The 109,023-nt window shown below is 46.5% G+C and carries 78 protein-coding genes and 2 pseudogenes (1 of these 80 running past the window's edge); 34 read left to right on the forward strand and 46 right to left on the reverse strand.

Annotated features, from left to right (window positions below; translation table 11 throughout):
* Window positions 1-1,008, forward strand: partial view of a methyl-accepting chemotaxis protein gene (locus tag KV201_RS05445; RefSeq protein WP_226058747.1) — the 3' end only. The gene continues 1,020 nt to the left of window position 1, outside the view; 1,008 of the gene's 2,028 nt are visible here — the last part of the coding sequence; the start codon falls outside the window, past its left edge; it ends in the stop codon at window positions 1,006-1,008.
* 157 nt (window positions 1,009-1,165) lie between these two features.
* Here the strand turns inward: KV201_RS05445 and KV201_RS05450 are convergent, their stop codons facing one another.
* A complete protein-coding gene (locus KV201_RS05450; RefSeq protein ID WP_006080925.1) occupies window positions 1,166-2,179 on the reverse strand; it encodes a succinylglutamate desuccinylase/aspartoacylase family protein in 1,014 nt (337 codons plus the stop codon).
* Between the two features lie 141 nt (window positions 2,180-2,320).
* Window positions 2,321-2,938 carry a MarR family winged helix-turn-helix transcriptional regulator gene (locus KV201_RS05455; RefSeq protein ID WP_226058748.1) on the reverse strand — a complete coding sequence of 206 codons (618 nt, stop codon included), beginning with the start codon at window positions 2,936-2,938 and terminating at the stop codon, window positions 2,321-2,323.
* A 510-nt stretch (window positions 2,939-3,448) separates the two neighbouring features.
* Between KV201_RS05455 and KV201_RS05460 the strand changes: the two genes are divergently transcribed.
* A complete protein-coding gene (locus KV201_RS05460; RefSeq protein ID WP_226058749.1) occupies window positions 3,449-4,654 on the forward strand; it encodes an MFS transporter in 1,206 nt (401 codons plus the stop codon).
* A gap of 100 nt (window positions 4,655-4,754) precedes the next feature.
* Here the strand turns inward: KV201_RS05460 and KV201_RS05465 are convergent, their stop codons facing one another.
* Window positions 4,755-5,318: an alkylphosphonate utilization protein gene (locus KV201_RS05465; RefSeq protein WP_107402299.1), complete on the reverse strand. Its 564-nt coding sequence runs from the start codon at window positions 5,316-5,318 to the stop codon at window positions 4,755-4,757.
* Window positions 5,319-5,452: 134 nt separating this feature from the next.
* Window positions 5,453-7,672 carry a TonB-dependent receptor gene (locus KV201_RS05470; RefSeq protein WP_226058750.1) on the reverse strand — a complete coding sequence of 740 codons (2,220 nt, stop codon included), beginning with the start codon at window positions 7,670-7,672 and terminating at the stop codon, window positions 5,453-5,455.
* A 336-nt stretch (window positions 7,673-8,008) separates the two neighbouring features.
* Between KV201_RS05470 and KV201_RS05475 the strand changes: the two genes are divergently transcribed.
* Window positions 8,009-8,722 carry a DUF2461 domain-containing protein gene (locus KV201_RS05475; protein WP_226058751.1) on the forward strand — a complete coding sequence of 238 codons (714 nt, stop codon included), beginning with the start codon at window positions 8,009-8,011 and terminating at the stop codon, window positions 8,720-8,722.
* A 103-nt stretch (window positions 8,723-8,825) separates the two neighbouring features.
* Here the strand turns inward: KV201_RS05475 and KV201_RS05480 are convergent, their stop codons facing one another.
* The gene (locus KV201_RS05480) at window positions 8,826-9,416 is read right to left on the reverse strand and encodes a TetR/AcrR family transcriptional regulator (RefSeq protein WP_226058752.1); all 591 of its coding nucleotides are present in this window, start codon (window positions 9,414-9,416) and stop codon (window positions 8,826-8,828) included.
* Between the two features lie 212 nt (window positions 9,417-9,628).
* On the opposite strand from KV201_RS05480, the gene KV201_RS05485 reads away from it, so the two are divergent.
* From KV201_RS05485 to KV201_RS05505, 5 genes are all read left to right on the forward strand, one after another.
* Window positions 9,629-10,255 (forward strand): glutathione S-transferase, encoded by a 627-nt coding sequence (locus KV201_RS05485; RefSeq protein ID WP_226058753.1) that lies wholly within the window; start codon window positions 9,629-9,631, stop codon window positions 10,253-10,255.
* 66 nt (window positions 10,256-10,321) lie between these two features.
* Entirely contained in the window at window positions 10,322-10,990 is a 669-nt protein-coding gene (locus tag KV201_RS05490) for a glutathione S-transferase family protein (protein WP_226058754.1), read from the forward strand.
* 237 nt (window positions 10,991-11,227) lie between these two features.
* Complete coding sequence (locus tag KV201_RS05495; RefSeq protein WP_226058755.1) at window positions 11,228-12,625, forward strand: RsmB/NOP family class I SAM-dependent RNA methyltransferase; 1,398 nt, start codon at window positions 11,228-11,230, stop codon at window positions 12,623-12,625.
* A gap of 288 nt (window positions 12,626-12,913) precedes the next feature.
* Entirely contained in the window at window positions 12,914-13,075 is a 162-nt protein-coding gene (locus KV201_RS05500) for a hypothetical protein (protein ID WP_006080915.1), read from the forward strand.
* Between the two features lie 236 nt (window positions 13,076-13,311).
* Complete coding sequence (locus KV201_RS05505; protein WP_226058756.1) at window positions 13,312-16,434, forward strand: NAD(P)-binding protein; 3,123 nt, start codon at window positions 13,312-13,314, stop codon at window positions 16,432-16,434.
* Window positions 16,435-16,567: 133 nt separating this feature from the next.
* Here KV201_RS05505 and KV201_RS05510 read toward each other — a convergent pair whose 3' ends face one another.
* Entirely contained in the window at window positions 16,568-18,241 is a 1,674-nt protein-coding gene (locus KV201_RS05510; protein ID WP_226058757.1) for a diguanylate cyclase, read from the reverse strand.
* A 246-nt stretch (window positions 18,242-18,487) separates the two neighbouring features.
* On the opposite strand from KV201_RS05510, the gene KV201_RS05515 reads away from it, so the two are divergent.
* On the forward strand, window positions 18,488-19,339 hold the full coding sequence (locus KV201_RS05515; protein WP_011846299.1) for a DMT family transporter: 852 nt from the start codon (window positions 18,488-18,490) through the stop codon (window positions 19,337-19,339).
* A gap of 60 nt (window positions 19,340-19,399) precedes the next feature.
* Here KV201_RS05515 and KV201_RS05520 read toward each other — a convergent pair whose 3' ends face one another.
* The 3 genes from KV201_RS05520 to KV201_RS05530 form a co-directional block, all read right to left on the reverse strand.
* Window positions 19,400-19,939: a YfaZ family protein gene (locus tag KV201_RS05520; RefSeq protein ID WP_071939116.1), complete on the reverse strand. Its 540-nt coding sequence runs from the start codon at window positions 19,937-19,939 to the stop codon at window positions 19,400-19,402.
* A gap of 431 nt (window positions 19,940-20,370) precedes the next feature.
* Window positions 20,371-20,889, reverse strand: coding sequence for a GNAT family N-acetyltransferase (locus tag KV201_RS05525; RefSeq protein ID WP_006085172.1), 519 nt, complete (start codon window positions 20,887-20,889; stop codon window positions 20,371-20,373).
* Between the two features lie 140 nt (window positions 20,890-21,029).
* Window positions 21,030-22,400, reverse strand: a complete 1,371-nt coding sequence (locus KV201_RS05530; protein ID WP_011846297.1) for a magnesium transporter — start codon at window positions 22,398-22,400, stop codon at window positions 21,030-21,032.
* 151 nt (window positions 22,401-22,551) lie between these two features.
* Here KV201_RS05530 and KV201_RS05535 point away from each other — a divergent pair, with 151 nt between their 5' ends.
* Window positions 22,552-23,037, forward strand: coding sequence for a glutathione peroxidase (locus tag KV201_RS05535; protein WP_006085170.1), 486 nt, complete (start codon window positions 22,552-22,554; stop codon window positions 23,035-23,037).
* 1,061 nt (window positions 23,038-24,098) lie between these two features.
* Here the strand turns inward: KV201_RS05535 and KV201_RS05540 are convergent.
* From KV201_RS05540 to KV201_RS05560, 5 genes are all read right to left on the reverse strand, one after another.
* A complete protein-coding gene (locus KV201_RS05540; protein WP_226058758.1) occupies window positions 24,099-25,970 on the reverse strand; it encodes a M1 family metallopeptidase in 1,872 nt (623 codons plus the stop codon).
* Between the two features lie 801 nt (window positions 25,971-26,771).
* Window positions 26,772-27,743 carry a PstS family phosphate ABC transporter substrate-binding protein gene (locus KV201_RS05545; RefSeq protein ID WP_006080906.1) on the reverse strand — a complete coding sequence of 324 codons (972 nt, stop codon included), beginning with the start codon at window positions 27,741-27,743 and terminating at the stop codon, window positions 26,772-26,774.
* A 228-nt stretch (window positions 27,744-27,971) separates the two neighbouring features.
* Window positions 27,972-29,270 carry a phosphate regulon sensor histidine kinase PhoR gene (phoR, locus tag KV201_RS05550; protein WP_006080905.1) on the reverse strand — a complete coding sequence of 433 codons (1,299 nt, stop codon included), beginning with the start codon at window positions 29,268-29,270 and terminating at the stop codon, window positions 27,972-27,974.
* 80 nt (window positions 29,271-29,350) lie between these two features.
* Entirely contained in the window at window positions 29,351-30,040 is a 690-nt protein-coding gene (gene phoB / locus KV201_RS05555) for a phosphate regulon transcriptional regulator PhoB (RefSeq protein ID WP_006080904.1), read from the reverse strand.
* A gap of 186 nt (window positions 30,041-30,226) precedes the next feature.
* Complete coding sequence (locus tag KV201_RS05560; protein WP_012088673.1) at window positions 30,227-31,171, reverse strand: porin; 945 nt, start codon at window positions 31,169-31,171, stop codon at window positions 30,227-30,229.
* Between the two features lie 291 nt (window positions 31,172-31,462).
* Here KV201_RS05560 and rdgC point away from each other — a divergent pair, with 291 nt between their 5' ends.
* On the forward strand, window positions 31,463-32,377 hold the full coding sequence (rdgC, locus tag KV201_RS05565; RefSeq protein WP_226058759.1) for a recombination-associated protein RdgC: 915 nt from the start codon (window positions 31,463-31,465) through the stop codon (window positions 32,375-32,377).
* Window positions 32,378-32,570: 193 nt separating this feature from the next.
* On the opposite strand, the gene KV201_RS05570 is transcribed toward rdgC, so the two are convergent.
* Window positions 32,571-34,388 carry a M61 family metallopeptidase gene (locus KV201_RS05570; protein WP_226058760.1) on the reverse strand — a complete coding sequence of 606 codons (1,818 nt, stop codon included), beginning with the start codon at window positions 34,386-34,388 and terminating at the stop codon, window positions 32,571-32,573.
* Between the two features lie 134 nt (window positions 34,389-34,522).
* Between KV201_RS05570 and KV201_RS05575 the strand changes: the two genes are divergently transcribed.
* From KV201_RS05575 to KV201_RS05595, 5 genes are all read left to right on the forward strand, one after another.
* Window positions 34,523-36,685, forward strand: coding sequence for a tetratricopeptide repeat protein (locus KV201_RS05575; protein WP_226058761.1), 2,163 nt, complete (start codon window positions 34,523-34,525; stop codon window positions 36,683-36,685).
* A 151-nt stretch (window positions 36,686-36,836) separates the two neighbouring features.
* Window positions 36,837-38,393: a GGDEF domain-containing protein gene (locus tag KV201_RS05580; RefSeq protein ID WP_226058762.1), complete on the forward strand. Its 1,557-nt coding sequence runs from the start codon at window positions 36,837-36,839 to the stop codon at window positions 38,391-38,393.
* A 56-nt stretch (window positions 38,394-38,449) separates the two neighbouring features.
* Entirely contained in the window at window positions 38,450-39,805 is a 1,356-nt protein-coding gene (ppnN, locus tag KV201_RS05585; protein ID WP_006080898.1) for a nucleotide 5'-monophosphate nucleosidase PpnN, read from the forward strand.
* A 21-nt stretch (window positions 39,806-39,826) separates the two neighbouring features.
* Window positions 39,827-40,615 (forward strand): flap endonuclease Xni, encoded by a 789-nt coding sequence (xni, locus tag KV201_RS05590; RefSeq protein ID WP_226058763.1) that lies wholly within the window; start codon window positions 39,827-39,829, stop codon window positions 40,613-40,615.
* A gap of 110 nt (window positions 40,616-40,725) precedes the next feature.
* A complete protein-coding gene (locus tag KV201_RS05595; RefSeq protein WP_006080896.1) occupies window positions 40,726-41,148 on the forward strand; it encodes a DUF3192 domain-containing protein in 423 nt (140 codons plus the stop codon).
* Window positions 41,149-41,279: 131 nt separating this feature from the next.
* Here the strand turns inward: KV201_RS05595 and KV201_RS05600 are convergent, their stop codons facing one another.
* Window positions 41,280-44,114 carry a prolyl oligopeptidase family serine peptidase gene (locus KV201_RS05600; RefSeq protein WP_226058764.1) on the reverse strand — a complete coding sequence of 945 codons (2,835 nt, stop codon included), beginning with the start codon at window positions 44,112-44,114 and terminating at the stop codon, window positions 41,280-41,282.
* Between the two features lie 254 nt (window positions 44,115-44,368).
* On the opposite strand from KV201_RS05600, the gene KV201_RS05605 reads away from it, so the two are divergent.
* Entirely contained in the window at window positions 44,369-45,376 is a 1,008-nt protein-coding gene (locus KV201_RS05605) for an isocitrate dehydrogenase (protein WP_006080893.1), read from the forward strand.
* Window positions 45,377-45,639: 263 nt separating this feature from the next.
* Here KV201_RS05605 and rlmM read toward each other — a convergent pair whose 3' ends face one another.
* The 4 genes from rlmM to KV201_RS05625 form a co-directional block, all read right to left on the reverse strand.
* Window positions 45,640-46,725: a 23S rRNA (cytidine(2498)-2'-O)-methyltransferase RlmM gene (gene rlmM, locus KV201_RS05610; protein ID WP_011846285.1), complete on the reverse strand. Its 1,086-nt coding sequence runs from the start codon at window positions 46,723-46,725 to the stop codon at window positions 45,640-45,642.
* A gap of 178 nt (window positions 46,726-46,903) precedes the next feature.
* Complete coding sequence (locus KV201_RS05615; protein WP_006080891.1) at window positions 46,904-47,296, reverse strand: DUF423 domain-containing protein; 393 nt, start codon at window positions 47,294-47,296, stop codon at window positions 46,904-46,906.
* 58 nt (window positions 47,297-47,354) lie between these two features.
* The gene (locus KV201_RS05620) at window positions 47,355-47,999 is read right to left on the reverse strand and encodes an alpha/beta family hydrolase (protein WP_226058765.1); all 645 of its coding nucleotides are present in this window, start codon (window positions 47,997-47,999) and stop codon (window positions 47,355-47,357) included.
* On the reverse strand, window positions 47,980-48,891 hold the full coding sequence (locus KV201_RS05625; RefSeq protein ID WP_006080889.1) for a transcriptional regulator GcvA: 912 nt from the start codon (window positions 48,889-48,891) through the stop codon (window positions 47,980-47,982). Before KV201_RS05625 ends, KV201_RS05620 begins: the two co-directional genes overlap by 20 nt.
* A 211-nt stretch (window positions 48,892-49,102) precedes the next feature.
* Between KV201_RS05625 and KV201_RS05630 the strand changes: the two genes are divergently transcribed.
* Window positions 49,103-49,345: a hypothetical protein gene (locus KV201_RS05630; protein ID WP_006080888.1), complete on the forward strand. Its 243-nt coding sequence runs from the start codon at window positions 49,103-49,105 to the stop codon at window positions 49,343-49,345.
* A 131-nt stretch (window positions 49,346-49,476) separates the two neighbouring features.
* Here KV201_RS05630 and thiI read toward each other — a convergent pair whose 3' ends face one another.
* From thiI to pomA, 3 genes are all read right to left on the reverse strand, one after another.
* Window positions 49,477-50,931 (reverse strand): tRNA uracil 4-sulfurtransferase ThiI, encoded by a 1,455-nt coding sequence (gene thiI, locus KV201_RS05635; RefSeq protein WP_006080887.1) that lies wholly within the window; start codon window positions 50,929-50,931, stop codon window positions 49,477-49,479.
* 462 nt (window positions 50,932-51,393) lie between these two features.
* The gene (locus KV201_RS05640) at window positions 51,394-52,326 is read right to left on the reverse strand and encodes a flagellar motor protein MotB (protein WP_006080886.1); all 933 of its coding nucleotides are present in this window, start codon (window positions 52,324-52,326) and stop codon (window positions 51,394-51,396) included.
* A gap of 3 nt (window positions 52,327-52,329) precedes the next feature.
* Entirely contained in the window at window positions 52,330-53,097 is a 768-nt protein-coding gene (pomA, locus tag KV201_RS05645) for a flagellar motor protein PomA (RefSeq protein WP_006080885.1), read from the reverse strand.
* 314 nt (window positions 53,098-53,411) lie between these two features.
* Between pomA and xseB the strand changes: the two genes are divergently transcribed.
* The 3 genes from xseB to dxs are packed head-to-tail and all read left to right on the forward strand — an operon-like array spanning window position 53,412 to window position 56,425.
* On the forward strand, window positions 53,412-53,651 hold the full coding sequence (xseB, locus tag KV201_RS05650) for an exodeoxyribonuclease VII small subunit (protein WP_226058766.1): 240 nt from the start codon (window positions 53,412-53,414) through the stop codon (window positions 53,649-53,651).
* Between the two features lie 2 nt (window positions 53,652-53,653).
* Window positions 53,654-54,535 carry a (2E,6E)-farnesyl diphosphate synthase gene (gene ispA, locus KV201_RS05655; RefSeq protein WP_226058767.1) on the forward strand — a complete coding sequence of 294 codons (882 nt, stop codon included), beginning with the start codon at window positions 53,654-53,656 and terminating at the stop codon, window positions 54,533-54,535.
* 21 nt (window positions 54,536-54,556) lie between these two features.
* Complete coding sequence (gene dxs / locus KV201_RS05660) at window positions 54,557-56,425, forward strand: 1-deoxy-D-xylulose-5-phosphate synthase (RefSeq protein ID WP_006080882.1); 1,869 nt, start codon at window positions 54,557-54,559, stop codon at window positions 56,423-56,425.
* A 173-nt stretch (window positions 56,426-56,598) separates the two neighbouring features.
* Here the strand turns inward: dxs and grpE are convergent, their stop codons facing one another.
* Window positions 56,599-57,219, reverse strand: a complete 621-nt coding sequence (grpE, locus tag KV201_RS05665; protein WP_006080881.1) for a nucleotide exchange factor GrpE — start codon at window positions 57,217-57,219, stop codon at window positions 56,599-56,601.
* 100 nt (window positions 57,220-57,319) lie between these two features.
* Between grpE and nadK the strand changes: the two genes are divergently transcribed.
* From nadK to KV201_RS05700, 7 genes are all read left to right on the forward strand, one after another.
* On the forward strand, window positions 57,320-58,198 hold the full coding sequence (nadK, locus tag KV201_RS05670; RefSeq protein ID WP_012588194.1) for an NAD(+) kinase: 879 nt from the start codon (window positions 57,320-57,322) through the stop codon (window positions 58,196-58,198).
* A 1,055-nt stretch (window positions 58,199-59,253) separates the two neighbouring features.
* Window positions 59,254-60,897: an L-lactate permease gene (locus KV201_RS05675; RefSeq protein WP_006085150.1), complete on the forward strand. Its 1,644-nt coding sequence runs from the start codon at window positions 59,254-59,256 to the stop codon at window positions 60,895-60,897.
* Window positions 60,898-60,961: 64 nt separating this feature from the next.
* Complete coding sequence (locus KV201_RS05680) at window positions 60,962-63,766, forward strand: FAD-binding and (Fe-S)-binding domain-containing protein (RefSeq protein WP_226058768.1); 2,805 nt, start codon at window positions 60,962-60,964, stop codon at window positions 63,764-63,766.
* A gap of 310 nt (window positions 63,767-64,076) precedes the next feature.
* Complete coding sequence (locus KV201_RS05685) at window positions 64,077-64,820, forward strand: (Fe-S)-binding protein (protein WP_006080877.1); 744 nt, start codon at window positions 64,077-64,079, stop codon at window positions 64,818-64,820.
* A 10-nt stretch (window positions 64,821-64,830) separates the two neighbouring features.
* Complete coding sequence (locus KV201_RS05690; RefSeq protein ID WP_226058769.1) at window positions 64,831-66,225, forward strand: lactate utilization protein B; 1,395 nt, start codon at window positions 64,831-64,833, stop codon at window positions 66,223-66,225.
* 1 nt (window position 66,226) lies between these two features.
* Complete coding sequence (locus tag KV201_RS05695; RefSeq protein ID WP_011846278.1) at window positions 66,227-66,796, forward strand: LUD domain-containing protein; 570 nt, start codon at window positions 66,227-66,229, stop codon at window positions 66,794-66,796.
* A gap of 598 nt (window positions 66,797-67,394) precedes the next feature.
* Window positions 67,395-68,573 (forward strand): AAA family ATPase, encoded by a 1,179-nt coding sequence (locus tag KV201_RS05700; protein ID WP_226058770.1) that lies wholly within the window; start codon window positions 67,395-67,397, stop codon window positions 68,571-68,573.
* Between the two features lie 157 nt (window positions 68,574-68,730).
* Here the strand turns inward: KV201_RS05700 and KV201_RS05705 are convergent, their stop codons facing one another.
* The 5 genes and pseudogenes from KV201_RS05705 to KV201_RS05725 all read right to left on the reverse strand — a co-directional run bounded on the left by KV201_RS05705 (window position 68,731) and on the right by KV201_RS05725 (window position 74,705).
* Entirely contained in the window at window positions 68,731-69,078 is a 348-nt protein-coding gene (locus KV201_RS05705) for a hypothetical protein (protein WP_006080873.1), read from the reverse strand.
* A gap of 288 nt (window positions 69,079-69,366) precedes the next feature.
* Window positions 69,367-69,753, reverse strand: a pseudogene (locus tag KV201_RS05710) (transposase); the annotation flags it as partial.
* 63 nt (window positions 69,754-69,816) lie between these two features.
* The gene (locus tag KV201_RS05715; protein WP_226058771.1) at window positions 69,817-70,575 is read right to left on the reverse strand and encodes a hypothetical protein; all 759 of its coding nucleotides are present in this window, start codon (window positions 70,573-70,575) and stop codon (window positions 69,817-69,819) included.
* Between the two features lie 780 nt (window positions 70,576-71,355).
* Entirely contained in the window at window positions 71,356-72,867 is a 1,512-nt protein-coding gene (locus KV201_RS05720; RefSeq protein ID WP_006085141.1) for a hypothetical protein, read from the reverse strand.
* Between the two features lie 482 nt (window positions 72,868-73,349).
* Window positions 73,350-74,705 carry an MATE family efflux transporter gene (locus tag KV201_RS05725; RefSeq protein ID WP_226058772.1) on the reverse strand — a complete coding sequence of 452 codons (1,356 nt, stop codon included), beginning with the start codon at window positions 74,703-74,705 and terminating at the stop codon, window positions 73,350-73,352.
* 400 nt (window positions 74,706-75,105) lie between these two features.
* Here KV201_RS05725 and KV201_RS05730 point away from each other — a divergent pair, with 400 nt between their 5' ends.
* A complete protein-coding gene (locus tag KV201_RS05730; protein ID WP_220590793.1) occupies window positions 75,106-76,647 on the forward strand; it encodes an MFS transporter in 1,542 nt (513 codons plus the stop codon).
* Window positions 76,648-76,748: 101 nt separating this feature from the next.
* On the opposite strand, the gene KV201_RS05735 is transcribed toward KV201_RS05730, so the two are convergent.
* A complete protein-coding gene (locus KV201_RS05735; RefSeq protein WP_226058773.1) occupies window positions 76,749-77,273 on the reverse strand; it encodes a DUF3087 family protein in 525 nt (174 codons plus the stop codon).
* Window positions 77,274-77,673: 400 nt separating this feature from the next.
* Between KV201_RS05735 and KV201_RS05740 the strand changes: the two genes are divergently transcribed.
* A complete protein-coding gene (locus tag KV201_RS05740) occupies window positions 77,674-78,435 on the forward strand; it encodes an ABC transporter substrate-binding protein (RefSeq protein WP_226058774.1) in 762 nt (253 codons plus the stop codon).
* 143 nt (window positions 78,436-78,578) lie between these two features.
* Here KV201_RS05740 and KV201_RS05745 read toward each other — a convergent pair whose 3' ends face one another.
* From KV201_RS05745 to malQ, 9 genes are all read right to left on the reverse strand, one after another.
* A complete protein-coding gene (locus KV201_RS05745; RefSeq protein WP_226058775.1) occupies window positions 78,579-79,685 on the reverse strand; it encodes a GTP-binding protein in 1,107 nt (368 codons plus the stop codon).
* A 216-nt stretch (window positions 79,686-79,901) separates the two neighbouring features.
* Window positions 79,902-81,305 (reverse strand): DEAD/DEAH box helicase, encoded by a 1,404-nt coding sequence (locus KV201_RS05750; protein ID WP_226058776.1) that lies wholly within the window; start codon window positions 81,303-81,305, stop codon window positions 79,902-79,904.
* A gap of 129 nt (window positions 81,306-81,434) precedes the next feature.
* Window positions 81,435-84,482 (reverse strand): EAL domain-containing protein, encoded by a 3,048-nt coding sequence (locus KV201_RS05755; RefSeq protein WP_226058777.1) that lies wholly within the window; start codon window positions 84,480-84,482, stop codon window positions 81,435-81,437.
* 130 nt (window positions 84,483-84,612) lie between these two features.
* Window positions 84,613-86,232 carry a glycogen synthase gene (locus KV201_RS05760; protein WP_226058778.1) on the reverse strand — a complete coding sequence of 540 codons (1,620 nt, stop codon included), beginning with the start codon at window positions 86,230-86,232 and terminating at the stop codon, window positions 84,613-84,615.
* A 186-nt stretch (window positions 86,233-86,418) separates the two neighbouring features.
* Window positions 86,419-87,681 carry a glucose-1-phosphate adenylyltransferase gene (gene glgC / locus KV201_RS05765; RefSeq protein WP_006085131.1) on the reverse strand — a complete coding sequence of 421 codons (1,263 nt, stop codon included), beginning with the start codon at window positions 87,679-87,681 and terminating at the stop codon, window positions 86,419-86,421.
* 183 nt (window positions 87,682-87,864) lie between these two features.
* On the reverse strand, window positions 87,865-90,396 hold the full coding sequence (locus tag KV201_RS05770) for a glycogen/starch/alpha-glucan phosphorylase (RefSeq protein WP_226058779.1): 2,532 nt from the start codon (window positions 90,394-90,396) through the stop codon (window positions 87,865-87,867).
* A gap of 11 nt (window positions 90,397-90,407) precedes the next feature.
* Window positions 90,408-92,609, reverse strand: coding sequence for a glycogen debranching protein GlgX (gene glgX / locus KV201_RS05775; RefSeq protein WP_226058780.1), 2,202 nt, complete (start codon window positions 92,607-92,609; stop codon window positions 90,408-90,410).
* A gap of 1 nt (window position 92,610) precedes the next feature.
* A complete protein-coding gene (gene glgB, locus KV201_RS05780) occupies window positions 92,611-94,842 on the reverse strand; it encodes a 1,4-alpha-glucan branching protein GlgB (RefSeq protein WP_226058781.1) in 2,232 nt (743 codons plus the stop codon).
* A 114-nt stretch (window positions 94,843-94,956) separates the two neighbouring features.
* Window positions 94,957-97,383, reverse strand: a complete 2,427-nt coding sequence (gene malQ, locus KV201_RS05785) for a 4-alpha-glucanotransferase (RefSeq protein ID WP_226058782.1) — start codon at window positions 97,381-97,383, stop codon at window positions 94,957-94,959.
* A 605-nt stretch (window positions 97,384-97,988) separates the two neighbouring features.
* Between malQ and KV201_RS05790 the strand changes: the two genes are divergently transcribed.
* On the forward strand, window positions 97,989-98,618 hold the full coding sequence (locus KV201_RS05790; protein WP_226058783.1) for a peptidylprolyl isomerase: 630 nt from the start codon (window positions 97,989-97,991) through the stop codon (window positions 98,616-98,618).
* Window positions 98,619-98,746: 128 nt separating this feature from the next.
* On the opposite strand, the gene KV201_RS05795 is transcribed toward KV201_RS05790, so the two are convergent.
* From KV201_RS05795 to betI, 6 genes are all read right to left on the reverse strand, one after another.
* Window positions 98,747-99,223, reverse strand: a complete 477-nt coding sequence (locus KV201_RS05795) for a MarR family winged helix-turn-helix transcriptional regulator (protein WP_006080852.1) — start codon at window positions 99,221-99,223, stop codon at window positions 98,747-98,749.
* 91 nt (window positions 99,224-99,314) lie between these two features.
* Window positions 99,315-100,019 (reverse strand): TorF family putative porin, encoded by a 705-nt coding sequence (locus tag KV201_RS05800; protein WP_107404099.1) that lies wholly within the window; start codon window positions 100,017-100,019, stop codon window positions 99,315-99,317.
* 14 nt (window positions 100,020-100,033) lie between these two features.
* Window positions 100,034-101,251 carry a choline transporter gene (locus KV201_RS05805; protein WP_071939148.1) on the reverse strand — a complete coding sequence of 406 codons (1,218 nt, stop codon included), beginning with the start codon at window positions 101,249-101,251 and terminating at the stop codon, window positions 100,034-100,036.
* Window positions 101,252-101,641: 390 nt separating this feature from the next.
* Window positions 101,642-103,327: a choline dehydrogenase gene (betA, locus tag KV201_RS05810; RefSeq protein WP_226058784.1), complete on the reverse strand. Its 1,686-nt coding sequence runs from the start codon at window positions 103,325-103,327 to the stop codon at window positions 101,642-101,644.
* A gap of 9 nt (window positions 103,328-103,336) precedes the next feature.
* A complete protein-coding gene (betB, locus tag KV201_RS05815) occupies window positions 103,337-104,800 on the reverse strand; it encodes a betaine-aldehyde dehydrogenase (RefSeq protein ID WP_226058785.1) in 1,464 nt (487 codons plus the stop codon).
* The gene (betI, locus tag KV201_RS05820) at window positions 104,791-105,396 is read right to left on the reverse strand and encodes a transcriptional regulator BetI (protein WP_198572099.1); all 606 of its coding nucleotides are present in this window, start codon (window positions 105,394-105,396) and stop codon (window positions 104,791-104,793) included. Before betI ends, betB begins: the two co-directional genes overlap by 10 nt.
* 612 nt (window positions 105,397-106,008) lie before the next feature.
* On the opposite strand from betI, the gene yiaY reads away from it, so the two are divergent.
* The 3 genes from yiaY to KV201_RS05835 all read left to right on the forward strand — a co-directional run bounded on the left by yiaY (window position 106,009) and on the right by KV201_RS05835 (window position 108,878).
* Window positions 106,009-107,157 carry an L-threonine dehydrogenase gene (gene yiaY, locus KV201_RS05825; protein ID WP_006085119.1) on the forward strand — a complete coding sequence of 383 codons (1,149 nt, stop codon included), beginning with the start codon at window positions 106,009-106,011 and terminating at the stop codon, window positions 107,155-107,157.
* A gap of 860 nt (window positions 107,158-108,017) precedes the next feature.
* On the forward strand, window positions 108,018-108,383 hold the full coding sequence (locus KV201_RS05830; protein WP_006080845.1) for a hypothetical protein: 366 nt from the start codon (window positions 108,018-108,020) through the stop codon (window positions 108,381-108,383).
* Between the two features lie 288 nt (window positions 108,384-108,671).
* Window positions 108,672-108,878: a hypothetical protein gene (locus KV201_RS05835; protein ID WP_006080844.1), complete on the forward strand. Its 207-nt coding sequence runs from the start codon at window positions 108,672-108,674 to the stop codon at window positions 108,876-108,878.
* Window positions 108,879-108,909: 31 nt separating this feature from the next.
* Here the strand turns inward: KV201_RS05835 and KV201_RS05840 are convergent.
* Window positions 108,910-109,023: pseudogene (locus KV201_RS05840) on the reverse strand (IS5/IS1182 family transposase); the annotation flags it as partial.

Below are 109,023 nucleotides of genomic sequence, written 5' to 3' on the forward strand. Positions count from 1 at the left end.
TCCTTTTTCACCTCCAAGGCCATGCTCAATCCATTAGCCTTAGTGAATGGCGCGCTGGCGAGCATCGCCCGTGGGGATTTATCTAAACGTATTCACAAACGCCATGATGATGAATTTGGCACCCTGATCGATAACATGAATACCTTGAGTGATGATCTTGCCAAGCTACTCACCAATATCAGCCAAAATGCCCATTCGCTGGACAGCTCAGCCACCCAAACCAATGAGCAAGGTCAGCGCATCGCCAATGCAGCAACCGCGCAAATCAGCCGCGTCGATGAGACTAAAGCCTTAGCTGAACAGATGTTTACCAGTTCTAATTTGGTAACAGAACAGGCCAGTGAGTCGGCGAAACAAATTAGCCAAGCCTCGAAATACGGCAATCAAGTGAAGCAAATTGCCGATGATAATCGCAATAAAATTGCCGAACTGAGCGCTCGCTTAAGTAGCTCGGTTGAGGTCATGTCTCGCTTAAGCATTCAAAGCGATAATATTGGCAGCATTTTAACCACCATCAGCAGCATTGCCGAGCAAACCAATTTACTGGCACTGAACGCTGCCATTGAAGCCGCCAGAGCGGGGGAACATGGACGGGGTTTTGCTGTTGTGGCCGATGAGGTGCGATCCCTTGCCTCACGCACCCAAGCTGCCACCGCCGAAATTCAAACCATGATCACGGCCCTGCAAAAAGAGACCTCCACGGCTGCGAGTGCAATTACCACAGGTCAAAATCAGGCAAACGAATGTGTCGGACAAAGCCAAACCCTGCAGGATGCTATCGCCCACATAGAAAGTACCTTACATACGCTAAATGACATGAGTCTAGAGATCACCCACGCCGCCCATGAGCAGTTAGATTACAGTCAACGTATTGAGTCGAGCATGAGCGAGGCAGCGCAAGCGGCGGATCAAAATGCCAATGAAGCCATGGACATGGCCAAACGCAGCAACGAAGTCACCACGCTTGCGCATTCACTCACCAGCTCAGTGGAACGCTTTAAACTCTAGTGAGTTTAGGTTTTTAGGAATGTCGAAAACTGCATTTGAGGGTTACAGAAGGCAGGAGTTAGCGAGGTAAAAATTAGCACTTAAAAATGATCACAGAAGTCGCAAAACTGCCTTAGCGACTTCTGTGGCTGTATATCCAATTTCAACAAGTCTGCGGTTAAGCATATTCCATCAAAAATTCATCGAGTTGTTCGTTAGCCATTTCAATTTCGTCACCTTCAAACTGGGCGATATGGAACATACCCTCGCCTTCGTTGGTAACAGGAATATTGCTGATCCCTATGATAATGCCGTCGGTTGGTGCACGAATGGCCACACTGTCACCGCCGTGGGGGCTGACGATATGGGCAATGATATAACCCTTAGTCACCCGCTGGCCGAGCTTGAGCTTCATATTCACTAAGCCGTCGGATTCGCTGCGCACCCAATAACTACGAATCGCACTGACACTCGAACCCTTATTGCTTACCCGTCCCTTCAACATGCCTAAACTGCGCATCACATTGAGCACGCCCTTGAGGCCGGATTTTATCGACAATTCACTGAAACGAAGTGCCTCGCCCGCCTCGTACAAAATACATGGAATGCCCTGCTGGTTAGCGTAGCCCCGCATCGAAACACTGCGCGCTTTAGAATGCATAATAAGCGGCGCACCAAAGGCATTTGCCATAGCCAGCATAGTCTCGTCGCTGGTATCACAGCGAATTTGCGGCAAATTGTCCCTGTGAATCGCGCCCGTGTGCAAATCAATAACATGGGTTGCATGGACTAATAACTGAGTGGCAAAGAGATTGGCTAACCGGCTTGCCAGCGCCCCTTTACTGGAGCCTGGGAAGCAACGGTTAAGATCGCGCCTATCGGGTAAATAACGGGATTGCTGAATAAAACCAAACACATTCACAATCGGCACCACAATCAAGGTGCCCGTCAGATTCTTGGGATTGACTCTGGCTAATAAACGACGACAAATCTCGATACCATTGAGTTCATCCCCATGAATGGCGGCGCAAACCAGCAAAGTAGGGCCGGGTTTGGCCCCGTGAAACACTTCCACATGAATATCGAGTTGCGTATCGGTATACAACTTAGCGGCGGCCAGTTTGATCCCCAGTTGAGTCCCTGCTGTGACTCGTTTACCTGCTAATTCAAATGCTTCACGTCTTTTTACCATGGCAACTCCCTTGTACTATCGAATGTTGTCCCGCGCGGCTGATCCATATTAGCCAATAGCGCTCGGCTATCGCTTCTCGCCAGATGTCTAACACTAGAAACTAAAAACAAAAACTAAATGATCACGTGAAGTTTAAACGATTTATTGCGGCTCAAATTGATTCAGCCAAGATTTTAAAATCTGCAGCAACATAGGTCTATCTTCAACGCTCACGCCCGCTAACAATGCACTCTGACATTGAATATGCTGCGGCAATGCCTTATCAATGAGCGCCTTACCCTCAGCAGTTAACGAGACATGTACGGCGCGGCGATCTTCCTTACTGTGCGCCCGCTCAATCAGCCCCTTATTTTCGAGTCTGTCTAAACGGCTCGTCATAGCGCCAGAGCTTAGCATCATGCTCTGATAAAGCTGTGAAGGTGAAAGTGTAAACGGCTCACCCGAACGCCTTAAGGTGGCAAGCACATCGAACTCGCCTTGACCTAAGCCAAATTCGGCGTGGCATTGCAGCAGTACCACTTCGATATATTTCGTTAAACGCGCGATTCGCCCAAGCACTGCCATAGGGATCAAATCATCAGTCACCCCTTGTTGCTGCCACTGGCCGACAATGCTATCCAAACCATCTTCGCTTTCAAGGCCATCTGCTTTGGTGTTCGAAGCCGCTTGGTCTTTATCCGCAAGACTCGCGTTTTTATCCGCTGAACTCGAGTTAGTATCCGCAGGGCTCATGTGAGTGAGTGTCGTTTTCACTGTCATAGCTTTATCTCAACATAAAGATTCTTTATATCATTCTTTACATCTTAGTCATTTTCTCGCAAAATTAAAATATCTTTATATCAAGATACATCTGAAAGAGATTCTTTTTGAACTGTAGCGATGCTGTTTTAACTCATACCAATCACATTAAATATCTAATCAGTTCAGAGCCTCACAAGCATCTCAATCCAAGGCGCATTGACGCAGAAATGGTTATTCCCTTTTAAGTCAATGCAACACGGGAGTGGGATGCTTGTGAGGCTCCCGAAGGGCGGCTGATGTTAACGGCATGGCAACGCGCTTTATAACTGCGTTCAAGGCTTTCGACAGAGCACCACTATGCCTTCAAGCCTTCGCCTTGTCTAAAGCGCGTTGAACTCCCGCTGAATGGACAGATATTAAATACGATTGGCATTACTATTGTTGAAAGGAAATCATCGTAAATGTGCTAAATGCCGCTACAGGTCACTCTTTCAACAAATCAAACTTAGCTTATTTTGGAGACAATCCATGCGGTCACCCCAGTCAGAGAAAGCGAATTTATTGCTTCTCGGAATCGCGTTCATTCTTATAGGTCTAAATCTGCGCCCCATTCTCGCTTCCGTCGGGCCTTTGCTGCCCAGCATACAAGAGGATATCAGCTTAAGTTTTACCTTAGCGTCTATGCTGACATTGCTGCCCGTGCTCGCCATGGGACTGGGCTGCTTTGCGGGTTTTAGTATCGCTAAACGGTTAGGTTTTAATACCGTGATGACGGGATCGTTGCTCCTTTTGATCGTCGCCACGGCAATGCGTTTTTGGGCGATGGATGCAAGCTGGCTTATCTGCTCGGCATTACTGGCGGGAATCGGTATCGCCCTTATTCAAACCATCATGCCCGCCATGATCAAACTCAATTTCGGTGAACGGGTGCCCTTAATGATGGGGCTTTACGTCACCGCCATTATGGGCGGCGCCGCTTTGGCCGCCAGCAGTGCGCCTTTTATCGGGATGAACTTAGGTTGGCGCGCGGGGTTAGGCCATTGGACTTGGTTAGGCATAGTGGCACTGGCGCTATGGCTGATGGTTAAACATAACGCCGCATTGCCGAGTCAAACTGCGGAGCAAACTGTGCAGCTTAGCTTTTGGCGTTTTCGTCGCAGTTGGCTATTAGCGATATTTTTTGCTTTAGGCACAAGCTGTTATGTCTGCGTGCTTGCATGGTTAGCCCCCTACGCGGTCGAGTTAGGTTATAGCCAAACGCAATCGGGATTAGTGTTAGGTTTCTTAACCAGTATGGAAGTGATCGCGGGCTTAGTGTTTCCTTGGCTTGCCAGCAAGTCAACGGACAGACGCGCTATTATTGCCCTACTGTGCTTACTGCAACTCATCGGCTTTATGGGACTCGCACTCGCCCCTCAAGTGTCGCTATTTTTATGGGCGGGACTTGCGGGATTAGGCATAGGCGGGATTTTTCCACTCGGATTAATTGTGACTATGGATCATCAACAAAATCCGATGTTAGCGGGTAAATTAACCGCCTTTGTACAAGGTGTGGGTTATACCATTGCCGCCATTTCGCCTTGGATTGCAGGATTAATTCGCGATAATTTCAATAGTTTTAACAGTGCTTGGTTGTTGCTCGGAGGCTTAAGTCTGATGGCGTGGATACTATCTTGGCAATTTAATCCGCAGGGTTATGCACGCCAATATCAAGTCATCCGCTGCGTATCTTAACTCTCTCATTCAAAATAAAAAAACCGCCATATCGATTAACGAGCATGGCGGTTTTTTATAGTGTGCGGCTCGATAAATCGAGCTGCACACTCAGTAAAACTTAAGACTTTTTAACGAAGCACGTCAGGATCACAATGCGAGTACCGTTAACACGGCCTTCAATGTGCTCTGGGTTGTTGGTCAAAGCAATGTTACGCACAGCTGTGCCGCGCTTAGCCACAAAGCTAGTGCCTTTCACGTTTAAATCTTTGATGATCACAACCGTATCGCCAGCGTTAATTACGGCACCATTACTGTCTAACGTTGGTGCAGTGTCGTCACCTGCGGCAGCAACTTCAGCATCGCCCCACGCTTTTACATCGTCTTCAAGGTAAAGCATATCCAGTAAATCTTGCGCCCAGCTTTCGCCATTTAAGCGCTTAAGCATACGATATGACATCACTTGAACTGCCGGTACAGGGCTCCACATGCTGTCGTTCAGACAACGCCAGTGGTTCATGTCCATGGTATCCGGTGCCGCAATTTGGCCACTGCAGGTTTCACAAATCATGATCTCATTGTCACGGCCATCGGAGGCTGGCAGATCATAAATAGAGAGTTCGATCTCGCTGCCACAAAGTTCACACTTGCCGCCACAGCGACTTAGCAATTCATTTTCAGTCATTTTTCTGTTCTATATGCCTAGTAAAACGCGGATTATGCCATAAACCGGCTTTTTTCGGCAGGGGGCTGAGGCAATATAACCCTATCTTTTATAAGTTTTATAAACCGCGCCCACACTGCCTTGGTGATTAATCTTTAAAATTCATAAGCTAAACTCAAGCGAACATCGCGCCCAGCAGCTGGGATCCCATCGGAGAGAAACGGCACCACTTGCAGATTGGTGAGGTTTTTCACCATCAAACGCACGCTTAATCCCTTTAAACCAGCTTGGGGCTCATAGGCGAGGTACAGGTTCTGCAAGAAGTAATTTTCGCTCGGCGACTCGGCATTAAAGATATCGCCATGGGGAACACTGGTTTGCGCATCATACCAAGCGCCCTGCCAAGCCACTGAAATATCATCGGTAATATACATGCCTAAACGCAGACGAATATCGAGCGGCGCCATGTTGGCTAAATACTCGTCGTCATCTTGGCTGTCTCTGAGTGACCCATTGTGTTGTCCTTGCAGCCATGAAACCGCCAGATCACTGAACACGTCTTGATAGCGATATTGGGCCTCAAAATCAGCACCGTAAATATGGTAGCCATCAAGATTGGTGTAACCGCTTTGAATTAACTGGGTTTTATCAGACTTAGCCCCACGGCGCTGGGCGATATCATCGCGGCCTAGGTTGGCAAACAGAGTGAGCTGCGTCGACAGCGCATCATCGTTGGCAAGCAGATGCTGGTGCTGTGTCATCAAGCCTAGCTTGAAGGCATGTAAGCGTTCGACATCGATGTCGCGACTCGTGCCGGTAATGCTGGCTTTGGCGTATTGCACGGCATAAATCTCATCCACCACAGGGGCTTGCAAGCTATAGGCGTAATCAAAGTTTAACCGAGAGTAGTTTGTCAGTTGATAATCTATGCCTAATCTTGGTGAAAACCCCGAGTGGTGAGTCGAGCTATAATCGTGACCCGCGCTGATGTCGTTATAATCTGGCGCAATATTTGGCCGACCTATGCTGTAGATAAAGTCATATCGCAGCGAGGGAGTGACGGTTAAGTCGTTGGTGAGATGAATCGCGTCGCGAACATACACGGCATAAGTGTCTTGGCGACCTTCAGGTTGATAATAAGGTGTGTACCAGCCAAAGTTTTTCTCAGGATTCTTCTCATAACTCTTGTTAAACACAAGCGAAGTACGGTCGAGACTGCGGTACTGCAATCCTGTGGTGATCTCGTGATCGCCAATCAAACTCAAGTTGTTGATATCAATATAATCACGTTTGTAATCTAGCCAAGATTCGTGGCCGAAGTTGCCTACGGAAACCGTCATTTTCTCCCACGCAATATCGGGTCTTACCCAGTGGCGCGCATTCGCCGAATGGGAGATCACCACTTGGGTATCAATCAGCGGATTGCTCGGCGAATAACGATAATTGGCAGACCAAGTGTTGTCTTCATAGGTGTTATAGGCGGTTGTGGCATACAGCGCCTGCTCGTAGGAGCCGTACTTTTTGATGTTGTAGTCTGAGATGGCAGGCATGGGGCCACGGCGGTTAGCCCAAGGTTTGCGGCCCTCATCGAGATAATGGGTCACGCTCAAGGCCAGTTGGTGATCGCCCTGCTCATAATCAATCTTGCCTAGATAGTTATCTTGCTCATAGCCCGAATATTCAAACTCATCGCCATTGGCTAAAGTCACATCCCCCGCATCACGGCGCGTAAGGTGTAACAAACCCGATAAATGCGGATTCACCCGGCCATAGACAGTTCCCGTATAACCCATAGCGTCATTATTACTAGCGTAGCTGGTTTTGACTCGTGCACCAAGGGATTGATCATATTTAAGAAAATCATCGGCCGATTTAGTGACCACATACATGGCCCCACCAAAACCGCCATTGCCCGAGCGCACATCATGGGCGCCTTTAATCACTTCCACTCGTTTGATGAGATCAGGATCGAGGAAAAATGAGCCATAGCGATACTGCTCAAATCCCACCGGAGCATTATCCACATAAACGTTAAAATCTTCGGTCTCGCCAAAGCCCCAAATATTAATCCGCTCACCGCCGCTGCGGGTGCCACCATCGATATGCGCTCCCGCCATATCATCAATCACTTCAGCGAAGGTCGTCGCCTGCATCTCCTCGATTTGTTCCATGGAAATAATCGCTTCACCAGGTTTAGCGACTGTGATGGCCCTACGATATTGCTGCCCATGAACCTGCAGGATTTCAATCGGCTCAACCTTAGGCTCGCCCAATACCTCATTTGCGTACAACGGCATTGAGGGCAACAAACATAATCCCATCAGCGACAGATTTCTATTCGCTTTCCATTTCCCAAATTTAGGCAGGCAACCCATTCAACGTCTTCCTATTAACAAACTAATCTAAAAATAGGGCGGCATTATAGGCACTAATGAAGAAGATAAGAATAGTTCTCACTTGGCTTTACGTGTAAATAACGGACTGGTTGAAAACAGAGAGAAGCGGCGCACTCCAAAAAATTTAAGTGAAGATCTTGTCGAAGGATGGCAGTATTAGTGCCATATTTGACAGCCTTTCATCCTCTTAAGAGTGTACGACTTCGCAATACGAGTGAATATACGTGAGGCTTGCCTGACGTTCGCACTGCTTGTATCTAGGCGCATCTAGGCTGTTGGCACTCGTTTCAAATGCATTAATAAGGTTCACCGATAATGGCCACGCTCACGACTAAAATCCCTATTGCGACAGGTGCAACGTTCAGCCCAGCGAGTTTGCAATTTTTAAATCAACTGGCGCAAAACAACTCCCGCGACTGGTTTAAAGCCCATCAGGCGGAATACGAAGAGACAGTGCGAACCCCTGCACTGCAGTTTATTGAGCAAATGCAGCCCAGTATTCTCGCCCTCTCGCCTCGGCTGACTGCCGTACCGAAAAAAGTCGGTGGCAGTCTTATGCGCCCCCAGCGAGACAGCCGTTTCAGCAAAGATAAAACGCCCTATAAAACCAATGTCGGTATTCAATTCCGCCATTTTCAGGGCAAAGACGTGCATGCGCCGGGACTGTACTTACACATTGCCGAGGATGGCTGTTTTATTGCTGCGGGGATTTGGCACCCAGAATCGAAAGCCTTAAATGCCATTCGCACTTGTATCGATGAAAATCCCAACGGCTATAAAAAGGCACTACAAACCTTGCAGAGTCATGGATTTAACATGGACGGAGATAGCTTAACTCGACCACCAAAAGGGTTTGATAAAAACCACCCTATGCTGGCAGAGCTAAAACGCAAAGATTTTATCACCGTAAAAAATATCACCTTTGAAGAACTCTGCCGCCCAGATGCCGCCAGTTTCTGTGCCGAGCAATTTGCGCACTGTACTCAATTGATGGCCTATCTGTGTTTCGCGCTGGACTTGGATTTCTAGACAATAGGATTTTAAAAATAGACTTTTAAAAATCAAAATGGCCTAGACAAAAATCTAGGCCATTAAAACAGCAACTTGTGCCGTTAAACGGCTTGATTTGCACTTAAACTTTTGTAGTTAAACTGCCTAAGTAGCCCTGCAATACTACGAATGCATTGTCTAGCAGTTCATATTCACCCGCTTTACCCAGCACTCTAATCCCTTGTAATTGCAGTACTAAAAATGCAGCGACCTGATGCGGCTGTATATTGGCCAATAACTCACCTCGCGCTTGGCAGTCCTGCAACACTTGGGTAAATGAGGTCTGTAATCGGCAAAATAACCGCTGACACTCCTGCAGTACACTCTCATCGTCGAGGCTCTTTTCTAATACGGCATTTTGCATAAAACAGCCGTATTTCTGTTCCCGCTGCAGGGCAACAAAGCGCGCTAGATAAGCTTCTATTTCAGTCAAGCCCGCTTTTTCATGCAGCAGAGTATCTGAGGCACCAAAGGAGTAGTTATCGAGGTAGAAACTGAGGCACTCACGGTAAAGCTTCTGCTTGTCACCAAAACTATTATAAAGGCTAAATCGATTAATGCCTAAATGGCCGACGAGATCGGAAATCGAGGTTTCGGCAAAGCCCTTTTGCCAAAAAAGCTCCATCGCTAATATGAGTTTTTCCTGCCGATCAAAATTACAACTTCGTGCCATAAGCCTGCGACCTAATCTCTTGAATACGCGCTCACAATCAGCTTTACCATTCCTCTTTACCACACTCTTCTTTACTACAGAAAGTTGAGGGGCAAATCATTCTTGACTGATCGTTTAGATATGGCGTAAATTCTATCCTAACCGATCGTTCCGTTAAAGCCTTATATGCTCAAATCGAGCATAAAGCACAGATAAAAACTACAGGACTTTAGATGAAACTCTACGAATTAGCTCCGACTCCCAGCGCGCGTCGCGTCAGTATTTTTCTTGCGGAAAAAGGCATAGAAGTGCCAAGAGTGAACGTCGATATCCGCGGCGGTGAGAATTTAAGTACCGAATTTAAAGCCAAAAGTGTAAATGGCCGCATTCCATTACTCGAACTCGATGATGGCAGCTACCTGTGTGAATCGATTGCTATTTGCCGCTATTTAGAAGAAATCCACCCAAGTGTTAACTCGCTGTTTGGTAATACGCCACTTGAGCGCGCCAAAGTAGAAATGTGGCAACGCATCATAGAGTTACAAGGCTTAATGGTCGGCTTTCAAGCCTTTCGTAATTTAAGCGGTGTCTATAAAGACAGGGAAAATTGTGTCGAGTCTTGGGGCGCAGAATCACGCCAAAGGGTCATTGACTTCCTACCAAGCTTAGACAAACAATTGAGCAAGTCGCCCTTTGTGGCAGGCGATGAATTCAGCATTGCCGATATTTCGGCTTACGTTTTTATCAGCTTTATTAAGAATTTAGATATTGAAGTCACTGACAGCTTGCCGCATCTTAAGGCTTGGTTCATCACTATGGCGCAGCGTCCTGCCATAGTATCGTTAACCCCTACAAAATAGCGGCACGAATGCCAGAATAGGCCCTAAAGTGAGTAGCTATAAGCGTTATAACCTAAAGGAATCATCATGATAGATTTATACACAGCCGCGACCCCTAACGGTTTTAAAATTTCCATCGCACTGGAAGAAATGGGGCTAGAGTATCGCGTCCATAAGCTAGATTTCAGCACCAACGAACAAAAACAGCCTGAGTTTATTGCCATTAATCCCAATGGCCGAATTCCCGCCATTATCGACCGCGACAACGAAGATTTTGTGGTATTCGAATCCGGTGCAATTCTGCTGTATCTCGCCGAAAAAACAGGTAAATTCCTGCCAGCCGATCCTAAAAAGCGCTCACAGGTGATCCAATGGTTAATGTTCCAAATGAGCGGCGTCGGACCAATGATGGGTCAAGCTAACGTCTTCTTCCGATACTTCCCTGAGAAAATCCCCGCAGCCATTGACCGTTATCAAAAAGAAGGTCGACGTTTATTTGAAGTAATGAATACTCAACTCGCCACAAATCAATACCTTGCAGGTGACGAATACACGATTGCCGACATCGCCAGTTGGCCTTGGGTACGTATCCACGAGTGGAGCGGCATCAATATGGAAGGTCTGACCCATTTGCAACGTTGGTTAGATGAATTAGCACTCAGACCTGCGTGCCAAAAAGGCATAGTTACGCCGCCACCGGTGGAAATGAGTGATGAAGAACGAGCTAAGCAAATCCAAAAGATGGTGACGAAATAGTCATCTGCTAAACGGTCATTGCGCGAATAGCCTGCAAATAACCGTTAGGTACTGAATGCACCATGAGTCTCAGTGACTCAACCACAAAAAGCCCCATTAGCAGTTGCTAATTAGGGGCTTTTTTACTGCCTGTTATCGGGCAAAACTGCTACACTCTGCGCCACTTATTTTTCTCCTCTGTTCAGCTATGCCTCTTACATAAGGCGCAGTCACAGAAGCATGATCTAGGCTAAATTTATGGGTAATCCAAGCAGCTTCTCTTCCGGTATGGCATCTAACTCAGTCACATCATCGGCGTTAAATGTTCAGGCAAGCACTCCAGCGCAAAAACGCGCGCTCAGTTACGCCAGTACAATTAAGCAATTATTCGATGAAATTCAAAGCAGTAAAATGCCCGCCGACCGTATTCTAGCAAACTACTTTAGAGAACATAAAAAACACGGCTCGAAGGATCGTAAAGTCATTCGTGAATCCTTGTTTAGTCTATTCCGCTGGTGGGGGTGGTTTCAGCGATTAGGCGATCAACAAATCTCAGCCGTTTATTTTGCCAGCCTAAGCGCCAGTGCCCTATTGGAGGCCCATGCTTGGCAAGAGATCGCCAACGCTTGGCATGAGTTATCACAATCGCCCATCGATTATCAGCAAGCTCAAGCACTTACTGTTGAAAGTCTCGACGACAAACTGGCACTGATACAGTATTTATTCCCTGCGATTGAGTTTAAGGCACATGATTTATTACCCGACTGGTTCTGGCAAGTGTGCCCAGTTGATGCAGCGCAGCAAACGCAATTAATTGCAGCTATGTCTAGTCGCCCGCCGATTTGGGGACGCGCGCAAGGGATCACGAGTCAAGATGCAGCGACACAGCTGCAAGCGCTCGGTATAGAAGCAAGTTATAGTCATTACTTTAGCGATGCCATCAATCTTGGCAGTAAGAGTATGAATCTTAATGAAATAGCCCTGTATAAAGACGGTAATATCGAGATCCAAGATTTGGCTTCACAGGTCATTGGTCAAATTTGTGCGCCTGAACCCGATGCCCATTGGTGGGATGCTTGTAGCGGTGCTGGCGGCAAAACTCTGCAGCTGCGCTCTTTGATGCTAGCTAAAGCTGCTGATAACCAAACGTCATCTGCGGGCAGCATCATATCGTCCGATATTCGCTCCAATGCCCTAGAAGAACTCACTAAACGCGCCCAAAGAGCCCACTTTAATGGCATTAGTGTGGCCCGTTGGAAGAGTGATGCCCTGCCCGTGCCTGCGGATCATTTTGACGGTGTGTTAGTCGATGCCCCGTGCAGTTGTACTGGCACTTGGCGGCGTAATCCTGATATGCGTTGGTTGGATGGTGTTGAAGTTGAAGCCGTAGCCGATAAAGCCGCGTTACAGCTCGATATTTTAAGCCGCAGTAGCCGTGCAGTTAAGGCTGGCGGCATCCTCGTTTACGCCACTTGCTCCTTGTCGCCCATCGAGAACCAAGACGTAGTGACGACGTTTTTACAGCAACATCCAGAGTTCACGCTCACGCCGATACGCCATCCTTTTAGCGGTGAACAAACAGAAATGTTGACCGTGTGGCCCTTTGAGGCCAACAGTGATGGCATGTTCGTCGCACGTATGCTCCGCAGCAAGTAACACTAACTCATTATTTTGTATCAAAACTTGGCGCCCTCCTTTCTAGGCGCCAAGTTCAATCGCATAATCTGATTAATGATTAAAATCAGATTTACTCTTTTATTATCATCAAGATAAATCACATCCTCCCAATTAAAATCTCAGATACGTTTATTTCAGTGGCAAGATATGGCTCTTGGGCAAAACTTTTCACCATCAATGATGAAATATTTCGCTTTAGCTTCATCTCACCTTTGGGTAAAAAGATCGGGTGCTGCGAATGGCACAGGTATTTTTGGAATTTTGACCATGTCACACTCCTATGAATTTGACGACGATGATGCGCCATGGGGCGATAACGTCAAAGGTAAGCAAAAGAATAAACGCGTGAAACAGCGCCGCAGGGATACTAAGCGACGTTACTCGGACGATAATACAGAGGTGGATTTCTACCAAAATAAATCGAAGTAACTGAACCTTAGTCCCCTAGCCCCACGGGTTTGTTTGACGAATTCGTTCTGTGCTAAACCTGCCAAATCTGAGCAAGTTGGATAACATCCAACTTGCTACTCAATCTTGTTACTGCCTCTCAAATTCTTAATAAATCAATTGTAAAATCAATGGGCTTAATGGCTTATTTGCCCTATGCTTTTTGGGTTATAGCTTTCAAATCATTGGACTTACACTGAAATTTAAGGATGAACGCCATGGAAAAACAGCGCCCCGACTTTATTTATCCCCAAGGCAGTATGTTGATGCACTCCCCCTTAGTGTTAAATAAAGCCGATATGTACGGTTTTTTTCTGAAGGGGAAACAGGTAAATCTCCAACGCTCTATCGATAAGACCTTGAATCAAGTTGCCGGTAGTGCAATGTATTTTAAAGTGTTATCGCCCTACGTACTGACAACCTTCACTCAAATTGAAAAAGCCTACTCCGCGTATCCAGAAGACAGAGCCAAAGGTTGGATCCAAGAAACGGACATCATCACTTGGGTCATGGTCGGGCACCAAGATAGCAGCGACAGCACACAAATCAGCCAAGTCTATTTTCAGCCGCTACACATTTGGGTGAACGATGCCATGGCCTTAATTAATGGCCGTGAACTCTTTGGTTATCCTAAATATTTATGTGAATACACTATGCCAGCTGTGGGTGAGCCTCTGACGCGATTATCCCTTGCTGCCAAAAGTTTTTTACATTTTTCGCCAGAAACTGAACTCGCCCTGCATCCATTAATTGAAGTGAATTGCGATGCCAAACCCGAGGCGCAGCTTTCCACCCTTGAAGCGATAACCCAAACCTGGCAACTCTTTAAAGAACAAACCGATTTCATCCCAGAGCTCGACCAGCTCGGCGAAGAGCAGCTGTTTCATCTGTTATTTAAACCCGCCATCGATCAAGTATTTCTAAAGCAGTTCCCCGACTCATCAGGGCAAAAAGCCATTTATCAAGCCATCGTCGCCGCACCTGCCCAAGTGAATAAAGTGCACAGTGTTGCCCTGCTCAAAAATGATTTTGTCGCGACCATTTTTGATAATGCCAGCTTCCCGTTACAAGACACGCTCGGGGTCGAGATTGGTGAGCAGCATGTCTTACTGCCTTACCATGTGAACTTTGATTTTGAAGTGCCACCCGGTGAAGTTTTAGTCGATAACTCCGAAATCAAAAAACAGAAAATAGCCATTCTCGGTGGCGGTGTCGCGGCCATGACCGCAGCCTGTTATCTGACCGACAAACCCGGCTGGCAGAATCAATATGAGATTGATGTCTATCAACTCGGCTGGCGTATCGGCGGCAAAGGGGCAAGTGGCCGCAATGCTGCAATGGGCCAACGCATTGAAGAACATGGATTACATATTTGGTTTGGTTTCTATCAAAACGCGTTTGCCTTAATGCGTAAAGCTTATGAAGAATTAGATAGGCCAGCAGACGCGCCGCTCGCGACCTTTTTTGATGCCTTTAAACCCCATAACTTCATCGTATTACAGGAAGAAGTCGAAGGCCGTTCGGTAAGCTGGCCGATCACTTTCCCTACACTACCGGGCATCCCTGGTGATGGCACCGAAACCCTCACCTTCTGGAAAGTTGTTAAAGTCGCCTTTGCGTGGATCAAGGAATGGCTCAAGGACATGGATGACTTGCTTGATGCTGATGAAAAAGCCATGGGAACACCTAAAAACTGGCTCGATAGTAGCTGGTTTGAACGCTTAAAAGATAAGTTAGAGGATTCGGTCGAAGATGCTAAAGAATCACTCGACGCGCTCGGCGATAAGCTCGAATGCCATTTCAATCAAATGATTGGCCGCGAGTGCGATGAGCATGTCCATAGTGAAAGTGACGATGGCTTGGTCGAATCGGCCGTCGATGCCCTGCATAAACGACTCGTCAAACGCTTTAGCGGCCATTTAGATAACAATGACGAACTGCGCCACTTGTATATAGCCGCCGATCTGGGGCTTACGATACTCAAGGGCATGTTTGCCGATGATGTATTTGAAAAAGGCTTCGATGCCATCAATGGCTATGATTATCGCGAATGGTTAACCAAACACGGTGCCAGCCTTAAGTACACAGTCGACAGCGCACCCGTGCGTGGTTTTTACGACTTAGTCTTCGCCTATGAAAAAGGCAACTTCGACAAACCCAATGTCGAGGCGGGGACGATTATCCGCTCTATGCTACGTATAGCCCTGTGCTATCAAGGTGGCGTAATGTGGAAAATGCAGGCCGGCATGGGCGATGTGGTCTTTACGCCTTTCTACGAAGTGCTCAAACGCCGAGGTGTCAATTTCCACTACTTCAATCGCGTCGATAATCTCGAATGCCGCAATCAAAGTATTCAAGCAATTGAAATCACCGAGCAAGTTGCCTTGGCACCAGCTGTCACAAGCTACGATCCCTTGGTTGATGTTAAAGGTCTCGCCTGCTGGCCAAGTACGCCCAATTATGAGCAGCTTGAGCCTGAACAAGCGGCACTGCTTAAAGCCCATAATATCAATCTGGAACACTTCTGGAGCGATTGGGACAGCGTATATGAAACGCACTTTGGCAAAGCCCTACCGAAAAAGCGCTTAGTCAAAGGTGTGGATTTCGACAAAGTCATCTTCGGTCTTTCCATCGGTTCTGTGCCCCATGTGGCGAGTGAAGTGATGGCACAAAGCCCAGCCCTCACACCTTGCGTTGATAAGGTGCAAACCGTTGCCACTCAAGCCTATCAACTGTGGATGAACCAAGATCTTAATGGAATAGGCTGGCCAAATTATTCTGAAGATGGCGAGGAGCCAGTATTATCGGGCTTCACTGAACCCTACGATACTTGGGCATCGATGAACCAACTGCTAGACAAAGAAGATTGGCGCGGCTTAGAACCTAAAAATGCCAGCTACTTTTGCTCGGCATTGCCTGTCGAAGCCTATCCACCAAGCTCGGATGTGGATTTCCAACAACGGAAAACCTTAGAAGCTAAAGCCGGTGCTATCCACCAGCTCAATACCGAAATCCATAAGCTTTGGCAAAATGTCGGTGATAGCTTCCCTTGGGAATGGCTTCACGATGAACAAGACCGCCAAGGCGTTGCCCGTTTCGATAGCCAATATTGGCGCGCAAATGTGGACCCATCCGAACGTTATGTGTTGTCGGTTAAGGACAGTTCGCAGTATCGCATCACAACAGATGGCACAGGGATAGATAACTTGTATATGACGGGCGATTGGATAAAGACAGGCCTTAATGTTGGCTGCGTCGAAGCGGCGACGATGGCGGGCATGCACACCTCAAAAGCAATATCGGGTCATCCCGTCTTGATAAAGGGCGAGAAAGACTTCTAAACTCGTACTTATAGACCGAGGACAACACTCAGCTTAAGGTAAAAACAAAACGGCGCAGAATTTATCTGCGCCGTTTTGTTTTAGCTAACTTTTATCTAGTATCCATTGCAAACCATTTGATTGAACGCAGTCGCTAGCTTAAATGCAGTCTCACATCGACCCCGCGCGTATCGGCATACTCTTGGCGGCGCTTATCCATTCGCGATTGGTACAAGTTAGTGTCAGCCGAACGCAGCCATTCATGGGGATCGGCCACCTCAGAGTTTAACGATATCCCAAAACTACACTGACAATCCTTAAAGCCTTGGCTGGCTAATTGTTCGCCTAGCCCATTTAACGAACTCAGCAATAGCGGTATCCCCGCAGAAGGCGTCACAACCACAAACTCATCACCACTGATACGATAAAGCTTTAAATGCGCTAAGTCCGTTGCTTGCAATAACTGCACTATCACTTGCAGTAATCTATCGCCCTCTTGATGGCCGAGCGTTTCGTTAACACTTTTCAGGCTATCGATATTCAATAGCGCTAAAGCCATAGGCTGCACCACTTTATCGGCGAAGCCTAATTGAGAATTCATATATTCATCAAAGGCATAACGATTGCCGACTCGGGTCAAGCCATCTAAGCGGGCCTTTTCCCACGCAATTGCAAGCTCTTCAATATGCGCCTTACGTTCCTCTGCGAGTAACTTAAGCTTATTCGCTAACGCTAAGGACAACAGCAGCGCATCGGCCGTGCCGCCCATCAGCGTCGCCAGCTCCGCATGTTCGATAAAATCAGGGGTTAGCCCCATATTCCCGGGCAAAATAATCACCGCAGGCAAGAGTAAACAAGTAAAGGCGAGAATAAAATAACGTGCAGGGGCAAAGCCTTTCATCAAGCAGACATTACCGCAGGTAATCGCTAAGGCAATCCACAGCATGATCAGCACAGAGGCAATAATCGCCGTATAGGGCAATAACCAAATACTGGTCGGCAAAGCAACAATACAAGCAAACATCAAATACTGACTGAGGCGCCACAATCGTGGTGAGTAGCTAGGCAGCTGCAAGAAGTGCTTGTAAAACATGATATTAAAAATCGGCAAACTGATAAAGAATAGATGGTGTAACTCAAGGTAATGGAAATTAAACAAGTGCGCCGGCAAATGGAAGGTCAGTGCCCAGCCAGCAAAATACGCGAAGACATAAAGGCCATAATAAAGAAAAGCTTTATCGAGAATAGAGATATAAATCAAAAGATTATATAAGGCGATAAACAATAAGCCGCCTAAGCACAGCAGCACTGCCATGGCGAGGCGATCAGACATCAACTGATGATCCGTCACACTTTGCAGGGCAATCTCGGGAGGCGATGAATAATAACGGCTACTGAGCTTAACCAATAGCCAATAATCCGTCCCCATATTCAAGGTGACCTTGCGGCCATAATCAAATAAAAATTCGTAGGGGGCACTGTAGCCGCTGTGGGCATGCTGTGAACTGCCATCACTGCCGAGTATCCAATAATCTACGGATTCGATAATCGAATTACTCGCATCCACGACCCAATTCGACTGACGTTGATTGACCATCACAGGCGTGATCATCCAATAGTCACCGCCGGTTAAACTCACAGAGTTAGCTTCATCGAGTTGGCCCATCCAATTGGGCACAGCATCAAACTGTTTTGGGGGCTGTTGATCCGCTTGAGCATGGAACAAATACGGCGAGTCCAACGCAATTTCAGCGCTTAATACAGAGGGACTTAATGTCCATATAAAAAGTAAAAAACACCAAAATAGGGTTTGTTTAAGTTTGTTCATCGGCTTATTAAGTTAAGAGGCCATAGATCATTTATACAGCTATGAAGTAAATGCTAATGCTGTCAATCTTAGTCGATAGTTGGAATTGTAGGTTAACTTTATGGCCACATTTAGTTTTTTACAATCAGTTAGGCTAAATTAGTCGAATATCCCATGCCGTATGGAGCTATTTTAGTCTCAAAGTCCAAACCGTGGTCTGAAATCCAAAATACAACTTAATACTGACTTATTTTTTGCTGGGATCCTATGCAGCCTCTATTGATGATTTTAGCCGCACAACTCCTGATTGCCAGTGGCAACCTCTTGGTCAAGTTGCTTGAAAATGATGCCCCCGTGTTCCAACTGGTGCTCTACAGACAACTCTTTGCCACCTTGCTAGTGCTGCCTTTTGTGTGGCGCTTGCAGGGTAATCTCAAACTGAGCCCTTATTACAAAGTGCATCTTGCCCGCGCCCTATTGATTGGACTCGGCAATGCCATTTTTATGCTTGCCATTTTGCATCTTCCCCTCGCAACGGTAACCGCCGTGATTTATACCTCACCTTTGTTACTCCTCGTGCTTTCTGCGTTATTTTTGCATGAACGCATAGGCTATCGACGCTCAGTTGCGGGGATCATTGGCTTTACTGGCATTCTACTTATCAGCCAACCAACCGAATTTAACCTGTATATAGGTTTAGCCTTTTTCGGCGCTATGACGTCGGCGTTGAATAGTTTGATTTTAAAGGCCTATTCGACCCATGAACATCCTTTCTCTATGCTCTTTTGGTCTAATGCCTTTGCGATGATATTTCTGATACCGGCGACCTTATACGAAGGCGCGGACTTTAGTTTGCCAGTGGCACAGGTGGGATTAACGTTGGGACTATTTTATATTGGCATGACCTATCTCATCATTCACGCCTATCGACGTGCCGATGCGAGCCAAATGGCGCCTGTAGAATATACCGGATTGATTTTTGCGGCCTTGTTCGGCTGGTGGATACTGGATGAAGAACTCAGCCTAGTGATGTTAATCGGTATCGGATTAGTCATTTTTTCATCCATATTGCCCAGCTACAGCGAGCTAAAAGCAAAATGGAAAAGCCGGCGAAGTTGACCTCGGCCGGCTCTTTACATCGACTGCTAAGTTAACGCAGCGAGATCAAAACGATTTGTTTTAGAAGCGGAATTTGCCGCCAATATACACGCCATCTTCGAAAGTGAAATCGCGCGCATTATCGTACTCATAGGCAATCTTGCGATAACCAACATAAAACGCCATGTTTGGCGTTACGCGGTATTGCACTTTTGAATCGAGCTCATATTGACCATCAACATTACCAAACGACAAGACTGAAGGTGCATAGTAAGCGGCGGCGTGTAATGAAATATTAGGTCCCATAGATAGCGCATAACGGCCACCAACAGAAATGGCGCTACCATTTGGAGAATAGTCAGACCAAAGCTGACTTAACTTAGCGCCAACTTCAAAGTGATGCACGCCCACATCATGGGTCATGTGCATTGCACCTTGGGCAATATGGCCGCCCTCGTCGGCATAGATATAACCTAACACTGCGTTAGTATCTTTGTTCAATTGCAGTTCTAACTCAGTAGAAACCACATCGTTGTTCAACCCAAGATTAAATTCTGACGCATTCACTTGCAGCGCTGCCGCACTCAATAATAAAACACTTGCTACTCTGAACTTAGCCATAAAAACACCTCAATAAATGACTGTGGGTAATAGCCGCGGATCATACCGAATAAATAAAGAAAATCAGCCTATTTGCGTATAAATGGGGATAATTTGCGAGGGATATACAAATGTAAAACAAACTCGAAACAGCTGAAGATCTAAGTCTTTTCACTTACAGCACAATTATACCAATCACATTAAATATCTAATCAGTTCAGAGCCTCACAGGCATCTCAATCCAAGGCGCATTGACGCAGAAATGGTTATTCCCTTTTAAGTCAATGCAACACCGGAGTGGGATGCCTGTGAGACTCCCGAGGGGCGGGTTTCAAAGCGCTTTATACTGCGTTCAAGGCTTTCGACAGAGCACCACTATGCCTTTAAGCCTTCGCCTTGTCTAAAGCGCGTTGAACTCCCGCTGAATGAACAGATATTTAATACGGTTGGTATTACACTGCTTGAATGCGATCACCCACTAAAGACAGCATTATCGCTTCAGCGTCGACATTGGCACTTAAGGCTAAATAATACCAACCCACAGTGTTGCCCGTGCCGCGGATACTCAAATAATCACGCCAAAATTGAAAGCCCGCCTTCAACAAATTGGCTTGGCTCGACGTATTCTCGGCGCGAATAGTGGCGTATAAAATCGAGATCCCTAAAGCCTTCGCCACTTCGATACGTTTTTGCGTTAAACCTTGGGCAATGCCTTGACGTCGATAATGGGACGACACCACCAGATAACCCAGTTCACCGACAGTGCCTTTATCGACAGTGCCTTTACCGGCTTTTATCGCAGCGCAACCGACTATCTCGCCCTCAAGGGTTTTCGCTAAGATCACCGCACGAGAATCAAAAAATACCTGATGGTCCAGCGGATGGGCGTTATCATCACGCCCATCAATCAATTGTGCCGCCAGCGCTAATTCCTCTAACTGTTCACTTATTACAAACTGAATGTCACTCATATCCAGATTAAACCGTTAATGTTGCCAACATACGGGAAATGCACGCCACTTAGCTATGCACTCATATCCCACTTCGCTTTCACTCTCATACTACAAATCTAATAGAGCACTATTGATATAACTGTTTATATACCAATGCACTACAGATACAAGAGGGTCGCCATACCTAAGAAAGTAAAGAAGCCCACCACATCTGTCACTGTGGTCAAGATCACTGAACCCGACAGCGCCGCATCTTGATTAAACTTCTGCAGCACCATAGGCACGACCACGCCAGCAATTGCCGCCACGGCCATGTTGATCAAAATTGCACAGCCAATCACTATGCCTATGGTCGCTTCCCCGAACCACCAGCCCGCGACTAAACCTATGACTATCGCCCACAAAAAACCGTTAACTATGCCAATACCGAGTTCGTTCTTCATTAACGAAAACAAGTTACCCGCTGAAATCTGTCCCATGGCCATACCGCGGATCATCAGCGTCAACGACTGACTCCCCGCAATGCCGCCCATAGAAGCCACAATCGGCATCAATACCGCTAACGCGACCACTTGGGATAACACATTTTCAAATAAGCCAATCGTCGCCGAAGCGAGGAAAGCCGTCAGTAAATTGATCCCGAGCCACACAGCGCGGCGCTGGGCACCTTTCATAATCGGCGCGAACAAGTCGTCGGACTCATCCATACCCGCAGTTGCCATCAACTGCGCTTCATAATGCTCACGCACTAAAGCGGTCGCAGTTCGCAGCGTCACGCGACCAATTAACTCTCCTGACTCATCGATCACAGGCAATTCGATTTCGCGGCTGTGCTCTATCGCTTCGGCCGCTTCCAATAAACTTGTGTCAGCGGATAACGCACGGCTATCCTCGGACAAAAGTGAAATCAATAACTCATCGGGATTATGTTTAAAAATGTCATACCGACGCACTGTGCCTTGATACTTATCCTGATCATCAACGATAAACAAATTGTCGTTGCAATCGAGTTCGATACGGCGGAAAAAGCGCTGTGCCTGCGCAACGCTCGCCTTATCACTGAGCACCAACATTTGATGATCGGTATAACGGCCGATTTCATTCTCAGAGTACTGATCGTAGAGTTCGAATCGTTGTCGCTGACGCTCGCCCATCTGAGCCAAGGCGCGATCGGTAAAACTTTCAGGGAGATAATCACTCCACTCAATTAAATCTTCTGGGCTTAACTGGGCAAATAGCAAGTCCACTTCATTGTCGGGCATCCGTTTGAGGATCCCCATGCGCGGATCAGCACGCATCAAGCTCAACACTGTCACTCGGTCAGCAAATTCAACTTGCTGCCAACGCTCGTAACGCTCATCCAAGGGCAAGGATTCAAGCGCTAAGGCTATGGTTCCAGGTTCTGAGTCATTCAAAATTTCGCTAAACACTTCAGCTTGTTCTTCGCCTTCAACTTCAGTGAGTTGTTGAACAACCTGCCCCACGTCCGCTTGCATGTTTGTTTCGTATTCTGCGTCATTTTCTGTCACACAGATGCCCTTTTCTTTAGCTACAAAATTGCTGTAACTATATTGATAATTAAGTAAATTAGCAAACCCACAAAATGAATTGCACACAACTATATTGCTGTAAATTATTTTTGGGTTTATGCTGTTTGACTAAGATCCTATGGAGGTGAACATGACTACGAATATATACAGCCAATCAGCGACAGACATTCAAGGCAACACAGTAAGTTTAGAGCAGTATCGAGGCAAAGTACTCTTGATCGTCAACACCGCCAGTGAATGTGGATTTACACCGCAATACAAGGGATTAGAAGCGTTATATCAAGAATATAAAGATCAAGGATTAGTGATTTTAGGCTTTCCTTGCAATCAATTTGGCGCCCAAGAAAAAGCCGATGAGCAAGGTATTCAAGCCTTTTGTGAATTGAATTTTGGCGTGACGTTTCCGCTATTTTCTAAAATAGAAGTGAATGGCGAACATACCCATCCACTTTATCAATACCTTAAGAAAGCCGCTCCCGGTGTATTAGGTACTCAAGGTATCAAATGGAATTTCACCAAATTTTTAGTTAATCGCCGAGGCGAAGCTATTGAACGATTTGCATCGACCACGAAACCCGAAGCATTAGAAAGTAAAATTGCCGCTTTGCTAAAATAATTTACTCGCTATCTATTTGAAATTTTGCGTTTTATAAAAATTTAGATTTATTTTAACTTTTTTATGGAACTTTAACCGTACAAGCCCCTCAAATGTATTGAACAGTGAATGTCTTTTTCATGTTCATCATCTCCCTGGGGCTTCTAGCGCGGCCCCCTTGACCTAGGAATAGGTCACTAGGCAACCATTGGGTTGCCTTTTTTTATCCCAATGATTTATATGTAAAATAAATGTAATAACACATTTCAACTGCTTTCTATCTCTCAGAAATTTTTTTTTAAACTTTTTAGGATTTTTTTGCGATATCGATGAACTTAATTAAAAATGGCGACTCTGAGTATAGGTAAGGATTAACGGATAAGATTAAATGCACCTTGAGAATGAAATATGTGAAGTAGCAGTTTCATCTACTCAAATGACACAGTTTCTGTTTTATCGCATTGAGTCTAATTAGTTGGTCGTTCATCATCATCTCCCTTTTGGGACACAATAGAAAACACGCTAGCGCACTGAATTCTACTTGTATCCCGCACTGATTTCCTTGTGGCAACCTTAGGTTGCCATTTTTTTTGCTCAAATTTCAACAAGCGCTAACGCTAGCTCATAGATTAATAAGCTGACACGCGTTGAATTTTTATCGCTATGATTATAATGTAAAACAAATGTAGCACTTAAGTGTGAGCACTCAATATTTACCAGAAAAATACCTCAGAAAATCTTTTTAAACTTTTTGAGATTTTTTTCTGATATCGGTGAACTTAATTAAAAATGGCGACTCTGAGTATAGATAAGGATTAACGGATAAGATTAAATGCACCTTGAGAATGAAATATGTGAAGTCGCAGTTTCATTCACTCAAATGACACAGTTTCTGTTTTATCGCATTGAGTCTAATTAGTTGGTCGTTCATCATCATCTCCCTTTTGGGACACAATAGAAAATACACTAGCGCACTGAGTTCTATTTGTATCCCGCACTGATTTCCTTGTGGCAACCTTAGGTTGCCATTTTTTTTGCCTAAATTACTATACGCACCTAAATCGCTATAATCGCCTAAATGTCTATAATATTAGCGACTTGTCTAATTGAACTTGAATCGAAGGATGATAACCTGCGCGAGCCTTTGTATAGATATCTTTTAATTCAGTATAATACCCCGCGATTTGCAGCTCAGCATAAAGTGGCCGCACAAATTTACCGCGGCCAATACGCACTAAATAAGCACTTAAAGCCGGCAACACAGGGTCGTAATGATTGCGAATCGCCACTCTAAACCAATCACAGGCAATTTCCGCATTAGTCGATTGAGTGAATCGGAACGTTTCATCCAGATCCATCAGTTGCACTTGGCTGACGACTTCCGGTAATTGGGTCAGAAAATACTGCCAATGATGTACTCGCCAATCTTTCACGCTTAATCGACTCGCGGCCGTTCCCTGTAAAAAACTCGCCAACGCATCATCGACTTTATCTAAACTCATGGATGTTGGTCCGCAATATCCCTCGGGCAAACCTTCGCCATAAATCCACGTTAGCAGCTCGGCTTCGGTAATCTTATCTGAGTGTAATAGCAGTAAGGTTTGCTGCGCGTATTCGACAAACACTTCGGTGGTAATCGCCTTAAAGGCAAAATGATCCACATAGTTGCGTAAAAATTTATCGAACGCCACTCGCCCTAGCCTGCGCTCGAGATCATGGACAAACATCGAGGCTTTATCATAGGTAAAACGATTAAAGGCAAGGTTGGGATCGCCCAGCTGCACATTGGCGGGCAAGGTTTGTTTATCCTTAGGCAAAGACGCCATTTCTTCTGTTAAGCGACCAAACTCTATCACCCACTCCAACTCTGCCTGCTCTTTGCCGTAAACCGCTTCCACGATACGGTTAGTAAAATAAGTCGTGAAACCCTCGTTTAACCAGAGGTCTCGCCAGGTTGCATTACTGACTAAATTGCCCGTCCACGAATGCGCTAACTCATGGGCAACGGTGGAAACCAAGCTTTTATCGCCGGCGATGAGTGTGGGCGTTAAAAAGGCTAAACGTGGATTTTCCATCCCGCCAAAGGGGAAACTCGGCGGCAAGATAATCATGTCATAACGCCCCCACACATAAGGACCTAACAATGACTCGGCAACCTCGAGCATATGTTCGGTGTCTTCAAACTCTTTTGCGGCGGCCGCCAACATACTTGGCTCAGTATAAACCCCGCATCTTGGGCCTATCGCTTGAAAGGCAATATCACCGACGGCCAGCGCCATTAAATGGGTCGGGATAGGTCGTTCCATCTCGAAGTGAAACACACCATTAAGCGGTGTGTCGGGATGATTCATCGCACTCATCACTGCGCGCATGCCTTTGGGCACTTGCACTTTAGCATCAAAGGTCACTCTCGCCTTAGGCGTGTCCTGCAGTGGGATCCAACTGCGGGCATTGATCGGTTGCGATTGACTGAAGAGATAAGGTAACTGTTTACCTGCAGTTTGCTCAGGTGCTAGCCACTGTAATCCTTGGGCGGCTGGAGAGGTTTGATAGTGAATGCAAACCTGTTTGCAAGGTGACGTTGGTAAACTGATGCATAGTTTTTGCCCGAGAATGGAATTGGCTTCACTCAGCACAAAATCGAGCGGCTCCTCATTCGCTTCTATTAAAAAACTCACTGTATCAGTGGCATTGACGCTATCTGCAGCATTCACAGAAGTAACCGCGAGTATGGTTAAATCGCGGCTATCGAGCCAAAGCTCTGTTACATCGGGCTCAAGGTAATCCAAGGACAACGTCGCTTTACCGAAAAGACGCTGCGCGTCAAAATCCACCACTAAATCCAAAGAGACATGTCTCACTTGCACTTGTTCGGTATTAGCAAAAGAATGGTAATCTTGGGTTAAATCCCAAGTCGTTGCATCCGCTAGCGTACTCTTAGTTGGTTGTAACACTGTCGCCTCGATATTCAAGTTCTGGGCTCTGGGTTCAGGGCTCTGGGCTCTGGGCGCTAGCCCTCTAAGCTCTGGCTCTTAATGTATAGGGTAAGTTTGAATACTTAATCGTGAGTTGTATGCCACGCAGCTGTGGTGCAGCGCTTCATGACTTGTCACTGTTATAACTACACAGTCATAACTTGCCACTGTCATAACTTGCCACTGTCATAACTCATCACGGATTGTTAGGCGTTATTATCGACTGCACATTTGCTCAGAGGCAAATCGTAACTGAGCTTTAAGTCAGCTTATCGGCACGTTATAGGCAAGTTTTTTGTAACAGTTCATCTTTGGCGGCGATCACAGAACTGCAATCGGTTTTCTTTCGTGATGCAAGATTTGCCCGTTGCGACGGCCAATAGCGCCAATAGCGCCAATAGCGCCAATAGCGCCAATAGCGACGAGCAAACTGAAGAAACTGAGAAAAAATCGAGGCTCGCGCTTCTTATAAAACAAAGTGCAAAATTATTTAAAATATTTCGCACTTTCTCTGAACTAATTTAAGGATGCTGAGTCAGATATTATGAACCGAATCTTTGTAATGAGTTTCTTCGTTCATCATCATTCTCCTTTAGATGGTTTCTAGCGCGACCGTCCCAAGATTCCGAATTGGAATTTACAGCAACCTATTTAGGTTGCTTTTTTTATGCCTTTTATTTTGCATCTACCAGACAGAATGACCAAACATCATCGCCCAGATAAAACCCCAGAAACAAAAAAGGACCTCCGAGGAGGTCCTTGATTAACAAGCCGTTTGGCTTACAAGCGGATACCCACTTGTTCTAAATCTTTAGCAACTACGCTCTTAGGCAGAGTCACATAACCGTCTTTCTCAACCACTTGCTGACCTTGCTTAGACAGCACATAACGTAGGAATTCTTTTTCCATTGGTGCTAAGTCTTTGTTTGGTTGCTTGTTCACGTAAACATATAGGTAACGTGATAGTGGGTAAGTACCGTTAGCTGCGTTTTCTGCAGTTGCTTCGATAAACTCTTCGCCTTTCTTAGCAATCGCAACTGCTTTAACACCAGCAGTTTTGTAACCGATACCTGAGTAACCAATCGCGTTTAGAGATTGAGAAACAGATTGCACTACAGATGCAGAACCTGGTTGCTCGTTCACGTTCGCTTTGAAGTCGCCTTTACACAGTGCGTGCTCTTTAAAGTAACCGTAAGTACCAGATACAGAGTTACGACCGTAAAGTTGAACGTCTTTAGCAGACCAGTTACCGTCTAAGCCCAGCTCGCCCCAACGTTGGATGTCGCTGCTACCACATTTGTGAGTAGAAGAGAAAATACCATCAACTTGTTCAACGCTTAAACCTTTGATTGGGTTATCTTTGTGTACGAAGACTGCTAAAGCATCGATAGCTACGCGAACCGCAGTTGGCTTATAACCATAATGTTTTTCGAATGCTTCAATTTCGTTAGGCTTCATCTTGCGGCTCATAGGGCCGAACTGTGAAGTGCCTTCTGTCAACGCTGGTGGCGCAGTAGAAGAACCCGCCGCTTGGATCTGGATGTTGACGTTAGGGTACATTTGTTTAAATTCTTCGGCCCAAAGTGTCATCATGTTGGCTAATGTATCTGAACCTACAGATGATAAGTTGCCTGACACGCCACTTGCTTTTTCATAAGTTGGCAGAGATTGATCAATCGATGCCATCGCAGTTGCAGAGAATACACCAGCGGCTGTTAGGGTAATCGCGCCGACAAGCTTTTTCAGTTTCATTATGTGCTCCAGTAGTAAGCTAACTAATTTGTAACTTAAGTTTCTTCAGACGCAGCCAGTATCAATCGCTACAATGACAATTCTATGTCTGTGATGTGACACTTAGATGACAATGCGTTATTTATCGCTTTTTTCTGTCACTAATAAATAACTTTCTGAACCTAGAAATAAAAACAGGCCGTAATGGCCTGTTTTTATTATTAATTGCGAATATTTCACTTAAGCAATTTATTTCTTACGCTCGATAAGATGTAAAGGAATAACAAAGCTAAACGTACTGCCTTTACCCACTTCACTACTGATTTTAAGCTCACTGTGATGATGGTTAAGCGCATGTTTTACTATCGCAAGACCTAGACCACTGCCACCGGTTTGCCTTGAGCGCGCACTGTCTACCCGATAAAAACGTTCAGTTAATCGACCTATGTGCTGAGGTGCAATGCCTTCGCCCGTATCCGTTACGCTAAAAATGGCTCCCGTTGCCATACTGCGCCACTGCACTGTGATTTTACCACCGGGTTCAGTGTAACGAATCGCGTTAGAAATCAAGTTAGAACAAGCACTTCTTAGCTGTAATTCATTACCGTGGGAATCAAGCCCAGGTTCGCAATAAAAGCTCAGCTCGTATCTGTCTTGTGCCAGCGCTTTAGCTTCCTCCTTGAGCACTTCCATCAGCTGCGTCATGTTCACTGTATGTTCGAGGTTGATATCGGCCGCATCTTCAATCCGCGATAACATTAATAGCTGTTCGACCATAGATTGCATTCGCCGCGTCTGCTGCTGCATTAAGGCCAGCGGTTTGACGTTCATCGAATCGGGCTCGGCCATGCTTTGCATCATTTCGAGATAACCCTGCAACACAGTGAGCGGCGTTTTCAGCTCATGTGACACATTCGCGACAAACTCTTTACGCATGCCCTCGAGCTGACGTATACGGGTGATATCCCGCGCAATTAACAGTAGCTGCCTGTCACCGTAGGCCATGATACGGATCTCAAGCAAACGCCTATCCGATACCGGCGAAGGTAACTCCAGCGGCTCTTTGTATTGTGCAGATTTAATATAAGCGGAAAAATCAGGATGGCGGATCAAGTTATCAATACGCTGTCCATTATCCTGCGGCCAAACAAAGCCGAGAATAAGCTGCGCTAACTTGTTGCACCATAAAATATTATGCTCTGAATCGAGCACCACAGCGGCATCGGGTAACGCTTCTGCACCTTGGCGGAATCGCGCCAGCAATGCGGCCAATTGACCGACACGTCGACGATTCTTACCTTGGAGGCGATAAATGCCGTTAAACACCCCTTCCCAACTCCCACTGCCCTGCGGCGGCGTGAGTTTTCTATCGCGCCATAACCAAAAGTTAAGCCGTGATAATTGTCGGTAATGCCAGCAAACCAGGCCTAGCATGCCGAAAAAGAGTATCCAGAGAAGTTTCCCTACCAATAAACCTATTAGCGCGCAAAGCAGTAGATATAAGGCTAAACGCGTAAACAACCGGTACCCTGAATAAGAGTCAGACATAGATAAACCCAAACATCAGGCTAAATAAGAGGAGCACAAGATAGCCTAAAAGCTAACTTGTGCCTAACACTTATTCGGCACTAAATGCGTGTAGAGAAACGATAACCTGCGCCACGAACCGTTTGGATCAAGCGGTCGTGACCAGACTCTTCAACGGCTTTACGAAGGCGTCTGATATGCACGTCAACGGTTCTGTCTTCAACATACACATTGGTTCCCCACACATTGTCGAGCAGCTGTTCGCGGCTGTAGACACGTTCTGGGTGGGTCATGAAAAAGTGTAATAAACGAAATTCGGTTGGGCCCATATCTAATACAGTATCGCCTACGCTCACCCTGTGGCTCACAGGATCGAGCATTAAGCCCTGCACATCAATGGTTTCTTCTAAACGAGTCGGTGCGCTGCGACGCAATACGGCCTTAATACGTGCGACAAGTTCTTTAGGGGAGAAAGGTTTAGTGATGTAATCATCGGCGCCGACTTCGAGACCTTTGACTTTATCTTCCTCTTCACCGCGGGCAGTTAACATGATGATCGGAATTTGGCGCGTGAACTCATCTTGCTTCAATCGTTTCGCCAATTGAATACCACTTCCGCCAGGAAACATCCAATCCAATAAAATCAGATCGGGGTAAGGCTCCTTTAGCAGCGCAATGGCCGAATCAAAATCTTCCGCCGCAGAGGTCGTAAACCCATGCTGTTCCATTACAAAAGTCAGCATCTCGCGGATGGCTAACTCGTCTTCTACTATCAATATCCTTGCAGTCATAAGTGATTTTCTGTCAGTGAATGTCAACACGGCTATTATTAGTCATTTTTATTACAGATTTATGAATTAGCACGCCGTTTGAGCCATATAGTAGTAATATTTGTCATAATAAGTTTATATAACTGTTTGTTTATAGCAATAAAAAAGGAGGCAATATGCCTCCTTAATTGAATCTTAATACTGGATTTAGAATTTGTGTTCTAAGCCAACACCGATATATTTGTCATCATCAGTAGACGCTTCTAACGAACGATTGGTGTAGAAAGCGAAGACTTTAGTCGGTTTAGCCAGTGCATAATCAGCACCGACTGACCATGAATCACCTTTGTCTTCCATATCTTGATATTGTGCTTTTAAAGTAACAGCATCGATATCATAGGCAGCGCTGAACAGGTAACCGTTAACGCTATCCGTCGTTACAGGTAGCGCGTTTTTATACGTCTCTTCCTGTTGTTGGTACATACCACCTAAGGTTAAATTAGCGATTTTACCTTGAACCGATGCACGTAGGATTTCATAACCTTTTACATCTGAGTCATAAGCAATAGCAGCATAGATAGGTGATTTTTTCAGTTTAGCGTCACCGTACATAGCGGCTAAGCTGAAACCGTCTTGACCTTGTTGGTCAGCATCACCTTCAGCAGCATAAGTAGCACCGAATACGAAACCGCTGATTGATGGAGACAAGTAAGTCGCAGTTTGACCTAAACGGTTGTCGCCTTTGAACAGGCTTTTTAAGTCGCCAGATAAATCGTTAAATTGATCAACGTTACCTTGAGAGATTTTTAACAGCGTGTCGTTACGACCAACTGAGAACGAACCGAATGCGCCTTTTAGGCCAACAAATTGGTTACGTGCTTTAAAGTTGTCGCTAGTCGCAGCACCTGTATCAACTTCGTATTCAACTGTGTAGAACGCTTCCAGCGAGCTAGACAGTTCGAAATTACCCTTCACACCAAAACGAGAAGCATTACTTTGAATAGTTGTTGTAGCATCACCTTTCTCATCATTTGATTGAGCAGTGACATTCAACTTACCATAAACAGTCAGTGGCTCAGCGGCATAAGCTGAAGCCAGAGTTGCAGAAGCTAGCGCAGAAGCAAGTAGAGTTTTACAAAAAACGTTCATCATTTAATCCTTTCGACGTTATGTTCGTCTTGGTTATTGGTTTGGAACGACCGAAAGTGTGCAATGAATGTGTTTCAGTTTTATTTCAATTGTGACCGTTTAGTGCGCAAGGTAAAAAAACTGACGCTGAGCCTGGCAACAAACCCAGTAAAAATGCGGTCTGCAGCTGAGTCAATTCTTATGTTACAGTTTAATGAATTCTTATCCGCCGCTAGAAATTAGCTGTCGAACACAGGTTTACCCCGCCCAAACTATGCCGTAAACTGCCACTTTAATTTTCAATGAGCGCCTCTTATGTGGTTTAAAAATCTTACTCTTTATCGTTTCAATAAACCTTTTGCCGTCGAAACCGAAGCGCTAGAAACTGCGTTGGCCGATTTCACTTTCTCTCCGTGCTCAAGCCAAGATGTCAGTAAATTTGGTTTCTCTAATGCTTTAGGCAAGAAAGGCAGCTCCTTGGTACACAGTGCCGATAATCGCCATCTGATCTGTGTAACTAAAGAAGAGAAAATTCTCCCAGGCCAAGTCATCAAAGAAGCCTTAGAAGAAAAAGTCGCCCTCATTGAAGATGAAGAAAATCGTAAGATGGCGAAAAAAGAAAAAGATGCGCTAAAAGATGAAATCATTACTAGCCTGCTGCCACGCGCTTTTTCACGCCGCAGCCAAATCCATGCTTTGATTTTGCCAGAGCTGGAAATGATCCTTGTCGACAGTTCAAGTGCCACTAAAGCCGAAGAGCTGTTAGCGTTATTACGTAAAGCGCTCGGTAGTTTGCCAGTGATCCCATTGAGCTTTAAAGCGCCAGTCGAATCCAATTTAACTGAATGGTTAAAACTTGGCAGCGCGCCATTACCTTTTGAAATGCAAGATGAAGCTGAACTTAAATCCGAAGCAGATGAAGGCGGCATTGTACGTTTCAAGCAACAGGATTTAAAAGAAGACGAAGTCTTAGCTCACCTCGCAACAGGCAAGCAAGTACACAAGTTAGCACTGCATTTCGGCCAGTCGATTGCACTATTATTGCAATCGGATGCCAGCGTAAAACGTCTTAAATTCTCTGAAGAATTTAGAGCGGGTAACGATGAAGTCGGCACTGATGACCCTATGGCACGTTTAGATGCAGACTTTGCCTTAATGGGCAGCGAATTGGTCGCCTTGATGCATGCACTCGTGGCAGCACTAGGTGGACTCGAAGAAGCGCAAGTTTAAGCTGAATTAAATTTAACCTAAGTGAGTTAGGTAAACTTAAGTTAGCGACTCACTCGTATTCTTATTATATGAATAACTTGAAATACAAAATAACAAAAGGCGCACCGTCTAAATGAGGGTGCGCCTTTTTTATGACAGTTAAACGCCTAAGTTTAAGGCATTCGGCCTAATCGCAAGCTGAATGCCATTTGATTTAGTCATTGGCTTTAGACACTAGCTCGCCTTTATTATCAAACGGCCAATCAATGCCTAACCAAGCCTTGAAGAAGGATTTCTGCTGTTTAGTCGCTTTCGCATCGCCCTTAAGCACTAGCTTACCGCTTTGCTGCTCCCCAAGGGTGAGCTTAACTTGTTTAATTTTATCGTTGCTGAATAATGTTACTTCAATGCTATCGCCAGTCTTAAAGTCTTTAATGCGCTTATCAAACCCCGCTGCCGTCACCTTAAGACCATTAATCGCTAATACTTCATCCCCCGCGACGATACCCGCTTGCCACGCAGGGCCATTACGCAGCACTTGGTCTAACACTAAAGAGCCATGGGCGCTGCTTAACGTCATGCCGGCAAATGCCTCGACTTTTGAATCTTTGCCATAGGACATTGCTAACCCAGCCTGCGATAACAACTCAGGGAAATCTAAGCTCATCGGGCTATTCACATTTGCCTGCCACCAAGGCGCATAATCTTTGCCGGATAAATCCTTAAGGATATGCTGCACATCACTAACCCCATAGCCCTTTGGCACACGGTGATCTTGATATAAACGGCGATGCACATCGCGGTATGAATGCTTTAGCTTAGTATCTTGGAGCAGCGAGAAATCTAACGCTAAGGAGGTTAAGTAACCCTCAGAATAGATATTCACACTGTGATTAATCGCATAATCACCGCCCGTACTGCTCCACTCTCCTGCACTCGCCTCGGCAACAGATTGAGTTTCACGCCCAGGGTTGAGTTGGTTTTTCTCAACGCGTTTAGCTAAGTCTTCGAGGAATTCTTTAGGCGTCATCACCCCAGCACGCAGCAGTAACTGGCCTTGAAAATAACTGGTAGAGCCTTCGGCCATCCACAGTAATTCCGTCATGTTTTCATGCTGATAATCATAGGGCACAAGTCCCGCAGGACGATAGGCCTTTACGTTCCAGGTATGGATAAACTCATGGGATGCTGTGCTAATAAAGCGTAGGTAATCCTTGCGTTCACGGAAACTAAAACGCGGCAGTTGGATAACCGTAGAATTTACATGTTCTGTCGCGCCACTGGCGCCGCTGGTGGCATGCACCATATACACATAACGATCAAAAGGATAATCATCCCAAATCGCCTTTGCTTGACCACTTAATGCCGTTAAATCCTTAACGACTTTATCGGCGTCATAGTTACCCTCACCCCAAAATACCAACTCATAGTTTTTGCCATTAGCACTGAATTGCTTATGGGTGCTCACACCGGTTTCGATAGGGGAATCAATTAACACATCGTAATTTTGCGCGATAAAAGAATGCGCTGGCGTGCCTGAAGCCATACCCGAGTAACTTTGCCACGTTTCAGGAACGTTCAATTGAACCGACACAGGCTCAGAGCGAAATTGCGGGCTATACATGAACACGCCGCTGGCATCTAAATACGCGTGGCTCGCATCAATATGGCGAACCCTTTGGCCTAATTCATTGGCATACAACTGATAACTAACCGTCACGCTGGTTGGCTGCGTGAGCGCGACTTGCCATTCACCGCTCGCCGTACGTTTCCATGGGAGTTCATGACCTTGATTGTCTTTGGCGCTAAATAAACGCACACCGTCGGCCAAAGGCAATACTTGATATTTCCCAGTGCGCCACACTGGCAGATTGACCGTAAAATCTGTGGTCTTCACTTCAGGAAAAGTTACACTCACTTGGGCGATATGATGCTCGGGTTTAACGAGGTCGATTTGATATTTCACATCGGCCAATACTTGGCCCGAGAATAATGCACTTAATATCAAGATTGATAATCTGTTGGGTTTCACTCTTGCTTCCTTCTGTTATTATGCTTCTTATGATTTTTCCAAGTATAACAAGTCGATGTAGCATCCTCATTAGGCGCTAACAAAAGCTAACAAAATAAGTTCCTTGACTTAAGGAATGAGGAATCACAGTTCAAATGCAAAAACTCACGGTTATTTTATTTACTTTGTTGCTGTCACTACCTTTTAGCGTTCAAAGCCGAGATCTCGAAGCTGATGAGGTGGAGTTAAGAGAATCGCCACAGCAAATGTATGATGTGCTAAACAAATCCATTTCCTTCCCCCTTGCGTTCCAAAACCGTGACCAATTTGAGCGTGCAGCCCAAGAACAAGGCTACAGCCCAATCGAATTTGAACAGATTTTGTATCTGCTGACTCGGCTGAATATGGAGCCGAACGTGAAAACTAAGGTCGGTTTTCAAGACGCAAAAAGCTTGATTGAACTCTTATCTACTGCGGCGCAATCGCCCTACGAACTTGCTATGGTCGCCATGTTGAATGGTCGTTACCTTGGCCGTACCGAACAGAAATATCAAGAAGCGATTGGCCTATATAACGAAGCGCTCACTCGCATCAACGACAGTTATGACATCGAAGCATTGATTCTTAAGCACAATATTCATGAGCACTTAGGCGGCTTACATTTATTGATCCGCCAAGAAGTACCGGCGCTGATGCACTTCCATACATACCGCGACATTGCCTATAAGCTCAGAAACGATTACTTAATCGCGGCGGCTGAAGCAAGACTGGGGTTCTATTACAATTTTAATCAGCAGCTCACCAAATCATTGCAGCATTACAGTGAAGCGATTCGGATCTCCAATCGCTCTAATTACCCGGCGATGAAAACCAATCTGCAATTACAACTTTCTAAGGTATATCGCGATTTAAAGCAGTGGGATGAAGCCCTTAAAAATGCCCACGAAGCCGCTGCCGGTTTTAAAAAGATGGGCAATGACACCTATCTTTCAAGCTGTATGACAGTGATCGCTATGGTCTATGGCGAACAAGGGGATTGGAATAAAGCGATTGATTACTACCTTAATGCCCAGCAATTAGATGCCAAACGCGGTAACTATATTGCCCAAGGCCTTAATTTCCACAATCTTGGTCAAGCCTACTCAAATATTAATGACAATGTTAACGCCCTAAAATATTTACTGATGGCCAATCAAATATTCAAAGAAAAACAAAGCCATCATTATCAGGTTTATAACGAACTCTTAATTGGCGAAATCGCGCAAACCAACCAAGATTGGCCGCTAATGATGACCCATGCAGACATCGCATTGGCATTGGCTATCGACTTAAAACTTGTCAATGAACAAAAAGCCGCGCTCACACTGATTGCCTCGGCATCGCAAAAATTAGGTGAATTAACCAAAACCATCGATGCCCAAACCCGTATCATAGAGCTAGGTAACACCCTTGCAGAGAAAGAGAAAGACTCACCAGTGTCGACCTCAGCCCTTGCGGAGCAACAGCTCAAACTTGAGCTCAACATGGTTCAGGGAAAACTTGCCGAGACAGTGAAGGAAAGCAACAGCACCCACACGCTACTGCTTATCAGCTGCCTGATTGCCGGACTCTTGCTGCTGGTGATTGCGTATATGTTGCATCATCGCCGCAAAATCTCAGCAATAAACGCCGCATTAACTCAATTGAGCCTACAGGAACCCTTCACCCATAACTTAGGCTATGCGGCGCTATTAGCGCACTTGGGCCATAATCAACATCAAGCGTCTGCAACAGCTTTAGGGATTATCGCCTTCCCCGCCCAGCTCACGACCGACCTCGACTATGGCCAATATTTTAGTGATGCAGTAACGGCGCAACTGGCCACTCATCTAACCGATGCGCTCGCAGCACCTGTGTATGTTATACGCCAAGGGGTATTTGCAGTGCGTTTCACCCAAGCCGTTGAGCCAACGCACGTGCTCAGCCAAATACGCCAGAAACTCGACCAACAGCACATCGTCCATCATTTCCGGCTTGGTTTTGCCAACTTGCCACTGTTAGCAAAATCAGAAATCAAAATGGCCGCGAAATTAAAGTTCGAAACCGTGCAGATGGCGCTCGCCTGTGCCCGCAGTTTAGAGGGCAATAACGATTATTTTGTCGCCCTCAGAGCACTCGATTTTGTCCCTCTGAGCTTATTTGCCAATCCGTTATTTTTACACCTTGAAAAAGGCATTGAGCGCGGGTTAATCAGATTAGATACCAACGGAAATAAAGAAGATGTTCGCTGGCCTTGCTGGGAAAATAACCAAGATAGGCAATTACTGGAAAATATTTGATCAATATCAGCAATTAATCACAGAGTCATAGGTAAATCGCATTTGCACTCTACGCCCAGTGTTATAACATTAGTATCATATGAGTTAACAGCTAATCTGGACATAGGATCGTCATGTTTTTTAGCCTTGCAGAGTTAGGACAACACTCAGGATGAAGGATTCGAGCGCTACCGTTTCACAACTTGCCTTGCTGCAACAGAAACTTCATTCGGCCAAACTAGCCCTCGATGAAGTCAATGAAGACAGAAACGCAAAGTTACAGACATTACTGCAATTTATTGGTCACTTAAGCCTCGCCTGTAAAGGGCAAAATCTTGAGCTAGATAATAAACTCGCCAAACTTCGCCATAACTTAAATACGTTTGAGCGAGTCGATGAGGCGTTGCCAGAATTAGTCGATGTCGAGCGCCTACTAAAAGGCCAATATCACCATGTGATGGTACAACTCGAAGAGAGTCGTACGGGTTTGTCACAGGTGATCCGTCAGATCCAACGCGTGAACTCTGCACCTGAAAAACTCAAAAAAGAAGTTAATTACTTCAAACAAGATCTGGCTAAACCTTTCCACACAGTTTGGGAATATATTCCTAAAGTTAAGCAAATCATCGGCTTCTACGAAACCATATTACAGCTACAATTTAACGAATCTGAAAAACTCGATGTCTTGCCAAAACACAGGCAGCTAGCCCATGAGCTGGCGCAGATGATTTCGGAAATCGAGTTTCGTAAAGATCAGCGTGACCAAGTCTTAGTGATCAAAGAAGTGCTCTCTTCTGAGATTGAAGTAGACAGCTTGCTCGAAGCCTACCAAACCATTTTAGCGTTATTGCTTGATAACATCGCCCGCGAGAAATCGGCATCGCAAGAATTTTTGTTTGCCCTCAATGATGCCTTAGCCGCAGTGCGTGAAGTGGTCAGTGAATCTTACAACCACAATCAACGCAGTTTTCAACTCAAGACCCAGTTGAATCGTGAGATCAATACCCGCGTCGATAACGCCGGTGAAATCATTATCGATGTGGAAGATATTGTCGATCTTAAAGCCCAATTGACTGAGCAACTTAACTCCATTCGTTCGGCATTGGCCCGTAAAGAAGCCTTAGAGCAAAGAGAACAAGCCTTGCTGCGTAAGTCGATGGAAACGATGCGCAAAGAGCTTAATGAATTAAGTAACGAGGCGAACACCTACAAAGAGCGTTTGTTCGAACAGCAAAAACTTAACTTGCTCGACAGCTTAACTCAGTTACCTAACCGTGCCGCGTTAGAAGAGCGCATGGAGCTTGAATACCGTAACTATCAACGGCATAAATCTCCCCTGTGGGTGGCGGTTGCCGATATCGACCACTTCAAAACTATCAACGACAGCTTTGGTCACAGCACGGGCGACAAAACCCTGCAGGTGATTGCGATGGCATTGAAAAACTCGCTACGCGATACAGAGTTTGTTGCCCGTTATGGTGGCGAAGAATTTGTCCTGCTATTACCCGATGTAGCACCTGCTGATATCGCTCAACTTTTAAACAGAGTGCGCGAGAAAGTAAAAAATATTCCATTTAAATTTAAAAATCAGAGAATTACAGTTACAGTATCTATAGGGGCTGCGCAAGTTATGGGAAGTGAGCTCATACATGAGACCTTCGAACGCGCCGATGCAGCACTCTACAAAGCGAAACACGAAAGCAGAGACAGGGTTGTGATTGACGTATAATTGAGCCCCACTATACGCCTCCTCTAATCACTCCTGTCATGACGAAGGAGTGATAAATGATAGTAAAAGTCAGCCCTAAAGGCAGCATGGATCAGCTTTCGCAACTTGAAGTTGATCGTCTCAAAAAAAGTGCCAAAAGCACGCTATATCAACTGTACCGCAACTGCTCCTTAGCAGTACTTGCCGCGGGTTTAAAAACCGACAACTCTAAAGCCCTATTCGAGCAATACCATGATTTCGATATCCACGTCCTACAACGGGAACGCGGTGTTAAATTAGAATTGGTCAATCCCCCTGAACAAGCCTTTGTCGATGGTCAAATAATCACCGGCATTCAAGAACATCTGTTCTCTGTTTTACGCGACATCCTTTATATCAGCGACAGATACGACTCGCTCAAACACATTAATCTGACCAACGCCCACCATATCACCAATGTGGTGTTTGATATTTTACGTAACGCGCGGGCGATTGCCCCCATGAAAGACCCTAACGTCGTCGTCTGTTGGGGCGGGCACAGTATTAATGCTATCGAATACCAGTATACCCGCGAGGTAGGCTATCAACTTGGCCTGAGGGAATTGGACATTTGCACTGGCTGTGGTCCTGGCGCGATGGAAGGCCCGATGAAAGGTGCGGCCATAGGTCATGCCAAACAAAGGATTAAAAATGCCCGTTATATTGGTTTGACTGAGCCGAGTATTATTGCCGCCGAGCCACCGAATCAAATCGTCAATGAACTGGTGATCTTGCCCGATATTGAAAAACGCCTCGAAGCCTTCGTGCGTTTAGGTCACGGCATTATTATCTTCCCAGGTGGTGCTGGCACGGCGGAAGAGTTGCTCTATATCTTGGGTATCTTACTCAACGAAGAAAACCAAGAAACCCCTTTCCCGCTGATCCTCACAGGCCCCACGGAAAGCGCCGATTACTTCATTAAGATTGATGAGTTTATTGCCTCAACCTTAGGCCCTGAAGCTCAGAAAAAGTATCAAATCATCATAGATAATCCCACTGAAGTAGCGCGTATCATGAAGAAAAGCATGGAGCAGGTGAAAGCCTATCGCCGCTCAACGGGTGATGCTTACCAATATCAGTGGGCACTGAAGATAGAGTCTGAATTCCAGCTACCTTTTGTCCCGAGCCACGAGGTGATGGCAAACTTGGACTTGCACTTCCAAACCAATAAAGCCGAGCTTGCCGCCAACCTGCGCAAAGCGTTTTCGGGTATAGTGGCGGGTAACGTCAAGTCGGAAACAATCAAGCACATAGAGCGCGATGGTCCCTTCCAATTGAAAGGCGATCCTAAACTCATGGACATGATGGATAAGCTCTTGAGTGCATTTGTGCAACAACAGAGAATGAAGCTTCCCGGAAGCGCTTATATTCCTTGCTACCAAATAGTGAAATAGAGAGCGAAACAACGACACCCCATGAACAAGTTTTTAATCATCGATGGTCTCAACTTGGTTCGCCGCATCTACGCGGCGATCCCCGATGAAACAGATATGCAAAGCCTCACAGAGCGCGTCAGTTCGGCGTGCACTAAACTGCTGCGGGTGCATCGCCCTACCCATGCAGCTATCGTGTGGGACGGTGATGAGATCTCATGGCGTAAACAGCTTTATCCCGATTACAAAAAAGGCCGTAAACCTATGCCAGAACCACTGGCGCAGGGTTTAGTTGCGCTGCAAGACCATTTAACCGCAATGCACATTGGCTCTATTTATGCCGCCGCCGAGGCCGATGATGTGATTGCGACACTGGCGATAAAAACCGCCAAAGCGCAAGGTGAAGCCATAATTGTGTCCACCGACAAAGGTTTTAGTCAGCTTAATCATCGCCAAATCAGTCAATGGGATCACTTTAATCAGCAGTACCTCGATATTGCGGCATTGGAACAAAAGCTTGGTGTTGAGCGCAGCCAATTTCTCGACCTGATGGCATTAGCAGGCGACAGCGGTAATAAAATTCCCGGCATTGCAGGCATAGGCCCTAAGTCGGCCGCCGAGTTATTGAAAACCTTTAGAAGCTTACCGACCTTGTTCTCCTCCTTATCTAACCTAGGCGCTAAACAAGCGAAGAAGCTCGCCGAGGGCAAAGAGATGGCGAGGCTGAGTTATAAGCTGGCGCAGTTACAAACGGACCTTCCACTCAATATCAACTTGAAAGACTTTCGCGTGATTGACTCCCCACCTGAAAAAACCATCAATCAAGACTAAACTTCTGTTAATACAAAGTTGCAATTAACGCATTTACCTTAGCGCAACAAAAGCGTATTTTATGGACGTGCTCAAGTGACTCATCTAATGAGGTAAAGGAATAACTATAAATGAAATCAAAAGTTTCAGTAATTATTGGTAGTATTTTTGCCGCCTACGTCGCCTTTGTCGCTGTGGTTGTACTGGTTTATGAACCAACGCCAGAAGACATGAATTGGGAAGACAGACAGGCCTATAACAGCCAGAAGATGAACGATTTAACCTTAGGGCAAAATATCGGTTCAGTAAAAGAATTGCTCGGTAAGGCCGACTTTTCAGAGGCAAAAGCCGTCAAGGAAGCCAAGTTACAGGTGCTCTTTTATCGCACTCACCATGAGAAATCAGACGGTGTGACGACCAAAGAGGAATGTACCCCGCTTATTTTTGAAAATGATAAGTTGATTGCTTGGGGCCAAGATACCTATAAGCAATACCTCGATGCGGGCACAGACACTGTGCTCACTTCCGCCCACGAGACATTGAGCAGTAAATAAATACGACTGACAACTAAATAAAAACGCCACCTAATCGGTGGCGTTTTTGTTTTCATAATTAACCAACTGAACGTCTTAGTGACAGCATACCTAGGTCACTCAGTGCGATAGCAATAAGCTAAATCAGTCACTTATTCATCATCGGCCTTGTACTCGACATAGGCTTCGCCTTTGCTGAGCCATTCTGGCGCGGGTTTACCTTTCAGATAATGATCGAAATACTGCATCATGCGAATACTGTAATCGAGCTTATTCGGGTACTTTTTCAAGTGATGCGGCTCATCCTCATATTGTAAGAACACCACATCTTTACCCGCACGGCGCATGGCCAAGTACATTTCAACACCTTGTTCCCAAGGCACCGCGTCGTCCTTATCACCAAACATGATCATCAAAGGCGTTTGAATACGGTCAGCGTAAAATACTGGTGAGTTTTCAATGTACTTTTGTGGCGCGGCAAATAAACTCGCGCCAATACGGCTCTGTCCAGTTTCATACTGGAACTGACGCGCAATACCCGTACCATGGCGAATACCACTGTAGGCGCTGGTCATGTTCGATACCGGCGCACCCGCGACCGCCGCCTTAAACATCTTAGTTTGAGTGATGGCAAACGCCGTTTGATAACCACTCCAAGAATGACCTTGCAGACCAATAGCATCGGGATCGGCAATACCCATCTCAATCAGCTTTTGCACGCCTGATGTGAGCGCTTGCACCGAACTCGCGCCGGGGTAACCAATTTCAAAACGAATATCCGGTAGGAATACCGCATAGCCATTATTGATATACCAAGCAAAATTAGGCCTGTGATTAATGTTCATCTGCGGGAAGGCATGCAGTCTATCCGTCATAAAGCGATAGTAGTAAACCAACACAGGAACACGCTGACCTGCTTGATAATTGGTCGGCTTGATCAGCACGCCATCTAACGGCTTACCATCGCCATTCGTCCAGTGAACTAACTCGGCTTTGCTCCAGTTAAACGCTTGGCGTTGCTTATCTAAATCCGTTTGCTTAAGCGCATTTTGCGGGGCGCTATAGTTAGCGGTATACAAGTCAGGGAATAAGTCGAAACGCTCCTTAGAAAACACGATAGTGTCTGCGTCTTTACTGCGTCCTAACACAGTCAACTTATACTCGCCTTGCATCAGCGTTTTCACGCCCGCTGCGCCGAGCGTCGCTTGGTAGAAGCCATCGGCCTTAGTTTTATCGCTATAACCGTGGAGTAACACAGTGGCGTTATAGGCAAGCTCAGTCGGCTCATCGGGATTATCGACTAAGCCCTCAAGACGATATTGGATTTTCTGGGTACGCCCTTTACCTGCGGTTAAAGCAAAACCTGCCTTAGATTCAGTATTAAACTGCCAGACATCGTATTTATCGTAAACCAAGAACCCAGCGTCATCTTTCAGCCAAGGGCCAAAACCGTATCCCGGCGCGCTCGATGGATAGTCATGGTCTTCATCGGCAAAGCTGACCTTTAATGATCTTGTCAGGTTAGTGCGATGAGCCTCAGCAATATCATAAAGATACACATTACCTTGCTGATAATAAGCTACATACTTGCCGTTACCCGACAAACTTGGCTCGGCATCGCTCGGCTGCTGAGTCAAAAAAGGCACCTTACTGCCAGTGTTAATGTCGACCAGATAATAGTCTTGATAGAAGCCAGCCCACGTCGCCATCTTGCGATAGGGCAAATCTGAACTCGCCAACATAAAGCGCTTATGTTGTGAAATGGTCACATCTGGCACGGTTTTATCGCCAAGCTGCACCACGTTATTCGATCCTAAATGCAATACCGCAAGGTAAGTGCGTTTTTGCTCATCCTCATATTGCTTGATTTCGTGGGGTTTAATCCGTGGGTCGTCACCATGCCACACCTTAAGACCGCGCTGTCCGGTAACAATATCGGCATCGAACAGGTCTTTTTCTTCGGTGATTTTCTGCAAACTAAGCTGCTGGCTCACCTCTGGCACGCGGCCGAAGAACAGCCGTTCGCTGTCCAATGAGAAGCTTAAACTTGTGTAGCGATTGAGTTTCCACTCGGGTGACTCAGGAGTTTTGCTGATTTTACCCGATTGCAAATCGACCAGCGATAACTGATAGCTGCGACCATAGGGCAACTCGCTATCTTTGCCCTGCGTAAACGCCAGCCAACGACCATTTTTAGCCAACGCTAACACACCAACCTGTTGGCTAGGCGAATCAAAAACGACAGTTTTTTGGTGGGTATGTAAATCCACTAATTGCAATTGATGCTGTTTATTGACGATATCGTTCACCGCTAGCGCAAGTCGGCGGCTCGCCTTATCAAACACATAACCAGTCACTTGCTCAACATCGATGCGCTGGGTTTGATTGTCTAAACTAAGCAAAGTAAAACGGCGGCCTTGGTCAAACTTATCAACCTTTGGCTTATCGGCTTTCGCTGGGGTTTGTGTGCCTGCTTCAGCGAGTTTTTCGCTGGCTTTAGGCTCAGCATCTTTTTTAGACTCTTCATCGGCCTCAAACCACATTGCCAAATGCTTACCGTCATCACTGAACACGAATTCCTTCACGCGCTCAAAGCGGGTTTGAGTGCCCGTTTGGGTATCAAGTAATACCATGTCAGATTTGAGTTTTTTCTTCGCCTTGGCATCACTCGTTTCACGCGTGAGCAAACTCGGTTTGACCACCACAGCCACAAAGCGGCCATCGTGACTCACTAAAGGATCTGACCCACCCGCGATTTGATAACTTTGCTGCGACACCACATTTTTCACAATGACGTGACTATCCCCGCGATCGGGCGCAGACTCGACCGCGATGACTTGGCCCTTATCTGCGATAACCGGCTTTTCAAGGGATTCAAAGTGCATGATGTCTGTGAGGGTGAGCGGTTTAGTGCTGGTTTCAGCCTGCACTGCTGGCAATATTCCAAGGGATAACAGCACCAGAGATGTGATAGGGATTAACTTCAATGTCTTCCTCTTTTATATATTTGTTAGACTAAAGTAGACTTTTTTAACCATTGGCTCTCCATCATGGTGAGAACCCAGTATTTTTACAAGTTATACCACATAAAAAATCGTGATATTGCTCACTATTTCCTGTGAAGTTTGACCAAAGATGGTTAAAATAATAGACAGAAAAAATACCAAATTCATAGTCCTGCTATCCAGTTAACGCTGGGGCAGACAATTGCAGTAACGACGAACCGTGGAAGGACTTCTCCATGTCAAAAAGAACGATAACCGTAATTCCAGGTGATGGAATTGGCCCAAGTATTATTGATTCAGCCTTAAAAATTCTCGATAAAGCGGGCTGTGATTTTGAATATGAATTTGCCGATGCCGGCCTGACTGCACTCGAAAAGCAAGGCGAGTTACTGCCACCGCGCACTTTAGAATTAATCGAAAAAAACCGTATCACACTAAAAGGTCCACTGACGACGCCAGTAGGTGAAGGCTTTACCTCTATCAACGTGACTTTACGTAAAAAATTCGGCCTGTACGCTAACGTACGCCCAGTGATTTCGTTTAAAGGCACTCAAGCTCGTTACGAAAATATCGATATCATCACAGTACGTGAAAACACTGAAGGCATGTATTCTGGCTATGGCCAAAAAGTGTCTGAAGATGGTTTGACAGCAGAAGCGACCAGTATAGTGACTCGCCAAGGTGCCGAGCAAATCGCCACTTTCGCCTACGAACTGGCTCGCAAAGAAAACCGTAAGAAAGTCACTATCGTGCACAAAGCCAACATCATGAAGTCAACGTCAGGCCTGTTCCTGAAAGTGGCCCGTGAAGTGAGCCTACGTTACCCAGACATCAAGACAGAAGAAATGATCGTCGATGCAACGTGCATGAAGTTAGTGATGAACCCAGAAAACTTCGATGTGATCGTGACGACCAACCTGTTCGGTGACATTTTATCGGATCTATGTGCCGGTTTAGTCGGTGGTTTAGGTATGGCACCAGGCGCAAACATTGGCCGTGATGCCGCGATTTTCGAAGCCGTTCACGGTAGTGCACCGGATATCGCTGGTAAAAACCTTGCAAACCCAACCTCAGTGATTTTAGCGTCTATTCAGATGCTGGAATATTTAGGTATGGCTGACAAAGCTGAGCAAATCCGTAAAGCGGTATCTGCAGTGATCGAAGAAGGCGACCGTACCACTCGCGATTTAGGCGGCACTCACGGCACGACTGACTTCACTCAAGCGGTTCTTGAGCGTCTGTGATCTCAATGCTGAGCGTTTAAGACGAGTCTATAACGCGCTTTTGTTCAAGCATAAGCTTCATAAGAAGTAAGCGCTTGAAACTCAAATGAGTAAACACGAAAAAGCCCCGAAGTTTCCTTTGGGGCTTTTTATTATCTGGCTTTTAAACCTGCATGGCTTTAAAACTGCGTGTTTTTTAAACCCGCCTGACGATTACCGTATTAGCGTACCTAAGTAACGTTCGCGAGTAACGACAGCAATATCACTGCAGAGTTTCGCAGGAATTAATTCCACGCGGTATTAGGACGCAGCCATAAATGCACTGTCACTTCATCACGGTCGTGATAAAGATGCTTACACTGCACTTTAAAATCGGTCACGCCGTTCTCTTTAAGAATGGTCTGCATGGTCTCAAGAATGGCAGTGACTTCTTTATAGCGGCTTTTCATCGGTAATTTAAGGTTGAAAATCGCTTCCTTAAACCAACCGTTAATCGCCCAAGCTTCAATCAGTTCAGCAACACGCGCTGGTTTCTCAACCATGTCGCACACTAGCCAATAGATGTTTTTGCGCTGTGGCTCGAAACGGAAACCGTCTTCACGGTAATGTTTCACTTGGCCCGTTTCCATGAGTTTCTCATCCATGGGACCATTATCGACAGCCGACACAAACATGCCACGACGCACCAGTTGATAAGTCCAGCCACCAGGACAAGCGCCCAAATCCACTGAATTCATGCCACTGCGAATACGCTCTTCTTGCTCTTCCTTCGGCACGAACTGGCCAAAGGCCTCATCGAGTTTTAGGCTAGAACGACTCGGAGCATCCGCCGCCATTTTCAGACGTGGAATACCCATAAAATGTGGCGAGCTGTTATTGCTGTAGGAATAACCCACATAGGCACGGCCGGGTCCGATAAAACACACGTGGATAATCGGACGTTTTGGATTTTCCTGCGCGAGCAAACTGCCAGATTTTTTCAAATGCTGGCGTAAAGGCACAGTGAACTTACGGCAAAAAGCCGATAGCTCTTTCGCTTCGTTAGTATCTGGCGTTTCAACTCGAACTTCACCCGCTTTGCTGACGTCACTGAGTGCCGCCACGATTGGGCTTATTCTGTCATTTTCAGGCAAGTCGACTAATAAGTCGCTGGCAGCAAACATCTGGCGAGCGAAAATGAGCGAATCTAAAGGCAGTTGTTTCACTAACGTATCTGCGGCGTCATCTTCAAAACATTGGTACACGACATAGGCGTCGTTATTGTTGGCCTTAACAAAGCCGCCCACATTGAGCTCACCGGCTCGCTGTTGGATTTCTGCAGCGCATTCTTTTTCAAAGCCTGCGCGGCAAAATAAAAATAGGTTTTTCATGGGGATCCCTGAGAAATCCAAGCCAAAGCATTGGCTGACTATCGATTTGGGCGTCAGTATACCAATTTCAATCCACAAATGCCCTATTTGCCTACTTGCGGAACTTTGAATTGCGATTGGAGAAATAAAAAAGGCTTAGGTGCGCCCTAAGCCTGTTAACTCACATTGACATTCGAGATTAAGACTCGTGACCGTCAATGACTTTATGGCGCCATACCGCGGCAGCAAATAATAACCAGCCGAGTAAGAAACACCCACCGCCCATCGGCGTAACAGGGCCAAGCCACTTAGTGCCGAACAATGCCAGTCCGTATAACGAGCCAGAAAACAACACTATGCCTGCAATAAACAAATACGCCGACCAATCCAATAAACGTGAGGTTAACCATTGGCCCGAAAAGGCAACCATGATTAAGGCGAAGGTATGGTAGAAATGGTATTGCACCCCAAGATTAAACACGTCAATCAAATCCGGTGGTGCGACTGCTTTTAAACCATGAGCACCAAAAGCCCCTAAGGCGACGGCTAAGAATCCGCTCACGGCGGCGAGTAACAATAGACCTTTACGCATTTAATTCTCCTGCTGGAATGGGCTTAGCTCATTCAACATTCATTCGCTCAACATTAAGCTAACCAATAAAATCGCTAGATAAATCAATGGCACGTGCAAGGTTAGCCGCTTCAGTGGTGCCTGACGACTTTCTTGGGACAAAACTATGATCGCCGTCGGTTATCCAAGCCAATCCTATCTCTGCCTTCAAGGGCCAATTTGGGATCTGCTCTTTGCCACCAAACTTATCCCGCTCGCCCTGTACGACTAATACTGGGACTTGGCATTCATTCAAAGGTTCCAATCTAGGCTCGCCGCCTTTAAGTGGCACAAAGGGGTAACCTAAACAAATGACTCTATCGATGCGCGCCGCTAATGCGGGATCGCAGGCTAATAACGCTGCCATACGTCCGCCCATGGATTTGCCCATCAGTACGACACGCTCGACCTTAGGTTGTGAATGGGCTATATCGAGCATCTGTGTAAAACTCGCGAGCAATTTAGGCGCGCGGTCCGGTGGACGCCGTTTACCATCGACGGCATTGGCCTGCATATAGGGAAAATTAAAACGCATCACTTGGTAGCCCTTAGCCACAAGCCCCGCCGACATGGCCTGCATAAACTCAGAGTCCATGTTAGCGCCCGCGCCGTGGGCTAATAAAATCATTGTGCTCGCAGGCTCACCCTCTAATACAAAACTTGGCTTATCCGGGCAACAACTCACTACGCGACTCCTCAGCAAACATATCTAACATCCATTCGCGAAACGCGACGACCTTACCAAGTTCAGCGTGATTCTGCTGGCAAACCAAGTAGTAAGCATCTTTACTGACCAAGACTTCTTGGAATGGGCACACGAGACGCCCCGCTTTTATATCGGGACGCGCCAGTACGCTGTAACCTAAAGCCACGCCTTGACCATGGGCCGCCGCCTGCAATACCAAGGACGAATGACTGAAAATGGGGCCTTGGTTCACATTAATATCGTTAATCCCACATTGTCTAAACCACGCCTGCCAATCGTGACGATTCATATCATGTAATAGCGTGTGATATTTTAAATCGCTCGGTTTTGACAACGGCTTAGGACCATTGAGTAACATAGGCGAACACACAGGAATGAGCACTTCGTTTCTGAGCTTATCGGCACGCAAGCCAGGCCAATTGCCTAGACCATAATAAATAGCCACATCCACATCATCGGTTAATGAGCTGGCTTCGGTATCGACGGCTTTAATACGCACGTCGATATCGGGATTTTTCTCACTGAACTTTGCCAAACGCGGCACTAACCATTGAATTGCAAAACTGGGCGACATACTGACCGTCAGCGAGCCAATCGCACTGCGGGCGAGTAATCGGTCGGTAGCATCGGCGAGTTGAATAAAGATGTCTTTGATGTCGAGGAAGTAGCTCTGCCCTTCTTCGGTTAAAAGCAAAGAACGGTTCTTTCGGCGAAATAATTTTAATCCGAGGAAATCTTCTAATGCCTTTATTTGATGGCTCACCGCAGCCTGCGTAACAAACAATTCTTCTGCTGCGCGCGTAAAGCTCAAATGCCGCGCGGCTGCCTCAAATGCTTTAACCGCATTAAGCGGTGGTAATCGTCTGGACATAGTGATCTCAGTCTCATTTTTTAATTAGTTTTTCTAATCCGTATTGTTACATTTAATCGTTTGTAAAGGCCAGTGATTTTGGTTAAATTTTGCGCCATTGAAACAGCGGTATCCACGAAACACTTATATCTATGAAACACCCTAGTTGGACAATCTCAAAGTTGGTGATGGGAATGTCTGACAGCGTTAATTTGTCAGCCCGGAGGCGACTATGTTTAATTTAAAATCAGCGTTTGCGTTAGCGATAATTTCAGCACTCAGCTTAAATGCCAGTGCTAATGTACTCGTTGACGAAATCGTCATCGATACTAGCGACTTACAAGCTAGTATCACTGCAGACTTAACCGCTGCAATGAATAAAATGCACCAAGAAGTGCTGCAAGAAGCCACACTATTGATTGCCGCAGATGATGTCGCATCAAATCAGCAGGTCGTTAAGCCTAATAGCTTATAAGACAACATAAATTCAGGTTTTCACCACGAAGACCAAAAGAAAAAGCCGCATTAATATGCGGCTTTTTTGTATTCAATCTCTATGGGCACATCCCACTGACAAGACATGTCAGTGGGCAAGTTTGCATGGATTTATGGGCGATACACTTTGACATTAGTGTAGCCTTGCTCGATTAAATACAATGCCTGCAATTTACTCATCACCCCACGCTCACAATACAGCAAATAGGTTTTTTGCTTATCGAGATCGGCAAATTGAGTCGCTAACTTGAAGAATGGGATACGTTTAATCTCAATGCCTTCAATTTGCAACGGTTTGCTTTCCTCTTCTTCAGGGGCGCGAATATCAATGACCACTTGGTTGGTATCAATACTGGCGACCGTTTCAGTCTCAGTAATCCGAGTATCCATTTGTTCTGCGATCTCCCTGATATCAATAGTGACAGACTGGGCGATGATTTGATCGATCAAATCTTCAGAGAACTTCTTCTCTTCCGCTTCAACTTTCGCTAATACTGCTTTAACCGTCGGCTTTTGCGAAATCACGCCACAATATTCAGGCATAGACTTGGCAAAATCTTCGGTGCCGATTTTACGGCTCTCGTTGATAATGTCTTGTTTATCCATGGCGATCAGCGGACGTAAAATCAACAGCTCAGTACAGCGGTCAATCACGTTTAAGTTGGTCAGCGTTTGGCTCGATACTTGGCCTAAACTTTCACCGGTTACTAAGGCTTGAATGCCCATACGGTCGGCAATACGCGCCGCAGTGCGCATCATCATACGCTTAAGCACAACGCCCATTTGGCCATTATCGATACGCTCTAAAATCTCAGCGACCACAGGCTCAAAAGGCACAGAGATAAACTTCACCTTGTGGGATTCGCCGTAGGTTTTCCACAAATGGTAAGCCACTTGTTTAACACCAATTTCGTGCTGTGCGCCGCCAAGATTGAAGAAGCAGTAATGGGTACGCGCGCCCTTTTTGATAAACTGATAGCTAGACACACCAGAGTCAAAACCACCTGAAATCAAAGACAACACATCTTCCTGCGTCGCCATCGGGAAACCGCCTAAGCCTTCAATACGCTTAGTGACCATGTAAAGATTATCGCGTTCAATTTCAAGGTTAACGGTAATATCGGGATTCTTTAAACGCACACCTAAAGCATCGGTAAACTGATTTAAGCCGCCGCCGACGTAACGCTCCACTTCGATAGAATTAAAATCGTGATCGCCAGTGCGCTTCACTCGCACGCAGAAGGTTTTACCCGCGAGTTGGTCACGGTAAACAGGCAAGACTTGCTGATAAATATCGTCCACAGATTCAAAGCTGTACTCATCCACTTGCACTACGTGTGCAATGCCAGGAATACACGCCAGACGCTCACCGAAGGCTTGGGCCAACTCAGGCTTATCCTTTGGTACCATAACCATAATGCGGTCCCACTGACGTTGAACTTTAGCGTCTTCGTCGACTTTTTTGAGCACATTACGTATGTTGGTTTCGAGCATTTTGGTGAAGCGCATCCTTACGGGTTTGCTCTTCATCATGATTTCTGGGTACAGCTTTACAATAAACTTCATGGGATTTCCGCGGGCAATTTTAAAACAGCAAAATTGGTTAAAAGAATAATCGGGGGATTATATACCCAAGCGACCTAAAAATGCGAGTTTCAGCGCGCATCGCAAACAGCCACACAAGCCACATTCATGGCGGATTAATGGCGTATTAGTAATTAAGTCACGGCGGGATTTTTAAGCGAATTCGGTCGGGATAATGTCAGTGAAGCCTATTCACTTAGTTAAAATTGCTCTGTTTGAAATGAGTTATTTGAGATGAATTATTTGAGATACGTCGTTGAGGTAAGCTTGAAGAAAGCTTAGGGATTACACACTCTCTGCAATTGGCGTAAAGCCCAAATGGATTCAAACCAACCACAGCGCTTTGATGCATAAAGCGTTAGTAAAAAAGGGAAACGTCTACCTTAGCCCAGTAAAAAAGCCGCAACAAGATTGCGGCTTTAGATTCAGTGAGTACCAAGCTACCTAAGGCGAATTACCAACCTGAATCTCATCAGATTCCTTCGCTTTACCTTGCTCAATGGCAATTTCCACCCTGCGGTTACGGGCACGATTCTCCGGTGAATCGTTAGGCACTATCGGGTTATTAGACGCCATGCCCACCACTTTCATCCGTTTAGAATCAAAGCCTTTGACTTGCACCAACTCGTGGGCCACAGCCACAGCGCGTTTACTGGATAAATCCCAGTTAGAGCTATAAAGCTCATCGCTGATTTGCATGTCATCCGTGTAACCCGATACCGTAATAATCCCCGGCACATCTTTTAGCAGTTCGCCAACAGAGCGCACCACAGGCTTAAATCGTGGTTGAAGGAAGCCCGAACCAGAGGCAAATGCGCCCTTCTCACGGATACGGATAATAATCTGCTGACCTAAGGACTCAATTTCAATCGCACCATCGGTGATCTCTTTATTGAGCTCCTGCGCCATCTTCTTCACTTCTTGATTGATCTTATCCTGCGCCGCTGCCGCTTCGGCTTTAACCGCATCGGCCACTTCCTGCGCCGTTGCAGTGGCTTCACCACCACGCTGAGAACCACTTTGCTGCTGAACGCCGCCAGCACTGTCGTCTTCACCCGCTTGGTAATCCAATACAGGTTCCGTCATTTCATTGGTTTGCTGGTTGATAATTTCAATCGGCGTGGGATCGGGACGTCCTGGTCTAAATTCTAAGGCAATAACAGACGTCCCTTTCGGGATATCTTTGACTTCCACCTTATTTTGCACACCAAAGGCATACTTCATTGAGCCCGCGATCTGCTTAAACTTCATTACGTCCATTTCGGAAAATGACAATAACAACACGAAGAAACACATCAACAGCGACATTAAGTCAGCAAAGGTCGCCAACCACATCGGTGCTCCGGCCGGTGGACAGTTGCACTTAGCCTTAGCCATGGGCTACTCTCCGTCCGTTGTATCTATTTTGCGATTTTTCTCAGCCAGATAATTTTTCAAGAAGCCTTCAATCACCCGTGGGTTTTGTCCGTCTTGAATCGCCAATACCGCATCCATAATCAAGTTTCGGTTCAGCATTTCTTCACCCATCCTAAGCGTTAACTTATCCGCGATAGGAAGACAAACCATGTTGGCGACCATAGCGCCGTATAAGGTGGTTAACAAGGCCACCGCCATTGAAGGGCCAATGGATTTAGGATCTGACATGTTTGACAGCATGGCCACAAGACCCACCAGCGTACCTATCATGCCCATTGCCGGACCTACGTCACCAAACGCTCTAAAAATGCCGATCCCTGTACGATGGCGCTCTTCGGTCAGCGCAATATCCTTCTCTAAGGCCGCGCGCACCACTTCACCATCGTGACCATCAACAAGCATATCGACGGCTTTTTGCATAAAGCTGTTAGTAATCTGCGCTTCTTCTAAGGCTAAAAAACCACCTTTACGGGCGGCATCAGCCATAGTCACGGACTGTTCAATCAAATCTTCTGGCTTATCAATCTTAAAAATAAACGCTTTAGCGGCGATTTTTACCGCGCCAAAAAACTGTTTAAGAGTGAACTTCATCATCACCACGAAGAAGGACCCACCGAAAACAATAAGAATCGAGGGTACATCAACGAAAATCATTAAACCGCCGCTGGTGGCCATTGCCCCGAGGATAAAACCAAAGGCACCCACAATTCCAATTACTGTTGCTAAATCCACAACGGCTCCTCAATTTTCGTAATAAACGACATAATACTTACCCTAGGTAAGCAATAACACTCAGTTGTTCCACTGAGTAAGATAATCCCACCGACACACATGCGAGCCTTGTCTATCCAGTTAAAAATTACCATACAAATGATGATACTATTGTCAGTTATCGGACACACACTAAGCAAGTTTAGCGACAATTTATATTTTCTGAAAAAATTTCAGTAACAAAGCGTGCTATTGAACAAATATCTTTAGTCTGAATTTGACCCTAAAGCCGCCCTGATATACCTTGTGTCCGCTAAATCAAAGGAAGCATAAACGTGGCGAAGAAACCCGAAAATCTCAGTTTTGAAGAATCCCTTGGCGAGCTCGAGCGCATTGTTGCCGATCTAGAACAAGGCGATATCTCCCTCGATGACGCGTTAAAACAATTTGAACGTGGCATCAATCTGGTTCGAAATAGCCAAGCAAAACTCGAACAAGCCCAACAAAAAGCGGCCATTTTACTGAAACAAGATGAAAATGCGCCCCTATCCCCCTATGCCGTTGAGGGCGAATAAGCGTGTTAGTCAGTGCCATTCAAGAATATCAACAACGGGTTGATAATCAATTAAAACAGCGTTTTAGTACGCTTGAAGATACTGCTCCCCAATTAAAAGCCGCCATGACTTACGGCGCCTTATTGGGTGGCAAACGCATTCGACCTTTCCTTGTATACAGTGTCGGACGCATGTTTGGGGTCGAGCTCGAAAAATTAGATGCTTGCGCCGCAGCCATTGAATGTATCCATGCTTATTCATTGATCCACGACGATTTACCCGCCATGGATGATGATGAACTGCGCCGTGGTCAGCCCACAGTGCATATCGCTTTTGATGAAGCGACCGCCATTTTAGCTGGGGATGCACTGCAGACCTTAGCCTTTGAAATTGTCACAGAAGCGGTACCAGGGATCAGCAGCGAGCAACATATCGCTATGGTCAGAGTATTGGCAAAAGCCTCAGGTTATCGTGGCATGTGTGGCGGCCAAGCGATAGACTTAGCCTCAACAGATAAACATATTGATCTTAAAGCATTAACTCAGCTACATAATATGAAAACGGGCGCCCTTATCAGCTGCGCTGTTGAGTTAGCGTTAATCGCCGCGAACGCGCCAAAAGATCAGTATGCTGCTATGATGGATTTTGCCCGTGCGGTCGGACTCGCCTTCCAAGTACAAGACGATATCCTCGACATCGTAGCCACCACCGAAGAACTCGGTAAGCCGCAAGGCTCTGATACTGAATCGAATAAGAGTACGTTTCCACAACTACTTGGACTAAAAGGTGCACAAGACACCGCCAAACAACTGATCCAAGAGGCACTATCAGCGCTGGCTAAATTGCCATACAATAGCCAGTTAATTGCAGACTTCGCCCGCTATATCATTGAGCGAAGAATATAATAAGAGTCGAAGTATCTCGCTATGAGTTTGGACATTTCTCAGTTTCCCGTGTTGGCACAGGCCAACACCCCCAATGAACTCCGCCAGCTTCCTCAGGCACTTTTACCACAAGTAGCCGATGAACTGCGCGAGTTCCTTCTTAAGTCTGTTGGCATATCCAGCGGACATTTTGCCTCTGGGCTCGGCACAGTGGAACTCACTGTTGCGCTGCACTATGTCTACAACACCCCTTTTGATCGGCTGATTTGGGATGTGGGCCATCAGGCTTATCCCCATAAAATTCTTACGGGTCGTCGTGACAAGATGCACACCATTAGACAAAAAGATGGTTTGCATCCTTTCCCATGGCGTGAAGAAAGTGAATACGATACTTTCAGCGTTGGGCATTCAGGTACGTCTATCAGCGCCGCACTGGCGATGGCGATTGCCGCAGAAAAAGAGCAAGCGGGTCGTAAAGTCGTTGCCGTGATCGGCGATGGCGCTATGACAGGCGGCATGGTGTTTGAAGCCATGAACCACGCTGGCGACTTGCACAATGACATGCTCGTGGTGTTGAACGACAACGAAATGTCGATCTCTGAAAATGTCGGCGCCCTCAATAACCATTTAGCACAACTGATGTCAGGCCGTTTCTACACTACGCTGCGCGAAGGCGGCAAGAAAGTGTTGAAAGGCATGCCCGTCATCAAAGAAATGGCCAAACGCACTGAGGAACACCTCAAAGGCATGGTCGTTCCTGGCACCCTATTTGAAGAGTTAGGTTTCAACTATATCGGTCCTATCGACGGCCACGATGTTGATGCTCTGGTCGAGACCATGCGCAATATGCGCAATCTTAAAGGTCCACAGGTGCTGCACATCATGACGAAGAAAGGTCGTGGTTATGAACCTGCTGAAAAAGATCCTATCGGTTGGCATGCGGTGCCTAAGTTTGACCCGTCGCTGTTTAAAAAGCCGGCCACCAAACCCGGTTTGCCGACCTTTTCTCAAGTCTTTGGTAAATGGCTATGCGACATCGCCGAGCAAGATGAGAAAGTATTAGCGATTACGCCTGCGATGCGCGAAGGCTCGGGCATGGTAGAGTTTTCCCAGCGTTTCCCGAAACAATATTTCGATGCGGCGATTGCCGAGCAGCATGCTGTCACCCTATCAGCAGGTTTTGCCTGTGAAGGCTTTAAGCCTGTGGTGGCGATTTACTCGACCTTCCTGCAACGCGCCTACGATCAGCTAATTCATGATGTGGCGCTGCAACAATTACCGGTATTGTTTGCTATTGACCGTGGCGGTATTGTCGGTGCCGATGGTCCAACTCACCAAGGTGCATTCGATTTAAGCTTTATGCGTTGCATCCCCAACATGGTGATCATGGCGCCGTCGGACGAAAATGAATGTCGTCAAATGCTCTACACTGGCTATTGCTATGATGCAGGCCCAAGTGCAGTGCGTTATCCAAGGGGCTGTGCCACGGGAGCGACGCAAGTCGAAGCGATGACGGCATTACCGATTGGTAAAGGCGTGATCAAACGTGTGGGCAAGCGCATTGCCATACTCAACTTTGGCACCTTGTTAGCCTCAGCATTAACCGCAGCCGAAAGCTTAGATGCAACGGTTGTTGATATGCGCTTTGTGAAACCACTTGATGTTGATTTGGTCAAAGAGATGGCGCAAACCCACGAAGTGCTCGTCACAGTGGAAGAAAACGCCATTATGGGTGGCGCTGGTGCTGGCGTGCTTGAGCAGCTTCAAAAGCTGCGAATGCCTAAAGCCGTGCTTCAAATTGGTTTGCCAGATGAATTCATCAAACATGGCTCGCCAGAGGAAGTCACCCATGATTTGCAACTGGATGCCGAAGGTATACTGGCGCAAATCAATGCTTATCTAGCACAATAAATGGCTCAATAGTTGGCGGAATAGGTAGAACTAGCTTATCTCGGTAAGGTGCTAAGTCTTACCAATATAGATTCCGCCCATATTTTGCACATATTCCGCCCATAAAAAAAAGGACTGCAATTGCAGTCCTTTTTTGTTGCTGTCTGTTATAACAGCGGCTGATCCAATAAAGCTTAAGCTTCGATATCTATCGTTGCGCTTTCTTGGTTAGGGCCACCCTGTGACACCATTACCATAGCAGGACGCAGCAAGCGACTGTTCAGCTCATAACCCTTTTGCATCACCAACATCACAGTGTTCGCAGGGAACTCAGCGCTTGGCTGCATGCCAATCGCTTGATGTTGATCTGGGTTAAATGACTGACCTTGTGGATCAATTTGCTTAACACCAAATTTAGCCACCGCAGTGAGTAAGCTTTTTTGAGTTAACTCAACACCTTGATAAATCGATTTAGTCGCTTCATCTTCTGGGTTAGTCCCCATCAATGCGCGCTCCATGTTATCAAGTACTGGCAACAGTTCATTGGCGAACTTTTCCAAGGCAAACTTGTTCGCCTTTTCCACATCCATTGCGGCACGACGACGAATATTATCGACTTCGGCTGCGGCGCGGATGACTGAATCCTTCTGCTCTTCAACTTTCGCCAAAGCTTCAGCGAGTAACTGTTCCAGCTCTTCAATACGGAAATTGGCCTGGGTAAGCTCATCGATCAGACTTGCTTCTGCGGTAGATACTTCAGACTCTACACCCTCTTGGATCAGATCCTGTTCTGCTTTAATCGATTCGTTGCTCATTTTCACTCCAGCTAAAAATGCTTTGTTTCTGAAATACTCTGGGCATATTATGGGGATCAATTTTGACGTTTCAAGGCCTAAGGCCAGATCTAGCATAAATATGACCACAAAGTTTCATACTATCGGCCTTATCGGCAAACCTCATCACCAAGGGACCAACCAAACCTTAAAACGTCTGCATCATTGGCTGACAATGCAAGGCTTTGAAGTCTTAGTGGAAGAGCGTGTTGCTGCCGAATTAGGGCCCAATATCGAGGCGGTCGATTTACTAGAAATTGGCGCGCGCTGCGACTTAGCCATAGTCGTCGGTGGTGACGGTAACATGCTTGGCGCAGCTAGGGTATTAGCCCGCTTCGATTTAGGCGTGATTGGCGTTAACCGCGGCAATTTAGGCTTCTTAACCGACCTGCCGCCCGATGCCTTTGAAGAAGCACTCGCCAAAGTCCTCGACGGTGAGTTTGATACCGAGCATAGATTCTTACTCGAAGCCGAAGTCTATCGCCACGGTATGCTCAAGGCGAGCAATACCGCTGTCAACGAAGCCGTACTCCATCCGGGTAAAATTGCCCACATGATTGAGTTTGAGGTCTATATTGACGATCAGTTCATGTACAGCCAGCGTGCCGACGGCATGATAGTGTCAACGCCTACAGGTTCGACGGCTTATGCCCTCTCCGCTGGCGGCGCTATCCTGACGCCTAATCTGCAGGCCCTGATCTTAGTGCCTATGTTCCCGCACACTTTGTCGTGCCGCCCGATTGTCGTCGATGCCTGCAGCACCATTAAAATGGTGGTGTCTCCGGACAATGGCGAGAACCTCGAAGTCAGCTGTGATGGCCACGTGCATTTAGCCGTGTTACCGGGCGATGAAATCATAGTGCGCCGCAGCTCAGAACGGTTACGCTTGATCCATCCTAAAGGGCACAACTATTTCCACGTGCTGCGGACCAAATTAGGCTGGGGCAGCAAGTTGTTTTAAGCCAGTGCATATTTGTCCGATTCCCATAATTGGCCCTATTCCCATAATTTACCTAAATCCCCATAAAAGAGACGTATCCCGTCTCTTTTTTATTCCTTCTATATCCCCAGAAAAAACGGCGGCTAAATACGAGAAGATCTCATTGAGATAATAGTGAGTGAACTACCCATTAGATTAAATAAACGAGCTGACATTCTCATCCATCGCATTTGCGAATTAATATCACTAACCAGTCTGATAAAAGTTAGCACAGCATTTATTCGCTTTATTACGTAAACTTTTCGCCTCAATTTAGCCCTGTACTCTCAATAATTCAGCTTAAGCTATTAGAAGCGGTGACTTTTAATTTCAACATTTGCGTTAGCCGCTCAATATCATCGACATTTATGGCGCGCTGTTCGCTCAAATAAACTGAAAGTAACTTAAATAACGGTTATTTAATTTCATATTAAAGTAAAATTAATTAAGTGACATGCATCACAAGAAAACTCCACCATTTAAAATAGTGATCTAGATCACTATAAAAAACCACCTGAAAACCACAAAATTAATCAACTATAACAACGACTTGAAATAAATCAGCGTAACTTCACCAATTAAGCAGCATCACCCTATGCGACCTTAATCACACCTTAAAAATGTCTTAAAAAACCAATAACAGCCTATTAATGAAATAAATGGATCAGTTAATTGCAATAATGACCATCAACTTGAGTGATAACTCTAGTTTTAATAACTAAAATACCGATAACTTAAATTTAATATAATCGAAATAGATATACGCCTAGCCGTCTAAGTGATCACTGTCACAGATAGATAAATCCCCTGAGAGAAGTGTCCCGCAGCACTGTAAATTAGCATTTCATATAGCAGCCAAGATGATCTAGATCATATTAGTCAAGCCCACAATAGCGTCTAGTACACAACACAGAATGTCGAGACCATAACTCGTTGCAGTATTAACTGCTGATTTATCGGTCTGGGAAGTCGACATGAAGGCAGATGAAAAATTCTAATATCAATAATAAGACAGACCACTTTATGAAGAGGCAAGCATGACAATACTTCAACTCCTCGCCAGCTTGACGCCTGTGCTCAGTGTAATGCTATTTCTAGTATTACTCAGAATGCCCGCATCAAAGGCTATGCCCATTTCCATGCTAGTCACTGCGCTCGCCGCTGTGTTTATTTGGCAAATGGATACCACATTACTGGCGGCATCGGTCCTCGAAGGACTGCTCTCAGCCATCACACCTTTAACCATCATTTTTGGTGCTGTGTTCCTACTGAATACCCTGAAATATTCAGGTGCGATGGACACTATCCGCGCAGGTTTCACTAACATCAGCGCCGATGCCCGTGTGCAAGTGATCATCATCTGTTGGTTATTTGGTGCCTTTATCGAAGGCAGTGCTGGCTTTGGTACGCCCGCCGCGATTGGCGCACCACTGCTCGTACTGCTTGGCGTGCCACCGGTTGCCGCAGCGGTTGTTGCTTTGATTGCCGACTCTGCCTGTGTGTCCTTCGGCGCGATTGGTCTACCTGTACTCTTTGGTATGGAGCAAGGCTTGACCCAAGGCGGCGTAAGCATGGCTGCGGCGCAAATTGCTGAACATGGCGGCACCTATGCTGACTTTGCGCAGTTTATTGCAATGCACATGATCACTATCGATTTAATCACAGGTTCGTTAATTCCATTAGTGATGGTGTCGATTCTGACAGGCTTCTTTGGTCGCAATAAATCCTTCAAAGAAGGCTTAGCGATTTGGAAATTTGCGATTTTTGCAGGTCTTTCGTTTACCGTTCCAGCGTGGATCATCAACTATGTTGCTGGCCCAGAATTCCCATCGGTTATCGGTTCTTTAATCGGTATGGCAATGGTGATCCCAGTCGCTCGCAAAGGCTACTTACTGCCTAAAGCCGCTTGGAATGATTTTGCCGAAAATGACAACCAAGAAACCGCCAAAGTGGAAACCACAGCTAAATTTTCCCAAATCGCCGCTTGGACACCTTACATCATCATGGCTGCGCTGTTAGTGCTGTCACGTACCGTTGCACCGCTAAAAGCCTGGTTATCTGGCTTTAACATCAGCTGGACGGGCTTGATGGGCACAGAACTTAAGGCGAGCTTTGCTACACTATATGCGCCTGGTGCCTTCTTCGTTGCCGTGTGTATCTTAGGTTTCTTCCTGTTCAAAATGAAAAGCCCTGCGATTAAGCAAACGGTCGGTGTGTCATGTAAATCCATGTTACCTACCATTATTTCATTAGGTGCTTCCGTGCCTATGGTGAAAATCTTCTTAAACTCAGGTGTGAATGGTGCGGGCCTAGCCTCTATGCCTGTCGCATTAGCAGATATGTTGGCAGGTTCCATGGGCGCAGTATGGGCTTGGATGGCGCCTATCGTCGGTATTTTTGGTGCCTTCCTATCGGGTTCAGCAACCTTCTCCAACATGATGTTCTCAGGCCTACAGTACAGTGTGGCTGACAATATCGGCATGAACCACGCTCTCGTCCTTGCCCTACAAGGCATAGGTGCGAACGCGGGTAACATGATGTGTGTGATGAACGTGGTTGCGGCTGCAACGGTAGTCGGTATGGCGGGTAGAGAGTCAGAAATCATCCGTAAAACCATGCCAGTCGCCATTGGTTATGCATTACTTGCGGGCACTATTGCTACCCTTTGGGGTGGTTTCTAAGCCCATTGAAAACTAAGGTCGCTACGGCGGCCTTGGTCATTTTTAGCGTTAAGAGAGTAGCCTTATGTCAATTAATTATGACGTTGTATATAAAGACTTAATTAAACTGCTCGGCGAGTCCGCAGTATCCAATGATCCTGTTCGCCGCTTCGCTTGGTCTACCGACGCGAGTTATTTCCGCATAGTGCCAGAAATTGTTGTTCATGCTGATAATCTCGAGCAGGCAAAACACACCCTAGCCATTGCTCGCGCTCACAAGGTCCCTGTTACCTTTCGCGCTGCTGGCACCAGTTTATCGGGCCAAGCCATTGGCGATGGTATATTGCTGATCTTAGGCCACGATGGTTTTAGAACCATAGAAGTCAGCCCAGACAGCAACAAGATCACCCTTGGCGCGGCCGTGATAGGCTCCGATGCCAACGCTGCACTTAAGCCATTGAATAAAAAGATAGGCCCAGATCCAGCCACATTAACCTCGGCTATGGTCGGCGGTATTGTGTCCAACAACGCTTCAGGCATGTGCTGCGGCACGGCTCAAAACAGCTATCAAACCATAGCATCAGTCAAACTCTTGTTTGCCGATGGCTCTGAATTAGACACAGGCTGCGACAAATCCAAAGCGGCCTTTACCCAATCCCATGGCGAATTATTAGACTCGTTGACTGCGTTAGCAAAACTGACCCGCAGCAATGAAGTCCTCGCCCAGCGCATTCGTAAAAAATATTCCATCAAGAACACCACAGGTTACAGCATCAATTCGCTGGTGGATTTCGAAGATCCCTTCGAGCTGATTAACCACTTGATTGTCGGCGCAGAAGGCACTTTAGCCTTTGTGGAAGAAGTCACTTACCACACAGTCGATGAAGCCAAATTTAAAGCCTCCGCCATGGCAGTATTCTTTAACATGGTGGATGCAGCGAGCGCAATTCCGCCGATTATTGGTGACAGTGTTGCCGCCGCCGAATTACTCGACTGGGCATCCATCAAAGCCGTGACAGGCAAAAAAGGCATGCCAGATTGGTTGAGCACACTACCTGAAGGTGCTGCAATTCTGCTGATTGAATCCCGCGCTAACGATGCGCAAACCTTAGAAACCTACACCCAAGATATAATTGCCAAACTGTCACACCTTAAAACTGAACGCCCCATTACCTTCAGTAGCGATGCCAGTGTTTACAGCAAATACTGGGCAATGCGCTCAGGTTTGTTCCCAATTATTGGCGGCGAACGTCCAAAGGGCAGCTCAGTTATTATCGAAGACGTGGCCTTTAACGTTGAACATTTAGCCGAAGCGGCGGCGGATTTAACCGCATTATTCAACAAGCATGGCTACCCAGAAGGGGTGATTTACGGCCATGCATTAGCGGGTAACTTCCACTTTATCATCACGCCGACCTTTGCATCGCAAGCCGATATCGAACGTTTCCAAGGTTTTATGCAAGATGTCGCCGAAATGGTGATCCACAAGTACGACGGTTCAATGAAAGCCGAGCACGGCACGGGACGCGCAGTAGCGCCCTTTGTTGAAATGGAATGGGGCGCCGATGCCTACACCTTGATGAAACGCATCAAGCATATTTTCGATCCCGAAGGCATGCTCAACCCCGGCGTTATTTTGAACGATGACAGCACAGTGCATGTGAAAAACATTAAGCCCTGCCCTGTGGTCGATGATTTTGTCGATAAGTGTATCGAATGTGGATTCTGCGAAAAAACCTGCCCAACATCGGCACTTAACTTCTCGCCGCGTCAACGTATTGCTACTTTGCGTGAAATCGAGCGCTTAGAGCAGTCTGGCGATAAAGCCGCTGCAGCCGAAATGCGCGCCGCCGCTAAATACGATGTAGTTGATACCTGCGCTGCGTGTCAGCTTTGTACTATTGCGTGTCCAGTGGATAACAGCATGGGCCAACTGGTGCGTAAACTGCGCACGCCGTACATCAGTACCACTGAACAGAAAGTATTAGATTTCCAAGCCAAACATTTTGGCGCAGTAAACCAAGTGATCAGCTCAGGTTTTGACATGCTCGGCGTGATCCACAAGATCACCGGCGATGGCATCACCAGTGCGCTGATGAAAACCGGCCGCCTGATTTCTAAAGAAGTGCCGTATTGGAATCCTGATTTCCCGAAAGGCGGCAAGCTGCCAAAACCATCACCTGCAAAAGTAGGCCAAGAAACTGTGGTCTACTTCCCAGCCTGTGGCGGCAGAACCTTTGGTCCAACACCTAAAGATCCCGATAACCGCACTTTGCCAGAAGTGGTCGTGACGCTACTGGAACGCGCGGGTTATAACGTGATTACACCTGAGAAAACCCGCGATTTATGCTGCGGCCAAATGTGGGAGTCTAAGGGCGATTTTAAAAACGCCGATGCCAAACGCCAAGAGCTTATCGATGCGGTGAGCAAGATGACCAATGGCGGCAAGCTGCCTGTGGTCGTCGATGCGCTGTCTTGTACTTACCGGACTTTGTCGGGTAATCCAAAAGTGCAGATTATCGACTTAGTTGAGTTTATGCATGACAACCTGCTGACTAAGCTCAACATCAGCAAAAAAGTCAATGTGGCACTGCACTTAGGTTGTAGCGCACGCAAGATGAAACTTGAGCCTAAGATGCAAGCGATTGCCGATGCCTGCTCTATGCAAGTGCTCAAACCGGCGGGAATTGACTGCTGCGGTTACGCGGGTGAAAAAGGCTTGTATAAGCCTGAAATCAATGCCAGCGCGCTGCGTAATATCAAAAAGCTCATTCCTGTCGAGATTAAGGAAGGCTATTACGCCAACCGTATGTGTGAGGTTGGCCTCACTCAGCACAGTGGCATTTCCTATCGCCACTTGGCTTATCTGCTCGAAGAGTGCAGCCGCTAATCTGGTATGACAATAGTAAACAACGGGGCGATATTTAGCCCCGTTTGTTTATATAAGCGAACTATTCTCATTTATTCATTTTTTAATATTATTGATAAATCTAAAGCGGAAGATATACATTTTTAAACCAACATAATCAGCAAGTTAAAATATTCTCATTTTTGCAAAAATCTACAAGTTCATTTACTAAATTAGGGCTACTTATTCCGCATAGATAGGCCTATATTTGATCAACTACCTTAGCATTTGTGTGGACTTTGGGGTCGCACAGCAAGGCAATGTCGTTCACTAACAAGAAAGAGAAAACACAATGAAAATCGCCCTTTTCATCCCGTGTCTAGTCAATCAAATGATGCCAGAGGTTGCCATTGCCACCTTGGAATTATTAGAGAAACTCGGGCACCAAGTGATTCTACCCGCGGGTCAAACATGCTGTGGCCAGCCAATGACAAACTCAGGTTGCTTCGATGCAGCGCGCAGCACCACCCTTAAATTGCTCAACGCCTTTAAGGGAGTGGAATGCGACGCTATTGTTTGCCCTGCCGCCTCTTGCTTAGTGGCCGCCAAAGAAAACTTCCACGAGTTTGATAGCAGCCCAGAAGCACAAGCTGTGATCAACAAACTCTATGAACTGACTGAGTTTTTACACGATATCGCGCCGATCCCCGCCTTTACCAAGCCCTTTGCGCACAAAATCAGCCTGCAACTGAGTTGCCATGGTATCCGCATGCTAAACCTCGCCACACCGAGTGAGCAAATGGGGCCAAGATTCAACAAAGTCGAAGCTGTGCTCGCCAATATTACCGGCATAGACATAGTGTATCCCGACCGCCGTGACGAGTGCTGTGGCTTTGGTGGCACCTTCGCTGTCGATGAAGGCGCAGTGTCGGCCAAAATGGGCAAAGACAAGGCCCAAGCCCATGCTGCAACCGGTGCTGAGTATGTGGTGGGTTTTGATCCCTCATGCCTATTGCACCTCGATGGCATGATCCGCAGACAGCAATTGCCGATTGAAATTCGCCACATAGCGCAAGTGCTGAACGCCGCGCTCTAGGAGACTCACCATGGCTTACAATCATAATCACGGGGCTCAAGGCTCACAGGTCCATGCCCATAAAGCCGATATTTTTTGCCGCGACGAAACCCGTGTCGACTGGCATTCAAAAGCCCTGTGGATGCTCAGAGAAAAACGCGACCGCGCCGCGGGTAGCATCCCAGAATGGGAACAACTGCGTCAGTTAGGCTCAGAAATTAAGCTGCACACACTAACCCATCTTGCTCAATATCTTGAAACCTTTGAACAAAACTGTATCGCCAACGGCATACAAGTCCATTGGGCCAAAGATGGCGCCGAGCACAATCGCATCGTCCATGACATTTTATCCCGCCATAAAGTCAAAAAATTGGTGAAGTCTAAGTCTATGCTGACCGAGGAATGCCACCTCAATCCGTACTTAGAACAGCGCGGCATTGAAGTCATCGATACCGACTTAGGTGAGCGGATTATTCAGCTCGCTAAAATGCCGCCATCACACATAGTCGTGCCCGCGATTCATATGAAGAAAGAAGAAGTCGGCGAACTCTTTCATGAAAAAATCGGCACTAAAGCGGGGGGATCCGATCCCTTGTATTTAACCCGCGCCGCCCGTGCCCACCTGCGTGAACAGTTCCTTAGCGCCGATGCCGCGATGACAGGCGTAAACATGGCGATTGCCGATAAAGGCGCCGTGGTGGTTTGCACCAACGAAGGCAACGCCGACATGGGCGCTAACCTGCCTAAGTTGCAGTTGCATTCAATGGGTATCGACAAAGTGGTGCCCGATATCGATAGCGCAGCCGTCTTGCTACGCACACTGGCGCGCAACGCCACGGGCCAACCTGTCACGACTTACAGCGCCTTTTATCGTGGCCCACAGCCCGAAGGTGAGATGCATATTATTATCGTCGACAACGGCCGCACTGAGATGCTCAAGGATAAAATCCTTGCAGAATCATTGAAGTGTATCCGTTGTGGTGGTTGCCTCAATACCTGTCCTGTGTATCGTCGCTCTGGCGGTTACAGCTACAACTACACCATTCCGGGCCCAATTGGCATCGCAGTGGGCGCTAAGATTGATGACACTAACTCGATTGCTTGGGCTTGTACCTTGTGTGGCAGCTGTACCTATATCTGCCCGACTAAAGTGCCGCTCGATAAGATTATTTTCCACCACAGACGCCTTAAGGCCGAAGCAGGAAAACTCCCCTATGGCAAAAACAGTTACATGCCATTAGTGGGTAAATTTATGGCAAGCGAAACCATGCTGAACTGCTCTATGAGTGTGGCGAGAACCGCGCTGCGCATTCTACCGGGTAGTCTGTTAAAACCCTTTAGTGGTGCATGGGGTAAATACCGTGAACTGCCCGTCGCCCCGAACTCCAGCTTCGAAGCTTGGTTTAAGAAACACAGGAGCCTATAAGATGTCTAGTAAACTTGAAATTCTCAATGCGCTCAAACTGTCGGCCTTAACAAATCATCCTATGCCAAGCATAGATGTGACGCCAAGACGTGACAATCTCGTCGGCCAGTTCGAGACCAACCTCAATACGGTCGCGGGTACGCTGCATAAAGAAGGTGGCTTAGTCGCCCTGCAAGCCAAAGTCGATGAACATATCGCCCAAGGGTTACAGGTCATCTCCCTTGTAGAGGGTGTCACGGCAAACCGTGAAATGCCACCCACTGCCCACGAGCTCAAAAACATAGATTATGCAGTGATCCCAGGTGACATTGGCGTTGCCGAAAACGGTGCCATTTGGGTGAACAATAAGAATTTAGGCCACAGAGTCACGCCTTTTATCTGTGAAAACCTGATCTTAGCCCTGCCAGCGAATAAGATTGTGCCGACCCTACATCAGGCAGCTAAAGAAATCACGCTAGCCTCAGGTGAGTTCGGGGTGTTTATCGCGGGTCCATCAAAAACCGCCGATATCGAACAAGCCCTCGTCGTCGGTGCCCACGGCGCCTGCAGCTTGAACGTGTATTTGCTCTGATGCCTATAGATTTAATGTAACCAAGAAAATTCAAAGGTTACGGGACAATCGAATCACGAAAGCCGCCTTCATTAGCGGCTTTCTTATTGAGACTGCGCAGAATGATATTTGAGTTGTAGGCTGATAAACCACTAACACAGCTTACCAATTAACGTTTATTGACAAGTAGTTTACAGGCTTGCCATGGCATTCACTCGCCGACTCGGTGAATAAAAACCTAGGGCCTCTAAGCTTATGAACGACAAGCTGATGAACGAGAGCCATATATGGCGAACTGGCAGTTAAACACGGATGTTGTGCAAGTCAATCCGTGGATGCAAGGCCGCGCCATCCAGCTCTTTGATGAACGGCGCCATCTCTGACATTTATCTGCGTACGTTAGTGAACGCTTAAATATAAGTTTAATATCAAGATGTTGATTTAAAGTGTGATATCGCTACGACCTAAGGCAATCGTTAGTGATAAGTAGGAGATCTTTATCAAGTCGCTTTAACCACGTGCGATAGCGCACATACTGAGGATACCTTGGTAGTAACCTCGACTCGGTTGGCTGTATTCTCGACTATGTCTATTAGGCATTTATAGTAAAGGTGAGTAAATGAACGAGGTATTACTACAAATAAAGGCGCTCACCAATGGTGATCCTTTGTTGACGGCTATCATTGTTGGAGTATTAACATTAACGTTAATTGGACTCGTAGGCTACATGCTAAAAGATGTCCCCGCGAAGCTGTTAAGTTGGCTCAGTTGCCTGCTGTTTGTGCGGCTCACTATCGACGATAGCCATCAGGCGCGCACAGAGGTATTCAATAAACTGTCCTTTTTGATCAGTAATACTACCATTCCGTTTTTTTCACGCTCTATCTCTGAGGCTGTGTACTTTGACTATAGTATGAGTTACGACGGGCGCGTCAGTGTTAAGTCTATCGGCTACGGTATGCACCTGTTTAAATACCATGGTTGTATCATGTTGGCGACCCGATCTAAGGTCGATAGTACGACGGCATACGATACTATTACTGTAAGTGCACCATGGTGGGCAAAAGATAAACTACATAGTTTTTTAGAAGATACTCGTGGAGACATCTCTACTGAGCCAAAAGTTAATATTTTCGAAGAAACAGAATGGTGTCGCTATGGCATATTGAAATCATCGGGTTTTAGTGAATTAGTGCTAGATGAAGGGTTTAAGCAGGAGTTGATGGGGGAAGTTGATGACTTCGCAAGTAGGGGGGAATCGGTTGTAAGTAAGCTAACCATACTGTTACATGGAAAAACGGGTACGGGTAAGACGGGTATAGCGAGGGCGTTAGCTGTTGAGTATCATCGCGATCTATACATATTGAATCTATCGACTGTAAATGATGCCACTATTCATAAGGCTATTAGAAAAGTACCGCCCGGAGCTATGTTGTTAATCGAGGACTGTGACTGTGTAAAGGCTACGGTATCACGAACTGCTGAAAGCAATGCAGATAACCCACCACTCACTTTAGGTGGCGTTCTAAACGCGTTAGACGGAATCATTCCTCTTGATGACTGCCTTGTAATAATGACCACAAATCATCCTGATAATCTTGACCCAGCGTTGATACGTAAAGGTCGTGTAGATGTCAGTATTGAAGTACCACTTATTAGTGCAAAACAGGTTAATGAAGACTACTTTGAGCGTTTTGGCGCAGTTCTTAATAGAACTGAGCCATTGTTAGGTTGTGAAGTCTATGAACTCCATCGCAGAGCGAACTTAAGATATGGTGTGTGTTGTAAGCCAGTGTAACCCTCTTTCTCTGTAATAGACGGGAGTGTCTTCAACACTTATCTGAGTTCTGCGAGGGCGCGGCATACAAGCCTCCTTGTTTAATGCTTAACCCAAGCATAGTCAGAGATTAACAACTGCACTATAAAGCGCTGGGTGTCTTTGTATTCATCAGAGCTTAAAGCCACTCATGCTTGAAACCTTTTCTTGTCATTAAAGCGTGAGAAAAAACGAAACCCAAAACTGGTGTAAAAAGTAAAGTAAATAAAACCCATATGGCAGGGCTACTTTTATTTTTGGATGCTAATACACCTAAAGGAATACAATACACAAACAGTAAGGCTCCTATGTAAATCCCAAGTTCCAACTCTTTATTGATAATGGCGAAGGCAACCATGATAAAAATGGAAACTAGAGCCATGCACAAGATTGCGTACCATTTTCTATTTTCACGTTTATATTTGATAAACGCTTCTTCACCAAGTAATACTTTTTGGCTTATTTCTAAACCACGAACAGTTTGCATAATTTGACCTTAAGTTCTAATGATTAGCGAAACGTAGTGAGCGATTCGAGCTACTTGGATAACGCAAAAATCTGGCCATCCATTTTAGATCAACAACATAATGCACTTTTGGTTTGTCTACAACTTGTACGAGCAAAAATTGCTTAAATTAGAGTCATTAAAAGTTGAAGGGCTAAAGCTGAGGCATAAAAATGAGCTAACTCATTAAAAAACTGGTGTATTTTAGACATGCTAACCCACCCAATAAAACAAATGGGCAGTGATTGGCTTGGTTAAGCAGGATTACAGTTAGTTGCTGTGAAAGTACTGACAGCTTGCCGCAAAGTGCCGTCGCTTTTCTAAATGTTCGCAGTAATCGGTCAGTTCTTGCAGCGTACCCACTGAGCCATGAAATAGCGTGCCAAACCCAGTAGTGAGCCTGAGCCAATTGTCATGGGGAATATTTAATCTTGTCAGTAACTTGGCGCTATTTTCACTGATAGCACCGCGTTTATCATTACGGATGATTCGACCTGTATTATCTACCAATTCAAGGTAATCCGCTAAGGAAAACGCAATGCCATTGGGCTGGTTCTAGTGTTCATTACCGATAAAAGGCAATAGATTTTTTGGCTGCTCACCTCTTAATGTAGCCCGAATGCGCAGCTGGATACTGGTATGGTCGATTCGGGGTGTCTGTGTATTCCTATATTCGCTATATTCCTCGAGTGTCTCTGTATTCCTTCGCTAGTTTCCGCATCAGTAGGATATAAATGCTTCACTTACAAACTTTGATGTTATAACTTGCTTTTCTATCTCATCTAACTCGAAATAAGTAACTAATCTACCTTTAATAATTTTTTCTGGAGTCCACTTATCATCTAATAAAACTATATTTTTCACTCCAAAATATGCCAGAGCCTCGACTGTATAACTCCAAAGTTGTTGTTTTTCACTATAAAAAATTACCGGTTTAACTTGGCCATACACAGTAATAAGCATATTCACATTGATTTCTTTAAAGAAAAGACACTCATCCATAACCTTGTCTATTGGCGTAATTAAAGATATGTCTGATAATGCATTGCTATTGCAGTCATTTGAAAAATTTAATATTTTATAAATACCAACTGAAGTTAATTTTTCATTTTTAAATTGAAACATCCCACCGTGCCAACCAAGAAAAGATTTTCTGTTTAAATATTTATTTTTACCCGCTAAGAAAAGATAGTTAGCACATGAAGATATACAATATTTATCAACTTCAATATCTAAGCCTCTCTTCAAAATCCAATTTGCAAAATCAATGCCGACATCAGCATACCCACCAAAACTATTGAATGTTATTCGAGTAACATCAGGATGTTGAGAGTGAATATATTTAACTCTCTCAAAACCATGTTGGTTAATGTCACCATTGTAATAAATAACGTTTTTATGATAGAAAATATTGTCATCAGCAAAGAGAGTCATTGGAAAGAGAAGTAGAACAAAACCGTAGATGAAAAAATTGCACATAAATACCTCAAGAAATACAGGAATTCAATAAGAGAAATACCAGATATAGATTCGATTAAATTTTATGTATATGACCATCCCAAGGATCATAACGACACACAAATCGAGGCTGCATGAGCTTAATTTCACAAAAAAGATATACCAGCCTCTATGCACATTGGCGTGCCAGAAATAACCATCAAACCGAGCGAACATGCTAGAAAATTGCCACAACAGCTCACAATAGAATTGTGTCAGTCGATGCTTGTAAAACAAGTGCCAGCAAGAAGAAGCATTAAGACAGTCTGTAGCAAAATAAGTCCTTGCTTGCGTTTTTGTGTCAGCTTATAGGATTGGCCCATTACAGACCTACAGTATATAACTCGGACTATCGAGTCCTCTAAAATATACTTTAGCTTAAAATTTTAGGGCAAAATTATACAAATATGACAGTAAGTTATCACCGATATAGCATCACGTTCAACATTTTTGAAAACTTCCCTAAAATTGAAATTTCTGCAGCAGTGTTTTTCTACTGCTGGGATACTTCTTATGAAATAAAAAGACAGCGAGTCACAGGGGAAAAAATGACAATGAATGCTGCGGAATTCAGTTAACTTGCTTTAGGTAATTTCAATTTAAAGTGGCAGCGTAAAGAAGCTTACGCTGCCATTAAAGTTTGATGTTTTAAAGTATTATTCGAACATTGTTACTTTATTCGAGTTTTATCTTTTTCCGCGCCAGACTAAGTACGCAGTAATAGATCCACTCACAAACATCATCAAGCTATCGCGGGATAAACTACATAAAGGCTTTGGTGAACGCTTCCTTCGACTGGCGAATGTAATTACGGGCGCTTTGGGCGTGTTGCTCCCATACGGCGCGATCGCTTGGGTCGGTGAAGGGGTTTTGTTCAGTGGCAATCGAACGTTCAAACTTATCGTAGAAGGTTAGCATGGCCGAGGTGATCTGGTTAAAACGCTCCTTGAATTCTTGAAATTCATCAATCTTCTCAGTGGTTTTAATCATGTACTGCACCAGTTCAGCATTGCTATTCGAAGCTAATAAAGCTTCTGCTTTGGCGCTGATATTGGCACTGGCCTCAGTAATCACAAGTGCTCGGGTTTGCTCGTCCTTACTCATCACTCGGCTGTAGTTTTCAGGCGTGCGGGCAATGCCGGCATGCTGTAAATAGCCGCGTAGATGCTTGTCGAGATCCTTACGGAACGTATCTAAGTTCTTCTGCATGCTGACTAAATCATTATCTAGTGCCGTGACTTGTTGCAGCTCTTTTTCGATTTCAGACATAAAGCGTTCGGCCTGCTGATAAATTTTCAGGCCATTTTCTTCGGCAAACTTTTTATCGCTACGACTCAAGTCGCTGTTGTCATAATTAGAGCGATCGAAGGTCGCGGCCAAGAATGATTTAAAGGGTTCGGCAAAGGCGGAATAAGCACCGGCACTGACAACATTTAAGGTCGCGGTGGCTAAATCGCCAAAGGGTTTCACCATAGAACCCAAGCGTGCCTGCTGGATAGGTGATGCCACACGTTTAGTGTCGGATAGCACCGACCTAAAGGTGTTATATCCCATAGGGTTAGACATCTTGTTGCGCTCAGATGTCGCCAACACAAAGGTGATACTGGAATAGATGGCATTCGAGTATTCAAGGTATTGTCTTTGGCTCTCAAGCTGGGCGGCGTAGTTTTTACCTAAGGTGCGGAACGACTCAGACTGCACTTCGTAGTTCTTGTCAGCTTTAAGCTTATCTAAGATGCCACCGATAATTTTCTGCTCATTTTTTTGCAGGGCCATATCGAGGCGAATTTTATCTAAGCTCAAATCATCCAGACTGATGGGGCCATTAATGGACTCAATGTCGAGGCGAATATACTGGCGGCTCGGATCGTCGATAGAGACTCTGTGTGCTAAATACTCGTTCGCACCCGGAGTGATATCGATTAAGGCAACATGCTGCCACTGGGCATCGAGTTTTAATACTGGTGAGGTTAATACATTGATTCGATACTGGGTTTGAGTATTTTGGGTTTTAACCCAAAACTCCAACAGACCCGCTTCAGAAATGGGGTACTTGCTGACAATGCTGCTATTACCTTCGGCACATAACAGCGCACTTTCACCACTGTGGGGTTCAGCGCCTTCAAATTGACAACCCATGATCCACGACCAAGGTTGAGATAAACGATTGCCTTCAAAGTCGCTGGCAAACACTAACTCATTCTCTTTGGCACTGGCATTAACAGTGGTTAACACGCCAAGCAACAGCATAGAAATGACTGCAGTGGTGCGCATAAGGGCCTCATAAAACATAAGTTACTAAAATCAACGAGCGAGTCATTCGGCTCAATACCCAGTTATATCGACGATCAACTGACCCGAGTTTCAAAGCGAATCTAGCCGGTATTCTGAGGGTTATGACCTCGAAAAAACCGCCCGCTTGAAGGCGTCATTTTTGATAGCAGATTAAACCAGCGAAATGTATCAGAGGCCATCCTCCCACGCTAGCCCTAAGTCATGTTTGGCACAGAAAGATAGCAGTTGAATGGCAATCGGGGCCATGAATCGCCCCGATACTGAAAACAATAGTGAAATTAATGATGAAATCGATTGTAAAATCGATTATGAAACTCAGGGAAAACTAACCACTTATGCCTCTGTGCATATATCTATTCTTACCGCTTGTCTGGCCGCGTCTTTCGCCTTCCTTTGCCCTCTTCCCTCATCATCAGCGCACGCAAAAAAACAGCCAAAACCAAGATCCAAGCAAAACAGAGTTATTGCAGCCGCGCCTCGACTCGCTTCATGGCGTAGAACATCCATATCGTCAGAATAGTGCTACAGGTTGCGAGCGATACCCACACACCAATCACGCCAAACATCCAAGCGAAGCAGTAGATAATCGCAGCGATCAGGATAAGTTTCGCGCCGGTCAGCATAGAGGCTTGTTTCGAGCAATTAATCGCTTGGAAGAAACTCGCACCGACTAAGATTAAGCCTTCCATCGGTAAGCCCCAGAAATACCAGCGCATCCCCTCAATCGCCACGGGCGTTAGGTTCTGATTATCGCCGGCAAACAAATACACTAGCCATTCAGGGCGAGAATAAATCAGCGCTAAGCCCAAGGCTGCGGTGAGCAGCGTCATGCCAAAGGCAATATTACGTGCTTGCTTAACCCTATCGAAACGCCCAGCGCCCGCATTAAAGCTATAAATGGGTTGCGTGCCGAGGGCAATACCTTCAAAAATCAAATAGAAGAATGCTTCTGTGTAACTGACTACGCCATAGGCTGCCACGTGTAAGGGGCCGCCCACCCACAAAAATGCCGTGTTGTGTAGGGTTAACACTATCGACAAATAAAGGTTCATCAAAAAGCTGGGTAAACCCACGCGGGCTATGTTCAAGCAATTGTCGAGCTTAAGCTTCATCTGCTCAAGGTCGATCCTTAACTGAGTGCGAGGACTGAAAAAATGCTGCAAACACAAAAGCCCAGTCACCGCCTGCGACATCATAGTCGCAATCGCAGCGCCCGCTAAACCAAAGGGGAAGACCACAATAAACAGCCAATCTAAGAAAGTATTTAATACACCGCCCAAGATCAGCACCCAAGTTACCATAGATGGCCGACCATCATTACGCAGCAATGTGGTGAAGGTCATTGAAATAATGGGGAAATGACACAGGGCAAAATACCAGAACAGGTATTCGTTGGCGTTTTCGAGAATGCCCCCCTGCGCCCCGAGGGCGATCAAAATATCCCGCGAGAATATCCCACCCATGAGGGCAAAAATGGCCCCCGCCAATAAACACAAACTAAAAGCATTACCGAGCAATTTACGGGCCTTAGCCACATTACCTTGACCAAGATTGATCGACACTAATGCCGCGCTGCCCATGCCGATCATGGCGCCAATCGCATACAAAATAGCGCCGACTGGATAGGCTAACATCATCCCCGCCAACCCAGTTTCACCTAAATAGTGGCCAACGAAGATACCATCAATCGTCACATAGACACCTGTCACCAACATAGAGGCGATGGTGGGTATGGTATAGCGCCAAAAAAGCTTCGCTATTGGCTCCTCGAGCAGGCTCATATCCGCAGGAGCATGATTAGATGTTATTGCTGTCATTAGTGTTTCTCATAAAAAATGGGGCAAGAGTCGTATCTATTTAGAAAAATGATCGGGTGAACAAAAATGCGACAATGGATTGTACCTAAAATAAACCGGAACTCAAAGCAAGTTAAGCAGGAAGATGTAACCACAAAGATTAATCATCACAATGACTTAAGTGTGAACAGTCTAATTTCAGCCAAATGACAAACCGAACACAGCCCAATAACAGATGTGGGCTAACTCATCATTTTTTGCTACTTTTTTGGTGTTTAAGGCCGAATTAGGTAAAGTATTAGCTCAAGCAAGCCTATTCACGTATTTTAGTAAGATAAAATTATTAACTATAAAAATTTAAGATGTTGATAATTAATGGCTTAATTAATAATATATTCAATAACAATAATAAGGGAAGGACATGAGTCAGAATAGTCCAAATGCAGGCAACGACCTGCGGGAAGTCAAACAGCTCGGTATGTGGGCATCCATTACTAGCTTAGGTTATGTGTTTTGGCTGGTCGGCGGGATGGAGTTAGTCGAACGTATCGCTTATTACGGCGTCAAAGCCAGTGCAGGACTGTACGCTAAAGCGCCTGAGTCTGCGGGCGGCCTTGGCATCAGCCTAAGCGACTACGGCATTATTATTTCCCTCTGGGCGATCATGCAAACTTTTGTGCCCGTATTCACCGGTGGCATCTCTGACCGTGTCGGCTATAAAGAAACCATATTTGGCTCCACCATCATTAAAATCTTTGGCTATCTGGTGATGGCATTCTTCCCCAGTTTTTGGGGCTTCCTTGCCGGCGCATTACTCCTCGCCATTGGTACTGGGATATTTAAACCGGGCATTCAAGGCACCTTAGTGCTGTCCACCAATCGCAATAATACCTCTATGGCTTGGGGCATTTTTTACCAAGTCGTCAACATTGGCGGTTTCCTCGGGCCGCTAGTGGCCGTACATATGCGCCAATTATCGTGGGACAATGTGTTCTTCGCCTGCGCCGCGATTATCTCGCTCAACTTCTTATTTTTGCTGACTTATACAGAGCCAGGTAAAGCCGAGCGACTGGCACGTAATAAACAAATCAAGTCAGGGGAAGTCAAACAAGAAGCCCTGTGGCGTGATGCATGGCGTGAGCTGAAAAAGCCAATTGTGATCTACTACATGCTGGTATTTTCAGGCTTTTGGTTCCTGTTCAATGCCCTATTCGATGTGCTGCCTATCCATATTTCCGAATGGGTCGATACCAGCGTAATTGTCACATCCCTATTTGGTAGCGAAGGCACCAGTAACGGCATTCTGCAATTTTGGCTCGGCCTCAATAACGAAGGCACTAAAGTGATGCCAGAAGGCATGCTCAACCTTAATGCGGGCCTGATCATGACCTGCTGCTTTATCGTCGCCGCACTGACGGCTAAATACCGTATTACTACCGCCATGTTTATGGGTTGTTTACTGAGTATTTTGGCCTTTGTGTTTATCGGAGCCTTCCATGCGGCTTGGTTTATCGTGCTCGCAATTGCTATGTTCTCTATTGGCGAAATGATGATTAGCCCGAAGAAAAATGAGTTTATGGGCAACATAGCGCCCGAAGGTAAAAAAGCCATGTACTTGGGCTTTGTGATGTTACCCCAAGGGATCGGCTGGGGATTGGAAGGCTACTTTGGCCCTAAACTCTATGAAATTTATGCATCGAAAGAATTGTTTTCGCGGGATTTATTGTTAGAGCGCGGCATGAACAGCACTGAGGTTAGCGCCATTCCTCAAGGTGAAGCCTTTACTACCTTGGTGAGCTACACAGGTGAAAGCGCCCAGGAACTCACCCAACTGCTGTACCACAGCCATAACATTGGCATGGCGTGGTACATCATCGCCGCCATAGGGACTATCTCAGCGGTGGGGATTTTTATCTATGGTAAGTGGTTACTCACACTGCAAAGAGCCCAACAAGCCGCCTAAGCGGGACTCGCTAACCTCATTCGAGGTAAGGGCGATAAAGACAATATAAGGGCTAAATAAAGGGCAAGGTGAGGAGCGATCTTCATCTTGCCTTATCAGTATCAAAAAGGACGCGTCAGCAGCTCAGGCGTAAATTGTTCAGGCGACAGCAATAAACCTAAGCTCTCGATTTGTGCATTCAAACGATTGAGATCTTGAGTCAGCGCAGGCAAGGTCAGGATATTGTCATCGAGCTCATACACTTGCCTTAAACTTGTGTAATAAAACAGCAGTATAATCAAAGCATTCACATCATTTTGCGCCGCAGCGGCTTTAATCTTTATCAACTTGCGATAAATACGATTATGGAGCTGCTTTAATTGCCACACATAATAAATTTCGCTGAAGAAGGGTTTGTCCTTCAAGTTATAAATCACGGCACTACACAGACCCAGACTGAAAATCACCCCTAAGAGATTCAAATGGAAATTACCTGTAGGCTCGCCCGGCACAGGCGTTGCCCCAAACAGCGCAATCAGCCCTGCACCCAAAAGCAATGACAGCACGACTAAGCTAACAACTAAAATTACGATGAATAAATTCATGTTTTTACGATACAAGGTTTTATCTATTTCCTGCAGCTTCATAACATCCCGCTCAAATAGGCCGCCTAGCGTTGGCGTATCAATCAATTAGTGGCAGAGCATACCCCAATCCCCTTTATTCGGCCTTAACTGATTTAAACGCATAACTAAAATACATTTCTCATCCTCACCCGCAAGCGATACAAATTGACACCTTTAGGTATCATTAAACGATCTGAGGGATAGGATGATGTATCAATTGAAGATCAACGGCTTAATACCCTTGCGATTCAGTGTATGAAAAATAATCTCACGTTTATCTCAAAACATAAAAATGCTAACGTGCGCCCCAATCAAGGTAAAATTTGCTAACCTTAATCTCAGTGAATTTCATCATGGTATCGCCACCTTTTGCGAGATACCTAGCCTTAAGCTCCCGCATTCATACCACACAAGGAATGCCATGATACTCAGCAAAGCCTTTGCACAAGTCGTCCTTTTGGCGCTCAGCAGCCTTTGCTTGACTGCGCAGGCCAAAGACCTGCTCGCGGTGGGTGCGAGCTTCAGCCAAATTTTCGAACTACAGCCCAATGGCGAATATACCGGCTTAGGTGTCGATATTTTAAATCGCTTCGCCCAGCAGCAAAGTGTGAACATTCACTATCAAATTACCCCTTGGCGCCGCGCCATTTCTATGATCGAACGTGGCCAAGCGGATATTCTTATTGGTCCCTACGATACCCCAGAGCGTGAAGCGAACTTGGCTTTTGCGACGAAAGCCTTTTACCGCGATAATATGGTGTTCTATGCCCGTGTAGGCCATGAAATTGTCTGGAATGGCGACTATGCCAGCATTAAAGGTCAACGGATTGGTAAGATGCAGGGGTGGAGTTATGGCCCGACGTTTAATGAACAAACTAAATCTTTTAATATCAATGAATTTGTCGATATTAAAAGCGGAATAGAACGCCTCTCACGAGGGGATTTAGATTTACTCGCCACAAACAGCCGCAATACCGATGCCGTGCTCGCCCAAATCAAAATCCCTAAGGCGATTGCCCCAATCACACCGATAATCGATGTCCAAGACGGTTATATGGCTTTTCCGAAGCAGGCGAAATTCGATCCCTTAAGACAAAGGTTTGACCGTTTTTTCGAGGACATGATCCAAAATGGCACCTTTACGACACTCGGCCAAAAATATCGCGTAACCTTGCCTTACTGAGCTAGCGCTACTGATCCAAGCGTATTCGCCCCCGCCTGACCTATGCTCACATGTGTGATCAAGAGCGATAGGAAAGCCAGTGAGCAGTTAACCGTTAGAAGCTAGCAGTTAGCAGTTAGCAGTTAGCAGTTAGCAGTTAGCAGTTAGCAAAGACAGGCGAGCAACTGCTGCTCTATTTCGTCCCAATTGACTTCGTCCACGGTAATCATCTCTAGTCTGGAATCTAAGCTGTCATCGAGTTCAACCACAGTAAACTCATGATCAATCCAGTTAAATCCAGCGATCCCTTCAGAAGTGATCATCACGGCCTTTAATCTCAGCAACACTTGCCCGACGTCTGATGACTGAGTATGGCGCTGAATAAATACCATTAACTTATCAAAATCAAACTCTTGCCTTGGCTCAAATACCCAGCCGCAGCTAAAACAGCCTTCGCCTTGATTCTGCTTGCGCACTATGCCACGTGCATCAAATTCGAGAGCGACTTCGATTGCGCCTTCGGCAAAAAGGCTTAGCTCACTCAAACGCGAACCACCCGTGCGGAACAGGCTTGGCGCTGTCGTCGGTAGGCTGCCCAGCTTTAAGCCCACGCTAGCATGCCCATTTATATTGAGTGACACGCGCCTTGGTTGGTTTAAATAATCCAGCAGCGCGCTAGGTAAAGGTTGCTGGTTTGTGTGGCTCACCACAGGAATATCAGTACGTTCGATATGGCTTAAATAGGTCTGTAACTCATAGAGTAACTTGGTATTTTCGGCATCATATAAATCTGACTTAGTCGCGATAATCACATCGGCCACTTGCAGCTGTTGGATGAAGTTTGCATGTTCGCGATAGCGGGGATCGTGGATTTTACGCGCGTCCACCAAACATAAAGTACTGCGCAGTGAAATCACATTCTGATAATGGGGCGCACTCAATACTTTAATGATTTCATTAGGATGCCCAAGCCCAGTCGGTTCTATCAATAAGCGGTCAGGTTTCGCTTTCGCAATCAACTGATTGATCGCCACTTGAGTCGGCACGCCCGCGGCGCAGCAAATACAGCCACCCGCTACCTCACGAATTTGTATGCCGTTATCGGAGGAGTTCAGTAACCCCGCATCAATTCCGACCTCACCAAATTCATTGACCAGCACAGCCCAAATTTCATCCGCGGGTTTAGTCGCCAGCAATTGCTTAATCAGGGAGGTTTTACCTACGCCTAAAAAACCTGTAATGATATTGGTGGGAATCGCTTTGATAATCATAAGGAAACTCGCTCGAATAGAAAGCTTGGCGCTCGAGTGTAGAAGTATTGGCTTTGAAGCTCAACAAAAAGCGCATCGGTGAGGATGCGCTTTAGAATGGCGGGGCTATTTAACAAACTAGGCAACCGTTAAACAGCGAGGCTGACAGGCGCTTGGCACTTATTAGCCTTGATTGTTAGGCTTAGCTTATTCTGGTTTAAATTATTTTGACTTAACTTATTTAGACTTGTTTGCGCGAGAGCCAAAACCTGACTTATTGCTCACCAAATTCGACTTAGGTTTAGTCGCATTAAACGGCTTACCTGAGCCTGACGCAGGCTTAGCACGGCTAGAGGATTTATCGCCACCAGCTTTGCCTTTGGCGTACTTGCCCTGACGAGACTGACCAATAGTGCGATCCTGCGGCGCCTTATGGCTCCACTTTCCAATCGGCTTAATCGGTGCCGCGGGCGCATCACGGTAACGGGCAGGTAAAGGCGTGCCTTCTTCATAACCCGGTTGTACCGACACGGGCAGTTTTTGCTCAATCAAGGCTTCAATTTCAGCGAGCATTTCATCGTCAGAAGGTGACACGAACGAAATCGCGCGACCGGTTAATCCAGCACGGCCTGTACGGCCAATGCGATGGATATAATCTTCGGCAAGGAAAGGCAATTCAAGGTTGATCACCATAGGCAAGGCTTGAATGTCTAACCCACGTGCAGCCACATCGGTTGCCACCAGCACCCGTAATTTACTGGCTTTAAACTCTTCTAACACCCGATTACGGGCGCCTTGAGTTTTATCGCCATGGAACACGCCTGCGGCTATGCCATCGAGCTTTAATTCTTGCAATAAATGCTCGGCGCTTTCTTTCGTGCTGGCAAACACCAGTACTTGGCGCCAATTGTTGCGGCCAACGAGTTCTGACAACAGCTCGGCTTTGCGACGTTTATCAACGCGATACACTTCCTGCACTACTGTGGAGGCAGTTGTCGTGTCGGCAACATTCACCCACTGAGGTTCATTCAGCATTTTCTCGGCGAGTTGTTTGACTGCATCGCTATACGTGGCAGAGAACAACATGGTTTGATGCTGCGGCGCAATTAAGCGTTTCACTTTTTCAATATCGCGCACAAAGCCCATGTCTAACATGCGGTCGGCTTCGTCGATCACTAAGGTCGTGACGCTCGACAGATCTAACTGGAATTGGCCGATAATATCGAATAAACGACCAGGAGTTGCCACCAAAATATCAACGCCCTGCTCTACCCCTTTACGCTGGGGATTCATGTTGGCGCCGCCGTAAACGGCTAAGGTTTTCAGCGGCAGGAACTGGCTGTATTTCTGGATATTTTCGCAGACTTGAATCGCGAGTTCGCGGGTGGGCGTCATAACCAACGCGCGTAAAATCGGTTTATCATTGCTGTCGCTTGTTAAAGACTCAGCCGCCAATTTTTCAAGTACAGGCAGAGCAAAGGAAGCCGTCTTACCTGTACCCGTTTGGGCGCAGGCCATAATGTCTTTGCCTTCAAAGGCAAGCGGGATCACTTTCTCTTGCACTTGAGTGAGTTGCTGATAGCCACACTCAGTTATCGCATTCAAAATAGGAGAAGATAAACCGAGTGTTTCAAATTTCATAGGGACTCTTTAGCTAAGTAGTAAAACTTTGATGCGAGGTGATACTCAATGCCCCAACGCGGGGCCGCGGAGTCTAGCAAAATCCGCGGCGTTTTTATAGGCAATTATCATGTCTCAGTTAATATCCTCTTAGACACGGGAAACTAGAGCCGAAGCTTGCAGGTATTTTTGGGTAAATTCAGCGGCAGGCACAGGTCTTGAGAACAAGTAACCTTGGCCGTAGTCACACCCTGCTGCCAACAACACTTGGCGCTGCGCCTCAGTTTCGACACCTTCGGCAATCACCTTCATCCCCAACTTGTGGGCCATCACTATTATCGCCTCACAGAGAATTTGATCGTTTGAATCGGTATCAATATGGCGGGTAAAAGATTGATCAATTTTAAGATAATCGATATCAAACTTTTTCAGATAGGCGAGTGACGAGCAGCCCGTACCAAAATCGTCCAGCGACACTTGCACGCCCGCATCACGGTAGGCCAGTAGTTTTTCGGTCACGCCCATACTGGCGTCCAATAGCAAGCCCTCGGTAATTTCAACGCACACGCCCGCGCCCGTGATATTGAGATCTTGCAACAACTTCAACCAATCATTGAGCAGCGTGCCCTCATCGCGAAATTGGATTGGGGATTTATTGACGCTGATTTGGATTTCAACCCCTAACTCGTGGCGCCAAGCCGCACTTTGACGCGCAGCTTGCTCAAACACCCAATTACCGATTTCAACTATCAGCCCAGTGTCTTCCGCCACCGGAATAAACTCGGCGGGTGACACAGCGCCACGCTCAGTATGGTGCCAGCGGATCAAGGCCTCGGCCTTAGTCACATCCCCCGTCGCTAAGGCAACAATCGGTTGATAATGCAGTTCAAATTCTTTATTCACGACCGCTTGACGTAAATCTTGGATCAAGCGCATGCGGTATTTGGCGTATTCCTGCATCGATGGGGTGAAATAGTTGAAACGATTGCGCCCTTGATCTTTCGCCGCATACATCGCCTGATCCGCATGCTTAAGCAGTCCTTCAATACTGGTCGAATCATCGGGATACAAAGTGATCCCTATACTGGCGCTGATGTAAGCCGTTTCTTCACCCAGCACATAGGGCTCGGCAATTCGCCGCAGAATATTCTCGGCAACGCGCTCAATGCCCTTATGATCGTCCATCGAACTTAACACTACAGTAAATTCATCGCCGCCAAGGCGCGCCACGACATCGGCATCACGCACGCAGGATTTTAAGCGGCTCGCGGTTTCTATCAGCAGTAAATCGCCCATGGCATGGCCTAAGGTGTCATTCACTTCTTTAAAGAAATCTAAGTCCAAGAACAATAAGGCAAAGTGATTGCGATTGCGGTCAGCGTTTTTCACTTCGCTGCTTAAATACTCCAATAACATGCGCCGATTGGGCAAGCCTGTCAGCGTATCGTAGTTGGCTTGCTTCCAGATCAGATGCTCATTTTGCTTCTTGTCGGTAATGTCAGAAAACAGCGCCACCCGCCGATAGGGATGGCCTTCTTTGTCATTGATGGTATTGATGGTTAACCAGATGACATATTCCTCGCCGTTCTTGCGCCGCTGCCACATTTCCCCTTGCCATTGGCCCTTTTCACGGATCTCATTGTTCATTTGAGTGTAAAAATCGCGACCATTGAGGTCACAATAAAGCAACCGAATATGTTGATCCCGCACTTCAAATTCACGATAGCCCGTCATCACACTAAAGGCGGCGTTGACGGTAATAATCACGCCCTTTTCATCGAGGACACTCATGGCTTCAGAGCTGTTATCGTAAACCAGTGCCGACAATTTTAACGATTCTTCGATAAGTTTTGCGTCGGTAATATCGGTATAGGTTCCGCACATCCGCAGGGCATTGTTGTTTGCATCTCTGCTCACGACTTTACCTGTATCAAGGATCCACCGCACCTTACGGTTTACGGTATTTAAGCGGTACTCCATCTTATGTTGCGCCGTTTCGCCACGAATATGGGCCTCAATCGAATGCAGCACTTTAGGTCTGTCTTCGGCGACTATCGCGTCCATCCATTGGCGACTGTTGGCGTTGAGCATATCCACATCGCAGCCGAGAATATCGGCGCTGCGGGCGTTACGTTCGATACGATCATTACGAATATCCCAATCCCATACCCCAAGATCGCTACTGCTCAGCACCAGTTCGAGTTGCTCACGACTAGCAAGTACCTCTTGGTCGGCAAAGGCTTGGGCAGTAATATCTAAATATCCAGCAATAACAAGCAACACGGCGTTATTGCCCCCCCGTTTGCAGGCGACTGTCATATGGGTGTAAACCACGCTGCCGTCTTTAACGATAAAACGCTTATCCATCTCGTAATTATCGATATCGCCTTGCAGCATAAGCTCAAATTTCAGCGCATCGGTTTCTAAATCATCGGGATGGGTGATTTGCGCCCACGTCATCCGCAGCAATTCAGCCTCTGAATATTTGAGCATTTGGCATAAACGTGGATTCACCTTTATCCACTTTTGGTCAATCCCCGTTATCGCAATACCAATGTTGCCCGCGTTGAATTGGCTGCGAAATAGAAAATCGTCCTGTAGACGAATTTGTTCATCACGTTCTAACTCAAAACGCCGTGACAACAGGCGGCTCAGCAGCCAAGTCGCAATAGGGAAAATGGTGAGCACAGGTAGGGTGACTTGTTCGAGTAAGGGCATTCCTATGCCATTAGGTAAAAATACGAACCACAACAACATCACGATATGGACTGCATAGGCGAAGAGAAAGATTTCTCCACCTGAAATGTTCGCTAAATAGGATTTACGATATTGACGCCAAATCACCCCGATTAACCCGGATGACACTATCACGCCGACACCAATCCACATCCCCGCGCCACCAATACTGATGCGATATAGCGCCGTCATCACTACAGCAATAAAGGTCGGCAAACCACCGAAAAAGAGGCCAGAAATACAGAGGATAACCGAGCGAGTATCGAAGAAAACGCCCGGTTGGTATATCCAAGGCGTGCTCATGATGGTGATACCAATACCACCGATGAGCATCCCAATAATGATACGCCACAGCAAGAAATACTGCCGCTGATGCTTTTTAGGGATCACGTCGTACAAAAATACCAACGCCAGCAGCAAAGCCGCATTTTGCACTAACGGAAAGAGAATACCTTTATCCATGACTCAGGGAGCGACTCCAATAAATGAGGGGGCTTGATACAATTTTAACATTCCCATCACTAGTGTAGCAGAATCACTTAGAAATCATGCGCTAATTCCTTTTACCACATCACACTTTGTATATGCTGCATCACACTTTGCAATAGAGTTGTTGACGATATTGTTCAGCAATGGAATGCCAGTCAAAACGCTGTGCCATGGCCGCCACACGCACCTTTGACCATGTTTTCCCCTCGAAACAAGCAATGGCTTGCATCAACCTTTGCAAAAACGCTTCGGCTTGCTCGTCTAAGCTATTGCCGTTAAAAGCAAAACCAGTCACGCCATCCTCAACGGTATCCTTCAATCCGCCCACACCATGCACTAAGCAAGGCTGTCCGGCGCGCATCGCGAGCATTTGACTGATGCCACAGGGCTCAAAGGAGCTTGGCATTAAGAAGAGATCGCCATGCTGATACAGCGCCTCGGATAACGCCTCGTTATATCCCTGCAAAAATAATAGGTTATCGTATTTAGCCCCTAACACTTGGAAGGATTTAGCAATCGATGCGTCGCCACTGCCGAGTAAAATCAGTAGCGCCGTCGGTTTTATCTGCTTCAACGCTTTAAGTAAGGTCTCAAGCACAGATAAGCCCGAGGGTAATTGATGGCGCAGCAGTAAGACTTTTTGGTCGGTCAAACGGCCCACCGAAGTGAGTAACAGACTCGGTACTTGCTCCGCCATCGCTTGACGCCAATGGGCTTGCGTGCGCGCAAAGGCAATCATATCTACGCCGCTCACTTGCGCTTGATGTCCCTGCCATTGCACTAACGCAGTTTCAACCGCACTCAGCAATTGCTTGAACTCGGGTACTTGAATACGCGCAGGTGGCTTAGCGGGTAAATCCGATACTGACGAATAGACACAGCCATTTAAAATCCCCACCACTTTGCCGTCATTAGCCTTGAGCTGTAAGTCATGTTCTAGCCCTTCGCCCCCAAAGAATCCCGCCTCAGGTTTGGAGGGCTGTAACACTTCTTTGGCGTAACTGGGTGAGACTAAATGCACTTTATCACTCAGCACTATCCCCATGCGCATTGGGTTAACGCAGTGGGGATAACGCGGATCGGTGATCAGCTGTTTTTGCCCCTGCGTTAAAGACGCAAATAACTCGGGAAACCAAGCCGCAAACGAGGACGAGTCTTGGCTTAACGGACGTATCCCCTGCAGCGCAAGATTGTGGATGGAGAACACACACTCAATTTCTTTGAGGACACTGAACTCAGGCACAAACGCCCTTAGCATGGCTAAGCAGCCCGCATGCCAGTCATGTAAATGCAGCACAGCGGGCATTGGCACTCGGCCTGTAACTAATGCCGTGGCGACGCTCGCGCAAAGGAAAGCAAACTTAGTTGCATCGTCAGCAAAAGGACGCTCGGCGCTGCCTTGGCTGTAAATTTGCCCAGGAACGGATTGCCATAATGCATGTTCGAGCAGATAAATCATCGCCTCTGGCACTTGAGGATGGGGCATGGAAAACACGTGCACCCGCTCTAATCGACCGCCAAAGGCCACAGTTAACTCACCCAGATCTTGGGGTTGATTCGCGACCGCAGTCAAAAAGCCATAGCTTGGCATAATCACATCGACGCACAAATCCACACCCGCCAAAGCGTCGGGTAAATCACGGATCACATCCGCCATACCGCCAACCTTGGCGCCCGCAAGGGCACCGTTTTCAGCCGCGACCATTAAAATGCGTTGTTTCAATTAATTGGATACTCCCGCTACTTCATTTCAGCGGCTTATTAATAAGCTGACTGTACCTAAGCGCTTAATCTAAGGGCTTAATCTAAACACTTAACTTAATGCCCGTAGTTAAAGCTTGTGCTTAAGCCCGTTCCTAAGCCGTTTGTGCTCATTATGCTTGGCGACTAAAAAGATGAATTGCAACCGCTATTCATAACCCACTGGTAAACCTAGCATGTCACGGGTCACTAAAGTGACGCCTTTTTCCGACACCCTAAAGCCTTTAGCTCTGTCGTGATCATGGTTATAGCCTATTACCATGCCTTCGGGAATAATGCAGCCACGGTCGAGTATCGCATTCTTGATTTTGCAATGGCGCAGCACGACCACATCGGGTAGCACGACTGAATCTTCAACCAACGAATAAGAACACACGCGCACTTCGTTAAACAATACGCTACGGCGCACGGTCGCACCCGAAATAATACAACCGCCCGAAACAATCGAGTCCAGCGCCATACCGCGTCTGTCATCGTCATCAAACACAAATTTAGCGGGTGGCAATTGTTCTTGGAAAGTCCAAATTGGCCATTTGGCATCGTACAAATTCAGTGCTGGCGTGGGCGATAACAGCTCCATATTCGCTTGCCAGAAAGAGTCTAGCGTCCCCACATCGCGCCAATAGGCTTGCTCGTTCGGGAAAGCGCTCTTAAAGGGATAGGCGAACACATTATGTTTTTCGATGATCGCAGGAATAATATCCTTACCAAAATCCCGATCTGAGCTTTCGTTTAGGGCATCTTTCTTGAGCTGGTCAAACAAAAACTCAGTGTTAAACACATAGTTGCCCATAGATGCTAAACACATTTCTGGATTACCCGGAGAATGCTTAGGCTGCAGCGGCTTTTCTTCAAAGCCTAAAATGCGCATCTCTTCGTCGACTTCCATCACCCCAAACGAACCCGCCGCTTCGGCAATCGGCACTTCAAGGCATGAGACTGTCATGTCTGCACCCGACTCGGCATGGGCGGCTAATAACCCCGCATAATCCATGCGATACACATGATCGCCCGACAGCACCATCACATACTTAGGTAACTCGTGGCGAATGATGTCGATGTTTTGGAATACCGCATCGGCCGTGCCTTGATACCAGTTTTCCGAGTAGCGTTGTGAGGCGGGTAAAATCTCCACCGACTCGCCTAACTCTTTCTTAAAATGGCCCCAACCGCGCATTACATGGCGGATCAAGGAATGCGACTTGTACTGTGTGACCACACCCACGCGGCGAATACCCGAGTTGATGCAGTTAGACAGCGGAAAATCGATAATACGAAACTTACCACCGAAATACAGCGCCGGTTTAGCACGCCAATCCGTGAGTTCATGCAAGCGAGACCCGCGCCCACCAGCTAAAATCAACGCATAGGTTTCACGAGTTAAATTACTGATATAACGAACATTAGACATAGGCTCTTACTCCGAAATCGGCAAACTGATTGCCCATAAATGGCTTCTCGATACGGCAGAAACTGCCGTATTCCCCTGAGTATTTCTCACTTGCATTCCCCATTCCTTCCATTGATTGTTTCTTTCCTTTCAAACACTTATACTCATCCGCTATAACAAGACTTATAACCCAGAGCCCTGCCCTTACAGTTTCCAAATTTCATCGCGATAACCCGCGATCGTCACATCACTCGAAAAACGCCCGCTGGCGGCGGTATTGCGAATACTCATTTGCGTCCAAACCTGCGGATCTTTATAGGCCCGCGCCACGGCTTCTTGTACGACTCGATAACTGTCAAAGTCGGCGGCCGTCATCCATTGATCGTCGCTACTTTCGATGGCGGCAATAATAGGATCGAAAATCCCAGGCTCCAGCAGATTGAAATGACCACTCTTGAGTAACTTCATCACCTCAGATAACGCCGGTGAATCGTCAATAATGCTGCGTGGATGATAGTGGTTACGTACCTCTGAGACCTGCTCCGCATTGAGTCCAAACAGGAAGAAGTTCTCTGAGCCTACTTCCTCTAACATCTCGATATTGGCGCCATCCATAGTGCCAATCGTCAGTGCGCCGTTCATCATGAACTTCATATTGCCCGTGCCCGATGCTTCTTTACCCGCGGTCGAAATTTGCTCGGATAAATCCGTTCCCGGGCAGATTTTTTCCATGGCGCTGACGTTGTAATTGGGTAAGAAAGCAAAACGTAGATAAGGCGTGACTAAAGGATCGGAATTGACCATATGGGCGACATTGCTGGCGAGCTTGATGATCAACTTAGCCATAAAGTAACCGGGCGCCGCTTTACCGCCGATCAACACGCAACGTGGCACCATGTTTTCGGTGTGGCCTTGTTGGATCTGATGATAGAGATGAACCACATGTAAGATATTGAGCAGCTGGCGTTTATATTCGTGAATACGCTTCACTTGCACATCAAACAACATAGATGGATCGAACTCGACGCCACATTCTTTAGCAATCATCTTAGCCAGCAAAGACTTGTTGGCTTGCTTCACATCACGCCATTTTTGGATAAATGCCGTGTCCTGTGTGAGGGCATTAAGCGCCGTTAACTGGCTTAAATCTGTCACCCACTCTTTACCTAAATGGGCGGTCAATAACTTAGCTAAGGCAGGATTACAATGGGCAAGCCAACGCCTTGGGGTCACGCCATTGGTGCGGTTATTAAACTTGTGCGGCCACAACTCATAGAAATCCTTAAACAACCCAGATTTAAGCAGTTGCGTGTGTAAACCCGCGACGCCGTTGACCGAAAAACTCGCCACAATCGCCAGATACGCCATACGCACATGGGGATGGGGGCCATCTTGAATAATCGACATGCTCGCCAGTTTGCTAGCGTCCCCCGGCCAGTGGTGGGCGACTAAATCTAAGTAGCGGGCGTTGATTTCATAAATGATTTCTAAAATGCGTGGCAGCATCTGCGCCATCATGCGCACGGGCCAGCGCTCTAGTGCTTCTGGCAATAGGGTATGGTTAGTGTACGCCATGGTTTGGCTGGTGATCGCCCACGCACTGTCCCATTCCAAACCGTATTCGTCGATCAATAACCGCATCAACTCAGGTACGGCAATACTGGGGTGAGTGTCGTTCAGCTGCATCACATTTTTAGCGGCAAACTGGGTGAAATCATGACCATGACGACTCACCCAACGTTTGAGCAAATCTTGCAAACTGGCGGAGGATAAAAAGTATTGCTGACGTAATCGCAGCTCTTTGCCGTTCTCGCTCGCATCATTAGGATAGAGCACCATAGTGATCTGCTCGGCCAAGTTTTTACGGGCCACGGCTTCTGTGTAGTCGCCTTGGTTAAACTCAGCTAAATCAAAATCATCGGTCGCTTCGGCCTTCCACAATCTCAGGGTATTCACCCGTCCATTGCGATAACCGGGAACTGGCATGTCATAGGCGACGGCGAGCACATCTTGGGTTTCAACCCAAATAATGTGTCTGCGGCCCTGTTTATCGACATAGGATTCAGTGTGACCAAAAAATGGCACTGTCACGTTGTGGGTCGGCACGCGCACTTCCCACGGATTGCCTTCGCGCAGCCAACGGTCGGGACGCTCAACCTGATAACCGTCGACTATCTTCTGGGCGAACATGCCATATTCGTAACGTATGCCATAACCCGTCACGGATAAGTCCATACTGGCGCAGCTATCGAGGAAACACGCCGCCAATCGACCTAAACCGCCGTTACCTAAACCGGCATCATGTTCGGCTTCTTCTAACTCTTCCAGTGATACCGCATAGTTGCTCAAGGCATCACGGCTATCTTGCTGTAAATCTAAACTCAGCAGTGCATTACCTAGCGCCCTGCCCATCAAAAACTCAAGGGATAAATACGCCACTTGCTTGCGCTGAAAATGGCTGTCATCCACACGGGTCTGACGCCAATTGTCTAGCATCTGCTCTTTGACGCTATAGGCCAACGCTTGAAATAATTCGCAGCTCACACCTTCGCCACGGCTGAGTCCATAACGTAAATGGCGCTCAAAGGAAGCGGGTAAGGCATCGCAGGGCTCACAGGGTTCAACGGCTTTAGGCTTGGCCTGACGCTTAGCTGGCGCCTTCTTACTCGCCGCTTTTGGCGAGGATGATACGGGTTTTTCGCTGGTATTTGGGCTCAGTTCGCTTTCGTCAGTCATAGTTAATTCCTTCATTTCTTGAAAATCAAATCAGCATGAAAAAGCATGAGACTGCGATCTTGCAGCAAGTATCGCGTCGTAGAGATCTGAGCATCCAGCGGCTCAGTTTGGGTGTGGATCAGGCATTGCCACGGACTCAAGTGCTCAAAGGTCGGCGGCGTAAATGCCAAAGGATTGTCGTCGGCGTTGACCATCAACAGCAGAGCTTGCTGCTTACCTTGGCCTTCTAGGTCACCCGAAAGCACTACAGATAAACTGCGGCACATAGATTCAGTCCACAGGCTCTTGGTCATTTGCTCACCTTGACGACTAAACCAATCTAAGCGAGCACCGGTATCGGCTAAAGATTCGGCCAATAACTGTTCATGAATGAAGCGTTTAGCGCATAACAACGGGAAACGTTTGCGCAGGGCGATAAGCTGCTGAGTAAAGGCTAACAGCTCAGTGTCCATGCCCTTTTCCGACCAATCAAACCAGTTCAGTTCATTGTCTTGGCAATAGGCATTATTGTTACCTTGCTGGGTGCGGCCCGTTTCATCGCCGCTCAACAACATAGGCACTCCTTGGGATAAAAATAGCGTAGTCAATAAGTTACGTTGTTGACGACTGCGAAGTGCCAGAATTGCGCTATCTTCGGTTTCCCCTTCAATCCCATAATGATGACTGAAGTTTTCTTGGTGACCGTCGCGATTATCTTCCCCATTCGCCAAATTGTGGCGCTGGGTATAACTCACTAAATCTTTGAGGGTAAAACCGTCGTGGCTGGTTAGAAAATTAAGACTGGTCGCAGGCGGACGGCCGCCATGCTCGAAGAAATCCCCCGAGCCGTGAAAACGCCGAGCAAATTCGGGCAACATGCTGTGATCGCCGCGCCAGAAGCGGCGCATAGTGTCTCTGTATCTGTCATTCCACTCGCTAAAAGCCACGGGGAAATTACCTAATTGATAACCGCCAGGGCCAATATCCCAAGGCTCAGCAATCAATTTTACTCGGCACAACACAGGGTCTTGCAACAGCGCATCGAAGAAACCTGAGCCGGGATCAAAACCATAGGCCTCGCGACCTAGGCAGGCCGCTAAGTCGAATCGAAATCCATCGACGCCCATGATTTCTACCCAGTAACGCAGCGAATCAAGCACGAGCTGCAACATACGTGGATGGTTGATATTTAAGGTGTTTCCGCATCCCGTATCGTTAATGTAAAAACGCTTATCATTCGGATGCAGGCGGTAATAACTGAGATTATCTATGCCACGAAAACTAAAGGTTGGCCCAAGTCGACTGCCCTCGGCGCTGTGGTTATAGACCACATCGAGGATCACTTCGATACCCGCACCGTGGAGTGCATCCACCATAGCGCGAAACTCACCAATATCGTCGGATGACAGATAACTCGGCTCAGGGGCAAAAAAGCCAATACTGTTGTAACCCCAATAATTGGTAAGCTTTTTCTCGAGCAAAAATGGTTCAGTAAAAAAGGCCTGTACTGGAAGTAACTCGACGCACGTCACCCCAAGTTCGGCCAAATAATCGATAGCCGGCCGAGTCGCTAAGCCTGCAAAGGTGGCACGTTTATTCGGTTCAATCTCAGGATGCGCCGCCGTAAAGCCTTTAACGTGCATTTCATAAATAATACTGCGCTCTAGGGGTTTGGGCTGAAACCTGGTCGCGACAGGCTGAATCGACTGCTTAGCGGCGATGTCGATTAATGGACGAATGTCCACAACCTTACATTTTGGCACATGGGCAGCGTTATCTAACTTACTGAAAGATAAGTCTTCATCCTTGTGATCCAGCTCGTAACCATAGTTAGACTCATGGTCGCTATACTCACCGACCAGCTGGCGGGCATAGGGGTCGAGCAATAGCTTATTGGGGTTAAATCTGTGGCCAAGCTGAGGCTCATAGGAGCCATAAACGCGATAGCCGTAGAGTTGCCCCGCCTTAAGCCCCTGCACAAACACATGCCAGATTTGCTGGGTTTGTTCAGTTAACGCAATCCGCGCGACTTCTTGCTCGCCATTGTCATCAAATAGGCATAACTCGACCGCTGTCGCGTGAGCTGAAAATAACGCAAAGTTGACACCATCGCCTTCAACATTAGCACCGAGCGGAAAAGGCTCACCGGCGCCCAAGGCCCATTTCTCATTTTGAGAGGGGTTATGTTTAGCGTCAGGGTTGAGCTTGATATCATCAGCCGTGGGCTTTTGCATACTAGTTCGCCTCAGCCAATCCAGTTACAGGCCCTATCACTAGGCAACCTAAGGGCGGCACAGTGATCAGCGCGCTCTGCGCCATGCCCTGCCACGGCAGCGACTCAGCAACGACAGTGCCCGCATTACCTTGGTTACTGCCACCATAAATCTGGCTATCGCTATTCAGGTATTCGCGGTAATCCCTCGCCAGGGGCAAACCAATACGGAATCCAGTATGCAATTGGGGTGTCATATTGATGACAAACACTAACGGCGCATCACCCGCTAACCCGTAACGCACAAAAGTAAAGATGCTGTCGCGGCTATTTTCACAATCTAGCCAACTGAATCCTGCCCCCTCGTAATCTTGAACCGATAAAGCAGGCATGGCTTGATATAAGTGATTGAGATCTTTAAGCCAACGTTGCACACCTTGGTGCGGTTCATAGGCCAATAAGTGCCAATCTAAACTCTGGTTATGGTTCCACTCATTTCGCTGACCAAACTCGCAGCCCATAAAGAGTAATTTCTTACCGGGATGCCCCCACATAAAACCGTAATAAGCACGCAGGGTCGCAAATTTCTGCCAATCGTCACCGGGAATTTTATGCAGCAACGAGCCCTTACCATGGACCACTTCATCGTGACTCACGGACAGCATAAATTGCTCGGTATAGGCGTACATCAAACTGAAGGTCAATTGATGATGGTGGAATTGGCGGTAAAGCGGATCTCGGCCTAAGTAGCCTAAGCTGTCATTCATCCAGCCCATGTTCCATTTAAAGCCAAAGCCGAGACCTTGCTGATCCGTCGGTTTAGTCACCCCCGCAAAGGCGGTGGACTCTTCGGCGATCATGCAAATGCCGGGGAAAGCTTGGTATAGGCGTTGATTCAAAATTTGTAAGAAACTAATGGCTTCGAGATTCTCCCGTCCACCATAGGCATTAGGCAGCCATTGGCCCGGCTCGCGGCTGTAATCGAGATACAACATAGAAGACACGGCATCGAGACGCAGACCATCAAAATGAAACTCCCGCAGCCAGTAACAGGCATTACTCAACAAGAAGCTGCGCACTTCACCGCGATCATAGTTATAAATCAAGGTATCCCAATCGGGATGTGTGCCCTTGCGAGGATCTTCATGCTCATACAAACAAGTGCCATCGAAACGCACTAAGCCGTGGGGATCCTTAGGAAAATGCGCCGACACCCAATCGAGGATGATACCAATTCCCGCCTGATGGCAGGCATCCACAAAGGCTTTTAACCCATTGGCATCGCCAAATCTGTGGGTCGGTGCATAGAGACCCACAGGCTGATATCCCCACGAACCATCGAAGGGAAACTCGCTGATCGGCATCAGTTCAATGTGGGTAAAACCTTGCTCCTTCACATAGGGAATAAGCTGTTCAATCAAGTCTTGATAATCAAGATATTGCTCGCCTTGCTCTCCCTTACGACGCCACGAACCTAAGTGCACTTCGTAGGCCGACATGGGCGCTTTATGCCAAGCAGTCGCCGCTCGCTTACTCATCCAAGCGGTATCATTCCAACTGTGATGGGCTTTTGGGGGCACGATAGAAGCATTATGGGGCGCGCATTCCATTTGAGTCGCCATGGGGTCGGACTTGGTATGACGCTCACCATTTTGGTAAACCAAATCAAACTTATAGTGGGCGCCTTCAACCACATTGGGCAGAAATAGCTCCCACAAACCATTGGCAAGATGTTGGCGCATTACATGGCGAGTATCGTCCCAATGGTTGAAATCCCCCACCACAGAAACCCGTTTGGCATTGGGTGCCCACACACAAAAATGCACACCTTCAACGCCTTGGGTCTGACGCCAGTTGGCGCCTAAAAACTCATAGGCGCGCTCGGCGCTGCCTTCACCAAACAGGTAAATATCGTCACTATTGAGCAGTGAATCAAACTGATAAGGGTCGACTATATCTAGCTGACACAGGGGGTATTCTACCCGCAGCAAATAGAGAAACGGTTTGACGCGTCGCCCCAGAGTACCGGCGAACAGTCCCTGCTCGTTGACTTTGTCCAGACTCGCTACTTTGCGGCCATCTTTAATGCTGATCACATCCACACTGAGGGCATTGCGTAAAAAACAACGAACAATTAATGCCTTACCCTCGTTGGCACTGTGCATACCCAAAAGCGAAAAAACATCAGTGTATTGACCATTAAGTAGGGCGACGTCGGCGCCATCGTAGAAATAGGCATTGGCTTGAGTCATCATTTTTCTTCCGTTTATCAGTCAATTAAACTTGCAAATTGGCACTCTTTATCCGCATAACACCTCCTAATTATCGAACCTTTAGGGATGGCATAATGTGGCACTGGATCAGCAGCATTAGCTCGGCAGCTGTCTCGCCGCAGCGATATTTTGTAATCGCTGCAGTATCTCCGGCGAAGCCGACACTTGCGTTAAACTCAGCGGCAAGCGGCGCTGCCAGTTAGGATATTCGAGCCAAGTGCCGGGAATGTTCACCGCATGGCGATCGGCTAATAAATCACACAGTTGCACGCTGTACAGCGCACTATTTCCGCGAGCACCTAGGGTCATCCAAGCCGTGAGCAAGGTTTGAATATCGAGTTCGGCTATCGTCACCTCGGCTAACAGACCTTGAGCGACTAACAGTGAAATAAGCTGCTGCTTTTCATGCTCCCGCCCTGCGAGCGCATCGCCCAATTGTTCGTCAGAATCAAATAGGGATAACTGTCGACGCAGGTGCAAATCGCTGCCACACCACCAAGCTACTAAAGTCGGTACATCGTGGTTCGCCAGCATCATCAGGCTCTGGGACTTGTATTGATCCGGTGATTTAAAGCCTTGATGGTCTTTGCAGAAATAGAACAATTCGTTGGAGTAAATGCCAGAAGTGTAGAGACGATGAATAATGTCCGGCGGCACTAGCCCTAAGTCTTCACCAATCACCACACAGCGGGCGCGTTGACTCTCAAGGCAAACGATGGCGAGCATGGTTTCAACGGGATAATACACATAGGCACCGTGGCCGAGTTGTTTATCCAGTGGCCACCACCAGAGGCGCAGTAAGCCCATCACGTGATCGATACGCAAGGCGCCACAGCTTTCCATATTGGCACGGATCAAGGAGATAAAATGACTGAAATTATGTTGTTTTAACTTCACCGGATCGAGGGGCGTTAAGCCCCAATTTTGCCCTTGGGGCGCAAAGGGATCGGGCGGTGCGCCGATACTGGCATGCAAACAAAACTGCTCGGCATTGGCCTGTACTTCACTGCCCTGCAGCGCTGCGCCAACGGCCAAATCACGGATTAATCCCAACCCCATGCCCACTTCTTTCGCTTTTAGCTGGCAAAGGTGTAACTGGTTTTCGGCCACAAATTGCAGGTAAAGATAGAAACCTTCCTCTTGTACAAACGCTTTTGGGCTACGTAAGTATTCCGCTTGAGCAAACTCTTGCAGCGCAGTGCCCTGCTCACGCACAAACTCATGGAATCTTTGCGCTCTGGGCGTGTCGTTTGCTAAATGGGTTTCACAAAAAACGCGATATAACTGCTCAAAGGCACGGTATTTGAGCTCACTCACCTTAGGATAATCGAGCCAATTGTCACGATTCAGTAAGGCGATGGCCTCTATCCAAGTAGCGCTTGAAAATTCAGTGGTAAGTGCTTGGTATTCAGGAACGCTTTGTAATTGAATATAAAGAGGATTGAGTCTGCGGCGATCGCACGGACTATAGGGACTCGGATGCTCTGGCGCCGCAATGTCGAGGGCATGCAAGGGATTGAGTTGAATGAAATCCGCGCCCTGCGCCGCCACCAGCGCGATCAGTTGTTCTAAATCGCCAAAGTCACCGATGCCCCACTGGCTCTCGCTGCGTAAACTGTAGAGTTGAACGCTGATCCCCCAAGGTTTATGGCGCTTACCTTGGGCGACAGCCGTGAGTACGCCTTGATAAGCGGCCCGCGGTGCCACCATTAAGGTGCCAGAAAACAAGGTGCTGGTATCAGCCTCTGCCGTCACACTGCTCTGTAGCGACGAGCTTGGCGCTTGTGCACTTATCTCTAGGGCATGTTTTAAGCTTAAAGCTATGCGATGAAAGCCCAAACCTAACACAGAGAAATCACTCGCATTTTTGTCAGCTGCATGCGCAAATGAGTCTTGGTTTTTGATTAAGGCTGGGTTGTTAGTGAACTCTTGGCTGCTCAGGAAATAGGACGCTAAATTCACCGCCTCAGTCTCAGCGGGCATTGAATGTTCAGGGGAAGCTTGGGTCTTGGCCTCAGCTAAATCGAGGCGTGCTAATCCCAGTTGCGTAAGATCAAGGCGATAATGGAGATAAAGCGTTTGTTCAATACGGTAATCGCCAATCGACTTAAGCGCCGAGAACGGCACATCAAATACGATAGACTCACCCTGTTCGCATTCAATCGCCACACTCAGATCTGAGGTATAGGTTTCAGGTAAACAAAGGCTTATCCAAGGTTCATCCACGAAACACCAATGGAATTCAGGTAGAACCTGAGTCCAAGGACGGGCATCCAGCAAGTCAATTTGTGAGGCGATCAGCGCTTCGGTCAATACCGCATCGACGTTAGTCAGCCCAGCATCACTCGATAACGCCTCTGTAGCAGAAGCATCAATGGCAGTCCCTGCCACAGTGTTTTTTTCCTGTAACATACAGGTCAAGATACCTTGCCTGTCTACCTCGGAAATATGGATCTCTTGGCCAAAACAATCAGTAAATTCTGCTCCAACCCCCCGCAAATATAGCAACTTTTCCAGCCCCATATTTTGTCGCCCCCGCGACCGCTCATCCATAGCTTTAGATATACAGTAACCATGCCAACCAAAAGTAACAAGAAGATGACATAAATATTTCAGAGAAATAACAAAAAACTTTTTCAAAAAATCAGTAACTTACTAGAAGCACTCAGTTATGTTCGCGCGCAGTGACAATCGAAATAATAAACATGGAACGCACCAACTTGGGGCATGCGTTCAGCAAGAGGGCAAGCATGCTTCCCAAGGCATTGACGAAAGGCAGTCACGAGAGGCAGTTACAAAAGACAAACACTGTTCAGGGAACTAAGGCATAGAAATAACATGACAGGCGTAAGACATTTATATGTCATAGCATTCGAACTAAAACCCAATGAATAAGACCCAAAACATATCGACTAGTGAGTTCGGTGCAACACTTTGTATCAATTGCACTTTATAACTTGAACAGCCTATCTCTCCTCTGTCAACATCTCATCTCGCTACAGCGTAGAAACATAATAACAACATTACATTCATGGAGCCTGATATGCCCTCGCTTATCCGCCAGAGGCTCGCTCGATGGAACGCTAAAGCAGAAACTCCCCAATGATGATTGAGAATAAGGATATGAAATGAAGAAGTTATCAGGATTACTGTTTGTCGGCTGCATAGCCTTAACCGGTTGTGAAGGAAGTACTGATGGTGATCTAACGCCAACGCCACCGACGCCCGATCCCACTCCGCCAGCCTTAGCTGCGGATGTGTGTTATTTAATGAAAACCACAAAAGGCGATATCACACTCGCCATTGACTTAACGAACATGCCCATCACAGGTAAAAACTTTAAGCAGTATGTTGATAAGTCTTTCTATAACGGCACCTTATTCCATAGAACCGTTAATAACTTTATGATCCAAGGCGGCGGTTTTACCACAGGGCTCAAAAGCAAACCAGGCGATGCGCCCATCAAGAATGAAGCCGCTGTCGGTATTAGCAACAAACGTGGCACTATCGCGATGGCTAGAACCACAGTGCCAGATTCTGCAACATCACAGTTCTTTATCAATGTGCTAGATAATCCCGATCTGGATGCGTCCGCTAGCGAATTTGGTTATGCCGTGTTTGGCAAAGTGGTTGACGGCATGGATGTGGCGGATCAGATAAGCATAGTTCCGACAAAAAGTAGCGGTGGTTTCGCCAACACGCCAGTACAAGAAATTCTGATTAACTCTGTGGCTAAAACAAGCTGCCCTGCAGCTTAAGCATCTAAAAAGACGCACAACTAAACGACATCGAGTTAAAAGCAAAAAAGCACTGAAGATTCAGTGCTTTTTCATTTTAAAAACGAATCGATTTTAACGTCTAATCATTTAAAACATGATCTAAACGATTACTCGTCGCCTTGGATCTTCCCGACCAAGAGCATAGGCGCCGCATCAATTTTATCGGCGTCCATCATAGTCGCGATACGCTCAACGGCAGAGAGCAATTGACTCTGCTCCCATTCTTCAAGATTCTGATAACGCTTAATAAAATGATCCTGTAACGGTTTTGGCGAGTCCTGTAACAGCGCTCGGCCCGCATCGCTTAGGTATAAATGCACCTTACGTTTATCAGTCTCACTGCGCAAACGGATCACTAAACCACGGCCCTCGAGTCGATCGATAATGGTCGTCACAGTCGCAGGGCTCAGCGTGATCTCTTCCGCCACAGTTTTCGCCAATGGCGCATCCAATTGGGCGATTTTTTGCATCACCATCAATTGCGGCCCAGTTAAACCTGAATGTTTGTTCAGCTGGCGAGAATGAATGTCGATAGCGCGTATCACTCGACGCAGCGAAATGAGCAGTTGTTCGTACTTTTCCATAATGTCCCGTCCCAGTTGTCCAGTGCACCTTACCAGAAAGCGCGACTGAACTCACCAAGAGGAGGCACTTTTATGGTAAAAGTCCCTTACATTACAACATGAATTGGCGCGATACCGACAACACCAGGCGCTCGTCACTGGTATCTAAGTTCATGCTGGTATCTTCAGCGGCAAGGCTGAAATCAAAGCCGCTCCAGCTGGTCATATAGGCAACGCGGAAGTGATTAAAGGATTTACCGCCATCCCATGGCCATTTGTCTTCATCGAGTGACGTCGAGCGGTCAACACTGAAGCGAATATCATGGCCTTCGGCAACGCTAATCGTATGGCCGAGCAACATAGTGTAATGTCCGCCGCCCAAACCAAAGTAGTCCCATGTGTAGGTTAACTTAGCTTCAGAGTGGCCAAGGGAAGTGTCGTAACCTAGCTTGCTATACAGCTCAGGATAGTTGTATTCATCTGAGAAAGAGTCCCCGTGGTAGGTGTAATAGGCCAGCCCGACATCGAGACTCAGTTGCTTGTTAAGCTGAAAGTACTTACCCGCATAGGCATCGAGCTCTAACCAAGTGTCATCGCTGCCACCAAAGTCGACGTTCGAGGTAAAGCCGCCCACGTACCATCCCGAATCAAAACCGTAATCCAGACTGCCTTGCAGTGCTGGGCCGTTGTCCGTTTGGCTGACACCGTTAAAAGTGTAATCCGACGTCGCCGTCACAGTGGCCGATAATCCGGCATTCGCAGCAGTCGACATCAATAACAATCCACCAGCGACAAGATAAAAACATTTTGATTTCATTATTAATTTTTCCATTAGTTAGCTAGCTCAATTTTAGTAAAGTCGATTTTGTTCTCTTTTGGCGAGCGCTCAATGGCACGAACTGTTTGCAATTGCGTCATCATGATGTAACCAAAACAGCTAAAGATCAGGCCCAGTGCGATTGCACCAACCCATTGAATTTGAAGAAAGTCTAATTGAAAGAGTAATGTCAGACTGCAGAGCAACACTAAGTTAAAGCTGACATATTTAAGCTTGCCTAAACGCTCAATCGTCAGATTAAGATTGTCGGTATACAGGCGTACCAGTGAGTCGAGTGAGTTAATCACAAAGGTCACCCCTACAATCACCATCGCCAGATTATAGAAGCCCGAGGTATCTAACCCATTGGCGCTGTAGTAATAAAGCACAGTGAACCAGATAGCGATGGGAATAGACGGAAACACCATCATGGCCAGCAGCACTTGATAGGTTTTCATCCCGCCGACAAAGCGCGAGGTAAATTGACCAATCATAATGCTCCACGCAAACCACCAGAACAGATAAAACTCATGGTAGTCGTTGATGGGTAACACAAAATGTTGAATATTGCCGAAGTAGTCGCCCAGCATGGCAAAGGTCGTAAAGAACTCGCCCACACTCGAGTCAGCCGATAAAAATGCACTGGCCCACATCATGGCAATCAAGCCTAAAAATAACCAAGTGCTGGCTAAGCTCAAAATACGCACATAACGTATGCTAGTGCTGGAATACACCGCCGCGGCGATCACCATAAATACGATTAAATAAAAGCTACCGACTATGGTTTCGCCATCACCTAATTCGGGTAAGTACCAGGGCAAATTGCTTAATAACAAATAGGCGGTAAAGGCACAGGTACCAATAATCACGATATTATTAATGAACTTGACCAAAGGAATGTCGAAGAACTTCACCCTAGGTTCAATCACACAAAAATAGAAGCAGGTTAAAAAGTAGAAACCCCAAATCAAGAAGGCCCAAAAGCCAAACTCAATCGCCAGCGGATTGGTAAAGCCGTATTCAGGACTCGCCGCCACATTGGCATAGCCGGCAAACTCGGTCAGCGGAAACATGATCAAGCCGACATCAAGGCCAGAGGTGAACAGAATCGCGATAAAGGTAAACGTACGCACAGGCGTCACACCGATACAGCGAATGTTACCCCAGCGATAAATCACAAACGCAATCGCGGTAAAAGTGAACAGTATCCCTGCGGATAATAACCAGGTCATAGGATGCACTCCGTCCCAGTCGATACTGGATATAAGTAGGCATGAGGATATGAATCCATAAAATGTAACTCCATGTTTTTATTTAATAATAAAAAACTGAATCATTTTTAAAGGCAGCGCTCTGCCCTCAAGCCTTAAATATCGCTACTTAAAAAGCGCTCTGCGATAGTTAAACCCTGATAGATGTTCAGTCGTGAAAGTGATCATTTGCACACTCACTGCGGGCTGACCGACCCTTTAGATAAAATGAATCATGACCCTTATTTTGAGTAATCAATTAATGAGTTTTGAGTCATCAATTAATGAGTCATTTCAAAGTTGCAGCCGCCAGTCCATCGATAAGATGGACCGAGCAGGCATGTTTTGCACTTATGGCGTTAACTTGCGCCGTTAACTTGTCGCAGTGCTTCTTTGTGTGGTTTGCCAAGCGTCGGCAACCACAACGGCGGAATCTGCTGGCGCTAACATCTCAGCCTCTAAAATCATATCCGCGGCGCGCTCAGCCAACATGATGGTCGGCGCGTTTAAATTACCGTTCGGGATAGTCGGGAAAATAGAAGAATCCACCACTCGTAAATTCTGCAATCCATGCACGCGGGTTTCAGGATCCACCACCGCCATCGCATCTGTGCCCATCTTGCACGAGCAAGAAGGATGATAAGCACTCTCAACCGATTGGCGCACAAAGGCATCGATTTGCGCATCGGTTTGCACTTGTGTGCCGGGTTGAATTTCTTCACCGCGATACTCATCGAATGGCGCTTGATTGATGATCTCACGGGTCAAACGCACACAGGCTCTAAAGCCTTCAATATCATCCGGATGCTGTAAATAATTAAACTGGATCTTAGGTGGCGCTTTAGGATCTGCCGACACTAAGGTCACGGCACCACGGCTTTTAGGCTTGTTATGGCCCACATGCACCTGAAAACCATGGCCCGCAAAGGCTTCTCTACCATCGTAGCGCATAGCCGCAGGTAAAAAGTGGTACTGCAAATCTGGCCACTCAAGCCCCGCTTTTGAGCGAATAAAACCACAGGATTCAAAGTGATTCGTGGCCCCTAGGCCAGACTTATCTAAAATCCAACGGGCACCGATTAAGAACTTGCTGAAAGGATCTAACTTGCCATTGAGTGAAATCGGTTTAAGGCATTTGAATTGGAAATAAAACTCTAAATGATCCTGTAAATTCTGACCGACACCGGGCAACTCATGTTGTAACTCGACCCCTGCATCGGCCAATACTTGGGGATCGCCAATACCTGATAATTGCAGTAAATGCGGCGAACCTATTGATCCAGCAGCTAAAATCACTTCTTTATTACAACGAATATCTTCAACTTTACCTTTGTGCTCAATGCGAACGCCAACGGCCGCTTGCCCTTCCAATAACACTTTATGCACTAAGGTGTGGGTCAACACAGTGAGATTACGTCTGGCCATCGCCGGGCGTAAATAAGCATTAGCGGTAGACCAACGCACGCCTTTTTTGACCGTCATGTGCATGGGACCAAAACCTTCTTGCTGCGCCGCATTATAATCGGCGGTCGATAAATACCCCGCCGCAATGCCCGCATCCACAAAGGCTTGGTATAAGGGATTTTGCATCTGGTTGCCGTTATTCACGCCTAACGGCCCAGACTCGCCGCGATACTCATCGCCACCAAAGGCCCAGGTTTCTGCCTTTTTAAAGTACGGTAAGCAATGGCTGTAATCCCAGTTGGTCGCCCCTTGCGCCTGCCACTCATCAAAGTCCCTGGCATGACCACGGACATACACCATGCCGTTGATCGACGATGAACCGCCAAGCACTTTGCCCCGAGGGCAATGCATCTTGCGATTATCTAAATGTGGCTCTGGCTGCGTCTCAAACTGCCAAGCATATTTAGGGCTGTTCATCGGAATCGATAACGCCGTCGGCATCTGAATAAAGATGCTCTTATCGCTGCCACCGGTTTCTAATAACAGTACTTCGTTTTTAGGATCCTTAGACAGACGATTAGCGAGCACACACCCTGCAGAACCGGCGCCGACTATGATGTAGTTATAATATTTTTGCTGGAGTGAATGGGCCAAAATGCCTCCTTAAAATGGGCTTTCTAAGGGCTGTAGACCCACGTAAACGGCTTTAACTTGAGTGTAATGCTTGAGTGTCTCGCTACCGTTTTCACGGCCAATACCCGACAACTTATACCCACCTACTGGCATTTCTGCTGGCGATGCACCATAGGCATTGATCCAGCAAATACCCGCTTGTAACTGATGAATAACCCGATGGGCACGGCTGATATCTTGGGTGAACACCCCAGCAGCTAGGCCCATGGCGGTATTGTTTGCCCGAGCAATCACTTCGGCTTCATCTTTAAAGGTGAGTACCGACATCACAGGGCCAAAGATTTCCTCTTGGCAGATACGCATCTCGTCGGTGCAATCGGTGAAAATGGTTGGGGCGATAAAGTAACCATTGGGAGCATTATCAGGCGTTAACGCTGTGCCACCAGTGAGCAGAGTTGCGCCGTCATCGATACCTTGCTGAATATAATCGAGCACTTTTTGCTGATGATCTTTGGAAATCAACGCGCCAAAGTTAGTCTCTGGCGCCATAGGATCGCCCACCACAATATTGGCTTGGGTACGGGCAAGCAGCTTCTCAATAAAGTCTTGATAAACAGACTCATGGACAAACACTCGCGTCCCATTGGTGCAGACTTCACCTTGAGTATAGAAGTTACCGAGCATGGCACCTGAAACCGCATTGTCGATATCAGCATCATCAAACACGATAAGCGGTGATTTACCGCCGAGTTCCATAGTGACGTCTTTTAATGAACTTGCTGCTGCGGCCATGACTTTTTTGCCAGTACCGACTTCACCAGTGAAAGACACTTTGGCAATATCCGGATGTCCCGTTAACCAAGCGCCAACCTTACCATCGCCCATCACGACGTTAAATACGCCATCGGGCAAACCCGCCTCACTTAAGAGTTGCGCTAATTTCAGTGCGCCAAGCGGTGTTTCTTCCGAAGGTTTAAAAATCATCACATTGCCGCTGGCTAATGCAGGAGCGGCCTTCCAACAGGCGATTTGTAATGGGTAATTCCAAGCGCCAATACCAGCACAAATGCCTAAAGGCTCACGGCGGGTGTAATAAAAATCTCCACCGACTTGCTGCTGCGCGCCTTCAAGCCCAGGGGCAATATGGGCGAAAAACTCGATGGCATCTGCTCCTGTGACCACATCAACCACTGAGGCTTCTTGCCAAGGTTTACCTGTGTCGCGCACTTCGATTGCCGCGAGTTCATCATTACGATCGCGCAATAATGCGACCGCGTTTAATAGAATACGACTGCGTTCGGTGGCACTCATGGCAGACCAAATCGCAAAGCCTTTTTTGGCGCTCTCGATGGCCGCTTGCTGAATTTTCTCATCAGCCACTTGCACTCGGTACGCCAATTGCCCTGTGGCAGGATTGACGACGTCGAAGGTTTCGCCGCTATCGTTAGCGAGCAACTGACCCGCAATAAAGTTGTACTGTACTTCTACTGACATGTTTTGACTCCATGCTGCTTTATCACATTGTGGATAAAGGTTTTGCATAATTTTTCGGCCTGAACAAAATCCTGTTCAGGGGTTTCACTTAAGGCGCTGCGTAACCAAAATCCATCGATCATCGCCGCCGTTTGCTCAGCAGCCATCAGGGCAAACTCTTTGGGCAACACGTGCCGAAAGGAAAAATGTAAGTTGCTGTATAAGCGGCGACTATTAATATTCTGCAAACGGGCTAACTGGGGATCGTGGACGGCCTGTGCCCAAAAACTCAGCCAAGTGTGAGTGACATTTCGTGAGCGCTGTAACTCGGTAAAATTCGCTTCAACTATCATCATTAAGCGCTCTGTTGGCGCCAACACTTGTCCTTGGATTCGATTGAGCAACGCTTGCTTTAACTGCTCGAGCAAGTGGCGCAGCGTCGCTTGGATCAAGCCCTGCTTACCACTGAAATAATGACTGATGATCCCCGACGACATCCCCGCCAACTGACTAATGCTGTTGATGGTCGTGTGCTGCAATCCATGCAAGGCAACCGATGCTAATGTCGCATCAATAAGCTGCTGTCTGCGTATCAATTTCATGGCGGTTTTAGGCATAAATACTCAAGGAATAACCACTCTCTCAATACTCTGAACGACGTTAATTGAACGTTCAATTAACAATCATGATAATGATTAGTGATGTAACTATCAACCTAAAATAGCACAGTGATAAAGCTCACAAGTTAGTTATGTAAAAAAGAATTAATCTGTAAAAACAAGATAAATGTATAGATTTCTTTGACTTACGGCCCTACCACAACCACAGCAGCACGCATAAATTAATATTAGATGTCAAACTAATTAGCTGAAAATAGTGCTACGAACGAGAGTATTAGTGAGGTTTGACCTCTGTTAGATTTAACAATTGAGCCGTGAAATGTTGGATTAAAAGACGGGGCAAAAATGCGATAAAAAGACCAGTAAAAGATATTCAAAAATGATGTATCACCACGGGCGCAAACAATCCAGAAAAACCATACCGTACGCCGACACTGATACCCGTCATAAAAGTCCGAAGTTTAGTTACCGGGTTCCAACTTTAGTGGGAAATTGGCCCCAGATAAGCGCTGAACTCGATCAAGCTCACACTTTCACTACCTCCAAATTGGTAACTTGAACATCAGAAACGAAAACAAATTTATCTTTGCAAATTAATAGGTGGATTTTATGGCTGCTAAATTTTTTATTCCTTCTGTCAACGTGTTAGGCCAAGGCGCAGTGGATGACGCTATCGGTGACATCAAAACCTTAGGCTTTAAGCACGCACTCATAGTGACAGACAAACCCTTAGTCAAAATTGGCTTAGTCGGTGAAGTGGCCGAAAAACTTGGTCAAAATGGCATTACCTCCACCATCTATGATGGCGTACAACCTAACCCAACCGTGACGAACGTCGAAGCCGGTTTAGCCCTGTTAAAAGCCAACAAGTGTGACTTTGTGATTTCACTCGGTGGCGGCTCACCCCATGATTGCGCCAAAGGTATCGCCCTTGTTGCCACCAACGGCGGCAGCATTAAGGATTACGAAGGGTTAGATCAATCCGCAAAACCACAGTTGCCATTAGTGGCCATTAATACGACGGCAGGTACTGCCAGTGAAATGACGCGCTTCTGTATCATTACCGACGAAGCCCGCCACATTAAAATGGCGATTGTCGATAAACACACTACGCCTTTGCTGTCGGTCAATGACCCTGAGCTCATGCTGAAAAAGCCTGCGAGCCTCACGGCCGCAACCGGTATGGATGCTCTGACTCACGCAGTTGAAGCCTATGTGTCTATTGCTGCCAACCCGATCACCGACGCCTGTGCGATCAAGGCCATGGAATTGATTCAGGCTAACTTAGTCAACGCGGTTGAAAACGGTCAAGACATCAACGCCCGTGAACAAATGGCCTACGCCCAATTCTTAGCGGGTATGGCCTTTAACAATGCCAGCTTAGGTTATGTGCATGCGATGGCGCACCAGTTAGGCGGTTTCTACGATCTGCCCCACGGTGTGTGTAACGCCCTGCTGCTGCCCCATGTACAGGAATACAACGCCCAGGTCGTCCCTGCTCGCTTAAAAGACATTGCTAAGGCTATGGGTGTGGATGTGTCCAACATGACCGATGAGCAAGGTGCCAGTGCGGCGATAGCGGCAATCAAAAAGCTGTCTGTTGCGGTTAAGATCCCAGAAAATCTGACCTTGTTAGGCGTGAAAGCGGAAGATATTCCAACACTTGCGGATAACGCGTTAAAAGATGCCTGTGGATTCACCAATCCAAAACAAGCGACCCATGCGGAGATCTGTCAGATCTTCACTAATGCGCTGTAATTGTGCGCTGTAATCGCCATACTTTATCAATCGCAAGTTATCGCACAGTAATAGTGCGCTAACTTGCTGGATAAGGACTGATTGTCCTGCTAGTGCGTAAACACGACTTCATCCTCCAATGAATGCGTTTTGGGCTCCAATAGTGCGCAGAATATCGCTGCACTATTGGGGCCTTTTTTATACCGGTATCGACAAGATGGTGAGGTAAGTTACTATCTTAAAAATTGAGCAACAAAAACCAACATAAAACTCAGTGTCTATGCACCTTTGCACTGACAAAACACTCACAAATCTGCATATTCAAGAAGAAAGGATCTGAACCTCAAATATTCATAGCAAAATGATATAAAAAACGTGATCTCTGTGGGTTACAGACTGTTACAGATCCGATAAGATGGCCCCAGTTCGCTTTTTCCCTGCAAAAGATGAAGCCAGCTGAGAGGCCCGTTCTAACGAATGGGCCTCTGTCCATTCTGCCTTCTGCGTTTCCTCTGCGACAACTTAAGCTGGTACTTAATCGTATTACACCCACTAAAGCTTAATTAACCTACTTACTCCGCGGTTCACTCTTTTTATCACTTACACTCAATAAGACTTACTGACGGCCAAGTTGTTGCTTTATTAATCAGTAATTCAGCAAAAGCGAAACTTCACCCAAAACTGAGATCTAGCACAAAGTTATTGGCATAAAACTCATGCTAAATAGAGACATGACAGATTAAGTAAATGGTTAATTTTCATGCAGTAACTATCCTTCTCCGTCAAAAAACATCAAGGCTAAATAGACTTAATTAATGATTGACCGAATTCAAAAACGATGCCTATGATGGCAACAATATCCTCGAACAGGTAGGTACGCTATGACTGCAATCACCCATGTATATAACTACACAGTTAGATGTCCACATTACAAAGATCCTGAACATCCCGTTACTTGGTTAAATCATATTGAAATGAACCAGTCCTGTGAAATCGCGTTAAATCGCATCACTAAGTGGCACGAGCTTTCTGGGGATAAGTCCTTCGAAACAAATAAGTTCGTGGTTCGTAAAGCCGAAAATGAAGATGCTTACTTCTCGATGCAGAGTGACAGACTCAAAAATGACGGCCATGCCCTAGTCACCTTTAAAATCTTTTTAGATGATTGCTGTGACGATGCTGCACCGGAAGAAATCATGCAGCACCTGATTGAAGACTATCAACAACGCTTAGCCAAACTCGAATAATCTTTGCAGTATTATTTAGCGACCTTAGACGCCAGTGCGCAAAACGCCACTGGCGTTTTTATTTGCTGAATTAATAAAATTTAAACTCCGACGTCATTTCGCACTATCCGTTTCACACCTCTTGCTCAAACTTGCCTAAAGACATTACGACAACAACTCGGCAGATAATGGTGCCATAGCGTGATTCAGCTCAAGATCTGTTATATTGTCCCGAATGTTATTTGGCACTGTAAAATTGGCAGGCCCAGTAAATTGAGTTACGAACTTAAATTGAGGATTAGCATCACAATGAATAAAGCGACGCTCATTATTATTCCTTTATTACTCGCGACATCCGCCTGTGCGGATTTAAAGGACGCAGGCCGTGCCATAGGCACAACCACTAAAGATGTCACCACAGAGATAGGCCACGCGACTCGAGACACCACCAAAGCCATAGGCCATGCCTCGCGGGATGCCGTCAAATCGGTAAAAGAAGATTTAACCAAAGACTAGGGTCTGTTGATCTTTGCTGTACAAATGTTGTTCAGCAATACATCGGCAGCCACATTAACATAAACGCCAGTGACACCATACTGGCGTAATTTCTTGCTAGCTTGTCATATCTTGTTGATATTGCTCGATAGTGTTTAATTCTTCC

The organism is Shewanella sp. SR1 (assembly GCF_020447145.1).
GTDB lineage: Bacteria > Pseudomonadota > Gammaproteobacteria > Enterobacterales > Shewanellaceae > Shewanella > Shewanella baltica.

Coding starts and splice junctions, on each gene's coding strand:
- KV201_RS05465 (WP_107402299.1), bottom strand. CDS start 5,318: ATGACTGAAAATGAATTGCTAAGTCGCTGTGGCGGCAAGTGTGAACTT.
- KV201_RS05460 (WP_226058749.1), top strand. CDS start 3,449: ATGCGGTCACCCCAGTCAGAGAAAGCGAATTTATTGCTTCTCGGAATC.
- KV201_RS05725 (WP_226058772.1), bottom strand. CDS start 74,705: ATGACAGCAATAACATCTAATCATGCTCCTGCGGATATGAGCCTGCTC.
- glgX (WP_226058780.1), bottom strand. CDS start 92,609: ATGCAAAAGCCCACGGCTGATGATATCAAGCTCAACCCTGACGCTAAA.
- KV201_RS05515 (WP_011846299.1), top strand. CDS start 18,488: ATGCAGCCTCTATTGATGATTTTAGCCGCACAACTCCTGATTGCCAGT.
- glgB (WP_226058781.1), bottom strand. CDS start 94,842: ATGATGACTCAAGCCAATGCCTATTTCTACGATGGCGCCGACGTCGCC.
- KV201_RS05705 (WP_006080873.1), bottom strand. CDS start 69,078: ATGCAAACTGTTCGTGGTTTAGAAATAAGCCAAAAAGTATTACTTGGT.
- KV201_RS05700 (WP_226058770.1), top strand. CDS start 67,395: ATGAACGAGGTATTACTACAAATAAAGGCGCTCACCAATGGTGATCCT.
- KV201_RS05795 (WP_006080852.1), bottom strand. CDS start 99,223: ATGGAAAAGTACGAACAACTGCTCATTTCGCTGCGTCGAGTGATACGC.
- KV201_RS05525 (WP_006085172.1), bottom strand. CDS start 20,889: ATGAGTGACATTCAGTTTGTAATAAGTGAACAGTTAGAGGAATTAGCG.
- dxs (WP_006080882.1), top strand. CDS start 54,557: ATGAGTTTGGACATTTCTCAGTTTCCCGTGTTGGCACAGGCCAACACC.
- KV201_RS05640 (WP_006080886.1), bottom strand. CDS start 52,326: ATGGCTAAGGCTAAGTGCAACTGTCCACCGGCCGGAGCACCGATGTGG.
- KV201_RS05800 (WP_107404099.1), bottom strand. CDS start 100,019: ATGAAATCAAAATGTTTTTATCTTGTCGCTGGTGGATTGTTATTGATG.
- betI (WP_198572099.1), bottom strand. CDS start 105,396: ATGCCTAAAACCGCCATGAAATTGATACGCAGACAGCAGCTTATTGAT.
- KV201_RS05510 (WP_226058757.1), bottom strand. CDS start 18,241: ATGAACAAACTTAAACAAACCCTATTTTGGTGTTTTTTACTTTTTATA.
- KV201_RS05695 (WP_011846278.1), top strand. CDS start 66,227: ATGTCTAGTAAACTTGAAATTCTCAATGCGCTCAAACTGTCGGCCTTA.
- KV201_RS05830 (WP_006080845.1), top strand. CDS start 108,018: ATGACTGCAATCACCCATGTATATAACTACACAGTTAGATGTCCACAT.
- KV201_RS05770 (WP_226058779.1), bottom strand. CDS start 90,396: ATGACTGACGAAAGCGAACTGAGCCCAAATACCAGCGAAAAACCCGTA.
- grpE (WP_006080881.1), bottom strand. CDS start 57,219: ATGAGCAACGAATCGATTAAAGCAGAACAGGATCTGATCCAAGAGGGT.
- KV201_RS05720 (WP_006085141.1), bottom strand. CDS start 72,867: ATGCGCACCACTGCAGTCATTTCTATGCTGTTGCTTGGCGTGTTAACC.
- KV201_RS05485 (WP_226058753.1), top strand. CDS start 9,629: ATGAAACTCTACGAATTAGCTCCGACTCCCAGCGCGCGTCGCGTCAGT.
- KV201_RS05560 (WP_012088673.1), bottom strand. CDS start 31,171: ATGATGAACGTTTTTTGTAAAACTCTACTTGCTTCTGCGCTAGCTTCT.
- KV201_RS05690 (WP_226058769.1), top strand. CDS start 64,831: ATGGCTTACAATCATAATCACGGGGCTCAAGGCTCACAGGTCCATGCC.
- KV201_RS05685 (WP_006080877.1), top strand. CDS start 64,077: ATGAAAATCGCCCTTTTCATCCCGTGTCTAGTCAATCAAATGATGCCA.
- thiI (WP_006080887.1), bottom strand. CDS start 50,931: ATGAAGTTTATTGTAAAGCTGTACCCAGAAATCATGATGAAGAGCAAA.
- KV201_RS05625 (WP_006080889.1), bottom strand. CDS start 48,891: ATGTCCAGACGATTACCACCGCTTAATGCGGTTAAAGCATTTGAGGCA.
- nadK (WP_012588194.1), top strand. CDS start 57,320: ATGACCACAAAGTTTCATACTATCGGCCTTATCGGCAAACCTCATCAC.
- KV201_RS05490 (WP_226058754.1), top strand. CDS start 10,322: ATGATAGATTTATACACAGCCGCGACCCCTAACGGTTTTAAAATTTCC.
- KV201_RS05745 (WP_226058775.1), bottom strand. CDS start 79,685: ATGATTATCAAAGCGATTCCCACCAATATCATTACAGGTTTTTTAGGC.
- rlmM (WP_011846285.1), bottom strand. CDS start 46,725: ATGAAAAACCTATTTTTATTTTGCCGCGCAGGCTTTGAAAAAGAATGC.
- KV201_RS05740 (WP_226058774.1), top strand. CDS start 77,674: ATGATACTCAGCAAAGCCTTTGCACAAGTCGTCCTTTTGGCGCTCAGC.
- KV201_RS05520 (WP_071939116.1), bottom strand. CDS start 19,939: ATGGCTAAGTTCAGAGTAGCAAGTGTTTTATTATTGAGTGCGGCAGCG.
- KV201_RS05675 (WP_006085150.1), top strand. CDS start 59,254: ATGACAATACTTCAACTCCTCGCCAGCTTGACGCCTGTGCTCAGTGTA.
- phoR (WP_006080905.1), bottom strand. CDS start 29,270: ATGTCTGACTCTTATTCAGGGTACCGGTTGTTTACGCGTTTAGCCTTA.
- KV201_RS05835 (WP_006080844.1), top strand. CDS start 108,672: ATGAATAAAGCGACGCTCATTATTATTCCTTTATTACTCGCGACATCC.
- KV201_RS05475 (WP_226058751.1), top strand. CDS start 8,009: ATGGCCACGCTCACGACTAAAATCCCTATTGCGACAGGTGCAACGTTC.
- rdgC (WP_226058759.1), top strand. CDS start 31,463: ATGTGGTTTAAAAATCTTACTCTTTATCGTTTCAATAAACCTTTTGCC.
- KV201_RS05500 (WP_006080915.1), top strand. CDS start 12,914: ATGTCACACTCCTATGAATTTGACGACGATGATGCGCCATGGGGCGAT.
- KV201_RS05595 (WP_006080896.1), top strand. CDS start 40,726: ATGAAATCAAAAGTTTCAGTAATTATTGGTAGTATTTTTGCCGCCTAC.
- KV201_RS05715 (WP_226058771.1), bottom strand. CDS start 70,575: ATGTGCAATTTTTTCATCTACGGTTTTGTTCTACTTCTCTTTCCAATG.
- KV201_RS05615 (WP_006080891.1), bottom strand. CDS start 47,296: ATGCGTAAAGGTCTATTGTTACTCGCCGCCGTGAGCGGATTCTTAGCC.
- ppnN (WP_006080898.1), top strand. CDS start 38,450: ATGATAGTAAAAGTCAGCCCTAAAGGCAGCATGGATCAGCTTTCGCAA.
- KV201_RS05605 (WP_006080893.1), top strand. CDS start 44,369: ATGTCAAAAAGAACGATAACCGTAATTCCAGGTGATGGAATTGGCCCA.
- malQ (WP_226058782.1), bottom strand. CDS start 97,383: ATGGGGCTGGAAAAGTTGCTATATTTGCGGGGGGTTGGAGCAGAATTT.
- KV201_RS05680 (WP_226058768.1), top strand. CDS start 60,962: ATGTCAATTAATTATGACGTTGTATATAAAGACTTAATTAAACTGCTC.
- betB (WP_226058785.1), bottom strand. CDS start 104,800: ATGTCAGTAGAAGTACAGTACAACTTTATTGCGGGTCAGTTGCTCGCT.
- KV201_RS05580 (WP_226058762.1), top strand. CDS start 36,837: ATGAAGGATTCGAGCGCTACCGTTTCACAACTTGCCTTGCTGCAACAG.
- KV201_RS05470 (WP_226058750.1), bottom strand. CDS start 7,672: ATGGGTTGCCTGCCTAAATTTGGGAAATGGAAAGCGAATAGAAATCTG.
- KV201_RS05455 (WP_226058748.1), bottom strand. CDS start 2,938: ATGACAGTGAAAACGACACTCACTCACATGAGCCCTGCGGATACTAAC.
- KV201_RS05735 (WP_226058773.1), bottom strand. CDS start 77,273: ATGAAGCTGCAGGAAATAGATAAAACCTTGTATCGTAAAAACATGAAT.
- KV201_RS05750 (WP_226058776.1), bottom strand. CDS start 81,305: ATGAAATTTGAAACACTCGGTTTATCTTCTCCTATTTTGAATGCGATA.
- KV201_RS05450 (WP_006080925.1), bottom strand. CDS start 2,179: ATGGTAAAAAGACGTGAAGCATTTGAATTAGCAGGTAAACGAGTCACA.
- xni (WP_226058763.1), top strand. CDS start 39,827: ATGAACAAGTTTTTAATCATCGATGGTCTCAACTTGGTTCGCCGCATC.
- KV201_RS05575 (WP_226058761.1), top strand. CDS start 34,523: ATGCAAAAACTCACGGTTATTTTATTTACTTTGTTGCTGTCACTACCT.
- KV201_RS05545 (WP_006080906.1), bottom strand. CDS start 27,743: ATGAAACTGAAAAAGCTTGTCGGCGCGATTACCCTAACAGCCGCTGGT.
- KV201_RS05755 (WP_226058777.1), bottom strand. CDS start 84,482: ATGGATAAAGGTATTCTCTTTCCGTTAGTGCAAAATGCGGCTTTGCTG.
- KV201_RS05505 (WP_226058756.1), top strand. CDS start 13,312: ATGGAAAAACAGCGCCCCGACTTTATTTATCCCCAAGGCAGTATGTTG.
- KV201_RS05805 (WP_071939148.1), bottom strand. CDS start 101,251: ATGACCTGGTTATTATCCGCAGGGATACTGTTCACTTTTACCGCGATT.
- KV201_RS05495 (WP_226058755.1), top strand. CDS start 11,228: ATGGGTAATCCAAGCAGCTTCTCTTCCGGTATGGCATCTAACTCAGTC.
- KV201_RS05535 (WP_006085170.1), top strand. CDS start 22,552: ATGACTACGAATATATACAGCCAATCAGCGACAGACATTCAAGGCAAC.
- KV201_RS05730 (WP_220590793.1), top strand. CDS start 75,106: ATGAGTCAGAATAGTCCAAATGCAGGCAACGACCTGCGGGAAGTCAAA.
- phoB (WP_006080904.1), bottom strand. CDS start 30,040: ATGACTGCAAGGATATTGATAGTAGAAGACGAGTTAGCCATCCGCGAG.
- yiaY (WP_006085119.1), top strand. CDS start 106,009: ATGGCTGCTAAATTTTTTATTCCTTCTGTCAACGTGTTAGGCCAAGGC.
- KV201_RS05480 (WP_226058752.1), bottom strand. CDS start 9,416: ATGGCACGAAGTTGTAATTTTGATCGGCAGGAAAAACTCATATTAGCG.
- KV201_RS05630 (WP_006080888.1), top strand. CDS start 49,103: ATGTTTAATTTAAAATCAGCGTTTGCGTTAGCGATAATTTCAGCACTC.
- glgC (WP_006085131.1), bottom strand. CDS start 87,681: ATGTCTAATGTTCGTTATATCAGTAATTTAACTCGTGAAACCTATGCG.
- KV201_RS05790 (WP_226058783.1), top strand. CDS start 97,989: ATGAAGAAGTTATCAGGATTACTGTTTGTCGGCTGCATAGCCTTAACC.